Origin of the sequence: Caloramator australicus RC3 (genome assembly GCF_000297115.1) — a bacterium.
GTDB lineage: Bacteria > Bacillota > Clostridia > Clostridiales > Caloramatoraceae > Caloramator > Caloramator australicus.
Window position 1 is genome coordinate 1 of record NZ_CAKP01000001.1, and the last position, 82,758, is coordinate 82,758.

Annotated in this window: 92 protein-coding genes and 3 pseudogenes; 31 read left to right on the top strand and 64 right to left on the bottom strand. The window is 32.5% G+C overall.

The window, feature by feature from the left end; genetic code table 11:
- On the bottom strand, positions 1-399 hold a 399-nt coding region (locus tag CAAU_RS13750), incomplete at its 3' end, for a transposase (RefSeq protein WP_192811155.1).
- A 189-nt stretch (positions 400-588) separates the two neighbouring features.
- On the opposite strand from CAAU_RS13750, the gene CAAU_RS00010 reads away from it, so the two are divergent.
- The gene (locus CAAU_RS00010; RefSeq protein ID WP_008907375.1) at positions 589-1,053 is read left to right on the top strand and encodes a spore coat protein; all 465 of its coding nucleotides are present in this window, start codon (positions 589-591) and stop codon (positions 1,051-1,053) included.
- A 27-nt stretch (positions 1,054-1,080) separates the two neighbouring features.
- Here the strand turns inward: CAAU_RS00010 and larE are convergent, their stop codons facing one another.
- The 6 genes from larE to CAAU_RS15315 all read right to left on the bottom strand — a co-directional run bounded on the left by larE (position 1,081) and on the right by CAAU_RS15315 (position 3,640).
- On the bottom strand, positions 1,081-1,893 hold the full coding sequence (larE, locus tag CAAU_RS00015) for an ATP-dependent sacrificial sulfur transferase LarE (protein WP_008907376.1): 813 nt from the start codon (positions 1,891-1,893) through the stop codon (positions 1,081-1,083).
- A gap of 41 nt (positions 1,894-1,934) precedes the next feature.
- The gene (locus tag CAAU_RS00020) at positions 1,935-2,411 is read right to left on the bottom strand and encodes a DUF5680 domain-containing protein (RefSeq protein WP_008907377.1); all 477 of its coding nucleotides are present in this window, start codon (positions 2,409-2,411) and stop codon (positions 1,935-1,937) included.
- Between the two features lie 22 nt (positions 2,412-2,433).
- A complete protein-coding gene (locus CAAU_RS15300) occupies positions 2,434-2,775 on the bottom strand; it encodes an aminotransferase class III-fold pyridoxal phosphate-dependent enzyme (protein WP_040305534.1) in 342 nt (113 codons plus the stop codon).
- 8 nt (positions 2,776-2,783) lie between these two features.
- Positions 2,784-3,041, bottom strand: a complete 258-nt coding sequence (locus CAAU_RS15310) for an aminotransferase class III-fold pyridoxal phosphate-dependent enzyme (RefSeq protein WP_341350030.1) — start codon at positions 3,039-3,041, stop codon at positions 2,784-2,786.
- Complete coding sequence (locus tag CAAU_RS15100) at positions 3,041-3,391, bottom strand: hypothetical protein (RefSeq protein WP_040305536.1); 351 nt, start codon at positions 3,389-3,391, stop codon at positions 3,041-3,043. Before CAAU_RS15100 ends, CAAU_RS15310 begins: the two co-directional genes overlap by 1 nt.
- Before the next feature lie 114 nt (positions 3,392-3,505).
- Positions 3,506-3,640, bottom strand: a complete 135-nt coding sequence (locus CAAU_RS15315) for a hypothetical protein (protein ID WP_008907378.1) — start codon at positions 3,638-3,640, stop codon at positions 3,506-3,508.
- A 119-nt stretch (positions 3,641-3,759) separates the two neighbouring features.
- On the opposite strand from CAAU_RS15315, the gene CAAU_RS15105 reads away from it, so the two are divergent.
- The 3 genes from CAAU_RS15105 to CAAU_RS15115 all read left to right on the top strand — a co-directional run bounded on the left by CAAU_RS15105 (position 3,760) and on the right by CAAU_RS15115 (position 5,114).
- Entirely contained in the window at positions 3,760-3,924 is a 165-nt protein-coding gene (locus CAAU_RS15105; RefSeq protein WP_242822545.1) for a GntR family transcriptional regulator, read from the top strand.
- Between the two features lie 153 nt (positions 3,925-4,077).
- Positions 4,078-4,788, top strand: coding sequence for an aminotransferase class I/II-fold pyridoxal phosphate-dependent enzyme (locus CAAU_RS15110; protein WP_242822547.1), 711 nt, complete (start codon positions 4,078-4,080; stop codon positions 4,786-4,788).
- A gap of 137 nt (positions 4,789-4,925) precedes the next feature.
- Positions 4,926-5,114, top strand: coding sequence for a hypothetical protein (locus CAAU_RS15115; protein ID WP_008907380.1), 189 nt, complete (start codon positions 4,926-4,928; stop codon positions 5,112-5,114).
- 33 nt (positions 5,115-5,147) lie between these two features.
- On the opposite strand, the gene CAAU_RS00040 is transcribed toward CAAU_RS15115, so the two are convergent.
- The 18 genes and pseudogenes from CAAU_RS00040 to cdaA all read right to left on the bottom strand — a co-directional run bounded on the left by CAAU_RS00040 (position 5,148) and on the right by cdaA (position 23,697).
- Entirely contained in the window at positions 5,148-6,239 is a 1,092-nt protein-coding gene (locus CAAU_RS00040; RefSeq protein WP_008907381.1) for a DUF5700 domain-containing putative Zn-dependent protease, read from the bottom strand.
- Positions 6,240-6,351: 112 nt separating this feature from the next.
- Positions 6,352-8,181 (bottom strand): glutamine--fructose-6-phosphate transaminase (isomerizing), encoded by a 1,830-nt coding sequence (gene glmS / locus CAAU_RS00045; RefSeq protein ID WP_008907382.1) that lies wholly within the window; start codon positions 8,179-8,181, stop codon positions 6,352-6,354.
- Between the two features lie 339 nt (positions 8,182-8,520).
- Positions 8,521-9,867: a phosphoglucosamine mutase gene (glmM, locus tag CAAU_RS00050; protein WP_008907383.1), complete on the bottom strand. Its 1,347-nt coding sequence runs from the start codon at positions 9,865-9,867 to the stop codon at positions 8,521-8,523.
- A 73-nt stretch (positions 9,868-9,940) separates the two neighbouring features.
- The gene (locus CAAU_RS00055; protein ID WP_008907384.1) at positions 9,941-10,402 is read right to left on the bottom strand and encodes a DUF134 domain-containing protein; all 462 of its coding nucleotides are present in this window, start codon (positions 10,400-10,402) and stop codon (positions 9,941-9,943) included.
- Positions 10,403-10,491: 89 nt separating this feature from the next.
- Positions 10,492-11,310, bottom strand: a complete 819-nt coding sequence (locus CAAU_RS00060) for an ABC transporter permease (protein WP_008907385.1) — start codon at positions 11,308-11,310, stop codon at positions 10,492-10,494.
- 10 nt (positions 11,311-11,320) lie between these two features.
- Positions 11,321-12,145, bottom strand: coding sequence for an ABC transporter permease (locus CAAU_RS00065; RefSeq protein WP_008907386.1), 825 nt, complete (start codon positions 12,143-12,145; stop codon positions 11,321-11,323).
- A gap of 8 nt (positions 12,146-12,153) precedes the next feature.
- Positions 12,154-13,152, bottom strand: a complete 999-nt coding sequence (locus CAAU_RS00070) for an ABC transporter ATP-binding protein (protein ID WP_008907387.1) — start codon at positions 13,150-13,152, stop codon at positions 12,154-12,156.
- Between the two features lie 457 nt (positions 13,153-13,609).
- The gene (locus CAAU_RS00075; protein ID WP_008907388.1) at positions 13,610-14,140 is read right to left on the bottom strand and encodes a 2-oxoacid:acceptor oxidoreductase family protein; all 531 of its coding nucleotides are present in this window, start codon (positions 14,138-14,140) and stop codon (positions 13,610-13,612) included.
- Positions 14,140-14,892 carry a thiamine pyrophosphate-dependent enzyme gene (locus CAAU_RS00080; RefSeq protein WP_008907389.1) on the bottom strand — a complete coding sequence of 251 codons (753 nt, stop codon included), beginning with the start codon at positions 14,890-14,892 and terminating at the stop codon, positions 14,140-14,142. The genes CAAU_RS00075 and CAAU_RS00080 overlap by 1 nt, the downstream gene beginning before the upstream one ends.
- Positions 14,892-15,966, bottom strand: a pseudogene (locus tag CAAU_RS00085) (3-methyl-2-oxobutanoate dehydrogenase subunit VorB). Before CAAU_RS00085 ends, CAAU_RS00080 begins: the two are co-directional and overlap by 1 nt.
- An 18-nt stretch (positions 15,967-15,984) precedes the next feature.
- Positions 15,985-16,194 (bottom strand): 4Fe-4S binding protein, encoded by a 210-nt coding sequence (locus CAAU_RS00090; protein WP_008907392.1) that lies wholly within the window; start codon positions 16,192-16,194, stop codon positions 15,985-15,987.
- Positions 16,195-16,217: 23 nt separating this feature from the next.
- Positions 16,218-16,892 (bottom strand): nucleotide-binding protein, encoded by a 675-nt coding sequence (locus CAAU_RS00095; protein ID WP_008907393.1) that lies wholly within the window; start codon positions 16,890-16,892, stop codon positions 16,218-16,220.
- Between the two features lie 8 nt (positions 16,893-16,900).
- Entirely contained in the window at positions 16,901-17,968 is a 1,068-nt protein-coding gene (buk, locus tag CAAU_RS00100) for a butyrate kinase (RefSeq protein ID WP_008907394.1), read from the bottom strand.
- Between the two features lie 12 nt (positions 17,969-17,980).
- Positions 17,981-18,889, bottom strand: coding sequence for a phosphate butyryltransferase (ptb, locus tag CAAU_RS00105; RefSeq protein WP_008907395.1), 909 nt, complete (start codon positions 18,887-18,889; stop codon positions 17,981-17,983).
- Positions 18,886-19,968, bottom strand: coding sequence for a butyrate kinase (gene buk, locus CAAU_RS00110; RefSeq protein ID WP_008907396.1), 1,083 nt, complete (start codon positions 19,966-19,968; stop codon positions 18,886-18,888). Before buk (CAAU_RS00110) ends, ptb begins: the two co-directional genes overlap by 4 nt.
- A gap of 88 nt (positions 19,969-20,056) precedes the next feature.
- Positions 20,057-21,661, bottom strand: a complete 1,605-nt coding sequence (locus CAAU_RS00115) for an NAD(P)/FAD-dependent oxidoreductase (RefSeq protein WP_008907397.1) — start codon at positions 21,659-21,661, stop codon at positions 20,057-20,059.
- Positions 21,662-21,673: 12 nt separating this feature from the next.
- Positions 21,674-22,882 carry a CdaR family protein gene (locus CAAU_RS00120; protein ID WP_008907398.1) on the bottom strand — a complete coding sequence of 403 codons (1,209 nt, stop codon included), beginning with the start codon at positions 22,880-22,882 and terminating at the stop codon, positions 21,674-21,676.
- Complete coding sequence (cdaA, locus tag CAAU_RS00125) at positions 22,855-23,697, bottom strand: diadenylate cyclase CdaA (protein ID WP_008907399.1); 843 nt, start codon at positions 23,695-23,697, stop codon at positions 22,855-22,857. Before cdaA ends, CAAU_RS00120 begins: the two co-directional genes overlap by 28 nt.
- Before the next feature lie 133 nt (positions 23,698-23,830).
- Here cdaA and CAAU_RS00130 point away from each other — a divergent pair, with 133 nt between their 5' ends.
- The 5 genes from CAAU_RS00130 (at position 23,831) to CAAU_RS00150 (ending at position 27,653) form a co-directional block, all read left to right on the top strand.
- Entirely contained in the window at positions 23,831-24,190 is a 360-nt protein-coding gene (locus CAAU_RS00130; protein ID WP_008907400.1) for a BON domain-containing protein, read from the top strand.
- A gap of 2 nt (positions 24,191-24,192) precedes the next feature.
- Complete coding sequence (locus tag CAAU_RS00135; RefSeq protein ID WP_008907401.1) at positions 24,193-24,477, top strand: BON domain-containing protein; 285 nt, start codon at positions 24,193-24,195, stop codon at positions 24,475-24,477.
- Positions 24,478-24,525: 48 nt separating this feature from the next.
- Complete coding sequence (locus CAAU_RS00140; RefSeq protein WP_008907402.1) at positions 24,526-25,572, top strand: hypothetical protein; 1,047 nt, start codon at positions 24,526-24,528, stop codon at positions 25,570-25,572.
- Between the two features lie 120 nt (positions 25,573-25,692).
- Entirely contained in the window at positions 25,693-26,859 is a 1,167-nt protein-coding gene (locus CAAU_RS13755) for a peptidoglycan-binding protein (RefSeq protein WP_008907403.1), read from the top strand.
- A gap of 50 nt (positions 26,860-26,909) precedes the next feature.
- Entirely contained in the window at positions 26,910-27,653 is a 744-nt protein-coding gene (locus CAAU_RS00150; RefSeq protein ID WP_051004347.1) for a L,D-transpeptidase family protein, read from the top strand.
- Positions 27,654-27,686: 33 nt separating this feature from the next.
- Here the strand turns inward: CAAU_RS00150 and CAAU_RS00155 are convergent, their stop codons facing one another.
- Positions 27,687-28,715 (bottom strand): DUF5050 domain-containing protein, encoded by a 1,029-nt coding sequence (locus CAAU_RS00155; protein ID WP_008907405.1) that lies wholly within the window; start codon positions 28,713-28,715, stop codon positions 27,687-27,689.
- A gap of 258 nt (positions 28,716-28,973) precedes the next feature.
- Here CAAU_RS00155 and CAAU_RS14075 point away from each other — a divergent pair, with 258 nt between their 5' ends.
- Positions 28,974-29,129: a DUF1540 domain-containing protein gene (locus tag CAAU_RS14075; RefSeq protein ID WP_008907406.1), complete on the top strand. Its 156-nt coding sequence runs from the start codon at positions 28,974-28,976 to the stop codon at positions 29,127-29,129.
- A gap of 21 nt (positions 29,130-29,150) precedes the next feature.
- Here the strand turns inward: CAAU_RS14075 and CAAU_RS00160 are convergent, their stop codons facing one another.
- Genes CAAU_RS00160 through CAAU_RS00170 form a run of 4 tightly spaced genes read right to left on the bottom strand, consistent with a single transcriptional unit; the run spans position 29,151 to position 31,101 of the window.
- The gene (locus CAAU_RS00160; protein ID WP_008907407.1) at positions 29,151-29,744 is read right to left on the bottom strand and encodes a LysO family transporter; all 594 of its coding nucleotides are present in this window, start codon (positions 29,742-29,744) and stop codon (positions 29,151-29,153) included.
- Between the two features lie 2 nt (positions 29,745-29,746).
- A complete protein-coding gene (locus CAAU_RS00165; RefSeq protein WP_008907408.1) occupies positions 29,747-30,019 on the bottom strand; it encodes a LysO family transporter in 273 nt (90 codons plus the stop codon).
- Positions 30,020-30,046: 27 nt separating this feature from the next.
- Positions 30,047-30,598 carry a hypothetical protein gene (locus CAAU_RS13760; protein WP_008907409.1) on the bottom strand — a complete coding sequence of 184 codons (552 nt, stop codon included), beginning with the start codon at positions 30,596-30,598 and terminating at the stop codon, positions 30,047-30,049.
- On the bottom strand, positions 30,553-31,101 hold the full coding sequence (locus CAAU_RS00170) for a hypothetical protein (RefSeq protein ID WP_008907410.1): 549 nt from the start codon (positions 31,099-31,101) through the stop codon (positions 30,553-30,555). The genes CAAU_RS13760 and CAAU_RS00170 overlap by 46 nt, the downstream gene beginning before the upstream one ends.
- Positions 31,102-31,185: 84 nt before the next feature.
- Between CAAU_RS00170 and CAAU_RS00175 the strand changes: the two genes are divergently transcribed.
- On the top strand, positions 31,186-32,013 hold the full coding sequence (locus CAAU_RS00175) for a methyl-accepting chemotaxis protein (RefSeq protein WP_008907411.1): 828 nt from the start codon (positions 31,186-31,188) through the stop codon (positions 32,011-32,013).
- A 19-nt stretch (positions 32,014-32,032) separates the two neighbouring features.
- On the opposite strand, the gene CAAU_RS00180 is transcribed toward CAAU_RS00175, so the two are convergent.
- A complete protein-coding gene (locus CAAU_RS00180) occupies positions 32,033-36,118 on the bottom strand; it encodes a phosphodiester glycosidase family protein (protein WP_008907412.1) in 4,086 nt (1,361 codons plus the stop codon).
- A 189-nt stretch (positions 36,119-36,307) separates the two neighbouring features.
- Here CAAU_RS00180 and hydE point away from each other — a divergent pair, with 189 nt between their 5' ends.
- Positions 36,308-37,345, top strand: coding sequence for a [FeFe] hydrogenase H-cluster radical SAM maturase HydE (hydE, locus tag CAAU_RS00185; protein ID WP_008907413.1), 1,038 nt, complete (start codon positions 36,308-36,310; stop codon positions 37,343-37,345).
- 44 nt (positions 37,346-37,389) lie between these two features.
- The gene (locus tag CAAU_RS00190) at positions 37,390-38,685 is read left to right on the top strand and encodes a hemolysin family protein (RefSeq protein WP_008907414.1); all 1,296 of its coding nucleotides are present in this window, start codon (positions 37,390-37,392) and stop codon (positions 38,683-38,685) included.
- A gap of 20 nt (positions 38,686-38,705) precedes the next feature.
- On the opposite strand, the gene CAAU_RS00195 is transcribed toward CAAU_RS00190, so the two are convergent.
- The 4 genes and pseudogenes from CAAU_RS00195 to CAAU_RS00210 form a co-directional block, all read right to left on the bottom strand.
- Positions 38,706-39,656 (bottom strand): L-threonine 3-dehydrogenase, encoded by a 951-nt coding sequence (locus tag CAAU_RS00195; protein ID WP_008907415.1) that lies wholly within the window; start codon positions 39,654-39,656, stop codon positions 38,706-38,708.
- 174 nt (positions 39,657-39,830) lie between these two features.
- Positions 39,831-41,198: an alanine/glycine:cation symporter family protein gene (locus tag CAAU_RS00200; protein ID WP_008907416.1), complete on the bottom strand. Its 1,368-nt coding sequence runs from the start codon at positions 41,196-41,198 to the stop codon at positions 39,831-39,833.
- A gap of 166 nt (positions 41,199-41,364) precedes the next feature.
- Positions 41,365-42,435 (bottom strand): IS200/IS605 family element RNA-guided endonuclease TnpB, encoded by a 1,071-nt coding sequence (gene tnpB, locus CAAU_RS00205; RefSeq protein WP_008907417.1) that lies wholly within the window; start codon positions 42,433-42,435, stop codon positions 41,365-41,367.
- Positions 42,436-42,534: 99 nt separating this feature from the next.
- Positions 42,535-42,969 (bottom strand): annotated as a pseudogene (locus CAAU_RS00210) (thioredoxin domain-containing protein); the annotation flags it as partial.
- A 219-nt stretch (positions 42,970-43,188) separates the two neighbouring features.
- Here CAAU_RS00210 and CAAU_RS00215 point away from each other — a divergent pair.
- Positions 43,189-43,812 (top strand): cupin domain-containing protein, encoded by a 624-nt coding sequence (locus tag CAAU_RS00215; RefSeq protein ID WP_008907419.1) that lies wholly within the window; start codon positions 43,189-43,191, stop codon positions 43,810-43,812.
- A gap of 67 nt (positions 43,813-43,879) precedes the next feature.
- Here CAAU_RS00215 and CAAU_RS00220 read toward each other — a convergent pair whose 3' ends face one another.
- Genes CAAU_RS00220 through CAAU_RS00230 form a run of 3 tightly spaced genes read right to left on the bottom strand, consistent with a single transcriptional unit; the run spans position 43,880 to position 45,351 of the window.
- Positions 43,880-44,191, bottom strand: a complete 312-nt coding sequence (locus CAAU_RS00220; RefSeq protein ID WP_008907420.1) for a YbjQ family protein — start codon at positions 44,189-44,191, stop codon at positions 43,880-43,882.
- On the bottom strand, positions 44,172-44,402 hold the full coding sequence (locus CAAU_RS00225) for a hypothetical protein (protein ID WP_008907421.1): 231 nt from the start codon (positions 44,400-44,402) through the stop codon (positions 44,172-44,174). The genes CAAU_RS00220 and CAAU_RS00225 overlap by 20 nt, the downstream gene beginning before the upstream one ends.
- 10 nt (positions 44,403-44,412) lie before the next feature.
- Positions 44,413-45,351: a phosphotransferase family protein gene (locus CAAU_RS00230; protein WP_008907422.1), complete on the bottom strand. Its 939-nt coding sequence runs from the start codon at positions 45,349-45,351 to the stop codon at positions 44,413-44,415.
- A gap of 98 nt (positions 45,352-45,449) precedes the next feature.
- Between CAAU_RS00230 and CAAU_RS00235 the strand changes: the two genes are divergently transcribed.
- On the top strand, positions 45,450-46,565 hold the full coding sequence (locus CAAU_RS00235) for an NAD(P)/FAD-dependent oxidoreductase (protein WP_008907423.1): 1,116 nt from the start codon (positions 45,450-45,452) through the stop codon (positions 46,563-46,565).
- A 32-nt stretch (positions 46,566-46,597) separates the two neighbouring features.
- Here the strand turns inward: CAAU_RS00235 and CAAU_RS00240 are convergent, their stop codons facing one another.
- The 4 genes from CAAU_RS00240 to CAAU_RS00255 all read right to left on the bottom strand — a co-directional run bounded on the left by CAAU_RS00240 (position 46,598) and on the right by CAAU_RS00255 (position 49,453).
- A complete protein-coding gene (locus CAAU_RS00240; RefSeq protein ID WP_008907424.1) occupies positions 46,598-47,176 on the bottom strand; it encodes a 5' nucleotidase, NT5C type in 579 nt (192 codons plus the stop codon).
- A 129-nt stretch (positions 47,177-47,305) separates the two neighbouring features.
- Positions 47,306-47,851 (bottom strand): NADH peroxidase, encoded by a 546-nt coding sequence (locus tag CAAU_RS00245; RefSeq protein WP_008907425.1) that lies wholly within the window; start codon positions 47,849-47,851, stop codon positions 47,306-47,308.
- Positions 47,852-47,970: 119 nt separating this feature from the next.
- Entirely contained in the window at positions 47,971-48,543 is a 573-nt protein-coding gene (locus CAAU_RS00250; protein ID WP_008907426.1) for a sigma-70 family RNA polymerase sigma factor, read from the bottom strand.
- 160 nt (positions 48,544-48,703) lie between these two features.
- Positions 48,704-49,453, bottom strand: coding sequence for an alpha/beta hydrolase (locus CAAU_RS00255; protein ID WP_008907427.1), 750 nt, complete (start codon positions 49,451-49,453; stop codon positions 48,704-48,706).
- Between the two features lie 158 nt (positions 49,454-49,611).
- Between CAAU_RS00255 and CAAU_RS00260 the strand changes: the two genes are divergently transcribed.
- Entirely contained in the window at positions 49,612-50,982 is a 1,371-nt protein-coding gene (locus tag CAAU_RS00260) for an MFS transporter (RefSeq protein WP_008907428.1), read from the top strand.
- 49 nt (positions 50,983-51,031) lie between these two features.
- Here the strand turns inward: CAAU_RS00260 and hcp are convergent, their stop codons facing one another.
- Positions 51,032-52,672: a hydroxylamine reductase gene (hcp, locus tag CAAU_RS00265; RefSeq protein ID WP_008907429.1), complete on the bottom strand. Its 1,641-nt coding sequence runs from the start codon at positions 52,670-52,672 to the stop codon at positions 51,032-51,034.
- 150 nt (positions 52,673-52,822) lie between these two features.
- Here hcp and CAAU_RS00270 point away from each other — a divergent pair, with 150 nt between their 5' ends.
- From CAAU_RS00270 to CAAU_RS15320, 3 genes are read left to right on the top strand one after another with little or no spacing between them, the layout of a single operon-like run.
- Positions 52,823-53,665: a rhomboid family intramembrane serine protease gene (locus CAAU_RS00270; RefSeq protein ID WP_008907430.1), complete on the top strand. Its 843-nt coding sequence runs from the start codon at positions 52,823-52,825 to the stop codon at positions 53,663-53,665.
- A gap of 18 nt (positions 53,666-53,683) precedes the next feature.
- The gene (locus CAAU_RS00275; RefSeq protein ID WP_008907431.1) at positions 53,684-54,721 is read left to right on the top strand and encodes an L-cysteine desulfidase family protein; all 1,038 of its coding nucleotides are present in this window, start codon (positions 53,684-53,686) and stop codon (positions 54,719-54,721) included.
- Entirely contained in the window at positions 54,708-54,959 is a 252-nt protein-coding gene (locus CAAU_RS15320; protein WP_008907432.1) for an L-serine ammonia-lyase, iron-sulfur-dependent, subunit alpha, read from the top strand. Before CAAU_RS00275 ends, CAAU_RS15320 begins: the two co-directional genes overlap by 14 nt.
- 19 nt (positions 54,960-54,978) lie before the next feature.
- Here the strand turns inward: CAAU_RS15320 and CAAU_RS00280 are convergent, their stop codons facing one another.
- From CAAU_RS00280 to CAAU_RS00290, 3 genes are read right to left on the bottom strand one after another with little or no spacing between them, the layout of a single operon-like run.
- Positions 54,979-55,635, bottom strand: coding sequence for a cysteine hydrolase family protein (locus CAAU_RS00280; RefSeq protein WP_008907433.1), 657 nt, complete (start codon positions 55,633-55,635; stop codon positions 54,979-54,981).
- 14 nt (positions 55,636-55,649) lie between these two features.
- A complete protein-coding gene (locus CAAU_RS00285; RefSeq protein WP_008907434.1) occupies positions 55,650-56,483 on the bottom strand; it encodes a YjjW family glycine radical enzyme activase in 834 nt (277 codons plus the stop codon).
- Positions 56,480-57,970 (bottom strand): YjjI family glycine radical enzyme, encoded by a 1,491-nt coding sequence (locus CAAU_RS00290; protein WP_008907435.1) that lies wholly within the window; start codon positions 57,968-57,970, stop codon positions 56,480-56,482. Before CAAU_RS00290 ends, CAAU_RS00285 begins: the two co-directional genes overlap by 4 nt.
- Before the next feature lie 141 nt (positions 57,971-58,111).
- Between CAAU_RS00290 and CAAU_RS00295 the strand changes: the two genes are divergently transcribed.
- Complete coding sequence (locus tag CAAU_RS00295; protein ID WP_008907436.1) at positions 58,112-58,687, top strand: hypothetical protein; 576 nt, start codon at positions 58,112-58,114, stop codon at positions 58,685-58,687.
- A gap of 8 nt (positions 58,688-58,695) precedes the next feature.
- Here CAAU_RS00295 and CAAU_RS00300 read toward each other — a convergent pair whose 3' ends face one another.
- The 3 genes and pseudogenes from CAAU_RS00300 to CAAU_RS00310 form a co-directional block, all read right to left on the bottom strand.
- Entirely contained in the window at positions 58,696-59,520 is an 825-nt protein-coding gene (locus CAAU_RS00300; protein WP_008907437.1) for an Mrp/NBP35 family ATP-binding protein, read from the bottom strand.
- Positions 59,521-59,578: 58 nt separating this feature from the next.
- A pseudogene (locus CAAU_RS15650) lies at positions 59,579-60,013 on the bottom strand ((2Fe-2S)-binding protein); the annotation flags it as partial.
- Between the two features lie 35 nt (positions 60,014-60,048).
- Positions 60,049-60,552, bottom strand: coding sequence for a gamma carbonic anhydrase family protein (locus CAAU_RS00310; protein WP_008907439.1), 504 nt, complete (start codon positions 60,550-60,552; stop codon positions 60,049-60,051).
- A gap of 148 nt (positions 60,553-60,700) precedes the next feature.
- Here CAAU_RS00310 and CAAU_RS00315 point away from each other — a divergent pair, with 148 nt between their 5' ends.
- Positions 60,701-61,417 carry a GGDEF domain-containing protein gene (locus CAAU_RS00315; protein WP_008907440.1) on the top strand — a complete coding sequence of 239 codons (717 nt, stop codon included), beginning with the start codon at positions 60,701-60,703 and terminating at the stop codon, positions 61,415-61,417.
- Positions 61,418-61,800: 383 nt separating this feature from the next.
- Here the strand turns inward: CAAU_RS00315 and CAAU_RS00320 are convergent, their stop codons facing one another.
- Complete coding sequence (locus CAAU_RS00320; protein WP_008907441.1) at positions 61,801-62,157, bottom strand: YtxH domain-containing protein; 357 nt, start codon at positions 62,155-62,157, stop codon at positions 61,801-61,803.
- Positions 62,158-62,291: 134 nt separating this feature from the next.
- Positions 62,292-63,620, bottom strand: a complete 1,329-nt coding sequence (locus tag CAAU_RS00325) for an FAD-dependent oxidoreductase (RefSeq protein ID WP_008907442.1) — start codon at positions 63,618-63,620, stop codon at positions 62,292-62,294.
- Between the two features lie 201 nt (positions 63,621-63,821).
- Between CAAU_RS00325 and CAAU_RS00330 the strand changes: the two genes are divergently transcribed.
- The 7 genes from CAAU_RS00330 to CAAU_RS00350 all read left to right on the top strand — a co-directional run bounded on the left by CAAU_RS00330 (position 63,822) and on the right by CAAU_RS00350 (position 67,409).
- The gene (locus CAAU_RS00330; protein WP_008907443.1) at positions 63,822-64,694 is read left to right on the top strand and encodes a putative selenate ABC transporter substrate-binding protein; all 873 of its coding nucleotides are present in this window, start codon (positions 63,822-63,824) and stop codon (positions 64,692-64,694) included.
- Between the two features lie 9 nt (positions 64,695-64,703).
- Positions 64,704-64,904: an ATP-binding cassette domain-containing protein gene (locus tag CAAU_RS15335; RefSeq protein ID WP_008907444.1), complete on the top strand. Its 201-nt coding sequence runs from the start codon at positions 64,704-64,706 to the stop codon at positions 64,902-64,904.
- A 74-nt stretch (positions 64,905-64,978) separates the two neighbouring features.
- Positions 64,979-65,434, top strand: coding sequence for a phosphonate ABC transporter ATP-binding protein (locus CAAU_RS15340; protein WP_008907445.1), 456 nt, complete (start codon positions 64,979-64,981; stop codon positions 65,432-65,434).
- Positions 65,435-65,445: 11 nt separating this feature from the next.
- Positions 65,446-66,216: a PhnE/PtxC family ABC transporter permease gene (locus tag CAAU_RS14960; RefSeq protein ID WP_008907446.1), complete on the top strand. Its 771-nt coding sequence runs from the start codon at positions 65,446-65,448 to the stop codon at positions 66,214-66,216.
- The gene (locus tag CAAU_RS14965; RefSeq protein WP_008907447.1) at positions 66,213-66,587 is read left to right on the top strand and encodes a hypothetical protein; all 375 of its coding nucleotides are present in this window, start codon (positions 66,213-66,215) and stop codon (positions 66,585-66,587) included. The genes CAAU_RS14960 and CAAU_RS14965 overlap by 4 nt, the downstream gene beginning before the upstream one ends.
- 26 nt (positions 66,588-66,613) lie before the next feature.
- Positions 66,614-67,012, top strand: coding sequence for a PhnE/PtxC family ABC transporter permease (locus tag CAAU_RS14970; RefSeq protein WP_242822548.1), 399 nt, complete (start codon positions 66,614-66,616; stop codon positions 67,010-67,012).
- A 70-nt stretch (positions 67,013-67,082) separates the two neighbouring features.
- Complete coding sequence (locus CAAU_RS00350; protein ID WP_008907449.1) at positions 67,083-67,409, top strand: thioredoxin family protein; 327 nt, start codon at positions 67,083-67,085, stop codon at positions 67,407-67,409.
- Between the two features lie 8 nt (positions 67,410-67,417).
- Here CAAU_RS00350 and CAAU_RS00355 read toward each other — a convergent pair whose 3' ends face one another.
- Positions 67,418-68,653 (bottom strand): MFS transporter, encoded by a 1,236-nt coding sequence (locus tag CAAU_RS00355; RefSeq protein WP_008907450.1) that lies wholly within the window; start codon positions 68,651-68,653, stop codon positions 67,418-67,420.
- Positions 68,640-69,023, bottom strand: a complete 384-nt coding sequence (locus tag CAAU_RS00360) for a DUF2500 family protein (RefSeq protein ID WP_008907451.1) — start codon at positions 69,021-69,023, stop codon at positions 68,640-68,642. Before CAAU_RS00360 ends, CAAU_RS00355 begins: the two co-directional genes overlap by 14 nt.
- 126 nt (positions 69,024-69,149) lie before the next feature.
- On the opposite strand from CAAU_RS00360, the gene CAAU_RS00365 reads away from it, so the two are divergent.
- Together CAAU_RS00365 and CAAU_RS00370 are read left to right on the top strand one after the other, a co-directional pair.
- Positions 69,150-70,439 carry an aminotransferase class V-fold PLP-dependent enzyme gene (locus CAAU_RS00365; protein WP_008907452.1) on the top strand — a complete coding sequence of 430 codons (1,290 nt, stop codon included), beginning with the start codon at positions 69,150-69,152 and terminating at the stop codon, positions 70,437-70,439.
- Positions 70,440-70,449: 10 nt separating this feature from the next.
- Entirely contained in the window at positions 70,450-70,692 is a 243-nt protein-coding gene (locus CAAU_RS00370) for a hypothetical protein (RefSeq protein WP_040305538.1), read from the top strand.
- A 75-nt stretch (positions 70,693-70,767) separates the two neighbouring features.
- On the opposite strand, the gene CAAU_RS00375 is transcribed toward CAAU_RS00370, so the two are convergent.
- The 10 genes from CAAU_RS00375 to CAAU_RS00420 all read right to left on the bottom strand — a co-directional run bounded on the left by CAAU_RS00375 (position 70,768) and on the right by CAAU_RS00420 (position 80,987).
- A complete protein-coding gene (locus tag CAAU_RS00375) occupies positions 70,768-71,001 on the bottom strand; it encodes a putative Se/S carrier protein (RefSeq protein WP_008907454.1) in 234 nt (77 codons plus the stop codon).
- 4 nt (positions 71,002-71,005) lie between these two features.
- The gene (locus CAAU_RS00380) at positions 71,006-71,218 is read right to left on the bottom strand and encodes a sulfurtransferase TusA family protein (RefSeq protein ID WP_008907455.1); all 213 of its coding nucleotides are present in this window, start codon (positions 71,216-71,218) and stop codon (positions 71,006-71,008) included.
- Complete coding sequence (yedE, locus tag CAAU_RS00385) at positions 71,208-72,293, bottom strand: YedE family putative selenium transporter (protein WP_008907456.1); 1,086 nt, start codon at positions 72,291-72,293, stop codon at positions 71,208-71,210. The genes CAAU_RS00380 and yedE overlap by 11 nt, the downstream gene beginning before the upstream one ends.
- A 185-nt stretch (positions 72,294-72,478) precedes the next feature.
- Positions 72,479-74,200, bottom strand: coding sequence for a S8 family serine peptidase (locus tag CAAU_RS00390; RefSeq protein WP_008907457.1), 1,722 nt, complete (start codon positions 74,198-74,200; stop codon positions 72,479-72,481).
- Positions 74,201-74,312: 112 nt separating this feature from the next.
- The gene (gene pflA, locus CAAU_RS00395) at positions 74,313-75,062 is read right to left on the bottom strand and encodes a pyruvate formate-lyase-activating protein (protein WP_008907458.1); all 750 of its coding nucleotides are present in this window, start codon (positions 75,060-75,062) and stop codon (positions 74,313-74,315) included.
- Positions 75,063-75,065: 3 nt separating this feature from the next.
- A complete protein-coding gene (gene pflB, locus CAAU_RS00400; protein ID WP_008907459.1) occupies positions 75,066-77,291 on the bottom strand; it encodes a formate C-acetyltransferase in 2,226 nt (741 codons plus the stop codon).
- Positions 77,292-77,541: 250 nt separating this feature from the next.
- Positions 77,542-78,750: an ABC transporter permease gene (locus tag CAAU_RS00405; RefSeq protein ID WP_008907460.1), complete on the bottom strand. Its 1,209-nt coding sequence runs from the start codon at positions 78,748-78,750 to the stop codon at positions 77,542-77,544.
- An 11-nt stretch (positions 78,751-78,761) separates the two neighbouring features.
- On the bottom strand, positions 78,762-79,454 hold the full coding sequence (locus CAAU_RS00410) for an ABC transporter ATP-binding protein (protein WP_008907461.1): 693 nt from the start codon (positions 79,452-79,454) through the stop codon (positions 78,762-78,764).
- Positions 79,451-80,539, bottom strand: a complete 1,089-nt coding sequence (locus CAAU_RS00415) for an efflux RND transporter periplasmic adaptor subunit (protein WP_008907462.1) — start codon at positions 80,537-80,539, stop codon at positions 79,451-79,453. Before CAAU_RS00415 ends, CAAU_RS00410 begins: the two co-directional genes overlap by 4 nt.
- 10 nt (positions 80,540-80,549) lie before the next feature.
- A complete protein-coding gene (locus CAAU_RS00420) occupies positions 80,550-80,987 on the bottom strand; it encodes a MarR family winged helix-turn-helix transcriptional regulator (RefSeq protein WP_008907463.1) in 438 nt (145 codons plus the stop codon).
- Positions 80,988-81,234: 247 nt separating this feature from the next.
- Here CAAU_RS00420 and CAAU_RS00425 point away from each other — a divergent pair, with 247 nt between their 5' ends.
- Positions 81,235-82,296 carry a heterodisulfide reductase-related iron-sulfur binding cluster gene (locus CAAU_RS00425; protein ID WP_008907464.1) on the top strand — a complete coding sequence of 354 codons (1,062 nt, stop codon included), beginning with the start codon at positions 81,235-81,237 and terminating at the stop codon, positions 82,294-82,296.
- 145 nt (positions 82,297-82,441) lie between these two features.
- Here the strand turns inward: CAAU_RS00425 and CAAU_RS00430 are convergent.
- Positions 82,442-82,758 (bottom strand): RNA-guided endonuclease TnpB family protein (locus tag CAAU_RS00430; protein WP_242822546.1); only part of this gene is annotated, 317 nt, incomplete at its 5' end.

The following is an 82,758-nucleotide window of genomic DNA, read 5'->3' on the forward strand; positions in this document are numbered from 1 at the left end:
AATAAATTTGTTATCAATAAAACCTAACTCTTTAAGAATATTAACTTGATTTTTCATGATTTCTTTAAGATAAGAGTTAGACAAATTTTTAATGAATCTTTGAAAAACTGAGTAAGAAGGTAAAGGCTTAAGGATATCGAACCCACAAAGCTTAGCAATGATTAAATTATTTTCTAAGAAATCTTTAAGTTCAGTAACTTGAGCAAATTTTTCACATTTCATGACAATAAAGGCTCTGAAAAGAGCATGGCGAGAAAACCCAGTAGGGCCGTATTTAGAGGGGACCTTATCTGGTAATGGAGATAAATCAAGATTTTCAAAGAGGGTTGTATAAAAATTGATAAGTTTTTGAGAAGTAAAAAATTCAATAATGTTAAAAATTTCTTGACGTTGATACATAGAGATTTCCTCCTTTTTGTTGTTAAATTGAATGTTGTTATATTAATATAATTCGACAAAAAAGGAGGAAATCCTATGAAATATATTTGTGAGTGATAAAAAAATTTAGCCATAGCAGGCTAGTAATTTCAAGGCTTTAAAATTATGCTCAAGGCTATTAATACAAATATTATATTTGAGGTGATATATATGAATTTAACACAAAAGGAAAGAATGCTCCTTCAAGATCAAAAGGCACATGAAGAGTTATGCATAAAAAAATACACAACCTATGCTCAGCAGGCTAAGGATCCACAGCTTAAACAAATATTTATGAATCACGCTCAAATTGAGCAGCAGCATCTTAATACGATAAACCAAATATTAAACGGTCAGGTTCCTAATCTTAATCAGCAGCAAGGTCAAACTCCTCCTTCACCAAGCTTTACTCCTCCTGCGACACAGGCTGGAATTCCAAGCCAAAGCGAAGCTGATATGTGTAAAGACATTCTTGCAACCGAAAAGTATGTATCCGGAACTTATGACACGACTATATTTGAATTCAGAGACCACAACATAAGGCAGGTTCTTAATCATATTCAAAAGGAAGAGCAGGAACACGGAGAAGCCATCTTTAAATACATGGAAAGCAAAGGAATGTATCAGGTGCAGTAAAGCCGCTAAGTTTCCTTAGCGGCTTTTTTAAACTTTTTTTATTGTTTCATTCATACTTCCGGTTCTATATCCTAATAAATCCATTGTTACATATGTAAAACCTATTTCCTTTAACTTTTCTCCAATTAAATCTAATGTTTTTAAATTAAAAAACTTTTCCCTCTCCTCTTTAGCCACTTCTATTCTAGCAATATCACCATGGTGTCTTACCCTTACCTGTCTAAATCCTAAACTTAGAAGTAACTCCTCAGCCCTTTCTACCATTTTTAGTTTACCCTCTGTAATTTCATGTCCATATGGGAATCTAGATGAGAGACATGCAAAGGCTGGTTTATTCCAAGTAGGAAGATCATATTTTTTTGAAAGTTCCCTTATATCCTGCTTTGTTAGCTGAGCTTCCTTTAATGGACTTATCACTTTTAATTCCTTTGCAGCTATCATGCCAGGTCTATAATCTCCAAGGTCATCATAATTAGAACCATCAACTACATATTCGATTCCATTCTCATTTGCCACTTTGTAAATTTTTGTAAATAATTCTTTTTTGCAATAATAGCACCTGTCGATAGGATTTTTGGAAAAACCTTCAATTTCTAGTTCTTCTGAAACTATAATAATATGTTTAACTCCAAATTCATTTGCATATTTTTTTGCTTCATTTAACTCCCTTTCAGGATATGTCGATGAAGTTGCAGTTACAGCAATAACCTTATCTTTAAGAACATCACTTGCTACCTTTAATAGGAATGTGCTATCGACACCCCCTGAATAGGCAACCGCTACACTTCTCAAGTTCTTCAAAATGTTATGCAATTTTTCCAACTTTTGATCTAATATCATTTTATCTCCCCCTGTCTTTAAAATAGCATTTTTTTAAACTATCATAAAAATATAATATTATTTTTTATATATCCACCATGAAAGAATAGCCTATATATTTCTTTATTGTCAAGGTATATTATCTCAACTCCTTTAAACTCTGACAAGCCTCCCTTTACAGAACATTTGTAGGTAAATTCATCCTGCTGAAATAATTCAGGTCCCCTGAATGGATTTTCAATGGAAACTTCCTTTAATGCGCTTTTTAAAAATTTTATGAAGCCTGAGGGAATTTCGTCAATGAGCATCTTCCCATAGTAATTCATTCCCCAAATTGGCTTTTGTTTTTCATATACCACTTCTTCACCAATAAAATCTGAACTGCCAAGGTAAGAATCTATGTATAAAAAGTCCCCCTCTTTATAATGTAAATCTTTTGAATCGGGTCTTGATGGTGCTGACAAATTACCATCGCCGGCATATGTATTTATCTTTGCTTTTACAAGAAACTGTTTTAGAATTTCCTCATTTAATTTCATAATTTACCCCTCCAAATAGAATCTATTGCCTGATAAGAATATACTCAAGAGAATGACACAGGGCGTCTATTTCCTTAGTACTGATTATCAGCGGCGCATAAAAATGTAGAAGGTTAAAAATCTCAGAATACCCTATGAAGAAGCCCATCCTTAGAAGGCTTTTGAATATTTTTTTTGCTCTATAAGTTTTATCCAGTATCACAACATTCATCATGCCTCTTTCGCGAATCTCTTTTATTGCACCTGTTCTTTCTGATATGTGGGACAGTTTTCTTCGAAAGTATTCCCCCATTTCAGCTCCATGTTCAATGAGATTTTCTTCAACAATTACTTCAATTACCTTTCTTGCTATAATACAGCCCAAAGGGTCATCTATATGGGATTGTACATATCTAAAACCTGATCTTCTACAATATCAGCCAAACTTGATCTTACCAGCACGCCGCTGATAGGGTAGCCATTACCTAAACCCTTCCCCAAAGCAATAATATCAGGAGTATTTATTTCATAATCAAAAGCATTATAGTGCTGGAAGCCAAACCATTTACCTGTCCTTCCAAAGCCTGTTGTAACTTCATTTACAATGACTAAGCTTCCTGCATTTCTTATTTGTTCTACTAGATAAGATATTAACTTATTGGTTGGGAAAAGACAATACCCCCTGAATTTCCAGGTTCAAAAACAAAGGCTGATATTTGCGAAAAGTCTATATTCTTGAATTTACTGTAATCTTTGCATATTGAGTTCTTCACACAATTAAGACGCTTGTCTACATTCAGGTCCTCCCAATAGGCAGGATTTCTCGGTAACCTTAATTCTGATAATGCTCCAAGATATGAAATTGATAAAGATAGCTTCCTCTTCCTTCCCGATATCAGCTCGGATAGCAATACTGCCAGTGAAACCGCCTCACTTCCTGAAGATAAGAAAGTACCTTTATAATCTCCCTTAAGTTTTAAAGCCTCAACCAATTCTTTCACTAAAGCACCTGGATGTTCCGTATCAAAGAAATGGTGAGCATGAAATAAATCTTTCATATTTTCGCTTATAACATCTACTACTTCTTTGTTGCTGTGGCCAAGTACAGCAGCCCATCAGCCTGATTCAAAGTCAATTAACTCGCCATATTCCTTCGTGAAAATCCTTGTCCTTAATGCTTTAATGATCGTTAATGAAACATCAGGAACAGCAAACATTTTCATCCGCTTATTAATATATACTTGTTCCATATTTCTACCTCCAAAATATTGCTTTTTTACAATTTAAGTATATAACGTAAAATATAGTAGTTCAATTTTAAAAAATTAAATCTGTCCTACTACAAAATCTGGTTTTGGAGTTGATAATCATGAATAATAGTAAAATAGAACTGGTTAAGGAATTTATACTAAAAGAAGTTAAAGCCGGAAGAATTAAAAACGGTCAGCGTCTTCCAAGCTGTAGAAAAGTATCTTCACATCTATCCGTTAATAAGATAACTGTTAACAAAGCATACCGCGAGCTGGAGAAGTAACATAAAGTTTTTTGCATTCCCAGGGGAGGTTTTTGTCTTATAGACTCTGATAATAGTGTCAGAGTAGATCTGGAAAAAGTTGACTTTCAGGCAGTCAAACCAGATGAAAAGCTTATTCCATACAAAGAATTCAGCCATGCGATTAATAAGGCGATAGAAGAGTATAAAAACACTTTATTCGAATACGAGCCTACTGAAGGGTTAAAGTCTTTAAGAAATACATTGAAACTTTTATTTGAAGATGATGGCGTTTACACAACGGCAGACAGGATAGTTATCACTAACGGTGCTCAGCAGGCCATAAAACTAGTGCTTCAATATTTATTCAACAACAATAAAGGCAAATTACTCGTTGAAGTCTCCACTTATAAGCTTGTTCTTGATTTAGCAGATCATTTAGACATAGAGCTTGAGGGGATTGAACGCAGAATAGATGGTTTTGATTATAGCAAATTAGAACTTTTATTGAAATTAGGTGAAATTAGTGCTTTCTATATAATGCCGAGGCATCACAATCCAACGGGATATTGTCTTTCTGAAAAGGCTAAGCAAAAAGTTGCAGAGCTTTGCTGCAAATACAATGTGTTAATTATAGAAGATGATTATCTTGCTGATCTGGGCTCACGAAAAGGTGCCATGCCAATACATTATTATAATATGAGCAAAAATACCGTCTATATACGAAGCTTTTCAAAGTCCTTCATGCCTGGAGCAAGGATAGGCGCAGCTGTACTTCCAAAGTCAATAGTTGATGGAGTACTCAGTCTTAAGTATATCAGCGACTTAAATACATCGAAAATTTTACAGGCTGCACTGGACTCTTTTATTAAGTCTGGAACGTATGAAAAGCATATAAAAAATTAAGAAAAGTTTATGAAAAAAAGCTTTCAAATATTACGTAAATCTTTAAAGCATTAAACCCCAAAAATCTATGCTGGTTTGTCCCCGAACACGGCATATTCGTATGGCTTCAGCTTCCTGAGTATGTAAGGGCTGAAGATTTGGAAAGGAAGCTTGAAGAGTATGGAATTTTAATAAAATCAGCAAAAGAATTCTACCCGAAAAAATGGTTAGAAGAAAACAGCTTAAAAAATTTTAACTGTGTAAGGCTTTGTATTTCTGGTGTTCCTGAAGAACATATAAATGCAATTGGGAAGATAATATCAGTTGTTGAATCATATAAAATTTAGTAAATTTTATTATACCTTTTTTCAAAACGCATACTATTCTTCCAAAAGCCACGGTAGGATAGCTTCAAAATTCAATTTTATAACTTGCTTAGGAAAATTCTTTGGAACAAGGTCTAAATCATCAGTAAAGTAAAATTTAAAGGATAAATTTTCAATTAGTTCTATATCCAATATAAAAGAATTGTCTCCATCTAGCTCCGCTGCTTGCTGATATGTAGTAATAAACTTCACAGGATTCCCAACACATTGTATTAAAATTTCAGTTCCAAGTATCTGATTAATTTTATTTGCCATGTAGTAACCAATAGGATGAAATGCTGAGTTTGAAGATAAAAAATCTATTAATTCCTCATCTTTAGAATTATTCATTGATTTACTAAACATTAGATTGTTAAATTTTTTAAGATATTCATTTATATTATTAAGTATATACTCCATTTTCCCCTTTTCAGCATATCCATATTCTTCATATAAGTTTTTTGTAGCTTCAAAATTACACAAATCTGCAATACCTTCACTCTCTAACCAATATAAAGCCTGTGCAATATCACTATATTTTTCTTCTACAAGAAATTCAATAGCTACTTTACTTCTTAACATATGATGCAGTTCATGTGCAAGTATGCCATTTATATAATCCTTATTTGCATTACCTAATAAAAACAAATCAACAATCATATCATCATTTATTCCAAATGCATTAGGCATAAAAATAACCATATTAATTCTAATCTTATCTATTTCGATTTCTTTAGGAACGAATTGCTTAGCTATTTTTAAAAAATCCTTTGTATTTATTATATTTTTTAAATAATTATTTAGTTTCTCTATTTTATCTAAATTATCAAAAGCATATCTAATAGTTTTTGTAATATTTCTCATAAAAATATTGTCAACAATATTTTCGGAATTTTCTATTGTATTTTTAAATGTTTCTATCCATAGGTCTTTTTTGTATATCCCAATATTAGGTCCACCCAATTCAACCAATCGTTGATATGATGAGGTATTAAATAGTTTTTCTATTTTTTCTCTTAAATCTCCATCTCTAACACTAAATAAATTAATAAATTCAATTATTCCCGAATCATCAACAATTATTTCTGATTTTTGAGTATTATTCATATATATTTCCCCCCTCCCCATTTTATGTTATTATCTTTTTTTAATATTAATTATATCACAAAAAATGGCTCCAATAGGTTAAAATTCTATTGGAGCCATCCTTATCCATTAATTACTCAACTGTTACTGATTTTGCAAGGTTTCTTGGTTTGTCTACATCGCAGCCTCTTTCAACTGCTGTGTAGTAAGCAAGAAGTTGTAGCGGAATTACGCTTAAAACCGGTGCTAAGATTGATAAAGTCTTTGGAAGATATACAACTGCATCTGAAACCTTTGAAATATCGTCATTGCCTTCAAAGGCAAAGGATATTACATGGGCACCTCTTGCAACAACCTCCTTGATGTTGCTTAACATCTTTTCAAACAGTTCATCCTGTGTTGCAAGGGCAATTACAGGAACTCCCTTGTCTATTAAAGCTATTGGGCCGTGCTTTAGTTCTCCTGCTGCATAAGCCTCAGCATGGATATAGGAAATTTCCTTTATCTTTAATGCACCTTCTAGTGCAACGGCAAAGTCAAGGCCTCTTCCGATATAGAACATATCCTTATGAACATAGTGCATTGCTGCAAACTTTTGAATTGTTTCCTTTTGTTCTAAAAGATGTTCTGCCTTTTCTGGAAGCTTTAACATTTCATCCCTTATAAGTCTAAACTCTTCATCTGAAACATTGCCGTTAAGTCTTCCAAGATAAAGGGCTATTATATACATAGCAATAAGTTGTGTTACATAAGCCTTAGTTGATGCAACGGCAATTTCAGGACCTGCCCAAGTGTATAAAACATCCGTAGCTTCCCTTGCAACTGAACTTCCAACAACATTTGTTACAGCAATAACCCTTGCTCCATTTTCTTTACCAAGTCTTAAGGCAGCAAGAGTATCTGCAGTTTCTCCCGATTGGCTTATAACTATCATCAAAGTATTTTTGTTTATAAGAGGATTTCTATATCTAAATTCAGATGCCACATCAACCTCAACAGGAACTTTAGCAAGTCTTTCTATAACATATTTTCCAACCATCCCTGCATGATATGCAGTTCCACAGGCAACTATATATATTTTATTTATATTCTCAAGATCCCCTTTAGTTAGCTTAATATCATCAAGTTTTATTTCATCTACTCCCGGCATTAGCCTTGAAGTCATTGTATCCTTAATCGCCTTTGGCTGTTCATGAATTTCCTTAATCATAAAATGCTCATATCCGCCTTTTTCAGCAGATGCAGCATCCCATGTTACATGGAAAACTTCCTTATTAACCTTTAATCCTTCAATTGTATAAATTTCAACATTATCCTTTGTTAAAACAGCCATTTCCCTATTGTCAAGAAGATATACATCCCTTGTGTATGGTAAAACTGCTGGAATATCTGAAGCTATAAAGTTTTCACCATTGCCTTTCCCTACAATAAGTGGACTATCTTTTCTGACTGCTATAAGTTTATCTGGTTCTTTGCTGCAAACAATTCCAAGGGCATATGAGCCTTCAATTTTTGATACAGCCTGCATTGTTGCCTTTACAATATCCCCATCATAGAAATAATCTATAAGATGTGGAACTACTTCTGTATCTGTTTCAGTTTTAAATTCATAGCCTAATGAAATAAGCCATTCCTTAAGCTTTAAGTAGTTTTCTATTATACCGTTGTGAACAACGCTTATTGTAAAATCCTTGTTAGAATGAGGGTGGGAGTTAACATCTGAAGGTTCCCCATGGGTTGCCCATCTTGTGTGTCCAATTCCTAAAGAACCATCTATTGGATTAGATTTAAGTCTTTCTTCCAATGCAGAAAGTCTTCCTTTACATTTTTCTATCTCAATTTTTCCGTTATTTACAATAGCAACACCTGCTGAGTCATATCCTCTATATTCAAGCTTTGATAAACCTTCAATCAAAATTGGAACAGCCTTTTTAGGCCCTATATATCCAACTATTCCGCACATATATTTTCTCCTTTCATCTACTTTCTAGCTAGCATTTTTGACCCGCTCCACCTTTGTCCCGAAAATCGCTTTTCGGTTTTGTAGGGTAGCTAACGGTGGTCAGCCGCAGGGCATCCGCCGATTACTCGATAAACCCTGACCTCGTCAACTTATTGGCAACCCAATAAGTCCCGGCGCTTATAATTTTGCAACATCAAATCATCCTATTTTACTCTACTTATCCTCCTCCCTTCCTTTATAAATAAAGTCAAAACCGCCAAAGGGCAGTTTTGACTCTATTATATAATAATTATATGCAATTTTAAATATAATTGTTAAAAATTAATAAATTATTTAATTTTATCTGCATTTTTTCTCAATAAGTTCTGCAATTTTCCTTGCCATATTAGTAATCTTATCTAAATCTTCACCTTCTATCATAACTCTAACTAAAGGTTCTGTTCCTGACGGCCTTATGAGAACTCTTCCGCTTCCATTTAGTTCTGCTTCAACCTTTTCTATTTCTTTTACAATCTCCTCATTCTTTAAGTATGCATCCTTTTTGTCATTAGCAACCTTTGCATTTATTAAAACCTGAGGAAGCTCCTTCATTATTGAAGCAAGTTCAGACATCTTCTTTCCGCTCTTTTTTAGAACAGAAACAAGCTGAAGGGCAGTTAAAAGACCGTCACCGGTGGTATTATAATCAAGGAAAATAATATGCCCTGACTGTTCTCCTCCTATTTTATAGCCACCCTTTAACATTTCCTCTAAAACATATCTATCTCCAACCTTTGTTTTTACTGTGTTTATACCTTCCCTTTTGCAGGCTATGTCAAGTCCTAAATTGCTCATAACAGTAACAACAAGGGTATCTTTATCAAGTTTTCCCTTTTCCTTCATATCCTTTGCACATATTGTCATTATAAAATCTCCGTTGACGATGTTTCCATTTTCGTCTACAGCAAGGCATCTGTCGGCATCACCGTCAAAGGCAAGTCCAATATCGCATCCTTTTTCTTGTGTGAATTTTCTTAATTCCTCCATATGGGTTGATCCACAATTTTTGTTTATATTTTTTCCATTAGGATTATTGTGGATAACATAAACTTCTGCACCTAACTCTTTAAAAAGCCTTGGAGCTGCAAAATATGAAGCACCTTCAGCACAATCAAGGGCAATTTTTAACCCTTTAAAATCAACGTCTATAGTTGATTTTAAAAATTCAATATAATCTAAAATAGCATCCTCTTTAAATTCCCTAACTCCAAGATCTTCTCCAATTGGGGATGGCACCTCTGTAAGATTATTATTAATAACCTCCTCAATTCTATCTTCTACTTCATCTGGAAGCTTATACCCATCCTTATTAAAAAACTTTATCCCATTATATTCAACTGGGTTGTGGGAAGCTGATATCACAACGCCTGCATCAGCATTATATAATCTTGTAAGGTATGCTACTGCAGGAGTTGGAACAACTCCAACGCATATAGCATGGGCACCTACAGACATTATTCCAGCAACAAGCGCTGATTCAAGCATATCCCCTGAAATTCTTGTATCCTTTCCTACAATGATTGTAGGCTTGTGGGCACCTTCCGTTAAAACATAGGCACCTGCCCTTCCAAGCTTAAAGGCAAGCTCCGCTGTAAGCTCTCTATTAGCAATACCTCTAACTCCATCGGTTCCAAACATTCTTCCCATATCCTACTCTCCTTCTTGTAAACTTACATTTGATATATTAGCATATAAATACTTTCATATCAATAATTACTTTTTACAAGCATCTACCATGTTTTCTTCCACAACCCCTGCACTGTCCTTTCTCTTCATCTTTTATGCAGGAAAACTCCCTTGAACCACATCGCGGGCATCTTTCATTGGATATTAGATTGCCTGTTGCCGCCTTCCATACTTCTCCACATTTTTCACACTTTGCAGTGCATTCGTTTATTATATAGTTTCCACCTTCTATCCTTAAAATCCTTCCATTTACCAAACTATCTGCAACTTTTTTCTTGGCTTCTGTATAAATTCTTTGAAACGTTGACCTTGCTACCATCATCCTTTCTGCACATTCAACCTGATCTAACCCCTCAAGGTCCATAAGCCTTAAACTTTCAAGTTCCTCAAAGGATAAAATTATACAATCTTCATCAGGGGTGTCATTATCAAGGGGACCAAATAACTTTATATTAGGGACATAATATATTTTTCTTCTTTTTTTAGGCCTTGCCATTCCAATTCCTCCATAAATGTAATTTCCAATAATATTTTATCATTATTCCAGATTAATTCAACAAAAATAGTCCCCACTTTAAAGTGGGTTTAATGAGTCCCTAATATTCCAAGTTCTTTGCATTTCCTTTCTACCTTTGCAAAGGCATAACTTCCAACTAACCAAAAGATAAATATAGAAATAACAATTATTAGAAACTCTTTATACAGCGGCATTAAGGGAGTCTGACCTAATAATAATGCTCTAATACTGTCATTTACATAAGTCATTGGCAAAATCATCGATATAAATACAAATCCCCTTGGCATTACCTTTATAGGAAAGGCCATACCTGACAAGGCATTTAATGTAGAATTTGTAATATCAACTATAGGTCCCGCTTCCTTTGCAATTAAAACTAACGAAGCAACAAAAAGTCCAAGCCCAAACAAACCTATTATACCCGGCAAAAGAAAGGAAATAGCCTTTAATATATTTTTATTAACTGTAAATCCAAAGGCAAAGTGGCATACTATTCCTATTAAAATCACTTCAAAGGTGGTTGCTAAAAATTGAAATAGTGTCCTTCCTAAAAGTAGGGCGATTCTATTTGAAGGAGAGCTCCAATTTGATTCCAAAACTCCCTGTCTCATCTCATCCTTCAATGAAAATCCTACTGACCAAAATATCATGCTGACATATGCAGATACCATAAACCCAAGCACCATAAAACCTATATAATCTGAATTTCCAGTATATTTTTCAAAGCCTTCGATTCTTCCGTTAACGCTAAAGGCCTTACCCATGAAATAAAAGGGAGATAACCACATCAACGGCTCAAATAAAGTCATCAACACATTTACCGGATATCTAAAATATATCTTCATGCTAATTAAAAACCTTGCCTTAAGCACGTTTAAAAAACTCATCTTCCCACCCCTAAAATCTTTCTAAAGAACCAGATATTTTTACTCTTTTTTCTACTAATTTAAAAATCAACATTCCCAATGCTAAAAATATTATCCCTTCACCAGAACATAATATTAAATTATATGCCGTTTCCAATAAGGTTTTATCCATAATCAAAATGTCCCTTGCAGCTTGTATTCCAAAGGTAAAGGGTAAAAACTTCGCTAAAGCTTGCATCCAATTTGGCATTATATATATTGGATAAGTTATTCCACAAAGTATCATCATGACTCCCCTTGCAACATTTACAGCAGCATTAACTTCCTTTGCCCAAAGTATTAAACTTGCGAATATCATTCCAAGGCCATAAACTCCAGGAAAAAGTATAAGAAATACAACTATCCAATCTATTAAATTTCCAGTAAATTTAATTCCATAAATTAGCCTGTATTCTATGATTCCAATCACGCTAAACATAATGGATAGAACCATAGAAATTATGCCGGCACCAAGCAAAATTGAAAATTTGTTTACGGGACACAGCCAATTGGACTCTAAAGTTCCCCTTAATTGTTCCTCCCTTAAATATCCTCCATAATTCCACATAGTAATATTAACTGCCATCCAAACCATGGTGCCAATCACTATATAGCCCATTATATTTTCAGTTCCTGCAACCTTTTGAAACACAATAAGTCCTTTTTTATCAGGTCCAGCATATGCAAAGGAAGTTAAGATGTATAAAAGTGGAAAAATAAGAGGCCAAATAATAACTGAAATAAACCATGTAGGATATCTAAATAAAGTTGATAAATCCTTTTTAGCCACAGCAAGAATAACCCTTAGACTCTGCATTTTTTCACCTACTCCCTTAAACTCTTTCCTGTTAGATGGATAAACACATCCTCAAGGGACGGTTCTTCAACATTTATATTTAACACCTTTGCTTTTTTCTTTAAAACATAATCTAAAATCTCATGAATGACGCTTTCTCCATCATAATGATGGATTGTAACCTCAAAGGTTCTATTTTGTTGATTATAGTGGCTTAATACATTTTGAACCTTTTCTAAATTTTTCAAACCCTCAATAATCTCATAAGACGCCCCCATAAGTTCTAATTTCATAGTTTTCACTTCATTTATACTTTTTTTAAGATTATCTGGCTTGTCGAGGGCGATTATTTTTCCTGAATCTATAATAGCCACCCTATCGCTTAAAAAATCCGCCTCCTCCATATAATGGGTAGTCAATAGTATCGTCTTGCCTTCCCTTTTGAATTCAAGAATTATCTCCCTTAAATTTATAGCCGACTGGGGGTCTAATCCTAAGGTAGGTTCATCTAATAATAATATTGGTGCATTAGGCATTAAGGCTTTACCAAGGGCTACTTTTTGTTTCATTCCAGTGGAAAATTTTTCAACTATTTGATCTGCCTTTTCGCTAATTCCTAGCCTTTCTAAAATCATTTCTGCCCTTTCCTTTGCTTCTTTTCTTTTAAGTCCATAAAGGGCACCAAAATACTCGAGGTTTTCCCTTGCTGTCAATTTCCAATAAATACTTCTATCCCCAGCTAAAACTGTTCCAATATTTCTTTGGGCTTTTATAGTTTCCTTTACAACATCTATTCCTAAAACTAATATAGTTCCTTCAGTTGGGAGTAAAAGCCCTGTTATCATTTTTATTAAAGTTGTCTTTCCTGCACCATTAGGTCCTAAAAGGCCAAATATTTCTCCTTTATAAATATCAAAACTAACACCATCGACTGCTTTGAATTCTTTTACTTCTGATTTTTTAAATAGCGCTCTTTTCTTTGAATAAAAATATTTTTTTACATCTCTAACCTCTATTGCCTTCTCCACCCCTACAACACCCTTTCCAAAAATTTCTTATAAGTTTATTTTAACATAAAACTTAATTTTTTCAATATTTATTTTAATATTTTTAATATTGTTCTTAATTTTATTTTTATTTGTGATTTATATTTTTTATTTTTATAATATTATAATTAATTTTATAACTTCAAAACCAATCAATCGGCTATTCGATAAATTAAGAATGATAAAATTGAAAAAATATAGAAAATTATTAGCAGATTGTAGACAAACCCTCTTTGGTGTTCAGACTTTGCAAGAGCCCTGGAAGGATTAGAAAAGGCATCTCTCATGAGCTTTAGCAATTAGAATTGCTTAGCGAAATGAGCGAATGCCAGGGAAATCCTTCACAGGGCTTATAAAAAAACAACTTTTTCAACAGTCTGATTATTAGATAATTCTAAAATATGCTATATAAAAAATAAAAGAGAGGCTAAGCCTCTCTTTATTTTGCAAACTCTGCTCCTCTTTCAAGGGCCTTTTTATTTAATTCGTAGAACTGCTCTTTTCCATGCTCCTTCAATGCCTTAAGAAGTGACTCCATTGAAACTATCTTAGTCTTTTCAACAAGAGCTCCTAAAAGAACCATGTTGGCAATCTTCTTTGATCCAACCTCTTCTGCAATCCTTTGTGCAGGTATTTTAATAACCTCTATGTCCGTTCTTTCTGGCTCTCTATTTACAAGATCGCTATCCATTATTAAAAGTCCACCTTTTACAACATATCTTTCAAACTTATCAAGGGATGGTCTATTCATTACTACAACAGCTGTTGCATCCGTTACAAGCGGAGCACCGATTGGTTCATCGCTTACTATAACTGAACAATTTGAAGTTCCTCCACGCATTTCTGGTCCATAGCTTGGGAACCATGAAACATTTAAGTTTTCTTCAAGACCTGCATGGGCTAAAAATTTTCCCATTGAAAGAATTCCTTGACCGCCAAATCCTGCAAATATTATCTCCTGATGTGGCATTATTTCACCTCCCCAGCTGTTATATCCTTCTTAACTCCAAGAGGATAGTATGGTATCATGTTATCCCTTAACCATTTAATTGCTTCGTTTGGTGATAATCCCCAGTTTGTTGGGCAGATTGAAAGAACTTCTACCATTGTAAAACCTTTACCCTGCATTTGTAATTCAAAGGCTTTCTTTATAGCCTTCTTAGCCTTTATTATATTTGGAACGCTATCAACTGAAACTCTTTCAACATAAACTGCACCATCAAGAGTTGCAATCATTTCTGAAACCCTTATTGGATGCCCTGCAGTATTTACATCCCTACCATAGGGTGATGTTTCTGTAACCTGACCTGGAAGCGTAGTAGGTGCCATTTGTCCCCCAGTCATACCATAGATAGCATTGTTTACGAATATAGTAGTTATCTTTTCTCCTCTTGCTGCAGCATGAACTATTTCAGCTGTTCCTATAGCTGCAAGGTCACCATCTCCCTGATAAGTAAATACTATACTATCTGGCACTGCCCTTTTAATACCTGTAGCAACCGCTGGTGCTCTACCATGGGCAGCTTCATACATATCGCATGTAAAATAATCATAAGCAAGAACTGAACATCCAACAGGTGCAACACCTATTGTTTTATCTAAGATTCCAAGCTCATCTATAACTTCTGCCACAAGTCTGTGGATAACTCCATGGGTACAACCAGGGCAGTAATGGGTTGGCACGTCTAAAAGTGCCTTTGGTCTTTCAAATACTATAGCCATTACTTAGCACCTCCTACGATTTCCTTAATTTTATTTGCAATTTCAGCTGGGGTTGGAACCATTCCACCGCTTCTTCCATAGAAGAATACAGGCTTTCTTCCGTTAACTGAAAGTTTTACATCTTCCACCATTTGACCTTCGCTCATTTCAATTGATATAAATCCAGCTTTAACCTTGTCCATAACTTCATCAAATGCCTTCTTTGGATATGGCCAAAGGGTTATCGGTCTTATTAGCCCAACCTTTATTCCTTCCTTTTCAAGCATCTTAATTGCATTTTTACATATTCTTGATAATGTTCCATAGGATACTATTGCTAAATCAACTTCTCCATCAAAATTGTAAAGTTCATATTTAACTTCATTCTTTTCTATTTCAGCATATTTTGCTTGTAATTTTCTGTTGTGTGCTTCTAACTCCTCTGGCTTTAAGAAAAGTGAATTTATAACATTATGATTTTTGTCTTCCTCTTAAGCCATTTGCAGCCCAAGTTTTTTCTGGAAGATTTCTTGTAGTTTGTCTTTCTTTAAATTCAACAGGTTCCATCATCTGCCCAAGCATTCCATCTCCCATAACCATAACAGGGTTTCTATACTGATCTGCAACATCGAAGGCTTCTTGAACAAGGTCAACAAGCTCTTGAACTGATGATGGTGCATAAACTACCATTCTATAGTCTCCGTGTCCGCCACCCTTTGTTGCTTGGAAATAGTCGGACTGTGCAGGCTGAATTCCACCAAGACCTGGGCCTCCTCTAACGATGTTTATGATTACACATGGAAGTTCAGCACCAGCTATATATGAAATACCCTCTGATTTTAAGCTAATTCCTGGACTTGAGGATGATGTCATCACTCTAACACCAGCGCCTGCTGCACCATAAACCATGTTTATAGCAGCAACTTCGCTTTCCGCCTGTAAAAATACTCTTCCAACCTGTGGCATTCTCCTTGACATATAGGCTGCAACTTCAGTTTGTGGTGTTATAGGATAACCGAAAAAGCATTGGCAGCCTGCATGGATAGCAGCTTCACCTATGGCTTCGTTACCCTTCATTAATACCTTTTTAGCCATCTTATTTACCTCCCTAAATTATTTTTCAACAGTTATAACAACATCTGGACAAATTCTTGCACATGAAGCACAAGCAATGCATTTTACCATCTTCTCTTCTGTCACTGTCGCTGGGTGATATCCTTTGATATTCAATTTTTCTGAAAAGGAGATGATTTTCACAGGACATACTTCGATACACAAGCCACATCCCTTGCACCTATCTTCTCTAAATGTTACCTTACCCATACATAGGCCTCCTTTTAAATTAATTACTCTAAGTCACGCCTCCAAGGAGGAAGCATAAATATTTTTATTGGGAAAATATTTCCCCCAATTTCTTCTTTAACTTGTGAAACCAAATCTTCCCTTACTGCCGTAAAGGCAATAGGAATATTAATTTTTTCTGAAACTTCCTTGACAATCTCAAATCCTTCTTTAATCATATCTACTGTTGTTTCATATGAAAGATTAGTATTATTAATAAGATATTTTACCTTTAGCCTCGATGCCCTTTGGATTTCATCTATATACTGAATTATGCTATCTACATCATTGGTTAAAGGCCTTATTGTATTAATAACAAAATACATATCATAGTCTTCTTCTCTAAAGTATTTATTGTATTGTCCTAAAGCAACAGCTCCCTGATCATCGCCACCAACATCTAAAACAACTTCATATGTTTTATCATTAAACACAGTTAAAGTATTTAAAGGCACTGTCCCAAGCTCTGCATTTGAAAACTCCTTTGGTGTAGCGATAACCTTTATACCCTTTTCTTCTAAATAATCTGTTTGATCTCTTGTGCAAAAATATGGATTTACTATATCAAGATCGGCAATCGCAACCTTTTTACCCTCTTCATTAAGTTTTAGAGCATAATTTATAGCTATTTCAGTTTTACCACTTCCAAAGTGACCTGTAAAAACTCTAATTCTTGACATTAAATCACCTACTTATATTCTTTAGCAATCTCTTCTCCCCTTAAAACTCTAAGTCCACCTTCTGCAAGGGCAAGCATCTCATCCTCACCCGGATAAACTACAACAGGTGCAATAAAGCTTATTCTTTCCTTGATCCATTCTACAAATGTCTTACCATATGCAAGACCGCCTGTTAGAATGATAGCATCTACTTCTCCCTTTAAAACAGTTGCACACATTCCTATTTCCTTCGCAACCTGGTATGCCATTGCCTTATAAACAAGTTCTGCTTCTTTATTTCCTTCATTCATCATCTTTTCAACGTCTCTTGCATCGTTTGTTCCAAAATAAGCCATAAGACCGCCTTTTCCTGTTATTTTTTTCTTTATTTCATCTAAAGTATATTTACCAGAGAAACAAAGTTTTACAAGATCTCCAACAGGTAGGCTTCCTGTTCTTTCTGGTGAAAATGGCCCTTCTCCATCTAAGGCGTTATTTACATCTACGACTCTTCCTTTTCTATGCGCTCCAACAGAAATTCCTCCACCTAGATGAGCCACTATTAAATTTAGCTCTTCATATTTTTTCCCATGTTCCTTTGCATATCTTTTTGCAACTGCCTTTTGATTTAAAGCATGGAATATGCTTTTTCTTTGTATTTCAGGCATACCTGATATTCTTGCAATTTCATCCATTTCATCTACTACAACTGGGTCAACGATAAATGCAGGAATGTTAACTGACTTTGCTATTTCATAGGCTATTACTCCACCTAAGTTAGATGCGTGTTGCCCTTGAACGCCAATCTTTAGATCTTCTATCATTTTTTCATTAACGTTATATGTTCCACCTTCGATTGGTTTTAAAAGTCCACCTCTACCAACTACAGCATTTAATGATTCGATTGGAACATTCTTTTCCTTTAAAGCACTTAGTATAACATTTTTTCTAAACTCGTATTGTTCAAATATAGTATTGTATGGTGCAAGCTCCTCTGATGAGTGTCTTAAAGTTTCAACGAATACGGGGTTTAAGTCATCAAAAACTGCTATTTTAGTTGAAGTTGAACCAGGATTAATAACAAGCATTCTAAACATAGAAATTCCTCCTTATTTTGTAACTTCAGCCACTAAACTAGCAAGGGCAATTGAATACAACTTGCTTTCGTTGCTATCAGCTCTCGAAGTTAATATTACTGGAGCAGCTGCTCCTGAAAGAATTCCTCCATTCTTTGCGTTAGATGTATATGTAAGAGTTTTATACATTGCATTTCCTGTTTCAATATTTGGAACTAAAATTATATCCGCATGGCCTGCAACAGGGCTCTTTATTCCCTTATGCTTAGCTGCTTCTTCTGAAAGGGCATTGTCTATTGCTAATGGTCCATCGATTATGCATCCCTTTATCTGTCCTCTATCGTTCATCTTTGATAAAACTGCTGCATCGATTGTTGGTTGCATATCAGGATTTACAACTTCAACTGCTGCAACAACTGCAACTTTTGGCATTTCCATTCCTATAGACTTCGCAACTACCACTGCATTTTCAATAATTTCCTTTTTAGTTTTCAAATCCGGTGCTATATTCATAGCAGCATCAGTTAAAAGAAGCATTCTATTTAATGCTGGAACTTCAAACACAGCAACATGGGATAAAACTTTACCAGTTCTAAGTCCCCTTTCCTTGTCTAAAACAGCTCTTAAGAATGTAGCTGTATCAACAAGTCCCTTCATTAGCATATGCGCTTTCTTGCTTGAAACAAGTTCAACAGCTAATAGGGAAGCTTTTGCATTGTCCTTTTCATCGATTATCTCAAACATATCCTCAGGAATTCCAAGGATTTTTTCACATTCTAAAATCTTTTCCCTATCTCCAACTAATATAGCATCTGCAATTCCCATTTTCTTAGCTTCAAATACAGCCTCTAATACAGGCTCATCCTGTGCAACAGCAACAGCGATTTTTTTAGTTGGATAGCTTTTAACTTTTTCTAAAATTTGATCAAATGTTTTAATCATATTACCACCTCTTTTTCATATATTTTTGCTTCTTCTTCACCTTTAACTACTCTAAAGGCACCCTCTGCAAGGGCAAGCATTTCATCTTCCCCTGAAACTACTTCTACATCTGCAATGAATTTTACTCTATCTATAATTAATTCATTTAATAAATTAGAATGAGCAAGGCCTCCTGTTAAAATTATCCTGTCAACTTTTCCACATAAAACCGCTGCACAAGCTCCTATTTCCTTTGCGATTTGATAAGCCATAGCTTCAAATATAAGCTTTGCATATTCGTCGCCTTCATTTATCCTCTTTACAACTTCCCTTGCATCGTTTGTTCCTAAATATCCAACAAGGCCACCTTGACCAACCATTTTTTTCTTAAGTTCCTTATATGTATATTTGCCTGAAAATGCTATTTTTACAAGATCACCAACTGGCACCCCTCCACATCTTTCAGGCGAGAAGGGTCCACCCTCATTAGCATTATTAACGTCTACTATTTTCCCATTCTTAAGAGGGGCAACAGAAATTCCTCCGCCTAGATGGGCAACAATAAAATTAACTTCATCTAACTTTTTGTTTAGCTTTTTAGCTACCCTTCTTGATACTGCCTTAATATTTAAAGCATGGACTAACGACCTTCTTGGAATCTCTGGAAGACCTGAGATCCTTGCAATATCTTCAAACTCATCTACGGCAACCGGATCTACTATATATGCATTTATCCCCTGTGAATCGGCTATAGATTTGGCTATTATCCCCCCAAGATTTGACGCATGTTCACCCTGATAACCTATCTTTAAATCCTCAATCATCTTATCAGTCACTAAATATGTCCCGCTTGGCATTGGTCTTAAAAGACCTCCACGTCCTACAATTGCAATAAATTGTGAAAGTTCAAATCCTTCTTCTTTGATCCATTCTAAAATAGCATTCTTTCTAAATTCATACTGATCAGCAATTTTTTCAAATTTTGCAAGTTCTTCTGCTGAGTGAGAAATATTTTGCTGCCTTAAATTTTCAGTTCCCTTAAAAATAGCTACCTTTGTTGAAGTTGAACCTGGATTAATTGCTAGTATCAGTTCCCTCATGATACCCCCACCTTTTAAAAAAGTATCCACTTATATTTTAATTTATTACACTTTAACTTTGCAACTATAATTTAAATTTAATTAAAACTTATCCTTCATAAGGTTTAAACTTTTGCATGATTTTTTCCGCAACCTTCATTCCATCAACAGCAGCTGAAATAATACCTCCAGCATATCCCGCTCCTTCACCTGCCGGATAAAGCCCTGATATATTGGCACTTTCTAAATTTTCATTTCTTTCCATTCTAATAGGAGATGACGTTCTTGTTTCAACCCCCGTCATAATTGCATCATATCTTGCAAAACCTCTTATTTTTTTGTCAAAATCCTTCAATCCTTCTTTTATGGAATTTATTACATAATTAGGTAGACATTCACTTAAATTAGCAAAATTATATCCCCTTGTATAACTTGGTTTAACCTTGCCCAATTTTGTGGAAATTTTATCCTTTAAAAAGTCTCCAACCAGCTGAACAGGAGCTAAATAATTTCCACCACCTTTTTTAAAGGCAAGGCCTTCATAATGTCTTTGAAATTCTACACCTGCAAGGGGGTGATCCGAACCAAAATCAGAAGGGTTAACTCCAACCACAATTGCACTATTTGCATTTTCTTTATCCCTAGCAAACTCACTCATTCCGTTAGTTACAACCATATTTTCCTCAGATGAAGCTGCAACTACAGTCCCCCCTGGACACATGCAAAAGGAATAAACAGGCCTTCCTGACCTTGTTGTATAGGTTAATCTGTAGTCAGCTGCCTTAAGCCTTGGATGTCCTGCAAATTTCCCATATTGATTTTCATCTATCATTTTTTGAAGATGTTCAATTCTTAATCCTATTGCAAAGGGCTTTGGTGATATTAAAAGTCCCTTATTGAATAAAACTTCATAAGTATCCCTTGCACTATGCCCTATTGCTAGTATAACTACATCACTGGGAATTTCAATGTTATCATTTACAATTATGGATACCAGTTTGCCATCCTTTATATTAAATCCAGTAACCTTAGAATTAAAGTAAATTTCACCTCCTAAAGATATAATCTTTTTTCTAATATTCTTCACAACCGTCTTTAATATATCCGTTCCAATATGTGGTTTTGCAACATACTTAATCTCCTTTGGTGCACCAGCCTTTACAAATTCATCTAAAACAAAATCACATCTTTTATCCTTTATTCTCGTTGTAAGTTTACCGTCTGAATATGTTCCTGCTCCGCCTTCCCCAAACTGAACATTGGATTCTTTATTTAGCTTACCTTCCCTCCAAAATATTTCAACATCTTTGTCCCTTTCATCGACTTCCTTTCCTCTTTCAAATATTATCGGCCTATAGCCATGCATAGAAAGTAAAAGTCCAGCAAATAATCCTGCTGGCCCTAACCCGATAATTATTGGTCTATAATTTAACTTTTCATTACCATATTCAATTTTCAATTCTTCTTCCTTTGGTTCAATCGTTATATCTTTATTCGATGCCCTTTCTACTATCTTTATTTCATCCCTACACTCAAACATAACTTGATAAACAAAATCAATTTTTCCCTTTCTTCTTGCATCTACCGATTCCTTTAAAATCCTGAAATTTTGCATATCGTCAACTGAAATATTCGCAAGCTTTGCTGCTTTAGGTTTTAATAGGCTGATGTCCTCATCAATAGATAGTCTTATGTTGTTTATTTTAATTGGCATATGCAACCTCCATCATTTTTTATTTATATTTACTGTAGCTTCATTTATATGCTTTCTTTTTAGAGCCACATTGTTAGGCAAATCAAGTTTTATTGGAATTTGATATTCGCCCTCCTGCTTATCTGATACATCTACATAAGCAATAATAGAATCTGAACTAAGAGAATTAATTATGCTTTCTGATCCCATAACTGTAACGTTAATCTTTGTTGGATAAACTAAATAATCATAATCGTTGTTAACATTATGAATTTGTAAATCTACCGATAATGTCTTTTCTATTTTATTTTCTACCTTTATGTCAACGGTTATACTTTTTATATTATTTGCTAGTGAAATGCCTTCTGGGATTATCAAATTAATATCTTTATAGGTTGATAAATTAATCTTTGACAAATCCATCGGTTCTGTCTCAATATAATCAACAGCATTAATTATGTCTTTTTCACCAATTATTTTAACAGATGCAGGCATTGGGCTTATTGAATGTAATATTTTATTGTCCGGAACTTCGCCCTTTGTTTTTACTATAACAGGAACTTCTTTAGACGGCTTAATCGGAAAGTAAACATCAATATATTTAGGCTCAATATTAAGGTATTGGACAGAATCTCCATAACTGTCTATAACCTTTATTGGTAAAGAGGCTGAAAAATCAGTATCCCGCTTAGATAAATCGACATTTATAACAGCACCTATAGCTTTAGCTACATATGTTTCTGGTCCTCTTATTAAAATCTCTGAGGGCTTTATATTTGGATTAACATATCCAAAGCCTTCCTTAGGCTGGCCAGTTATATTTAAGCTTACGGGAACAGTCTTTTCAAGTAAGCTATCGATCTTTACCTTGACATAGGGAATTCCCCTTTCATAAAGAACAGAAACCCCTTTAGGTGCCGATTTAACCTCAACCGGAACATTGTTAATTCCCTTTTTAATATATCCTCCTAAATCCGCCTCTAATCTAAAGTCTTCAGGTTTTGCCTTAAAAACATCCATTGCTCTTCCTGTAATTGTTAAATTTACCGCAAAGGTTTGGTTAGGAACTATCGTCAAATTGTTTTGTTCTAAATTATCAAGATTAGTAAAATAAACTGGAATATCTTCTATAACCCTAGTTTGTGTTGGATTTTGTTCCCCCATAACATAAATCCATAAAACAAAAGCAATAAATACACAAAAAATCATAGTTATTATTTCTTGTTTGTTTTTCCAAGCCATATTTTCACCTTCTTAAACATTGTTGAATCAGTAAACATATTATGGATAAGAAGCTTTGTTAGGACATTTTTTAGCCTTTCTATGTTGTATCCCCTTGTAAGTCTTCCATTTATCGCCAAAGAAATAGTGCCGGTTTCTTCAGAAACAACAATGGAAATGGCATCTGACGATTCTGTTACACCTATTGCTGCCCGATGTCTTGTTCCAAGATCCTTATTGACATTTTGCTCTGTTAACGGCAGAACACATCCTGCAGCAACAATCCTATCTCTTCTTATTATTACCGCCCCATCATGAAGTGGAGAGTTTTCAAAGAAAATATTTTCCAAAAGCTCGGATGAAACAATACCATCGATTTTTGTTCCGCTTGCCACGAAATCATTAAGTCCAGTCTCCTGTTCAATAACGATTAGAGCACCTGTTTTAGTCTTTGCCATATTATTGACAGCCACAGCTATTTCATCTACAACCTTTTGAATTTCTTCATCCGATTCAAAAAACTTTTTAGTTAAGAATCTACTTCTTCCTAAATGTTCCAGAGCCTTTCTCAATTCTGGTTGAAAAATAATAAGTAACGCAATAACTCCAACTGTTAATGTATTTTTAATTAGCCAATATAAAGTTACAAGTCCAAACCAATCGCTAAGTTTCATAACAACAGCGATAAAAACAAGTCCCTTTAAAAGCTGTTCAGCCCTTGTCTGTTTTATAAAAATATAAAATTCATAAAAAATGTAAGCTACTATTAAAATATCAATAACATTTCTTATACTCATATTTTTAATAAGATCCATAATTCCAGTAAAGCCATTCATATAACTTTCACTCCCACAATAAATCTCAACTATAATTATATATCAAAAAATTTTTTATTAGTATAATTTAATGAATTAAATTTTTAGATTATGGAAAAATTATTTAAGGAATATAATGTAAAGGAGTGATCCTATGTTAGAAAATGAAAGAATAGAAAATGAAATTAGAGATCTACTAGAAAGAGAACTTAAAGAACTTTCTATGGATATAAACGTAAAATGTGTAAATGGTCATGTAACTTTATATGGAATAGTTGACACACTATCTGAGAAATTAGCTGTAGAAGAATTAGCATCAAGAATTGATGGGGTAGATTCTATTGAAAATTCAATAACCGTCTCAACTGATGGAACAATAGAAGACAAAGAAATTGAAGAAAACGTAATGAATAAATTTAAAGGACATCCTGAACTTACCTCAGTTGGTGTTCAGGTTCAAAGAGGAACAGCAATTTTGAAAGGCAGGGTAAAAACATTAAAGGAAAAAAATTAGCCATGAAATTAGCATCAGAAGCCCTTGGGATTAAAGACGTTGTATCCCATGTTGAAATTGATTCTTTATATAAAATTGACGATGTTACAATCAACAACAGAATACAAACTGAACTTGTAAACAATAATCTGGACAGAAATGATATAAGGGTTTTCGTTGACAATGGAAGTGTAAGATTAACCGGTTATGTGGATAGTCTTCATGATATGGAAACAGCTGAGGAAATTGCAGAAGGCATCGAGGGAGTAAGAAATGTAAAAAACTTTTTGAAAATTAGAAGGAAATAATTGGATTTAGTAGAATTTTATTAGTAAATATTTATTGGAGGGGGTTCAATGAGAAATAAAATCCAAGGAGAAATAAAAATAAATAAAATTAAAATACTAATAGTTTTATTAACCTTAACCCTTACTTCTTCAATCATCTATTTTTCTTTTTATTACTTATATAACTCTATAAACCAATCCTATTTAAAGCAAGTTAAAAAGATATTAAACAATGCAGAACAATTAAATAAGGACATTTCAAAAAAATTAGCTCTTTTACAGTCGATTTCTATTGATGATAATACATCCATTAAAAATTTAATATCTGAAATTGAAAACAAAGAAGTTAGAATGGGTGACTTAATTATTGAACTACAAAATATTACTCCGCCGGAAAAATACACATATGAGCATAAAAAAGTTATTGAATGTATTAATACAAACAAAAAACTCCTTACGCAACTTAGGCTTATTATGAATAACCTAAAATCCAACAAAATATTTAATGCTATAGATAATTTCAACAAATACATGCTTGAAACTCAGGAAAAATATAACAATTTAAAAATAGCTAAAATCAAATTACCTTCTGAATTTGCTATTTTGCCAAACAATTTACATACATTTGCATATAAATACTATTCAACCTACGAACAAAAAAATAGATTATTTGAACAATATCAAAATTATTTTATCGAAATGGATAAATTGATTAATGAATTTATTTATATAAAAACAGATTTAAATACTTATTTAGATAATATAATGAATAGTCAAGATTCTATCTACTCAACAAACATAGCGATAGAAAAAAAATTAATTAAACTTGAGGCATTACAAGCGGCATTTTCAAATTTATCAATTCCTGAAAAATTAGTTAACATCCATTCCAAAATTGACGATATTATAAACTCTTATGTAGACTACTGCAAAAACTTCAAAGAAACCATAAGTCTTCTTTCTCAAACGGGTTCTGACCAGGAAACACTTACAAAAATCAATCAAAAATTCGAAGAAGCTCAAAAATCGTATATCCAAATAACCAACCTATGGATAGAAACCTTAGAAGAATACAACAATCAAAAACAAGCCTTTTCCGATTTAAACAATCTCTAGGGGGAGCCTTTATGGGCTCCCTTAAATCATGATCATATTGCCACCCCTGCCATAATTTGTTCATTAAAATTTAAATAAAATTTTGATATAATTTAAAAAAAGATTTAAGGGGTGGTTAGCATGGTAAAGAGAATAGCATCACTATTAATAGCCTTCCTACTTATAATCCCTTCAGTAGTCAACGCTGCTATAACCCTCCCGTTATATTATGGTAATAGGGGTGAACAGGTTGCAGAACTTCAAACTAACCTTAAAACATTAGGCTACTACACATCAAACATCGATGGAATATATGGCTATACCACATACTTAGCGGTTCAGAAGTTTCAAGCCGATAACTCACTAAATCCAACTGGGACTTTAGACCTTGTTACTCTTAACCAACTTAACAAAGCATTAGCTAATGAACCGAAAATATTATCCTTTGGAATGAGGCATGAAAGTGTTTCCGAACTTCAAACTTATCTTTACGCGTTAGGATATCTTTCAGTTCAACCAACAGGATACTTCGGTAGCCTTACACAAAGTGCAGTTATGAATTTTCAAAGGGATTATGGTCTTAATGTAACAGGAAGGGCTGATAAAACTTTATTTAACAAGCTTTTTGAGGTTATCGATAATAAATACAGATCATATACTGATTATCAAATTTATTATGTGCAAAAAGGGGACACGCTCTGGAGTATATCACAAAAGTTTGGAGTAACGGTAAATGATATTTGTAGTGCAAATAATATAACTACTTCAACAGTTTTATCCATTGGACAAGCTATGAGAATTCCCAAAATTGTAGTTCCTGTAAAGCCATATTATCCAAAATATGGCGAGTATCTTGATTGGTTTACGCAAGCTCAATATATATTCCCAGTAGGTGCTGAAGCCACTGTTATAGATTACTTTACAGGAAAAAGCTTTAGAATAAAAAGAACTATAGGATCTGGTCATGCCGATGTTGAAACGTTAACGGCACAGGATACAGCAATAATGAAGGAAATATTCGGTGGAAATTGGACATGGGATGTTAGACCTATTATTTTAGTTGTAAACGGAAGAAGAATTGCAGCTTCAATGGCGGGTATGCCACATGCTGGTCTTGATGCATATCCTTCAGGGGTAAATGTATATAATAGATCCGGTAATTATGGTTATGGTCCAAATTATGATTATATAAAGGGTAATAATATGGACGGACATTTTGATATCCACTTTGTTAATTCATTAAGACATAAGGATTGGCAGGTAGATGAAAGGCATCAAGCTATGATAAAAATTTCTGCAAATAGATAAGTATTAAACCAGGCTTTTGGCCTGGTTTTTTTGTAATATTTCCCTTCAATATGAAATATTATTTTATAGAAACTTATTTTAAAGGTGGTCATGTGAAAAAAGCTGTTCTAATCATATTCATTATATTTATATCACTAATTGTCATAATAAGCGGTAAAATTACTTTTATTGATGGAAATAGCGTTTTTAAAGAAACATTTTTAAATAAAAAATTTACTAATCTGTATATCTTCGTCGATATAACTGAAAATAAAATGTATCTTATATCAGAGGGAAAGGTTGTAAAAACTTATCCTGTTTCCTCAGGAAAGTATAAAACTCCATCCCCTATCGGAACCTGGACAATAACAAGTAAGGCAAGATGGGGCGAAGGATTTGGAGGTTATTGGATGGGTTTCAATGTCCCTTGGGGTATGTATGGAATCCATGGAACTGATGAACCTTGGTCCATAGGTCGTCCCCTCTCCCATGGATGCATACGTATGTTTAATAGGGATGTCGCAGAACTTTATAGAATTACTCCAATTGGAACAAAAGTTACAATTTACGGCGGCCCCTTTGGCCCCTTTGGAAGCGGATTTAGGGTTTTAAAACCAGGTGATAGAGGTTCCGATGTTTATGTAATCCAAAAAAAATTAAAGGAATTAGGGTTTTACAATGGCTATGTAAATGGTATTTATAATGAAAGCACAAAACATGCCATTCATAGTTTTCAACGAAAACATGGGCTTTCTGTTTCAGATTATATCGGCATATCCTTTTATAGCAAGCTTGGAATTTATCTGTTTGATTAGTCCCCAATTGACTTAATCCTTCAATTGGGGAACTTATTTTATATCTATAAATTTTAATTCACCTAAAAAATTTTCATGATTTTTAGATTTTACTAACACACATAAAATATTGTTATTATATGAAAGTAAAGATATGTAATTTTCTTTAGGTAGTAAGGTAATTTTTTTATTTTTTAAATCAATAAGTTTTATATTATCTCCATCCGCTTTTGATAATACAAATAACATATTGTCTTTAACATAAAAATCAATTACATTTTCAAGCAAAACCTCTTCTTTATAGTTTTTTAATTCTATTCTTATTAATTTGTTCCCTTTTAAGTGATAATTTATATAATATAAAAATCCATTATCTAATATTAACTTCCCTAAATTAAAGTCAGCTCCAAAGTCAACTGCATTTGTTTTTATTTTTTTTGCGACTTTGCCATAAAAATTCATAACTACCAAATTCAAATTGCTATCAATAAAATAAATATTTTCATCATTGGCCTGAAGGGCATAAACTTCTTCATCATATAATCTAGATATTGAATAGTTTTCTAAATCAATTTTATATATCCCCTTCTGCCCCCAAGTCAAAATCATGTTGTTTATAATAATTCTATTTTCAAATAATGCATTAGCGATATTAGCTTCAAAGGGAAGAGCTATCAAATCCCTTCCATTCCATATTTTCCTTAATTCATTTTTATAGTCATAATAAAATATTTTGTCATTTAAGATGAAAAAATTTAGATATTTTTTAAATACCTTGTTTTGACTTACCTTGTCTACTCTTTTATTTTGAAGGTCAAACCTATATAAATAATTATCTTTGCTATTTATAAAGAAAATGCTGTCACCATATTTAATAAATCCCATTTCATTTGAATCTTTAATTAATAAAGATTTATCTTTATAAATATTAAAATCATTTGTATCTATAAAATACTCTCCACCATCAAGATAATAAAATTCTGGATATAATAAATTAAAACTTTTCTTTGCATTAAGGTCATTTGTTTTATAAATAAAGAACATAAAAAAAGCAAGAATAAAAATTAATATCTTTTTAATCACTATCATCCCCTCTTCCATAATTTACTATTTAAAATACTTCTTTTTTAAATAAATAAATCCTTCAAAAATTAGTGTATATTCGTCCTTCAAATTCATGTATATTACAACACTAATCCATTTTATTCTTAATTTTTTGCCTTTAATATAAGTTTTATTCCTATTTTTTCCTATATTTCGCAAAATTATTTAACAAATCATAGCATAATATTTTACTTATTGCACACAATAATTTTGTAAAAATTTAATGGAGGTGTTAATATGGTAAATAGAAGCATTGCTTGTAATGTTCGTGACTGCAAATATCATGCACAAAACGAAAATTATTGCACCCTTAATGCAATCCAAGTTGTAAACCATACTACTCCTGCAACTACAAAGGAAAGCACAGACTGTGGCAGCTTTGAGAAAAAATAAAGGATCTGGCTTAGCCAGATCCTAAATATTATAAAAAAATGGGACAAGGAAAGGAACTAAAAAGGTTAGAATTGTGCCGGTCAAAAAAGCAATGACGACGGTCTCTTCATCTGTAAATTTTGAAATAACAGGCAAAGTTGTATCCATTGCTGTTGCCCCTGATGGTGCTATTGCAGTTATGTAGTTTATTTTGCTTGCTATAAAGCCTATGGATAAAACGGCTAAAAGTTCTCTAAAAACGTTACTTAAAAATGCAACTGTTCCAGCTTCTGCACCTGCTAAATTTGTCAAAATTACTGCTGATAGGCTATACCACCCAAAGCCTGCCGAAATAGCCAAAGCTAAATTTGTCTGTAATTTAAAAATTAATCCTACGATCAAACCTCCAAACAAGCTACCAATAACTACAGCAAGAGGAACTAATAGTATTTTAACCCCCTTTTTCTTTATCTTTGTAAGGACCTCTTTATTCAATCCAATATCTACCCCTACCGAAAAAATCAAAAGATTAAGTGCTATAGTTGATATTTTATCAATATCTTTGAACATTTCCGGCGAAATGAAATTTCCAAAGGCTATTCCTAATGTTAAAGAAATTAAAATAATATAGACCATCTTTATTCCTCCCTTAAAAATTTTATATAAATAATATATACAGCAATCGCACTAAACAAAGCTGTAAAAAGGGCAAAGGAAAAAGATTTAATTCCAATAAGTTTAATATTTTTAACAATATTTTCATCGTTTCCGATCTTAATTCCCATAGTGAAAATAAGCAAAAATAATCCAGCTAATTGAAATTTTGAATTAAATTTAACTATTGTATCAGGCAGTTTTAAAAATGCACCTACCATAATTCCTAAAAATAAACTTAAAAAAATTAAATACACACCCATCTCCCCTTTATTATTTAAAATTTAACTTATTTCAAATATATAATTTTCTTCCAAAGTTTTCAAGCTATTATTCTTAAATTGTAAATAATAAGTTCCCTTATCAAGTTCTAATAAATAAAAGCCCTGTCTTTCAATAACTTTTAATTCCCTTTCATCAGCATTTTTAATTGTCAATTTTATATCCTTTGGAAGTTGAAAAACCTTAAGCATTATTTTTTGTTTATATTCTACATCTATTTTAAATATATCAATATCCTCAATATAATCAATGCTTCCTGAAAAAAGCATATTCTTTTTTATTTTATAAGCCTTATCAAGAGTGTTATTGTATTCATACGAATCCATGTTTACTTTAATATCATCTTCCACTATTCCTTTATATCTCATAGGATAAAATTTTTTACCGTTTTGCCCCTTTTTGATTTCTTCATATGTTCTATAACTTACTACAGTTTTATCCTTACTTTTTAAACTATTACTATGCCTTGCCTCAAGAGTTATAATTCCCTCTTTATCATAACTTTCTTTTAAATAAATAAACGTGTGCTCACCTTCAGCATTAAAAATATCCATAGGTTTAATTTTTTTATGCTTATATATTTAAAATATCTTTTTAAAGTCTTTGTAGAAACCTTTTCAGGTAAATTATACACAGCTCCTACAAATCCTGAACAGTCAAGTCCGGCAGTTTTTGCCTTATAGCCTCCTTCTGTTAAAACATTGCCTGGGACATAATCCTTTTCTATAGCATCTTTAAAATTTTTAACATCAATCCTATCGCTAATATCAACTGAAATATATCCTCCCCAACAGTAGGGAATGCCAACAACAATTTTCCTCTCATTCCCTAAAAAATTAGGCAATTTGATATCATCACGATTAAACACTTTAGGTTGATATTCCCAAACAAAATTAATTATCTCCATCGCCCTTTTATACGCCTCTTGCCTTGTGACTTTTTTTACCTGAATCTTTTCCTTTTCAATTTTTAATAAAAAAAATATAAAAATTAATAAAAGTATTGCGATAACTAATCTAACAAACAATTTTCTATAAATCATCCTTTTTTTCCTCATATCTTCACCTAACAAAATTACTAATTTAAAAATATTACTTTAAACTATATTTTATGATAAAATCATAAAGAGAGGGGGAATTTTATGAATAATCTTGAAAATTTCATCCAATCCTTTGAAAATGTTTTGCCTTACCTAATTAAGTTCTTTGATGAAAAGGTTGCCTTTAATATCTCTGACAGAGAAAAATATCTTAAAGTTTATTATCTTGATAAACTAAACATATATGTTAAAGAAGGAGACCTTATATCAAAGGATGGTGCAGATTATGAAGCCATAAAAACAGGTAATGTAATAACTAAAGAAATTCCTAAAGAAATATTCGGCGAGCCAATTAAATGCATATCTGTCCCTATTAAAAACGATAGCAAAAATGTAATTGGTGTTTTGTCTATAATTAAAAGCACGAAAAAGCATGTTGAAATCCAGGAACTATCTAATAATTTAAATGATGCTTTGTCTCAAATTACTGAAGCGATAAGCAATATAGCCGTTGGAGTCCAAAACGTTTCTGAAGCCAATAGAAAAATTCAGCATACTATTCAAGAGGCCAATGAACAGGTAAAAAATACCGATGAAATTTTAAAATTTGTAAAAAACATTGCAGATCAAACAAATCTTTTGGGATTAAATGCTGCTATTGAAGCTGCAAGAGCTGGAGAGAGTGGAAAAGGATTTGGAGTAGTAGCTCAAGAGATAAGAAAACTTTCTACCTCCAGCAATGAATCAATTAAAAAAATAAATGAAATCCTTAAAAATATACAAAAATATGTTAACGATATAAGTTCCGATATAAACAAAACTAATATAGTTTTCCAAGATCAAGCAACTGCTCTTGAAGAAATTTTAGCAACTGTAGAGGAAATCTCTGCAACTGCTCAAGTTCTGTTTGAAATGACCAGCAAAAGATAAATGAGGCTGCAAAGCAGCCTCATTTAATTTGAACCTTCATAACCGCTTTCTTGTCTTTATAAACAGCTACGACTTCTCCTTTAATGCCCCTTTTCCCCTTAACTGTCAATACTCCGTTTTTTATTATTCCTATTTTACCATTAATCAAATATTTTATTTTATTGTTGTCAATTATATGGCTATTACCATATATATCATATCCAACGATGTTTAATCTATAACTTTTTCCATTAGATATAGTTAAATTGTCTTTGTCAAATTTAATTTTTGTTAAAGGAACTTCTTTATCTACAACCTCAACCGGAATATTTAAAACAGTTGAACCTACTTTTATGGTTAATGTCGTTAACCCAACGTTTCTTGCTTCAAAGCTCCAGTTTTTAAAGGATACGACATTAGGATCTTGGTTAGCAATTGAAATTTCTACATCTTTTAAGTTCGTTAAATTAAATATATTATTATAGCTTCCAAACGTAATATAACCCAAAATTTCTATATTTTGTTTGTTTCCCTTAGGTAAAACTATTTTATTTATCGGCTGGCCCTTCTTATCTTTTATTCCGAGATATTCAATTACTGGAACGCTTTTTATAGTTATACTATCGTTTATATATAACCTTGCAAAGCCTAAATATCCGCCATCTTCTAACTTAGCATATCTTTTACCCGATCCGTTTCCAGCTATTAAAAAGTCTACCCCATTTTCATTCCATTTTTTGAATATATGTTGATGACCGAAAATTACAAGAATATTTTTATCCTTATTTTTACTTTTATAATCAAAGATTATATCCTTTAAAAGTTTGTTATCCCTTTCAGGCATATTATAACCTTTGTTAATAAAATCCCTAGTCGGAACATGAGTAAGAATTATTATATTTTTTTTATTTGATATACTTAAGGCTCTCTTTAAAAATTCATATTGGGTTGGATCAGTGTTATATATTGAAGACATCTTTGAAGAATTTAATGTAATTATATTGGTATTCCCGTAGGAATAAAACTGAGTAGAGTCTCCAAAATTTATTAAAAGCTCGTTAGAGTTATTTAACGAATCGTGGTTCCCGGCTGTTATTATAAATGGCTTTGTTACCTTAGATAAAACTTCCTTTATTCCATCCCATTCTTCCTTTGTATCACCATCGACAATATCTCCTGCATGTAAAATAAGGTCCGGATTATCCTTACTTGAAGTTTCTATAAGCTCGTCTAAATAATACTTAGTATGTGTGTCAGCAAAGACATCAATAACTATATCCTTTTTGCTAATAACATTCATATCTTCAACCCAAAACTTTGAAACTACAACATCCGAAACATTGCCCTTTTGATCCCTTGCATAGATTGTAAGGGTATGTTCTCCATTTGACAATGGATTTTTAGGTAAGGCGAATCCATAGCCTGAAGTCTTATCGTAAAATACATTTTGCTGGATTGAATCAATAAAAAGGAATATATCATTTTGATTTACTCCCGTTTTATCGTCTAAAATATTAAATCCTATCCTCGGCATGTTAGTTCTAACCTTTGAAGAATTTAAAGGATATAAATTTGTAATTTTAGGGCCTTCTTTATCTTCTTCTAAAACAATATTAAAATTTCCTTCAAAACTAGTCTCGTTTCCCGCCTTATCTTTTAACTGAACATTTAAAATATGATTACCTTCAGCTAGCCCAATAAAATCAACATATATTTCCTTATGAATTTCATCATAAACTCCTTTATAGGCTTTTCCATCTATTTTAATATTTATTGAATTAGGATCAATTCCTGAAATATCATCGTTAACCCTTAATGTTAGTCTTCCATTAGTTGTATACATAGTTTTGGGCTTAAACTCTAGAACCTTTGGTGGAGTATAATCATTACCTTCATTATAAATAAACTTTAAATCATCTAAATAAATTGTAGATAATCCTTTCAATGATTTATCATCTTCTACAAATGATAAATTCATAAAGGTTAATGGAATAGATACATCTGGAATATCAGCTGTTAAAAATGTCCATTTTCCATTTTGAAGCTTTGTATTAAATGGAATTTTATAAACATTATCATTATTATCAACTAAATTTACATAAACTTTTGCATTTGTTCCCTCGCTATATGCCCAAACTGATATTTTTTTAGGTTTTACATGGGAAACATAAAGGTTAATTAAATCATTATTTTTTTCATCGTAAAATGTAGGATAAAGGTTGCTTGTTAAACTCTCCCTTCTATCCCATTCATTTAAGTCATAAGAAATCTTAAGGGCATACCTTCCATTTTTAACTTTTTGATCTGTAGTTTCTGCCTTTGAACTTAAAAGACCTTCAACAAAATATCTTGAACTTTCATTATGTTCAAAATCATCTATTATCATTTCATCAACGTCCACATATATGAGTGCCTTTGAAGCTTTATCCCCTATTTTTGCCACAACTTCTCCCTTCCCTTTTTGAAGGGCAGTAAAATTCCCTAACTTATCGATTTTACCTATGTTATTATTCACACTCCAGGATATTAATGATTCTGAAACAATAACATTTTTGCCATTTAATTTAGCTTCTACGCCAAATTTATTTTTTTGATTTATACTCATCCATAGATTGTTTTGAGATATTTTTAGTTCACTTATCTTATCAACCACATTAATATTTAAAATTGCCCTTTTCCCTTGGTATTCAGCAATTATTTTCCCTGTAATTGCTTTATTCCCTGCAATAAATATTCCATTAACTATTTTCCCTAAATCCTTATCAATTGTCCATTTTATATCAGCTTCCTTTAAATCAACCCTGTTATAATTAGTATCATATCCTAAAAGCTTTAAGGGATATTGAGAATTTTTATAAATATAAACATCATTTTCAGGGAAATATATATTATTTAACACATAACTCGGCCCAGAATTATCAACAAATAAAATTCCATTTGTTATGTTTCTTTCTCTACCATCCGATAACCTACTAACTACCTTTGAACTATCCTCCCATGGAAATTTAATGTTCATTTGTGTAGAGCCACCGCCATCTAAAACAACAGCATTTACAGCGCCTAAGTTTTTCATATATACTCCAAGTTCCTGATAAGTAGCTCCATCGCTTATATACCCATCTTTATTACCATAATCAACAATTACTGCAATTATCTTATTGTCATTAGTAATTCCTATAGCTGTTCTTGCTCTTTTTGAATTAACATGGGTAGGATTTGCTCCATTGTTTATTATCTCTTGAGAAGTTAATGCCTTACCATCCTTTACTATAAAAGCATACGTTCCTATCACATCTTTAATTGGTTTATCAAATTCCACTTTTATTTTAACTTTATCCCCAACCTTTAAATTATCCTTAACCCAATTAAACTTTTTGCCGTTGCTTGCAAGGACTATGCTGTCCTTTGGAATAATAATATCCTTCTTATTTACTCCTAAGTCTACTACAACTCCTTCATATTCTTTTCCAAGCTCAATTTGTGAAATCCCCTTTATAACAGTTAAAGCTCCGTTTTTATAGTAATCCTTAAAATCTACTTTTCTTTCATCGTTTAAAAGATTGTTTAATAAAATAATGGACTCTTTAAACTTTTCCCTATTAACGTTATCTATACTAATGCTTGCATTTGATTCTAATATTGTTAAGCTTGCCTGCATGTGAATATAATCTATAAATGGTATTCCTTCTTTTGTTAGCCCAAATACAGGATAGATGTTTTCTTCGCTTCTTGAAGAAAATCCAGTTAAAATGAATCCATCCCTTACCTGAGGGCCAGTGCTAAACCCCGAGGTCATCTCGAACATATCGGCATTAATACCTGCAACTACTTTTTTCCCCTTTATCTGCTCTCTTTCTATTTGATTAGTTAATGTGTCTGATTTTTTTACTTTATCTTCAGCTTTTGAAAAAACAAGTTCTATATTTTTATTGTTTAAGTCAGCATTTAAAATATATAAATTTTTTCTATCAGAATTTTGGATATATTTTCTTGTATATGTTATTCCCTTTGCTATCTCTGTTTTGTAAATTTCTGTTTCTGAATTTTTTGTTTTCGAGTAGGCAACATTAGATAAAAGAATTAATGTTGACAAAGCAATGCTTAAAATCCTTGAAGCCTTCTTCATATAATCACCCCAACACCTTTTAAAAATTAGACGCAATTATTAGTTTATTGTTCATTTTTCTATATTATACCACTAAATTTTTAAATCGTTAAATTTTTGATAATTTTCGACATAAATAGCTAATTAATATTTATTATTAATGAAAAATATATTATAATTTTTATATATAAACACTAAGAGGTGATCGCTTTGTTAGATGTAATTAAAAAAGCAGAAGAAACCCATAGTTTAAATAAAGATGAATTAGTTTTACTTTTAAAAGAGGATAAATTCGATAAAGAAATTTTTGAGGCTGCAGACAGAGTAAGAAAAAAATATGTTGGAGATGAAGTCCATTTAAGAGGTCTTATAGAATTTTCCAATATTTGTAAACAAAATTGTCTATACTGTGGATTAAGGAGAGATAATAAAAACGTAGAAAGATATAGGCTATCGGAAGAACAAATCATAAATTTTGCTAAAAATGCAAGAAATTTAGGATATAGGACAGTAGTTTTGCAATCCGGTGAAGATGATTATTTCAACGTCGATAGAATGACAAGAATATTAAGGGCAATAAAAGAACTTGATCTTGCAATTACCCTAAGTATAGGCGAAAAAAGTTATGAAGAATATAAGGCATATAAAGAAGCAGGGGCAAATAGGTATCTTCTTAGAATTGAAACTACTGATAAGGGACTTTACGAAAAGCTTGACCCTAATATGAGCCATGAAAATAGAAAAAGATGCCTTATGGATTTAAAAAAATTAGGCTATGAAGTTGGAACAGGATGCCTTGTGGGACTTCCTGGGCAAACATTAGAATCCCTTGCTGATGATATTTTGTTTTTTAAAGAAATAGATGCAGATATGATAGGTGTAGGGCCATTTATTCCAAACCCCGATACACCCCTTAAGGATGAAAAAGGGGGAACCTTTGAATTAAGCTTAAAGGTTATGGCTTTAACTAGGCTACTTTTACCCGATATAAATATTCCTGCAACTACAGCCATGGAAACTTTAAATAAAAACGGAAGATTAATAGCTCTTCAAAGCGGTGCTAATGTTGTAATGCCAAACGTTACGGAAGGAGAATATAGAAAACTTTATGCCCTTTACCCCGGTAAAATCTGTGTTAACGATACACCAGCCCACTGCTTTGGATGTATCTCAGGAAAAATCAATAGCATTGGAAGGCCGATATCCAAAGATTATGGATATAGAAAAAAGATTTTTGAAAAGGCTTAAAATTTCATATAATAAATATAAAGTAATTTTGAGGGGGCCTTTATATGACCCGGGCATATCAGGTTTTTATAGATTTTTTATTGATATTTGTTTTAATTTTAATTAACGGTTTTTTTGCTGCTTCTGAAATAGCAATTATTTCAGTTAATAGAAATAAGATTTCCATGCAGGCACAAGAAGGGGATAAAAAAGCCCTATTGATACAAAGACTTTTTAAAGAACCAAGTAAATTCCTTGCAACAATTCAGGTTGGTATAACATTAACAGGATTTCTCGCCAGTGCATCAGCAGCAGTCAGTATATCAACCTACTTTTCTCAATACTTAAAAAGATTAAATATCCCCTTTAGCGACCAAATTTCGCTATTACTTGTTACACTATTTATTTCATATATAACCCTTGTTTTAGGAGAACTTTTGCCAAAAAGACTTGCTCTTCAAAATCCTGAAAGAATTGCCTTTAGCATAATAGGAACAATAGTATTTATATCGAAGATAACAGCTCCATTTGTAAAGATATTAACATTATCAACAAACTTTTTTGCAAAGCTTTTTGGTGTTGGTGCAACCTATGAAGAGGAAAAGGTTACAGAGGATGAAATTAGAATGATGATTGACGTTGGAGAGGAAAATGGAGTTTTAAACGAGACTGAAAAAGAAATGATAGACGGTATATTTGAATTTGATGATACCTTAGCAAAGGAAGTTATGACTCCAAGAACAGCAGTTTTTGCAATAGATATTAACTCCCCATTGGAAGAAATAATCCATCAAATTATTGAAGAGCAGTATTCAAGAATTCCTGTTTATGATGGTGATATAGATAACATAGTCGGAATTCTTTATATGAAGGATTTATTTGTTGAAATGGCCTCAAAAAAATTAGATGAAATTTCAATTAAAGATCTTCTCCGCCCTGCATATTTTGTTCCAGACACTAAAAAGATAGATAGGCTCTTTAGAGAGCTTCAAGCCAGCAAAAACCATATGGCAATACTTATAGATGAATATGGAGGAGTTTCAGGTATAATTACTATTGAAGATTTGATTGAAGAAATTGTGGGAAATATTGCAGATGAATACGATGAAGATGTTAAGGATTTTCAAAAACTTGACAGCAATGTTTATATAGTCGATGGACTCGTTAGCATAGATGAAGTAAATGAAAAATTAAATCTTAAACTGCCAACTGAACATCACGATACAATTGGCGGTTTTGTTCTTAACCTTATTGGGAATATCCCTGAAACTGGTGAGAGCGTCCAATTTGAAAACATAACCTTCACTGTTGAAAAGATTGATGAAAAAAGAATTGAACAAATAAAAATTCACATAAATTAAGGTGCCGAATGGCACCTTAATTATTTCAACTTTTCTCTAAGTTTTTCGAGCATATCAACTGTCATTGAAGCAAGGTCATATTTGGGATTCCATCCCCATTCTTCCCTTGCAGCACTATCATCTAATGAGTCTGGCCATGATTCTGCAATTGATTGTCTAACTGGATCCACATTGTAATCCATTTCAAATTCAGGAATATGCTTTTTAATTTCAGCTGCAATATGTTCCGGAGCAAAGCTCATTGCTGTTATGTTGAAGGCATTTCTGTGCTTTAGTTTTGATGGGTCAGCTTCCATAAGCTGAACTATAGCCTCAAGGGCATCTGGCATATACATCATGTCCATATATGTTCCTTCTTTTATGTAGCATGTATATTTCTTATTCTTAATCGCTTCATAATATATATGAACTGCGTAATCTGTAGTTCCTCCACCTGGTAGGGTTTCGTAGGATATAAGTCCTGGATATCTTACCCCTCTTGTATCAACGCCATATTTTAAGAAATAATAGTCACAAAGGAGCTCTCCAGCAACCTTAGTTACACCATACATAGTAGTTGGTCTTTGAATTGTATCCTGTGGTGTTTTTTCCTTAGGAGTGTTTGGACCAAAGGCTGCAATTGAGCTTGGAGTAAATACTGCAAGCTTCATTTCCCTTGCGATTTCAAGAACATTATATAATCCGTTCATATTTACATTCCAAGCAAGGTCTGGCTTTGCTTCTCCTACTGCTGAAAGAATAGCTGCAAGATGGATTATAGTGTCAGGAGAGTATTTTTTAACTACTTCTGCAAGTTTTGTTGCATCAGTAACATCTACTACTTCAAATGGACCTGATTGTAATACTTTTTCTGGACCATTTGGATTCTTATCTGTCGCAATAACGTTACTATCCCCGTATAGTTTTCTAAGATACATAGTAAGTTCTGAACCAATCTGGCCTAAAGCTCCTGTTACAAGTATTTTCTTCATAAAAAATACCTCCAATAGTAATTTATTTTACACTTAAAATTATAGCATTATTATATTATTATTGCCATAATAATTTTTAATAAATTGCAACTTTTTATTCATTTTGATAAAAAAAACAAAAATTAATATCAAAATAGGGTTTGAGAATTTTTCTCAAACCCTTTAAGTTTAAATTTACTTTTCTATTTTTATTGCTTCCTCTTCACATACTTCATCTAACTTATCATCCCATAGATATTTCTTAGTTTCACTTACAATTACTCCACTCAGTGCAAGAAGTGCAATAAGGTTTGGAACTGCCATAAGTCCATTCATAAGATCAGCTAAATCCCATACAAAAGATAATGACCACACCGATCCAATATATACAAATATTACCCAAAGTATTCTATATGGCAATATTGCCTTTTTGCCAAATAAATATTCAATAGCCTTTTCACCATAATATGACCATCCAAGAATAGTTGAAAATACAAAGGTTAGCAAACCTACAGTTAATACAATTGGACCTATAGTTGGAATCTGTGAGAAGGCAGCCTTTGTAAGTGCAGCACCCTTTAAGCCCTGCTGCCACAATCCTGAGTTAACAAGAACAAGTCCCGTCATAGCACATACAACTACTGTATCCCAGAAGGTCCCTGTTGCTGAAACAAGAGCTTGTCTTACAGGGTTTCTTGTTTGTGCTGCAGCTGCTACAATAGGTGCACTACCAAGACCTGATTCATTTGAGAAAAGTCCCCTTGCAACTCCATATCTCATGGCAAGCATTATAGTTGAACCTGCAAAACCTCCAACTGCCGCCTGACCTGTAAAGGCAGTTTTGAAGATAAGTTCTATTGTATGTGGAACAGTTTTGTAATTCATTATTAAAATAATGAGGCACCCTAATACATAGAAAAATGCCATAAATGGAACTAATATATCACATACCTTTGCAATGCTCTTTATGCCACCTAATATAACTATAGCTGTTAATATTGCCATTATTATACCTGTTATCCAAACTGGGACCTTAAAAGTTTCATAAACCATGCTTGCAATCGAATTTGCTTGAACAGTATTACCAATACCAAAGGCAGCTATACTTGTAAATATTGCAAACAAAAGACCTAACCATCTTTGTTTCATTCCATATTCAAGAACATACATAGGCCCACCTGCCATAGTTCCGTCCTTTGTTTTTACCCTATATTTTACTGATAATAAAGCCTCAGCATATTTTGTCGCTATACCAAATACATCCGTAAGCCATGTCCATAAAACGGCTCCTGGTCCTCCTAATGCAACAGCAGTTGCAACACCAACTATATTACCCGTTCCAATTGTAGCTGCAAGGGTTGTTGTTAAAGCACTAAACTGACTTACGTCCCCTTCAGCAAATTGGTCTTTAGTTACAGATAATTTTATTGCTTTTCCAATATACTTTTGTATAAAGCGCAACCTAATGGTTAAGAAGATATGTGTTCCAAGCAACAGAATAAGTAGCGGCCATCCCCAGATAAAACTATCAATTTTTGCAACAAGATTAGCAAAAGCTTGCATAAAATCCCCCCACTCTTTTAAATATTTCTATTAAAATATATGTTTTATAATTGAATCTTATTGGTGAACTACCCCCACTTATAGAAGTGGTGGCTTCGTGGTCAAGGTAACTTCTGTTACCAGATTACCCACGCTCAAAGGGCTGTTCCTTCCCCATATATACCAATCACATGGCTAATTTTAGCAAATTCTTGCTTGCATTTATATCTCTATCATGAACTGCACCACACTTTGGACATTTCCATTCTCTCAATGCTAAATTCTTTACATCAGGATTTTTATATCCACATTCACTGCATGTTTGACTTGATGCATAATTTGGTGGTGCTATTATTATTTCTCTGCCATACCATCTTGCTTTATATTCTAACATCCTTCTAAATTCTGCCCATGATACTTCTGTTATTGCTTTGGCTAATTTATGATTTTGTTGCATATTTTTTACCTGTAAATCTTCTAAAACTATCACTTGGTTTTCGTGTATAATTTTAGAAGATAATTTGTGAAGAAAATCTTTTCTTTGATTTGATATCTTTTCGTGTAGTTTTGCAAGTTTTTGTCTTGTCCTTTCATAGTTTTTACTTTGCTTTTGCTTTCTTGATAATGATTTTTGTATAATTTTAATTCTTTTTTCTGTTTTTCTTAACCATTTTGGATTTTCTACCTTTGTTCCATCAGATAAAATAGCAAATTCTTTAATTCCTAAATCTATACCTACTTTTTTATCTATTTTAGGTAATTCTTTAATTTCTTCTTCTACAAGTATAGAAGCATAATATTTGCCTGTTGGCGTTTTTGATATAGTTACGGATTTAATTTTTCCTTCAAATTGTCTGTGTTGTTTTATTTTTATTTTTGTCTTTAACTTTGGAACTTTTAGATAACTACCTTCAAGTGTTACTGTTCCATTTTGATTATTTGTAGTATAAGACTGGTAACCTTTCTTTTTCTTGAACTTTGGAAAACCTATTTTCTTATCTCTAAAAAAGTTTTTATATGCCTTCTCTAAATTAAGCTGTGCATTAGCAAGGGCAAGGCTATCTACTTCCTTTAGAAACGGATATTCTTTTTTATATTGTGCAGGTGTATTGTTTAGCATTTCTCCTGTTTTTTTATAGTATTCTATTTTGTCATGTAGCATTTTGTTGTATATAAATCTTACACAACCAAATACTTTAGCAAAATATTCTTCTTGTTCTTTTGTTGGATATATCCTGTATTTATAAGCCTTTAGCAAAATTACACCTCCTTCCTGTAATACTGATTATATCATAAAAAAGAATTTATCAATCAACATTCATCACCCACTTATAGAAGTGGGCGACTTCTGTTACTCTTTAGTTAAATCAAGCATTCCAATTCTACCAAACTTGCTTTCCTTTGGAATATATGTCGCAGCGTAAAATGGTTTTTTATCCGGTGTCATTATTATAGTTAGAGGCCAACCTCCTCCTCCCGTCATCATTTGGCATACCGTCATATAAATTGCATCAATATCAGGCCTTTCTTCCCTATCAACTTTTATACTGACAAATGTTTCATTCATAAGTTTTGCCACTTCTTGGTCTTCAAAACTTTCATGGGCCATAACATGGCACCAATGGCAGGTTGCATATCCAATACTCAAAAATATAGGTTTATCTTCAGATTTAGCCTTTTTAAATGCCTCCTCTCCCCAAGGATACCAATCAACAGGATTGTAGGCATGTTGCAAGAGATAAGGAGATTTTTCTTTTATTAACCTGTTATGAACACCAATTTTACCCTTCATTTTTTCACCCTCTTGAAATTTTTATATTATTAAGCTTATCAATTTTAGTTTGTCAAGACAAAAGTTTTTAATTCTGTTGCACAATAATTTTTTATCCAATAAGAGCTGAACATACAAAATATCTCATAAAGAATCTGTTAGGATTTTTGTCGACTAATTTAACATTTTAATCCTACCATTCATATAATATTATTGTGAGTATGTTGAAAGGAAAAGAATATGTATTATCCTTATTTTTGCCCTTACTTAATGAATCAAACAAGAAACACTAAGGAAACTATGTTTACCCCCTTCATTTCTTATCCATGCCCTTACTTTGTTAATATGCCTTTTTATAGCGATGATTTTACCTATGATGATTCATACTATATGCGCTCTAAGTTAAGACCAGATTATTCAGGGCAATATCAAAATGAAGGTTTAATTAAACTTAAGGATTATGGCTCAAAACCATTTGTAGTTGACATTGAAAAGGCTACAAAGCAAAATAATAATTTCCGTTTAGCTCTATGGACAGGAAATCATCTTCAGCTTACTTTGATGAGTATTAATCCTGGTGAGGAAATAGGATTGGAAATTCATCCAGATATTGATCAGTTCTTAAGAATTGAAGAAGGTCAAGGAGTTGTCATGATGGGGGATAGAAAAGACAGGTTAGATTTTAAAGCAAATATTTACGATAACTATGCAATCTTGATACCCGCAGGCAAGTGGCATAATTTAATAAACACAGGTAATAAACCGCTTAAACTTTATTCTATTTATGCTCCACCTGAGCATCCAAAGGGCACAATTCATAAAACAAAAGAAGATGCAGAAGCTGCTGAAAAGGAATACAAGTAAGATTACAAATATTATTAAAATTAAACCTCTCACTTGCAAGTTGTTTGCCAGTGAGAGGTTAGCATTTTTACTTAAACTTTACAGCAGTCCCATAAACGATAACTTCTGCAGCCCCTTGCATTATATTACTGGTGGCATATCTAACATTAATTATAGCATCTGCTCCTAACTTTTCAGCTTCCTCCACCATTCTTTTGGTCGCGATAGCCCTTGCTTCGTTCATCATCTCAGTATAGGATACTATCTCACCGCCAACCAAAGTTTTAAGTGCGCTTAAAATATCCTTCCCTATATGCTTAGAATGGACAACTGAGCCCTTAACAATAGACAAAGTCTCAAGCTCTTTACCCGTAATAAAATCAGTATTTACTAATATCATCTTCCTTCCCCTCCTTTATTTCCTTAATTCTTTCAAAGGCAACATAGACAAATGAGCCTATAATAAATAAAGCTATAAAAACGATTAAATAGGCAAAAAATCTTGGGACCGAAGTTGAAAATATAGCTGAAATAATCCCTATAAAATACGAGCCCATTATTATAGTTCCAATAAATGCAATTAATAAAACAGTTAAAATACCTTTTTTCATAGTTCACCACCTAAAATTTATTAATATATTTTTTTACTAATTCTAACCCTTGTTTATAATATTCCGGTGCCTTAAAATACGTCCAGCAGCAAATTCCAAAGCCTAATCTCAAAAGATAATAATCAAGCCTTTCAAAAAAACCATCATCAATACTAATATATTTTTTATACCCCTCAAAAAATGATTTTTCGATATCTTTATTCTCCAAAAAATACCTAAAATACAACCTGGCAATATCCATTTCTATATTTCCCGGGAAACTTTGTTCAAAATCGACAATTCCATTTACTTTGTATTCACCATTTTGACAGATAATTAATATATTTCGCCCATCAAAGTCATTGTGACAAAGCCTTGATTCTTTAATATTCTCTATTAAATTAAAATTCCTTTTTATTTTCTCTGCAGCTTCAATTAAAATTACCTTATCATCTATATTTTGTTGCATCAATTCACATAATTGAAATTCGAAACTTTTCACAAAATATGTATAATAATCCTTTATATTGTGGACACTTTCTCCCTTATCATCCCAGTCACCAAAAAAATTAAAGGTTTTAATAGAATGAATTTTGCCTAATTCCTGACCTATTTCCAAAAATATCTTTTTTAATTGTTCCAAAGTCAAAGTATTAAGTAAATTATCTAATGCTTCCCCTTCAATATATTCATATATCATCCATTCATTACCATCATCTAAGACCCCATGCTTAAAATATTTAGGGCATTTTAAAGTAGAATTTTTTAATAGACTAAGGGAGGCTATCTCTCTTGGCATTCTATTTTTTATACCAAATATCTTAAAAACAATCTTTTGACCGTTATTGAGTCTAATGTAAAAAACATAATGCCTATTTAATTCATAATGTCCTATTGATCTTATCTCTTTAACATCCATTGAAAATAATTTTTTAATTATACCTCTTATATAGTTCTCATCGTAGGTCATAGTGATTCCCCCAAAAAGGACTTTTAAATATTTTAACACAAAAATAATTGGTATAAACAGCTTTATTTTTCACAATATAAAGTTAAGGAGGTGGAAAAATGAAGGTAGCTATTATGGGGGCTGGTATCTCTGGACTATCTTGTGCAATTACACTTGAAAGATATGGGATAATGCCAACAATTTTCGAAAAAAGAAATAGAGTAGGGGATAGATTTATTAATGCAGAAGCTATGTTTGAAATATTAAATAGGCCCATAAAGGATTGCATTCCCTATATAAAAGAAAAATTCAGTATAGATTTACAACCTATAAAAGAAGTAAATAAATTAACTATCCATTCGAAAAATGAAAAAAGCAATATAATTGGTAAGATAGGCTATACCAATATAAGGGGTAGGCATGAAAACTCCTTTGAAAATCAGCTTAAAAAACAAGTTAAAAGTAATATTATTTTTAACTCTAAATATGAATATGAAGAACTTTGTAAGGAATTTGATTATATAGTAATAGCGACAGGTGGAGGAGAATATGCTACACATTTAGGTAATTACAGATGTGACCTTACATGCACTATAAGGGGAGCTACGGTTGTTGGAAATTTTATTACTGACAACCCTCATGTATGGTTTAATTATAATATAATCCCTAAAGGATATGCATGGCTAATACCTTTTTCTGATAAAGAAGCAAACTTAGTTATAGCTTATCCTGATTACCCTAACAATATTAAATTAGATATAAACGATATGTGGGAAGCCTTCTATAACTTGGCATGCAGCGAATTAAAACAAAGCTTAAAAATAACCGATAGGTTTGAAATAGCACGATACATGATGGGGATATGCATAAGGCCTAAAATAGATAATACTTACTTTATAGGAAATTGTTTTGGAACAATAAGCCCCGGTCTTGGTTTTGGGCAGTTTGCATCGGTTTTAACCGGCGTGTATTGTGCCTACGATATCTTAGGAAGGGCAAAATATGAAATTCTAACAAAGCCTTTATTTAAAAACTATTACAATTCCCTAATTCTTAGAAGGTTCTTAGAAGGTTTAGATGATTATGAAATTGATAAGTTAGTAAGGAATCTAAATAATAAGTTAATTAATAAATTCGTTAGTAAAATATGCGGTAATAACATGAGGATAGATATACTAAAATTGTCGACCCCCTACATGAAGCTGATAAACCGTATCAAAGAATCTAAAAAGTGATAAAACAAATTTAAAACCACCCAATGGTGATTTTATGCAATCTCCTTTTCTTTTTCTATTAGTTCAATTATCTCATGGATTTGTTCCCAGTTAAACACTCTATAAATACCTTCTTTTAATGGTTTTCTATTATAGGGACAATCGATAAGTAAAACCTTAAAGCCTTCCTTTGCAAGTTGGACTGCATTCTCATACCTGTCTTCAATGAAAATGTCACATCTTAACTCTTTTGCTTTCTGAATTTTGTTATGGGTTCCTAGTAAATAAACTTCGCCCTTTGGGAAATTATACCTTTTAAGCCACTTTTCAGTTATATTCATTAATTTGGGTTCCCTGGCAGAAACATAATAAATATTATGCTTTTGGGAGATGTCCTTTAAAACCTTAGAAGCAAATTCTCTTGGCTTTGCTCTAAAATGTATTAGCTCTGAATACATGTCATAAAATTTATTATATTCTTCCTCAGAAACCCCTAATACTTTATAAATTTCATATTCTTTAACATCGTCTTCTTTTAGATTCTTATTAAAATAATAATTTGCTAAGTCTAACCAATAGAAAGGATCTGTTATTGTTCCATCGATATCTATACATATATTTAATCTTACCATCCTCTCACCTCCTGATTTTATTTTAAAATCTTTTAATAAACAAAGGATTATAAATTTGTTAAAAAATTGTTAAATTATAAAGGCCGCATAATGCGGCCTGAGGGGATGCCCCTTTATTAAGAGGGGAGATTATTCAAAATATCTTTTTAAAAGACCTCTAAATGCTGCACCGTGTCTTGCTTCGTCCTTGCACATTTCATGAACAGTATCATGGATAGCATCAAGGCCAAGTTCCTTTGCCCTCTTTGCAAGTTTTAGCTTGCCTTCACATGCTCCGTATTCAGCTTCAACCCTCATTTGAAGGTTCTTCTTTGTGCTATCTGTTACAACTTCCCCTAAAAGCTCAGCAAACTTTGCAGCATGTTCTGCTTCTTCAAATGCAATTCTTTTATATGCTTCTGCAACTTCAGGATATCCTTCTCTATCTGCCTGACGGCTCATTGCAAGATACATACCAACTTCTGTGCATTCTCCCATAAAGTTTGCCTTTAAACCTTCGATTATTTCTGGATCAACTCCCTTTGCAACTCCAATTCTATGTTCATCAGCCCAAACGAGCTCTCCGTTTTCCTTTGTTATGAATTTTTCCTTTGGCGCACCACATTGTGGACATTTTTCTGGTGCTTCACTTCCTTCATGAACATAACCACAAATTGTGCAAACAAACTTTTTCATCTTCCCATCCTCCCCATAAGAAAATATTTTAAATTTATTATTTACATTTTATATATTATCATAATTTTTTATTTCTGACAATAGTTTTTTGTAGAAAATTATTTTCCTTTAGGAAATTATTACAAGTCTAAATTATCCTTTATCTTTTTAACAGAGTTTTTTATAACCTTTCCTATATAACTTACATGAAAACCTAAATCATCTGCTATCTCTTGCATTGTTTTACCTTCTAAAAAATACTTTTTTATTATCTCCTCCTGCCTTGATGTAAGGTGCCTAAATGCTTCATATATTCTTCGTATATCCTGTTCTTTAGTTATTTCCTCTAAAATCTTATGTTCAAACTCTTCATCCTTTATTATATCCTCTATTTTTCTATTGGAATCATAATAAAGTTCTTGATTTAATGAAATGTATCCAAATTTTTTCTGGGCTTGTCTATAAAAACTTCTTATTTCATTTTTTATGTAGGTATAGGCTAAAGTAGAAAACTCTATATCTTTTGAAATATCGTAATCTAAAAAAGCCTTATAAAGTCCTATGCTTGCAACCTGAAAAAGATCAGCATACTCTAACTTACTTTGCCACTTTTTACACAAATTATGTATCAAGTTTTTGTATCTTGAGAAAATTTCATCAAAGGTTACAACTATGTATTCCTCGTTTATTTTAACAAGCTTTTCCTTAACCATCCTTCACCTCGTATGTTCTATAGTTCTTTATAAATAATTTTATCATCTAATTATCATAAGTAAACTTGTAAATTTGCAAAAAGTAAAAAATCCGGATTAGGTTTTTATCCGGATTTTAGGTTGTAGACAAACTTCCTTTAGTGTTTAGATGATGAAGTTTTTATGAATTTAAAAATTTATATACTGCATTAAAAACATCATGCTTTTCACATTCAATTGTTATGTTATGCCCGCACTTTTTTAAGATACACTTTTGTTTCACAGAAGATGTAGCTGCGTTATAAAGATAATCAACGCTTGCAATATCCACAGTGCTATCCTTTTCGGACTGAACAATAAATAAAGGTGATTTTACTTTTTTTAAGTTCTTTTTTACCAAGCGATTTAATTTATTAAATTCATGAATTGACTTTACTGGAATTTTATCATACCCTAGAAGGTATTTCTTTTCTTCTTCTGGTCTTTCCTCTGGTGGCCATTTTGCATATCTCATAAAATACTTTATTAAAAAGGCAAAGTTCCCTGTTTTGTTTTTTAAGATTAACGGAGGTGATAGAGCTACTACCTTATCTATATCATAATTTTCAGCAATATATAACGCTAATAGTGAACCCATAGAATGGCCTATAACATAAATCTTAGAACAGCTTTCCTTTAAAAAATTTAGTCCCCCTTCAACAGATTTTATCCAATCCTTAAATGTAGATCTTTCCATTTCATCAATTGAAGTCCCATGCCCATGCAATCTAACACCATAAACAGTATATCCCTTTTCATTTAAAAAGTGTCCTAATTCCCTAAGTTCAGCAGGCGTTGAAGTAAATCCATGAATTAAAAGGCACCCTTCTTCTCTGCCCTTTAAAAAATATTCTCTTTTCAGATCTTCTTGATTTAACTGTAAATCTTTCATTCAATCCCCCCTCAGCCTATCTTAATTACAATTATAGAGCAATTTTCTGAAAATTTCCAATTCACTTATTTACTATTTAAACAAAATATCTTAAAATATAATAGAAAGCCTTTTCTATTTTCTTTTTTCTTAAAAATTTTCAAATGTGGGGGGATAACATGAAGGAAAAACTACCTTTTTCGAAACTCGTGGAATATTCATTAGGGCAATTGGGCTGGTCAATTTTATCAGGAATAATAGGAACATACCTTATCTTCTACTATATTCCTACTGAAAAGTCAGGAATTTCTACTTTGATTCCTCAGGTTACTTTTTTTGGTTTTTTAACTATCATTGGTTTAATTACGATGCTTGGAAGATTTTTTGATGCAATAACCGATCCATGGATTGCAACCTTAAGTGACAGATGTAAATCTAAAGATGGTAGGAGAATCCCTTTTATGAAGTATTCTGCTATTCCCTTTACGCTCACAACAGTTCTTGTATTTTGGGCTCCTTTAAATAGTGAAAGTTATTATAACGCCTTATATTTAACAATACTACTTCTTCTATTCTATCTTTTTATGACGATGTATGTAACACCTTATTTTGCGCTGCTTTCAGAACTTGGACATACACCTGAAGAAAGACTTAATCTTTCTACAGCGATTTCCATTACATGGTTTTTAGGCTTTGCCGTTGCCTCTCAGGCCCCTGTTATATGGAATATATTTTTAAATATGGGCTATAGCAAAAGAAGTGCTATATTAATCACTTTTTCAATACTTTCATTAATTGCTTTAATATTTTTGCTTATCCCCGTATTTACAATAGATGAAAAAAAATATTGTGAAGCAACTCCTTCAGAAATTAAAATGGTAGAATCCATAAAAGCCACTTTTAAAAACAAGGATTTTAAAGTATTTGTTTTTTCCGACTTAGTTTACTGGATAGCAATTACCACATTTCAAAATGCTCTCCTATACTATATAACTATTTTGTTGGACCTTCCTGAAGCTATGTTAGGCATTCTATTGATTTTACTCGGGGTAGGATCCTTTATATTCTATGTTCCGGTTAATTTACTTGCAAAAAAATATGGGAAGAAAAAACTTCTTATCTTTGCCTTTGTTCTTTTTATAGTTACCTACTCATTGGGTTTCTTTTTAGGAAAGCTTCCGATATCCAATACTATTCAAGCATATCTTTTAGTTATTTTTGCCTCAATTCCTATGGCAGTTTTTGGAATATTGCCTAACGCAGTTATTGCAGATATAGCAGAGTTTGATGCTATTCATACAGGTTCTAAAAGAGAGGCAATATTCTTTGGCACTAGGACATTTATGTCAAAGGTTGGTCAGATGCTTTCTATGCTGGTTTTAAGTTCACTTTTACTATACAAAAGAAACGGAAGCAACGAAATCGGTATAAGGTTAACTGCCTTATCAGCCGCACTGTTCTGTTTTTTAGGGCTTATATTGTTTTTAAAATACAATGAACAATATATCCTAATAGGTATTTCAAAGAAGGATAAAAATATAGGTATATAAATAAAAACTTAAACTTAAGTGCCAGGCACTTAAGTTTAAGTTTTTTATATTAGCCTAAAAACATTTTTAAATCATCTTCAACATTTGTTATTCCACCTATTCCAAACTTTTCAACTAAAACTTTAGCAACATTTGGTGAAAGGAAGGCTGGTAGTGTTGGTCCAAGGTGGATATTTTTAACTCCAAGGTAAAGCAATGCAAGAAGAACAGTTACAGCCTTTTGTTCATACCAAGCAATATTGTATGAGATTGGAAGCTCATTAACGTCATTAAGACCAAATACTTCCTTAAGTTTTAGTGCAATAACTGCAAGAGAGTATGAATCGTTGCATTGTCCTGCATCAAGAACTCTTGGGATTCCTCCAATATCTCCAAGATCCAATTTGTTATATCTATACTTTGCACATCCTGCTGTTAATATAACTGTATCCTTTGGAAGGGCCTTTGCAAATTCTGTGTAGTATTCCCTTGACTTCATTCTACCATCACAGCCTGCCATTACAAAGAATCTCTTTATTGCACCGCTTTTTACAGCTTCAACAACTTTATCTGCAAGGGCAAGAACCTGATTATGGGCAAATCCACCAACTATTTCGCCCTTTTCAATCTCAACAGGCGGCTTGCATCTCTTTGCATGTTCTATAATTTCACTAAAGTCCTTTCTTCCATCTGCACCTTCACTTATATGTTTAACTCCTGGGAAGCCTACAACCCCTGTTGTATATACCCTATCCTTATATGAATCCTTTGGTGGGACTAAGCAGTTAGTTGTCATAAGGATTGGTCCATTAAAGCTTTCAAATTCTTTATCCTGTTGCCACCATGCATTTCCATAGTTTCCTACAAAATGAGGATACTTCTTGAATGCTGGATAGTAATGGGCTGGAAGCATTTCACCGTGAGTATAAACATCAACTCCTGTCCCATCTGTTTGCTTTAAAAGCTCTTCAAGATCCTTAAGATCATGGCCACTTATCAAGATAGCTGGATTATTTCTAACTCCAATATTAACCTTTGTTATTTCAGGATTTCCATATGTTGAAGTATTAGCCTTATCTAAAAGGGCCATTGTGTCTACTGCATATTTCCCAGTTTCCATTGCAAGAGCAACAAGCTCATCCGCAGTTAAACTATAATTTAAAGTTGCTGCAAGTGCCCTTTGCATAAATTTGAAAATTTCATTATCCTTAAAGCCTAATTGATATGCGTGATAAGCATAGGCAGCCATTCCCTTAACACCGTAAGTTATAAGCTCTCTTAATGATCTTATATCTTCATTTTCTGTAGAAAGAATTCCTATTTCTAATGCCTTTAAATCAAAGTTATCTTCACTTCCAGTCCAAATAGCTGCATCATGATTAATATCGCTAATATTTATTCCTTTAATTGAAAGAGCATGTTTAATATTATCTCTTACCATAAGTGCGTCCTTAATCTTTTTTACAAAGTAAACTTTATCAAAATTAACATTTGTGATTGTAGCAAACAAACCCTCCATCACAAATTTATCAACATCATCAAATTGAATGCCGTTTTCCTTTGCAACAATGTTAAATAACGAAATGCCCTTTAAAGTATACATAAAAAGATCCTGCATTCTTGCAACATCATCAGTTTTTCCACAGACACCCCTTAAAGAGCAACCTACACCCTTTGCAGCCTCTTGGCATTGAAAACAAAACATACTCATGTTTATTCCTCCTTTTGATTAATTTTACAATTTAAATATACTACTTTATCCCATCCCAATCAGTGATTTTTATCACATAGTTAAATTTAATGAAAAAAATTTTGTTTTAGGTTATAATATAATTAAAATACAATTGAAGGGATGATTGACATGAAGTGGTTATATAAGCTGGAAAATAAATATCATAAATATTCAATAAAAAATTTAATGTTGTATATCGTAACTTTAACCTTCGCAACCTATTTAGTATCTACCTTTAATCCATCTATAATCGATAATTTTATGCTCATTCCAAGTCTTGTTTTAAAAGGACAAGTTTGGCGCCTTATAACCTTCCTCTTTATTCCACCAACCTTTAGCCCCCTTTGGCTTATAATAACCCTCTATTTTTATTACATGATAGGCACTTCCCTCGAAAATTATTGGGGTTCCTTTAAGTTTAACCTTTATTACCTTATCGGAACTTTAGCAACAATAGCAGCCATGTTTATAACCGGAGGATATGGAACATCCTTTTATCTTAATCTATCGTTATTTTTAGCCTTTGCTTATCTTTTCCCTAATATGGAAATACTTTTATTTTTCATCCTTCCAATAAAGGTAAAATATATCGGATATGTTTATTGGATATCCCTCGCATACGCTGTTTTATTTAGTCCTTTCCCTTCAAAAATTACAGCTCTTTTCTCCGTCCTTAACTTTTTAATATTCTTTGGAGATGAAATATTTACAAGGACAAAAGCAAGAAGATACTCATACTTAAGAAGAAAAGAATTTAAAAGCAAACTTCCAAAGTCAAAAAATTATCATCACAAATGCACCGTCTGCGGTATAACCGATGCAGATGAGCCTACTATGGAATTTAGATATTGTTCAAAATGTGCTGGAAAACATGCATATTGCTCAGAGCACCTTTATAATCACGAACACATTACAGAAGAAGAGGAATTAAAATCAAAAATTATAGAATTTAAACCAAAGAAGAAAGAATAAGTAGAGGAGGAAATATTAATGGATACTCACTGTTTAACAATACTAAAAAGTGAAGTTAAACCTGCCCTTGGCTGCACTGAGCCCGTAGCTGTAGCCCTATGTTGTGGGAGGGCAAAGGATGAACTTAATGATATCCCTGATAAAGTTGAAGTTTTTGTCAGTAAAAATGTTTTAAAAAACGGAATGGGGGTTTATGTTCCAAACACTGATATGGTAGGTCTTGATATTGCAGCTGCTGTAGGAAGTTTAATAGGAAACTCCCACAAAGGGCTTAATATACTTGAAGATGTAGATGATAAATTGCTTTTAGAGGCAAAAAATTTTTTAAAAAATGATAAGATTAAAATCTTTCTCAAGGAAACTAAGGACAAGCTATATATTGAATCTATTCTGTATAAAGGGGATTCCTATGTTAAAGTTATCATCAAGGATAAGCATGATAGGATAATATATGTTGAAAGAAATGGAAATGTGATTGTAAAGGATGAAATAGAAGAAATCGCCGTATCCTCTAAAAGCCACAGGCTATCAATAAAAGAAATATATGAATTTGCCACATCAGTAAATTTTGAAGAAATAGCATTCTTACTAGAAGGCGTTGAAATGAATAAAAAAATTGCACAGGAAGGTTTAGACAAAAATTATGGCCTTAATGTCGGTAAAAACATTATTCAAAATATCAAAAAAGGAATTTTGTCCGATGACATTCACAATTTTGCTATGGCCCTAACAGCAGCCGGAGCAGACGCCAGGATGTCCGGAGCAACCTTGCCTGTTATGAGCAGTGCAGGAAGTGGTAATCAGGGGTTAACTGCAATATTGCCGGTGGTTGCAGTTTCTGAAAAATTAAACTGTAGCAAAGAAAAGCTTGCTAGAGCTATTGCAATAAGGCATTTAATAACCTACCATATAAAAACCCATTTAGGAAGACTTTCACCTGTTTGTGGATGCGGTGTCGCTGCAGGTATTGGTGCAAGCTGTGCAATTACTTATCTCTTAGGTGGAGCATATGATAATATAACTAAAGCAATAAAGAATATGGTTGCTGGTTGCTAACCTTACTGGAATTGTATGCGATGGCGCTAAACCAAGCTGTGCCCTAAAACTTGCAACATCAGCATCTGCTGCAGTTCAGTCAGCACTTCTTGCTGTTTCAGGAATTGAGGTATCAAAACATGACGGAATAATTGAAGATGATGTTGAAAAAACGATAATTAACCTTGCCAAGGTTGGAACATTAGGAATGTCTGTAACAGATGATGTAATACTAAACATAATGATAAATAAATGTTAAGAGGATGCAAAGCATCCTCTTATTTTACGGTCTTTACTATTTCGACTCCATTTCCTGCCATTATCATTAATGCAGCTATATTTAAAAGTTCTGCATAGTGATATCCTAAATCATAAGTTTCTACTGCACTTATTGGCACTATAACCCTTGCTTTTATATTTTTCATGTTAAAATATGCCTTTAAGGTATTGGCAAATTGTTCAACACATATATCTGTGCAGTCACCTACGATTATAAAATTTTTAATCTGAGGATTATTCTTTAGCCAATCTTGAAACTCATCCTCTAAAAAACCATTAGTAGAATTTTTGTTAATTATTTTTAGTTCTGCTACCTCTTTTAATTCATCCACAACCTCGCTTTCCCATGTTCCTCTTACACAATGACTTGGATATGAACTAAACTCAGGGGAATCCTCACTATGGCTGTCAGCAAAAGCAATGGCTTTTATTTCATTTTCTTTGCAAAGCCTTAGTATTCTTTCTGTTTCTGGGATCAAAGCCTTTATTCTTGGACTTGAGAGGTTTCCCTCCTTGCAAAATCCGTTTATCATATCAACTATAACTAAAACTGTTTCTTTTGAATTTAATTCCTTAATATCTAAGTCAGGTCTTTCCTCTAAAAATTTTTTCATTTCCTCTAAAGCATCTAAAGCTTTCTTTTCATCAAGCCCCATACTATTCCTCCTTATCACGTTATTATAACATTTTTACAACCATTATTTACGGCTATTTCTTTTAACTTTGTCATAAAATCATCCGTTGGACTTTTTATTCTTGAAAATTCCTTCCTTACGCCTAAAGGTCTAAACTTTATAAGCTTGTATCTTATTTTGTCATCAATATTTGCTATCATCTTGCTTATACTATAAATATTGTTAACATTATCTAAAACATCTGGAACTACAACTGTTCTCACTTCATATAGTTTTCCTATGCTTCCAAGATAGATTAAATTCCTCAAAACATTTTTATTGCTTTTTCCTGTAAGCATGATATGTTCCTTTTCATCATAGGATTTTACATCAAGCATAACTGCATCAGTTAAATTCAATAAATCATTAAATTCTTCAAACAAAATATATCCGTTAGAATCAATAAAGCAAGTTAGGTTTAAATTCTTTATTTCTTTAAATAATTCCTTCAAAAATTCAGCATAAAGCATACATTCCCCACCGGATACAGTTACCCCTGATAAAAAAAGTTTATATTTATAAACCTCATTTAAAATTTCTTTAACCGACATATATTTAACTTTAGGCGAGCTTAGATTGGGGCATTCTTTTATACACAAATCACACTTTACACAAAGAGCTTCCTTCCATAAAACCTTCCCATCAATAATATTTAAAGCACCCTTTGGACAAACTTCCAGGCAAATTCCACAGTTATTACATAAGTTTATCGTTTCTGGGTTGTGGCAATAAAGACAGTTAAAATTACATCCTTGAAAAAATAAAGAAAATCGGTTCCCAGGTCCATCAACACTACTAAAGGGAATTATTTTATTAACAGGTGCCTTCATATTTTCCTTACCTTTCTTTCAAGAATCCTTTGATTTTTAACTGAACCAAGTCCTAATACAACAGCATCGTTATAAACTTGTTCACCCTTTTCTAGCTTTTCTATGTCTGATTTTTTCACAAGATAACCTGTAATCCTTATAACATCGCTGTCGTTCCCATAAAAGGATATATACCTTAAACCGCTTGCAAAGGAACCCTTTATAATATCTAAGATAAACTCCGGGTTGTTTTTTGCTGTAACATCAAAGCTAAAGACATCCCCTATTCCAGAAGGGAAATATTTATGAAAAGGTGCAGACTGTAAAAGATGCTGTGGAAGCTCTGGCTCCTCACCAATTGGAATTCTGCATCCTGGACTTATTCCTTTATCTGTATCAATGCCAACTTGAGCATGAAGAAGGAAATTTCCGTTAGAAAACTTGCAGAAATTATTTTTATGTTTTTTTACTTCTTCGTCTAACTTTTCTATTATTTTTATACCAAGTTCATTAGCATATTTTCCATGACCAAACCTTTCAAAAGCATTGTTTGAATTTATAAAATAATTAACACACTCTGCAAGACCAAAAATTCCGAACATAGCTGTAAACCTATCCTTGTCTATAAGCCCCTCCTTAACGAGGAAGCTGCTTTGGAAAAAGTTTGACTCTTCAACTAAGAATCTTATTCTTTCATCCATGTAGTTTGCCATCACATCAACTGCATAGGGTAAGATATTATCTAAAAAATCAAATTCATCCTTTGCCTTTTTAGCAAGATAGGCAAGATTAAGTCTAACAAGAGTATAGCTTCCTCCTCCTACTGGCAGCCCATTATAACAGCTGGCTATAGCATAGTTTTCACCCAGATCCTTTATAAACATATCATGATTTGCAAAACTTGGTTTTGCTGTATCTAAGGATGTTAAAACTGCTTCAATTGCAAAATCATCATCGGTTTCATCACTATACTTTAAAGTTATATTGGGAACTGAATTTTGAAGTTCCCTCGTTATTTTTAAAATTATTTCTCCTGCCTTTGTTCTTTTAGGACCTATATTAGCATGACAAAATGAATCAGTAATGGTTCTATCAATATGCTCTAAAAATAGTTTTATAGCTTTATATGCCTCCTTCTCATCTTCAATAAAGGGTTCAAGCAAATAATCTATGTTGCCTATATAAACTGGGAAGCTTGTTATTGAGGGAATATGCTTATATAATATTAAAAGATTATTAGTAGCCTCCCATATATCATTTGGAGGATTAAGTCTTAAAAAATCGCTTCCATTTTTAAAAAATTTTTCAAAGTCAACAACTATATATCTTGGCCTATATGGAGCATTTCCTTCATTAAGATCGCAAATTATTCCTTCTTCCTTTAAATTCTTTACTTCATCGCTTATATTAAGAACATTTAATGAATTTTCTGCAGCCCTTGCAAGAGATATAAGCTTTTGATGATAGGTTTGAGTAAAATCTTTGATTATATTTAAAACATTATCCATAACATCACCCCTGACCTGTTCTTAATTTTATTATAACAAACTATTTTATGCTTTGCAGTAATTTATTGACTTGGAAAAATTTATCTGAGATAATTTTAGTAGAAGGTCTGTCAAATAATTAACCTGAATTGAGGTGGGATTATGCAGCTAAAATTGGCTAAAATAATAAGTATCATTACTACTGTTCCGAGTTTTGCTTTATTTGTAATTTTGTTCATCCATAAAAATACAACAATTTTTAACGATATAAAATGGCTATACTTTTGTATTTTATTTTTGACTTTAATTCCTATATCTTCATACTTTGTTCAAAACTTCATTCCATCCATTAAAGCACAAGGGCGAAGTGGTGAAAGAAAATTAGCTTTTATTTTTGCATTACTCTCTTACATATTAGGAACAATATTAGTTTTTTATTTTAATGCCCCTTATAAAATAAAAATAATCTTCTTATCCTATCTTTTATCAAGCATTATTTTGACATTTATAAATAAAGTAATAAAAATAAAGGCCAGTGGCCACGCCTGCGGAATTGCTGGCCCCTTAACCTTTACCTTTAGCTTTATTGGATATAAAACTATAATATTATCTATTGCCTTACCCTTAACATGGTGGGCAAGGCTAAAGATGAACCGTCATACTTCTAAAGAATTATCCCTTGGAACTTTAGTTGGCATTTTATCAACATTGGCAATCCTAATAATATTAAATGGATAGGTCCCCACCTATCCATTTACTTTTTCTAATATTTTATTTATTATTGGTTCAAATATTTTGGAGATATTATCTTTATTTTCGTAATATAATTCTAAATTATTCATATCTTCATTCATCGGAATTTCTCCAAGAAGTTCAACACCCAAATCCTTTATAAACTTTTCAGTATCTCCTTTAAATAGTTTAATCTTCTTTCCACAATCTGGGCAAACAATATAGCTCATATTTTCAATTACACCTAAAACATTTATATTCATCTTTCTTGCCATGTTTATCGCCTTTGCAACAATCATTGAAACCAAATCCTGCGGAACTGAAACCATTATAAGTCCGGTAATTGGAATAGATTGCATTATCGTTAGGGCAACATCCCCTGTTCCAGGTGGCATATCGATTATAAGATAATCTAAATCACCCCATAGAACCTCATTCCAAAACTGCTGAACTACGCCTGTTATTATGGGCCCCCTCCAAATTACAGGCTGATTTTCATCCTCCATTAAAAAGTTTAGAGACATTGCCTTTATTCCATCATCAGTTTCAACAGGAAAAATAAATTCTTCGTTACCTGTTGCCCTTTTATCTTTAATGCCTAAAAGTCTTGGAATGCTTGGGCCTGTTATATCTGCATCTAAAATGCCAACCTTGTAACCTTTTTCTCTTAACTTTTTTGCAATAAGAACTGAAACAGTAGATTTTCCAACTCCACCTTTACCGCTCATTACAGCAATAACCTTTTTAATGTTGTTGTTTGGGTTAAGCTCAATTGTGCATGTTCCAGCATCTTTACTGCTGCAGGTTGCAGCTGAAGGACATGTATTGCAATTTGACATAATATCACCTCATTTTTAGCATTTGACATTTATATATTAACTCTTTATATTGTTTTTGTCAAATGCCCATATACTTTTCCATTACTTTTTTTATATCATTGCTGCAGCATTTTCCCCTTGGATTGTTTATTTCACAATTACAATTTTTCATTGCACCGGTTTTTATTATCACATCCTTCAAAGTATTGGCACCATCTTCTATAGCCCTTTTTATATCTTCTTCTGTTACCCTGCTGCAATAGCAGATATATTTGGGATTAGCATCCCTTTTAAACCACACTGGGACCTTTACATCTTCCTTTTTATATATTACATCATCTGAATAATACACAACATCACAATCCTCATTAAGGCAAATTGAATAGTTCAAATCCTTAACCAATTTATCTTCCTTCACAAGGTGTTTTACGGTTTTTAAACTTACCCCTTCCCCCTTCATATTGCATTTCGGACATTTTTTTACTAATGCTTCAACTGAAGCCCCCTTAGGACTTCAGCAGGATCTTGAATTGTTAATCATAATATCACCTACCTATAATTTTTAGATAGTTCTATGTAGTGTATTGCAGAATTTTTAAGATATTCTATTTCTTCTTCAGTCAATTCCCTAATAACCTTTGCAGGCGAACCCATGCATAAAACCCTTGGAGGTATTTTTTTGTTTTGGGTTACCAAAGAACCTGCACCTATAATAGTATATTCTCCAATTTCTGCATTGTCTAAAATAATTGAACCCATACCTATAAGTGAATAATCCCCTATTTTGCAACTATGAATAACACAGTTATGTCCTACTGTTACATAGTCACCTATTATGGTTGGACTTTGTCCGGTTGAGGCATGAACAGTAGTATTATCCTGAATATTGGTTCCTTTCCCGATTTTTATGCTATTTACATCTCCCCTTAATACAGCATTAAACCATACATTAGAATCCTCACCAATTTCAACATCTCCAATGATATGAACACCCTCTGCAACAAAAGCAGTTTCATGGATTTTAGGCAAATGATTTTTATATTTATGCTCCATAAATAATCCTCCATATATCAAGTATTCTCTAATTTCTACGATAAAATAATTGTAATAAAAAATCAATATGAATATTTATTTTGTTGAAAACTGTCGAATTAATATGTATAATATAAACATGAAATTCCTTTTGAAAGGAAGATAAAGATTGAAAAAAATAAATTTAGGTGCACTTAAAATAGTATTAGTTTATGTTATATTAAGCATCGCTTGGATTTTTTATTCGGATATTTTTATAGTTAAATACGCAAATCAAAGGGCATTTTACGTTAAAATTTCTATTTTCAAGGGTTTCTTCTTCATATTTATAACAGCTGTTCTCCTTTATGTATTAATAAAAAAAGAAACCGAAAGAAGAATAAAAATATGGAAGTATTTTGCAACATACGATATTATGACGGGAGCCTATAATCGCAATGCCGGCCTTGAGATTCTAGAAAAAATATTTGAAAAACATAAGAAGGAAAATAAAGATCTTTCTATCATCTATGCTGATATCAATAACCTTAAACAAGTAAACGATACATTGGGGCATCATGAGGGTGATAGATTAATTATTAATGTCGTAGATGTTTTAAAAAAGAATATAAGAAATTCAGATTATGTAGTAAGAATAGGTGGAGATGAATTTTTAATAATTCTACCTAATTGCAACAGTCTAAAGGCAGAAAATATAATAATCAGGATAAAGGAAGCATTAAAGGAGCTCAATTTAAAAAATCAAAAAGTTGAGCATAGCGTAAGCTTTGGTGTTGCATCCCTTGAGGATTTTTATAAAACAACCGATGAAATGATCGCCTTTGCAGATATGATGATGTATAAGGATAAAAAAAACTATAAAGAAATCAATCTTCAACCAGCATAAAAAATAGCCGCTTTTGCGGCTATTTTTTAAACCTTTTTTCTTTGGCCAAATTTCTTTTATTTCGTTTATTAAAGCTAAAACTGCCTCTATTGTTGTAACTAAGTCAATTCCTTCCTTTGAAGCAGTAGCTTCTCCATTTGGATTAAATAGTTTATCTACATAGTCTATCTTTTGTTTTGCTGAAGTTGTTATTTGACTAACATTTTGCAGTGATTCATCTATATTCTTTTTATTGTCTTTTAATATGGAATTTGCACTATCAAGTAACTCGTTTAATTTTTTCAAAGTTTTAACAAGATAAAATGTTATAAATATGAGCAAAACAGCAATTAAAGTTAAAAGTAACCCCTGAGGCGTTATCGTTAGTGTCATAAGTTCACCTCTTATTCATTTGGATTTTCTTCCGTAAAGCCTTCCATATTTTCCTGTGAATATGGCGTTTCCTCTATATTAGCTTCTACGTTTACAGGTTCTTCCTTTTTGGTAAACTTTTCTTCAACCTTTTCCTTAACTAGTTTAGTTGTTTCCTTTATCTTCAAAGCAGCCTTCTTTGATGCTTCCTTTACTTCTTCTTTAATTTCTTCCCTTGTTTCCTTTCCTGATTTAGGTGCTGTTAAAATTCCTGAAACTAATCCTACGACGCTTCCTATAGCTGCACCTATAGCTAACCCCTTCTTAAGATTTTCCTTTGCCTTTTTCTTGCCTTTAAAATCAAAGTCGATTATAACCTTTTTGGACATACCCATCCCTCCTTGTTTAGTTAATTATAGCACTTTATGTAGATATTAGCAATAATTCAACAATTAATTTATTGATACAATTATAATATTCATCATAATAAAAAGTGTTACAAAAAAGGCAAGCTATCGCTTGCCTATATTGCATTTAGCGCTGCTATATTTAATAGGTTCCACGGCTTGTTAAAATGAGGTTGGAAGAAAAAGTCTACAAATGCAAGTTCATCAATCGTCATATCATTTTGAATACATACCGATGCTGTATTCATCATTTGAGTTAAATCAACCTTTGATAGTATTTGGCTGCCAAGAATTCTTTTACTTGTTTTTTCATAAACAACCTTTAAAATTGCCTTTTCATGGGTTGGCATAAATTCTGGCCTATAGCTATCCTCAATTAAAACACTTTCTGTTTCAAGTCCATAGTATTTTGCCATGTTTTCTGTAAGTCCTGTTGCAGCTATATTTAAATCATAAATTTTGATTCCTGATGTTCCTTGTGTTCCTAAATATCTTGTTGTTGGCTTAATCAAATTTCTTGCCACAAGAGTTCCCATTCTAACAGCATTGGTTGCAAGAGGAATATATTCATGCTTTTTGATCGGATTGTAAAATACAGCACAGCTATCCCCTGCCGCAAATACATCCTCTTTGCTTGTTCTCATATATTCATCTACTATAATAGCACCATTAGGAAGCATGTTTAATTTTCCTTTAAACAAATCTGTGTTTGGCCTAAACCCAATACATAGGATAACAAGATCAGCATCATACGTTCCCTTATCTGTAACAACCCTTTCTACTCTTCCATTTTCTCCTTCAAATCTAATCACACTTTGAGATAATGCAAGCCTTACTCCATGCTTTTTTAATTCCTCTTCTGCTAAGTCCGTAAATTCTTTGTCTAGATATTTGCTAAGTATTCTGTCTTGGCTGTCAATTAGTGTGACATTTTTTCCATTTGTTTCGAAGGCTTCTGCAAGTTCTACCCCAATATATCCTGCACCAACTACAACTATGTTTTTTGCATCCCTTGATTTTTCTATTATTGTATTTGAGTGATAAAAGTTTTTTGACAGAAGTATATTTTCAAGCTCAATACCCTCTATCTTAGGAACAATAGGCCATGAGCCAGTTGTTATTATTAATTTATCATAGTTATCTTCAAAAGTTTCTCCTGTTTCTAAATTCTTTACTTTCAATGTTTTTTTATCCAAATCCACATCTAAAACTTCATGTTTAATCTTGGTTTCTGCACCAAGCTCCTTTAGTTTTTCCGGCGAACTATAAAAAAGTCCTAATGGGTCTTTAACCACTCCTCCAACATATAAAGCTATGCCGCAGGATAAAAATGATATGTTGTCGTTTCTTTCATAAACAGTAATTTTAGCATCTTTGTATAGTTTTGCAGTATTTACTATTGCAGCTGTTCCTGCATGAGTACATCCTATAACAACTACCTTCATAAAAACTCTCCTTTCTATTCTTTATAATAATATTATATGTTTATAAATAATTATTTTCAATTAATATTTATTTTTTTTATTCAATAATTTTTATCTATTATACTTTAAGCAATAATTATTATTATCTATTTTTTTTAATAAATAATCCATATATAATTTACTTAGAATAATAATTGTTATCATTTACATAGGAGGGAGACTATGAAAAAAATTTTATCTGTTTTACTGTCATTATTTTTTATTTTTTCCTTTACATCTTGTTCTAATAATTCTAATTTAAACAAACCAACGTTTAAAATCGGAGCATTGCCTGATCAAAACGCATCTGAATTAACTAGTGCGATGACAAAAATGGCAGAATATCTAAGTAATAAAACAGGGCTTAAAGTGGAATACGTTCAATCTGTTGACTATGCTGCTTTAGTTACTGCCTTTGAAAGGGGTGAAATACATCTTGCATGGTTTGGAGGGCTAACTGGCGTTCAAGCAAGAAATAAAGTCCCAACAGCTGAAGCAATTGCACAAAGGCCAAGGGATGCTGAGTTTCATTCTGTTTTTATTGTGCAAAAAAATTTACCTGTTAATTCTATAAAGGATTTAAAAGGTTTAACCTTTACATTTGGTAGTGAAAGTTCTACTTCAGGACATTTAATGCCTAGATATTATCTTTTGGAAAATGGAATCTACCCCGAAAAAGATTTTAATGGTAAGCCAAATTATTCAGGTTCCCATGATAAAACATATAAATTAGTAGAATCTGGTGCCTTCCAAGCAGGTGTCCTTAATGAAGCTGTTTGGCAAAAAGCAGTTAAAGATGGAAAAGTAGATTTAAGTAAAGTTAGAGCATTTTACACCACACCAGCATATTTTGATTACAACTGGACAATAAATGGTAATGTTGATGAAATCTTCGGCAATGGAACTAAAGATAAGGTTAAAAATGCTATATTATCAATGGGTGAATCAGAAAAGGAAATCCTTGACTTCTTCCAAACCGATAAATTTATTGAAACAAAAAATGATAACTATAATGCAATTGAGTCTGTTGCGAAGCAACTTGGAATAATAAAATAAGGTGATAGTATGAATGTGATTGAAATTAAAAATTTAACAAAAAAATATAAAGAAATGGAGGTTTTATCTTCCATTTCTTTTAATATTCAAAGCGGTGAGTTAGTAGCAATTTTAGGACCATCAGGCGTTGGCAAAACAACTCTTTTTAATATTATTGCTAAAGTTGTTTCTTTTGATTCCGGTGAAATTATAATTGATAAAAAAATTTAAATGATTATTTTTCCAATAAAGAACTTGCTAAAAAAATTGGTATAATAAGACAACATTTTGACTTAATCGATGAATTGCCTGTTATTCATAATGTTCTTTCTGGTAAACTTCATGAATGGGGACTATTTAAGTCATTATTTAGTCTTATTTTCCCTCAGGAAAAGAATTTAGCATATGATGCCCTAAAACGAGTTGGATTAGAGGATAAAGCATTCGAAAAAACTCGAAATCTTTCAGGCGGCGAAAAGCAAAGAGTTGCTATAGCAAGGGTCTTAGTTCAAAAGCCTAAAATAATCTTAGCTGATGAACCAGTTTCTTCACTTGACCCTGTAAGGGCAGAAGACATACTTCAAATGCTAACTAGTATCGTTAAAGAGGATAACATGACACTGTTGTGTTGCCTTCATTCAATAGAATTTGCAAAGAAATACTTTAATAGAATTATTGGCTTAAAGGAAGGTAAAATATGTTTTGACGTAGCCACTGAAAACTTAACTGAAAATTTATTAAAAAATCTTTATTCCTACTAGGAGTTGGAATTATGCAAATTAATAATAAAAAAAGATTATTGCTTATAGTAATAGTCATAACTTTTCTTTTATCACCCTTTTTAATAAATAATAATGATGGATTAATCCATTCTAACGGTTATATATTAATTTATCATATTTTAATTTCTTTATTGCATCTAGATTTATCTTTTAAAACAATATCACTCGCTGTGATTTCAACCATAAGAACTTTATCTTATGCAATTGCTGGATCGATATTAGCTATTATTATAGGTTTTATACTTGGAGTTTTAAGTTCTAATGTGTTAATAACAAATAGATTAATAAGTAATTTATTCAAAAATATACTTGAAGTAATGCGCACAATACATGAACTTGTTTGGGCATGGCTTTTAGTTTCTGCCTTTGGCCTTTCTCCATTTTCAGGTATTTTTGCAATTGCAATTCCCTATGGAGGAATTCTTGGCAGAATATATTGTAATTATTTTAATAGTGTTCCCAAAGAACCCATATTCTCTCTAAAAAATTCTGGCGCCTCAAAACTTCAATGTTTATTTTACGGTTATATACCTATAATAAAAGCCGACATTCTTAGCTATACTCTATATAGATTTGAATGTGCAGTAAGATCATCAACTGTTATGAGCTTTGTAGGGCTTGGGGGGTTAGGTTATCAAATTCAATTATCTCTTGATGATTTAAATTTTAACAAAGCTTGGACTTATATATTATTTCTTGTTATATTAGTATATCTAATTGATTTATGGAGTAGTGCTATCCGAAAGAGGTTGGTAAAATGAAGCAAAAAGATATGTTTGTTTCTCTTTCAACGTATCTAGTTACAATTCTTATTATTTTCGCTTGGCTATTTATCTTCATTATTGATAAAGCTAGTTTAAAAGAATTATTTAATAAAAATAATTTTGAGCATAGTAAAAAATTCTTATTAGGTCTATTAGGATTTTTGGAAGAAAAACCTGCCTTCCTTGATATTAACTCCTGGAAAAACGCGTTGATATTAACCTTTGAAACCTTTGTTATGAGCGTCATTGCAATTTCATTAGCAACTCTTTCAGCTTTTTTTACTGTAATTTTTGCAGCATTTAACTTTACGAATGATATTGTAACAAAAAAAATAATTATTTTGATAAATTTTTATATTACTTTATAAGATTAATATATATCTTCTCAAGAGCCATTCCTGAACTTCTTTGGGCTTTAATTATAGTATTCGTTTTAAAACCTGGACTTTTAGCAGGTGCTATAGCTTTGGCAATACACAACTTTGGCATATTAGGTAAACTTTGCTCAGAAGTTATTGAAAATTTAGATAGCAAGCCACTATTAAATTTAGCTTCTTGTGGTGCTACAAAAACTCAAATTTTCTTTTATGGAATATTACCATCGGTTTATGACAAATTCATTGAATATATACTATATAGATTTGAAATTATAACAAGAACTACAATAGTTGTAGGTTTTATAGGTGCAGGAGGTTTAGGTCAACAATTTAAATTAAGCATGAGCTATTTCAATTATTCTGAGATTACATTGCTTTTGTTGTGCTATTTTATTTTAGTTAAATTAACGGAATAGTTAATTATTGAAATATACCCCCTCTTAGTATATAATTTTGGGTGTAAAATAATTATGGAAGGGGATTTATATGTTGATATTAAACTCTAACAATGAGATAAAAGATTTCATATCATCCAATCAAATGGCAATATTATATTTTACAGTGGAAGGATGCAATGTTTGTAAAGTTTTACTACCTAAAATAGAAGAAATGCTTCAAAAATATCCAAACGTAAAACTTGCAAAAATAGATGTGTCAAAAACCCTTGAAGCCGCTGGTGCTTATTCTGTATTTGCTTATCCAACTATACTTTTATATATAGAAGGCAAAGAATACGCAAGGGAATCAAGATATGTTAGCGTAGAAGGTTTTGAGGAAACTATAAAAAAATACTATAATCTGCTTTTTAGTTAAAAAGGCTGCTAAATTGCAGCCCCTTCTTTTTTACCTAGATTTTCTTTTTTATCGTATTTACTTAAAAGATACATAAAAATGCTCGCAGCAGAGCTTAAAATAAATATAAGTGGCCAAACATTTCTTACTCCATATTTTTGTATGAATCTTCCCATTATCAATGGGCTAATCCCATGTCCTAAACCTTGAACTATAGACATAAGTGAATTAAACCTTCCTCTGTGGGAGGCTGGAGTATGATCTGCAATATAAACTCCCGAATTTGTGGCATGCAGTATTTCCCCAAGCGTCCAAATAAATGTCGACAAAATATAAGGATAGAAACTTACAAAAAAATATTGTATGCCAAAGCCGATTGCAAAAAATATTCCTGCAATCGTTATATTTAATATAGCTTTATTTTTTCTTGTTATGTGAATGATTATCGTTGTAAACGTTATTACAACAGTTGCATTTATTGAATTTATTATGCTCATAAACCTTGCAGCATTTTCGCCGTAAACGTCCTTTAATTGTATCGTCGTTGAAAAGTTAACCTGGGCATAAGAAAAGGCAAAAATTGAAGAAATAAGAGCAAAATATAATAATTCTTTTCTTTCAAATAATACTTTAAAGGTATTGCCTTCCTTTGGTCTTTCCATCTCGTCAAGTTCGTCATGTTTAATTTCAGGTTCCCTTACAAAATACCATATAAAGAACACTGATAAAAATATAGCTACTGCGTTCCCTATAAAAATTAGATTAAAGTAATTTATATATAAAAATCCTGCTATCAACGGACCAACTGCAAATCCAACGTTTATTCCAAGATAAATTAACGAAAATGTTTGTTTTCTGTTTTCTTTGTTTGTAAGGTCCGTTACCATAGCGCTGTTTATAGGCTGTGCAGCACCATTCAAAACTCCAAATAAAATAACAAACCATGGAATCATGGTTTTATCAATAAAGGCACAGGCTAGGATAAAAAGCCCTGCAATAGTCTGGCAAAAAACGAAAATGCTTTTTCTTCCATATTTATCAGCAAGTTTTCCTCCCAAGATTGAACCTGGAATATATGATGCCGCTGCAAGGCTTATAAATTCCCCCGCAGCCTTCGGCGACATTTTAAGCTTATCGGTTAAGAGCATAGTCATTAATGGGAAGACAAAGTTTCCCATGCTGTTTATAACCCTTGCCAAAAATAAAAAATATATATCCCTCGGAAGTCCTATATATGGTGAAAAAAATTTTTTAAATAAATTCATTTTCAGCCCACCCTTCAAAGCTCTCATTTTTTCTAAAATCCTTTAACCATTCCCCTTGGTATGTAAGATATCCTTCTTCTCCTTTAAAAATCCCATCGTAAAGAATATTATTGCATAAAAGTTCTATTGTTTTTCCACCTTCAGTTTCAAAGGTTATAGAAAATTTTGTTCTATTTAGGTTACGACTCACATGATAAGGAATATTTACCGTTCTTATCATAAACGCCTTTTTGTCTATAACTTTTGCTCGTATCGTCTTAACTGGTGACAATAAATTTTTTAAATATCTTATTAATATTAAAAAAATAATAATTGCCATCAATATAGTTATTATATATTGAATTACTATTGTAAAAAAATATATTGCCATATAAATCACCTGCTAATTTTTTCATAATATTACTATTCTATATAAATCTATAAATTCCTTTAAATCGATGTCAAAAAATTTTTACCTTAATATACTAATATAAGAAAGCCTTTGGGGTTGATTAATATGTATTTTAGAAATTTAGTAGTAGGAGTTAATACATTAGTCCCTCTTAAAAATGGGAAATTAACAAGATACATTAATTTTGATAACGCTGCAACCACACCTCCATTTATAAACGTCATGAATGCAATAAATAGTTTTGCCCCATGGTATTCATCTATCCACAGGGGAACAGGGTATAAATCTGTATTTTCAACAGAAATCTATGAATCATCAAGAGAAAAGGTATTAAACTTTGTAGGTGCTGATTCAAAACTTGATACCGTAATTTATGTTAGAAATACAACTGAGGCGATAAATAAGTTATCAAACAGATTATGTAAAGATGATAAATGCGTAGTGCTTTCTACATTTATGGAACACCATTCAAATGACCTTCCTTGGAGGGGGAAGTTTAAAGTTGATTATATTGAAACCGATGATTGTGGAAGGCTTTTGCTGGATGATTTAGAAGGTAAACTTAAAAAATACGATGGAAAAGTTAAACTTGTAGCTGTAACTGGAGCTTCAAATGTAACAGGTTATATTAATCCTTATTATGAAATTGCAAAATTAGCACATAAATATGGGGCATTTATTTTAGTGGACGGTGCTCAGCTTATTCCCCACAGAAAATTTGATATGAAATCCCATTCAGATGATGAACATATAGACTTTATAGCCTTTTCTGGGCATAAAATGTATGCTCCCTTTGGTGTCGGTGCCCTAATCGGTCCTAAAAGGATTTTTGAAAAGGGGGAACCTGATTTAAAGGGGGGTGGAACCGTTAAGGTTGTCTCCCATGATTTTGTAATATGGGAGGATCCACCTTCTAAAGAAGAGGCAGGAACGCCAAATCTTATGGGAGTTGTGGCACTCATTGCTGCAATTGAAACCCTTCAAAATATAGGAATGGATAAAATAGATGAATATGAAAGAATCCTTTTAAAATATGCAAATCATATTTTATCCCAATTTAATGATGTAGAACTTTACTGTCCAAATATTAGTAATAAAGTAGCTATTATTCCCTTTAATATCAAGGGTATATATCATGGCAAAGTTGCAGAAATACTTTCTGACTATTTTGCAATTGCTGTAAGAAGCGGATGCTTTTGTGCTCAGCCATATATTCAAAGGCTTTTAAGGATAGATAAAGAAAAAATACTAAAAATAGCAAAAAATCCAGACTCTAAAAGACCAGGAATGGTAAGATTAAGCTTTGGACTTTACAACACCTGCGATGAGATTGATATCCTTGCAAGGGCTATAAGATTTATTATAGCTAATAAATCCTATTTCCTGTCGAATTGAGGGTGATAATATGAAAAACACATGGGTTAGCACAAAAAAGATAATCGCCATAATGCTCACTGGCGTATTTTGCTTTCTTAGTATAAAGGGTGTTATCAGCTCCACAGAATTTCTAACAGTTTTTACTATGATAATTTCCTTTTATTTTGGTCAATCGACTGCAAGGGATACTTTAAAGGATACTAATTTTTTCAAAACTATTGAAAATCATGTAAATGATGAGAATGAGATAGAAAACAATAATCATAATTAAACAGTAAAAATCGCCTCCGAAAAACAATTATGGAGGCGATTTTTATGTCCTTTAAATGTAAATTATGGTAAATGTCTAATCCCTGTAAACAAGATTATATTGATTATTATTCCTCTTATAAATTGCATCCACTTCTTCTATTATAAAACCTGTTATATCTTCTTCATATTCAAAGGCTGCTGAGATGCCACAACTTGAACTTAAAACCCTTGGAGTTGGCATAAGCTTTACATCTATGCCTTTGTCCCTTAGAAACCTTTGAAACTTAAATGCTCCGTTTTGTGTGTAGAAAGTTACTATATATTGCATCTTGTCACCTACTTAAAGTTAAAAGTATTCCCTCATCATTTTCTACAACTTCAACATTATATCCGCTATTTTTAGCAAATCTTTTTATGTTTTCCCTTGCTGTTGCATTGTCAACCAAAACCTTAACTCCATCAGGCGAAGCTTCAATGGCCTTCTTTGTCAAAAGAACAGGCTCTGGGCAGGATCTTCCCCTTGCATCAACTAAATTACCCTTCAACTTTAACTCCCCCTTTAACTTTAACATTAACTTCCCTTTCTATGTTAAAGTATCCTATAAGTGCAACTATTATAAACCCTATAATAACCGCAATTTTCCCGTTTGGAGTAGGTCCATCTGGAGTTGAAGCAAGCTTAAAGTTATGGGCAAAGGCTGCTCCAACAAGCATTCCAAGAACTGTAATAGCAGAATCTATATTGCCTTCTCCTGCTAATATAAGTTGTCTTAATGGGCATCCACCAAGTAAAACTGATCCAAAACCTGCAAGTCCCATTCCAAGGAAGTTCCATAAAGCATCATTATGGGCAACAGGCTGCTTTACAAAACCTAATGTAAACTTTCCAATAGCAATATTGCCCAATAGTGCAGCAACAAAGATTGCAATAAATCCTGAAATTAAATACCAGTCTTTAAATAATATAAGGTCCCTTATTCCTCCAACCATACACATTCTTGTTCTTTGGGCAAACCCTCCAACTATAAGTCCAGCAACCAAAGCTAAAAATATTGGTGCATGCATAGAGCCTGGTCCCTTTTGACTAAAGAATATAAAGGTTGGCGCTGCTAAAAGCAATACTAATAAACCTATGTTAATTGCTGGTAATAAAAATCCTTCTGCTTTGTTTAAAGTATATGTTCTTTTTAATGTAAATCCTTTGTTTAAGAATATTATTCCAATATATATGCCTGCTGCAAAGCCTATAAGACCAACAACTGCATTTAAGTCTCCCCCTGCGATTCTTAAAACCATCCTTAATGGGCAACCTAAAAACATTAACGCACCTATCATAACTATAAAACCAAGAACAAATCTTACAAGTGGTGACGAGCCTCCCCTTGCATTAAATTCCTTTTTCCCATAGGACATCAAGAAGGCTCCTAAAACAATCCCTATAATTTCTGGTCTTATATACTGAACAAGTTCTGCCCTATGAAGTCCAAGCCCTCCCGCGATATCCCTTATAAAGCAGGCAATACAGATACCCATATTTACTGGATTGCCAAACTTTACAAGTAATACTGCTAAAAGTCCCACAATAAGACCATTGATAATGATTAACCTTTTATCCTGCATAACCATCCCCCTTTTTTATATTTTCAATTTAATTATATGGTAATAGATAAAACATTAAAAATCGTTAATTTTTATGAATATTAAGATAATTATTTATTTTATTGATAAAGTCTCAAATTGTTTGTAAAAATAAAATTTGTCCCCTTAGAGTTTTGTGCCTCTAAGGGGACAATAATTTTTACGTTTTATTTCCAACTTAAATTAAACCAATAATTACCTGAACCTTTATATGAGTATACTTTTATCTTGTAGGTTCCCGTTTTAGTGGGTAAATATCTAATTTGTTCTTGTCTTGCTGTTCCTTCTGATTTTGCTACAAGAGTTCCATTTGGATCATATAGATAAATATCAAAATCTATGCTTGTGGTATAATTTGAAATGATAAATGTTATTCCAACAGGCTTAGTTGTATCAGTTACATTAAATTGCCACCAATCAGTATTACCAGTTCCTGTTAAGCTGTCCTGAACAAATGTAAATCCAATGTTATCTGAGAAACTTCCACTAAAGCCTCCCGCCTGCTTTATACAATTATAAGGCAGTGCAATACCGTAGCCAAAATCTATATCTTTCCCAGATGGTCCAAAATCCTTTAAGTTTGAACTGGAATAAAGAATATTCTTAACTTGCGAATCTGTGAGTGAATAATTAGCATCTAGCATTAATGCTATAACCCCAGATATAAATGGCGTTGCCATCGATGTTCCACTATAGGTTACATAACTACTTGTTGTTCCTGCCTTTGCAGCCGTTATATTGCTTCCCGGTGCAGTTATATCAGGCTTTATTCGTCCATCTGCTGTCGGTCCTCTATTTGAAAATTCGGATAATACCCATCCCTTTTCTCCTGGATCATATACTGAACCTACAGTAATAGCATTTGCTGCAGCTGCAGGGGAACCTATAGTATAAGTTCCAGGCCCTTCATTACCAGCTGCAACAACCATTATGATTCCATTATTGACTGCATTATTTACTGCAACAGAAAGGCTATCCGTTCCATCAGAAGAGCCTGCTGCACCAAGGCTCATGTTCCCAATTCTTATATTATAGGTGTTTTTATTTTGTATCATCCAATTTATTCCTGATATAATACCACTTGTTGTTCCTGAACCAGAGGAATTTAAAACTTTAATACCTACCAGTGCTGCACCTGGTGCAACTCCCTTATAATTTGCATTACCCTCTCCTGTTCCCGCTGCAATACTTGCAACATGTGTTCCATGTCCATTATCATCATAAGGAGTAGTTCTCCCATTTATTACATCATACCAACCTATAACCTTTCCTCCATCTAAATCGACATGATTTGCATAAATGCCAGAGTCTATAATTGCTATAACTACATCGTTTTTAGAATAAGATGTTTTATTCCCATCTCTATCTCCATCAACTCCAAAATCAACTCGTGCATTATTAACTCCAGTCCATTGGGAAGAAGTATCAAGATATGCTTTTACTTCTCTATCTAGTTCTATCCTCTCAACAAATGGTATTTTTGAAAGCGCTTTAACTTGTGCCTTTGTCATTACAGCAGAAAATCCATTTAGAGCATGCTGCCATCTATCCTTCTCTTTAAACTTACCTACTTTATTCGCAATTTCATTTAGAACTTTATCTGAAGGATGCTCCTTTAATCTAACAATTACTGAAACTTCATCTGTTTCATTTAATTTAACCAAATCATCAAGGTCATCAGATATTTTGTTTCCATCCTTGTCTCCAAAAAATGGAGTTTTTTCGTTTAAATTAGTATTATCAATTTGTTTATCTACAATTTCTCCTGATTGTAACTCAACGGGTGTGCTTTGAATTACTTCACCTTCAGTTGCCTTTACAAAACTAGGTAAAAATAACATAAGCAAAAAAATTACCGTCAATAATGCTGATATCCTTCTTTTTTTCATCCAAACACTCCTTTATTAAAATTTATTCCAATTTACAATATATGTAAGTCAAAATGCATTTAGACCAACTTTCTTTTAAACAAAAAAAAGCTATGGCAAAGGCCATAGCAAATCACATAGCAATCTTATCAACAATTGCATGCTGTGTGGTCAAGTTTTGATTTAGAATCTCATATAATCTTTCCAATCTATCTTTATCAAGGGGAGGAACATTTTCTAATCTATATTTAATATTCATTTCCTTATACTTGTTAACACCGTGAACATGATAAGGCAAAAGCTCAATCTTTTCTACATTAGGGATTGTATTTATGAATTTTGCAAGTTTTTTGATGTGCTCCTCGCCATCCGTTATTCCTGGAACTACTACATGTCTTATCCAAAGCTTTGTTCCATCTCTTTTGACAGCATTTAAAAATTCAAAAAATCCGTGCCTATCTGCTCCTGTAAGCTTTTTGTGTTCTATATCGTCTATGTGCTTAACATCAAGGAGCACAAGGTCTGTCCATTTTAATATTTCATCATATTTTCCTATTCCATAACCTGATGTATCAAGGGCAGTATGAATTCCCTCCTGTTTACATCTTTTAAAAAAATCTATTACAAATTCCGGCTGCAGGAGGGGATCTCCTCCAGAGAGGGTAACCCCTCCCTTTGACCTTTGAAAATATATTTTATACCTTTTTACTTTATTTATAAGCTCATCAACGGTCATTTCTTGTCCGCCCTTTATATCCCATGTATCTGGGTTATGGCAGTAGGCACATCTTAATTTACACCCTTGCATAAACACTACAACCCTAATACCAGGTCCATCGACTAATCCCATTGTCTCTATAGAATGAACTCTTGCCTTTATCATAAGTTACACCCTTTCATGAAAGGTTCTCTTAATTACTTCAAGCTGCTGCTCCCTTGTTAATCTTGCAAAGTTTACAGCATATCCCGAAACTCTAATTGTAAGAGATGGATATTTTTCAGGATGTTCCATAGCATCCTCAAGCATTTCTCTATTTAACACATTAACATTTAAGTGGTGGGCACCTTGTCCAAAGTATCCATCCATTATAGCAACAAGATTGCTAATTCTATCCTCCATATTCTTTCCAAGGGCATCTGGAAGGATTGAGAAGGTATTTGAAACTCCATCCATGCATGATGAATATGGTATCTTTGCGACTGAGTTTAGTGAAGCCAAAGCACCGTTTATATCCCTTCCATGCATTGGGTTTGCCCCTGGTGCAAATGGTTCGCCCTGCTTTCTTCCATCAGGAGTTGAACCAGTTTTTTTACCATAAACTACATTTGAAGTTATAGTTAATACAGATAAAGTATGGATTGCATCCCTATATGTCTTGTGCTTTCTTAATTCATTTATAAACTTTTCAACAATTTCAACTGCAATTTTATCAACTCTGTCATCGTCATTGCCGAATTTTGGATAGTCACCTTCTATTTCAAAATCGACAGCAACTCCATCTTCCCTTATTGGTTTTACCCTTGCATATTTTATTGCACTTAATGAATCAACTGCAACTGAAAGCCCTGCAATTCCAAAGGCCATAAGCCTTTCAACATTTGTATCATGTAGTGCAAGCTGCAAAGATTCATAGGCATATTTATCGTGCATGTAGTGAATTACATTCATTGTATTTACATAAAGTTCTGCAAGCCAAGCCATCATTTTTTCAAATTTTTGCATTACATCATCATAATTTAAATATTCACCCTCAGGAAGTTCTACCTTGGGTCCAACTTGTTCTTTTAAGACTTCATCCTTTCCACCATTTATTGCATATAAAAGTGCCTTTGCAAGATTTGCTCTTGCTCCAAAGAACTGCATTTGCTTTCCTACCTTCATTGCAGACACGCAGCAAGCTATAGCGTAATCATCGCCAAATATAGGTCTCATTACATCATCATTTTCATACTGAACAGAATCCGTCTTTATTGAAATCTCAGCACAGAACTTTTTAAAGTTTTCAGGAAGATCAACTGACCATAAAACAGTCATATTTGGTTCTGGTGCAGGTCCTAAATTTATCAATGTATTGAGGAATCTAAAGCTCGTCTTTGTAACTAAAGTTCTTCCATCAAGGCCCATCCCTCCGATTGCTTCTGTAACCCAAGTAGGATCCCCTGCAAATAGTTCGTTGTATTCAGGTGTTCTTAAGTGCCTTGCAAGTCTTAGCTTAATAACAAATTGGTCAATTAGCTCCTGAGCTTCTTCTTCTGTTATTGCCCCGTTTCTTAAATCTCTTTCAATATATATATCAAGGAATGTCGAAACTCTTCCTAAGGACATTGCAGCTCCGTTTTGCTGCTTTATTGCTGCAAGATATGCAAAATATAGCCATTGAACAGCCTCTTTAGCATCCTTTGCAGGTCTTGATATATCATATCCGTAGGATTGAGCCATTTCTTTTAATTCTTCCAATGCCTTAATTTGTTCCGTTAATTCTTCTCTAAGTCTTATAACATCATCCGTCATTGCACCATTTAAATTTCTTTTATCTTCCTTTTTCTTTTCAATTAAAAAGTCCGCACCATATAAGGGTAGTCTTCTGTAATCCCCTATAATTCTTCCTCTACCATAGGCATCTGGAAGCCCTGTTATTACTCCTGTTTTTCTAGCAAGCTTCATCTCATCTGTATAAGCATCAAAAACACCTTGATTGTGGGTTTTTCTATATTTGGTAAATATTTCAACCATATTTGGATTAACTTCATAACCATAGGCCCTTGCAGCATTAACTGCCATTCTAATTCCACCCCATGGATTTACAATTCTCTTAAGGGGTGCATCAGTTTGAAAGCCTACTATAACTTCATTTTCCTTATCTAAGTAGCCAGGTTTATATGCATTTATTCCTGAAACTGTATCAGTATCTAAATCGATTATCCCCTTTTTGATCTCTTCTAAAAGAAGCTGCTTTGCCTTGTCCCAAACTTTGTTAGTTCTTTCCGTCGGTCCTACAAGGAAGGATGAATCTCCCTCGTAAGGGGTGTAGTTCTTTTGAATAAAATCCCTAACATCTATATCTTCAGTCCATTTGCCTGCAACAAATCCATTCCATTCTGCAAACCTCATAATAAAACCTCCTATTAAATAATAATTCTTATCCGCATTCTTATTATATTATATTTTTTATTCTGTTGCAATACTTTTTTCTTTGATTTTCAACATTTTGTATTGCTGTTATATTATTTTAATTCATCTGTTATACTATTAACAAGTTAAAATATTCTAAATAATCTGATTATACTCAATAATAAAAAACACCTTAAATGTTAGAATTTAATTCTAACATTTAAGGTGAATGTCTTCTTATATGAAAATTTTATTCATACCTTAACGCCTCAATTGGATCAAGCTTTGATGCTTTATTTGCTGGATATATTCCAAAAAATATTCCAACGGCGCTTGAGAAGGAAAATGCAATAAGAACTGTTGTAATACTAACCTTTGGTGCAATGTTTAAAAAGCTTCCAATAGCAAAGGCTGCAAGTATTCCAAGCATCATACCGATTATTCCCCCTATTAGGGATATTATGAGGGACTCTATTAAAAACTGAATAAGTATATCCCTTCTTCTTGCACCTATTGCCTTTCTTATTCCTATCTCCCTCGTCCTTTCTGTTACTGATACCAGCATTATGTTCATAACTCCTATTCCACCCACTAATAAAGAAATCCCTGCAATTGCTCCAATTACTGCAGTAAATATTCCAAGTATCCTGTTAACCTGGTCAAGCTGTTTAACTAAATTTTCTGCTTTATATTTGTCCTTATTATGGTGAACCGATTCTAAAAGCCTTATAATATTTTTAGCAACTAAATCGCTATCCTTTGTGTTTTCAAGCAGAACCTCTATTTGATTTATGTTAAAAGTCTTTTCAAATATAGATTCTGAAACAGTTATGGGAATGTAGCAAAATATAGGCATATTTTCTGCAAAGCTTGCGGCAAGTGCTCCGTTTTCGTTTTTGTAAACTCCCACTATAAGTGCCCTTATTAGCTTTTCGTTGTTACCAATTTTAATCGTCTTACCAACGCAATCCTCGTAACCGAACAATTTCTTTGCACTTATGTTGTCGATAACCACAACAGCTTTTTTGGCTAAAACATCCTTTTCCGAAAGGAATCTTCCATAAAGTATATCAAGCTTATATATCTTATTAAAATCACTATTGGTTCCCATAAACACTGCCCTTTTTTGGCTTTTTTCCGTTTTTATAAGCCCAATCTGCTGAAAAAATGGAGCAGCATTTTTAACTTCCTTAATTCTTGTCTTAACAAGCTCAACATCTTTTGTGGTAAAATAATCTTTTTTAGTAAGGGACTTATTATTATCTACCTTTATTTCAACTATATTTACACCAATCTTTTCAAACTCACCAGTTATTGCACTTTGTCCACCTTGACCGATTGATACGATTGTAATAACGCTGGAAATGCCAATTATTATCCCAAGCATTGTAAGAAAAGATCTTAATTTATTGGCAAAAATTGACCCTATTGCAACCTTAAAGCTCTCATATATGTTCATAATACCACCACCTAATAGACAACCCTATTTTGAACTAATTTATCCTCAACTATCCTTCCATCCCTTATTCTAACTTCCCTCTTAGTATGCTGTGCAATATCCCTTTCGTGGGTAACCATTATAATAGTCGCCCCTTCATCATTTAAACTTTGAAATATCTTCATAACTTCAATACTGGATTGAGTGTCAAGATTCCCTGTAGGCTCATCCGCCATTATTATAGAAGGATTTAGGACAATTGCCCTTGCTATCGCAACCCTTTGCTTTTGTCCTCCTGAAAGTTCATTCGGTTTATGATGCAGTCTATCGGAAAGTCCTACCTTATCAAGAGCCTCCTTTGCCATCTTTATCCTTTTGGAATAGGAAATTCCTGCATATATCAAAGGAAGCTCAACGTTTTCTAAAGCAGATAATCTAGGCAAAAGGTTAAAGGCTTGAAAAACAAAACCTATTTCCCTATTTCTTATCCTCGCAAGCTCATCATCGCTTAAAGAGGATACATCAACATCCTTTAAAAAATACTTTCCCTTTGTTGGTCTATCTAAGCATCCTAAAATATTCATAAGGGTGGATTTACCGGAACCTGATGGTCCAACTATTGATATATATTCTCCCTTTTTCACCTCAAGGTTTACTTCCCTTAAGGCCTCAAACTCAATTTTGCCAGTTGAATATACTTTAACTAAATTTTCAAGCCTTATCATTCTTTCACTTCCTTTTCAAAAACCTTTGCACCATTTGTAAGGGTTGAAGGTGGATTTAAGATAACTTTATTCCCTTCTTTAAGTCCCTCTACAACTTCAACTTCAACATCTGATGTAAATCCAGTTTTTATCTTTACTTTATTTGCTATTCCGTTTTCCACAACATATACATATTCATTCCCATATTTATCTGTAATTACAGCTTCAGCAGGAACCTTTAATGCATTATCCTTTCTTCCAAGAATTATATCAACATCAACATCAAATCCTGACTTTAAGTTTTCATCCTGGTTTAATATCTTTACATAAGCTTTAATTACTGTATCTACTCCCTGCATTGATTGGACCTTTGTTGCAACAGGACTTATATAATCTAATGTCCCCTTATATGATTTATCATAAAATTTTACAATCACCTGTTGACCCTTTTTAAGATTTACAATATCATATTGATTTACATTTAAAGCAACATTTAAACTGCTTACATCTTCAACAGTTACAATAAGGCCTTGAGCCATCGCACCTTCCTTTGCATTTAAAAATGTTACAACTCCGTCTATATCACTTACTATAAATTTTTGCTGTTTCTTTATATTTTCTTTTATACTTAAAACATTTAATCTTGCTATTTCAACCTGTTTTTCTTGAATTTTAATTTGGTTGTCTAAATTTTGCCCTTGCTGAGTTTGTATATTCTGCCCTTGCATAGATGTATTTAACTTTTCTTTTTGTTCCTTTAAACTTTCAAGTTGAAGTTTTGCTATTTCATACTGATTTTCTGCAATTTTTAATTGATTTGTAAGGTCTTGAACTTCAAAATCAACAAGTTTTTGTCCCTTTTTAACCTTTTCCCCTTCTTTAACGTAAACTTTAACTACTTTATTGCCAAAGCCATAGTATTCCTTTTTATTTTTCGATTCGACTATTCCATTAGTAGAATAAAGTGAAATTAGTTCTCCCCTTTTTACAGTATCCATTGTAACCTCTGTCCCTTTTTTGATTCTTCTACTTAAACCAAGTAATATTAATGAAAAAGCTGCCACTATAATTAGCAAAATAGATATTACTTTAACCGACTTTTTCATCTTATCACCCCTAATCATTTTTAATTATTTCATCAAGTTTTTTAAGCCCCTTTATTATTATTTCAAAATCTTCAGCCGAAATATCCTTTAGGACATACTCTAAAAATTCCTTAAATTTATTTTCAATATTTCTTTTTTCCAATTCAGCCTTTTCCGTTGGAATTATTATTACCCGTCTTCTATCATCTTTATCTTGAATTCTTTTAACATAGCCTTCCATCTCAAGCTCATCAATAATTCCACAAACTGTGCTGTTTGCAAGGCCAACTAATGAGCTTAATTCCTTTAAAGTCATTGGAGGGCTATTCATTATATGAAACATTACCTTCATAGCCGACTGACTTTTATTTTTGCATTTAAATGGAGGGCTAAATTTAGAAGCCCTCTTTACCTTCTTATTTATTGATGTTAAAACTTCAAGAATTTCTAATGCCTTACTGCTATTCATAACAACACCTTCGCCTTCGAATAATTCGATTACGAATTAATTTTACAACTTTTTCAAGTTCTATTCAACAAGATACTATTCGGGTTTTCGAATTATTAATCATCCAATCCACATTTTTTACTTTTAAAACTTATATAAAATCTTTTTCATCTATTGTTAAGTAGAATAGTATTTGTTTTTTCTATAACATATAAATTTTATTTCAGTTTATAATTATCATGTAAAATAAATGAAAAGGATTGATTTTATGAAAACTAATATTTCTACTAAGATTATTCAAATAGCTGAAAAATACCATGAGATATGTAAAGGATGTAATATATGCACAAAGGGCTGCATATTACTAAAGGACTATGTAAAACATCCTAAAGAATTTTTAAAAAGTTTATACGAAGAAAAAAACATAGATAATAAACTTCCCTATTATTGTTTCTCCTGTAATGTTTGTAAAAATTTATGCCCAAGTGAAGTTGATTTTAATAAGCTTTTTATGGAGGCTAAAAAAGAAATATCAAGAGGTAAAAAAAGCCCCCACAAAAAACATTTTATAATTCGCAATCATCAAAGGTTATCTAGTTCTAAAATTTTCTCTACAGTAAAAGGAAAATCGGCAGTTGGATTTATGCCTGGATGTAGCCTTTCTTCCTTTGATCCAGAGCTTGTTACTAAAATACATGAGTTATTAAAAAACAAATACCAAAATTTATCATTAATATTAAAATGCTGTGGAAATCCTTCCTATTCAATTGGTGAAATGGAAAGATTTAATAGAATGTATAGCTCATTAAAATTTTCATTAGAAAAAAACGGTATTGAGCACGTTATAACAGCCTGTCAATCCTGTTATAAAACCATAAAAGAAAACTCACCAAACTTAAAGGTTACTTCCCTTTGGGAAGAACTAAAAAGCTTTAATCTTCCAAAGCTTAACACAAAGGATGAATTTTTTATATTCGACTCATGTTCTGCTGATGAAAATGCAAAAAAAAGTATAAGGGAGATTGCTAAAAAGCTAAATATCAAAATTGAAAACAATGAAGTAGTGAGAAATTCAAAATGCTGTGGGCTTGGTGGATGCGTTCATGCTATAAACAGCGACATTTTTAAATCTAATCTAAAGAAACATGAAGAAAATATTAAATCCGAAAAAGTTCTTACCTATTGTGCTGGATGCAGGGATGCACTATCAAATGTAAAGGATGCATTTCATATCTTAGAACTTATTTTTAATAGCGATAATCTAAAGCCTAAGGCACCGACTAAAACCTCAAAGGCCTGGTTAAATAGATTAAAATTAAAAGCCCGTTAAGGGCTTTTTAAATTTCACTTTATTCCTTTACGCTTCCTATTGGTGAACTACCCCCACTTATAGAAGTGGTGGCTTCGTGGTCAAGGTAACTTCTGTTACCAGATTACCCACGCTCAAAGGGCTGTTCCTTCCCCATATATACCAATCACATGGCTAATTTTAGCAAATTCTTGCTTGCATTTATATCTCTATCATGAACTGCACCACACTTTAGACATTTCCATTCTCTCAATGCTAAATTCTTTACATCAGGATTTTTATATCCACATTCACTACATGTTTGACTTGATGCATAATTTTGTGGTGCTATTATTATTTCTCTGCCATACCATCTTGCTTTATATTCTAACATCCTTCTAAATTCTGCCCATGATACTTCTGTTATTGCTTTGGCTAATTTATGATTTTGTTGCATATTTTTTACCTGTAAATCTTCTAAAACTATCACTTGGTTTTCGTGTA

What these genes read in the sequence shown, in the direction of transcription:
- larE (WP_008907376.1), bottom strand. Translation starts at nt 1,893, where the DNA reads ATGATATTAGATCAAAAGTTGGAAAAATTGCATAACATTTTGAAGAAC.
- CAAU_RS15105 (WP_242822545.1), top strand. Translation starts at nt 3,760, where the DNA reads ATGAATAATAGTAAAATAGAACTGGTTAAGGAATTTATACTAAAAGAA.
- CAAU_RS00170 (WP_008907410.1), bottom strand. Translation starts at nt 31,101, where the DNA reads ATGAGGAAAAAAAGGATGATTTATAGAAAATTGTTTGTTAGATTAGTT.
- CAAU_RS00120 (WP_008907398.1), bottom strand. Translation starts at nt 22,882, where the DNA reads ATGGCTTGGAAAAACAAACAAGAAATAATAACTATGATTTTTTGTGTA.
- CAAU_RS00150 (WP_051004347.1), top strand. Translation starts at nt 26,910, where the DNA reads ATGAAATATTATTTTATAGAAACTTATTTTAAAGGTGGTCATGTGAAA.
- CAAU_RS00390 (WP_008907457.1), bottom strand. Translation starts at nt 74,200, where the DNA reads ATGAAAAAAAGAAGGATATCAGCATTATTGACGGTAATTTTTTTGCTT.
- CAAU_RS00295 (WP_008907436.1), top strand. Translation starts at nt 58,112, where the DNA reads ATGCAGCTAAAATTGGCTAAAATAATAAGTATCATTACTACTGTTCCG.
- CAAU_RS15335 (WP_008907444.1), top strand. Translation starts at nt 64,704, where the DNA reads ATGAATGTGATTGAAATTAAAAATTTAACAAAAAAATATAAAGAAATG.
- CAAU_RS00420 (WP_008907463.1), bottom strand. Translation starts at nt 80,987, where the DNA reads ATGAATAGCAGTAAGGCATTAGAAATTCTTGAAGTTTTAACATCAATA.
- CAAU_RS00360 (WP_008907451.1), bottom strand. Translation starts at nt 69,023, where the DNA reads ATGGCAATATATTTTTTTACAATAGTAATTCAATATATAATAACTATA.
- CAAU_RS00140 (WP_008907402.1), top strand. Translation starts at nt 24,526, where the DNA reads ATGAGAAATAAAATCCAAGGAGAAATAAAAATAAATAAAATTAAAATA.
- CAAU_RS00080 (WP_008907389.1), bottom strand. Translation starts at nt 14,892, where the DNA reads ATGGCTATAGTATTTGAAAGACCAAAGGCACTTTTAGACGTGCCAACC.
- pflB (WP_008907459.1), bottom strand. Translation starts at nt 77,291, where the DNA reads ATGAGGTTTGCAGAATGGAATGGATTTGTTGCAGGCAAATGGACTGAA.
- CAAU_RS00235 (WP_008907423.1), top strand. Translation starts at nt 45,450, where the DNA reads ATGAAGGTAGCTATTATGGGGGCTGGTATCTCTGGACTATCTTGTGCA.
- CAAU_RS00215 (WP_008907419.1), top strand. Translation starts at nt 43,189, where the DNA reads ATGTATTATCCTTATTTTTGCCCTTACTTAATGAATCAAACAAGAAAC.
- CAAU_RS00415 (WP_008907462.1), bottom strand. Translation starts at nt 80,539, where the DNA reads ATGAAAAAGTCGGTTAAAGTAATATCTATTTTGCTAATTATAGTGGCA.
- CAAU_RS00310 (WP_008907439.1), bottom strand. Translation starts at nt 60,552, where the DNA reads ATGGAGCATAAATATAAAAATCATTTGCCTAAAATCCATGAAACTGCT.
- buk (WP_008907394.1), bottom strand. Translation starts at nt 17,968, where the DNA reads ATGTTTAGAATGCTTGTTATTAATCCTGGTTCAACTTCAACTAAAATA.
- CAAU_RS00320 (WP_008907441.1), bottom strand. Translation starts at nt 62,157, where the DNA reads ATGTCCAAAAAGGTTATAATCGACTTTGATTTTAAAGGCAAGAAAAAG.
- CAAU_RS00325 (WP_008907442.1), bottom strand. Translation starts at nt 63,620, where the DNA reads ATGAAGGTAGTTGTTATAGGATGTACTCATGCAGGAACAGCTGCAATA.
- CAAU_RS00055 (WP_008907384.1), bottom strand. Translation starts at nt 10,402, where the DNA reads ATGGCAAGGCCTAAAAAAAGAAGAAAAATATATTATGTCCCTAATATA.
- CAAU_RS00375 (WP_008907454.1), bottom strand. Translation starts at nt 71,001, where the DNA reads ATGCAATATATAGTAACTTTCTACACACAAAACGGAGCATTTAAGTTT.
- CAAU_RS00010 (WP_008907375.1), top strand. Translation starts at nt 589, where the DNA reads ATGAATTTAACACAAAAGGAAAGAATGCTCCTTCAAGATCAAAAGGCA.
- CAAU_RS00230 (WP_008907422.1), bottom strand. Translation starts at nt 45,351, where the DNA reads ATGACCTACGATGAGAACTATATAAGAGGTATAATTAAAAAATTATTT.
- CAAU_RS00065 (WP_008907386.1), bottom strand. Translation starts at nt 12,145, where the DNA reads ATGCAGAGTCTAAGGGTTATTCTTGCTGTGGCTAAAAAGGATTTATCA.
- CAAU_RS14965 (WP_008907447.1), top strand. Translation starts at nt 66,213, where the DNA reads ATGAAGCAAAAAGATATGTTTGTTTCTCTTTCAACGTATCTAGTTACA.
- CAAU_RS00180 (WP_008907412.1), bottom strand. Translation starts at nt 36,118, where the DNA reads ATGAAGAAGGCTTCAAGGATTTTAAGCATTGCTTTGTCAACATTAATT.
- CAAU_RS00405 (WP_008907460.1), bottom strand. Translation starts at nt 78,750, where the DNA reads ATGAACATATATGAGAGCTTTAAGGTTGCAATAGGGTCAATTTTTGCC.
- glmS (WP_008907382.1), bottom strand. Translation starts at nt 8,181, where the DNA reads ATGTGCGGAATAGTTGGATATATAGGGCCTAAAAAGGCTGTTCCAATT.
- CAAU_RS00290 (WP_008907435.1), bottom strand. Translation starts at nt 57,970, where the DNA reads ATGGATAATGTTTTAAATATAATCAAAGATTTTACTCAAACCTATCAT.
- CAAU_RS00095 (WP_008907393.1), bottom strand. Translation starts at nt 16,892, where the DNA reads ATGTCAAGAATTAGAGTTTTTACAGGTCACTTTGGAAGTGGTAAAACT.
- CAAU_RS00160 (WP_008907407.1), bottom strand. Translation starts at nt 29,744, where the DNA reads ATGGTCTATATTATTTTAATTTCTTTAACATTAGGAATAGCCTTTGGA.
- CAAU_RS00240 (WP_008907424.1), bottom strand. Translation starts at nt 47,176, where the DNA reads ATGGTAAGATTAAATATATGTATAGATATCGATGGAACAATAACAGAT.
- CAAU_RS00370 (WP_040305538.1), top strand. Translation starts at nt 70,450, where the DNA reads ATGAAAAACACATGGGTTAGCACAAAAAAGATAATCGCCATAATGCTC.
- CAAU_RS00285 (WP_008907434.1), bottom strand. Translation starts at nt 56,483, where the DNA reads ATGAAGGCACCTGTTAATAAAATAATTCCCTTTAGTAGTGTTGATGGA.
- CAAU_RS00255 (WP_008907427.1), bottom strand. Translation starts at nt 49,453, where the DNA reads ATGAAAGATTTACAGTTAAATCAAGAAGATCTGAAAAGAGAATATTTT.
- CAAU_RS00260 (WP_008907428.1), top strand. Translation starts at nt 49,612, where the DNA reads ATGAAGGAAAAACTACCTTTTTCGAAACTCGTGGAATATTCATTAGGG.
- CAAU_RS00040 (WP_008907381.1), bottom strand. Translation starts at nt 6,239, where the DNA reads ATGAATAATACTCAAAAATCAGAAATAATTGTTGATGATTCGGGAATA.
- pflA (WP_008907458.1), bottom strand. Translation starts at nt 75,062, where the DNA reads ATGATAAAGGCAAGAGTTCATTCTATAGAGACAATGGGATTAGTCGAT.
- CAAU_RS00275 (WP_008907431.1), top strand. Translation starts at nt 53,684, where the DNA reads ATGGATACTCACTGTTTAACAATACTAAAAAGTGAAGTTAAACCTGCC.
- cdaA (WP_008907399.1), bottom strand. Translation starts at nt 23,697, where the DNA reads ATGAATGGCTTTACTGGAATTATGGATCTTATTAAAAATATGAGTATA.
- CAAU_RS00300 (WP_008907437.1), bottom strand. Translation starts at nt 59,520, where the DNA reads ATGTCAAATTGCAATACATGTCCTTCAGCTGCAACCTGCAGCAGTAAA.
- CAAU_RS00250 (WP_008907426.1), bottom strand. Translation starts at nt 48,543, where the DNA reads ATGGTTAAGGAAAAGCTTGTTAAAATAAACGAGGAATACATAGTTGTA.
- CAAU_RS13755 (WP_008907403.1), top strand. Translation starts at nt 25,693, where the DNA reads ATGGTAAAGAGAATAGCATCACTATTAATAGCCTTCCTACTTATAATC.
- CAAU_RS00225 (WP_008907421.1), bottom strand. Translation starts at nt 44,402, where the DNA reads ATGAAAAAAGGTATTTTAACTGTTTTATTAATTGCATTTATTGGAACT.
- buk (WP_008907396.1), bottom strand. Translation starts at nt 19,968, where the DNA reads ATGAGGGAACTGATACTAGCAATTAATCCAGGTTCAACTTCAACAAAG.
- yedE (WP_008907456.1), bottom strand. Translation starts at nt 72,293, where the DNA reads ATGCAGGATAAAAGGTTAATCATTATCAATGGTCTTATTGTGGGACTT.
- ptb (WP_008907395.1), bottom strand. Translation starts at nt 18,889, where the DNA reads ATGATTAAAACATTTGATCAAATTTTAGAAAAAGTTAAAAGCTATCCA.
- CAAU_RS00350 (WP_008907449.1), top strand. Translation starts at nt 67,083, where the DNA reads ATGTTGATATTAAACTCTAACAATGAGATAAAAGATTTCATATCATCC.
- glmM (WP_008907383.1), bottom strand. Translation starts at nt 9,867, where the DNA reads ATGGGAAGAATGTTTGGAACCGATGGAGTTAGAGGTATTGCTAATAGA.
- CAAU_RS00220 (WP_008907420.1), bottom strand. Translation starts at nt 44,191, where the DNA reads ATGATATTAGTAAATACTGATTTTATTACGGGTAAAGAGCTTGAGACT.
- CAAU_RS00075 (WP_008907388.1), bottom strand. Translation starts at nt 14,140, where the DNA reads ATGCCACATCAGGAGATAATATTTGCAGGATTTGGCGGTCAAGGAATT.
- CAAU_RS00090 (WP_008907392.1), bottom strand. Translation starts at nt 16,194, where the DNA reads ATGGGTAAGGTAACATTTAGAGAAGATAGGTGCAAGGGATGTGGCTTG.
- CAAU_RS00355 (WP_008907450.1), bottom strand. Translation starts at nt 68,653, where the DNA reads ATGAATTTATTTAAAAAATTTTTTTCACCATATATAGGACTTCCGAGG.
- CAAU_RS14075 (WP_008907406.1), top strand. Translation starts at nt 28,974, where the DNA reads ATGGTAAATAGAAGCATTGCTTGTAATGTTCGTGACTGCAAATATCAT.
- CAAU_RS13760 (WP_008907409.1), bottom strand. Translation starts at nt 30,598, where the DNA reads ATGGATATTTTTAATGCTGAAGGTGAGCACACGTTTATTTATTTAAAA.
- CAAU_RS00190 (WP_008907414.1), top strand. Translation starts at nt 37,390, where the DNA reads ATGACCCGGGCATATCAGGTTTTTATAGATTTTTTATTGATATTTGTT.
- CAAU_RS00195 (WP_008907415.1), bottom strand. Translation starts at nt 39,656, where the DNA reads ATGAAGAAAATACTTGTAACAGGAGCTTTAGGCCAGATTGGTTCAGAA.
- CAAU_RS00135 (WP_008907401.1), top strand. Translation starts at nt 24,193, where the DNA reads ATGAAATTAGCATCAGAAGCCCTTGGGATTAAAGACGTTGTATCCCAT.
- CAAU_RS00020 (WP_008907377.1), bottom strand. Translation starts at nt 2,411, where the DNA reads ATGAAATTAAATGAGGAAATTCTAAAACAGTTTCTTGTAAAAGCAAAG.
- CAAU_RS00365 (WP_008907452.1), top strand. Translation starts at nt 69,150, where the DNA reads ATGTATTTTAGAAATTTAGTAGTAGGAGTTAATACATTAGTCCCTCTT.
- CAAU_RS00115 (WP_008907397.1), bottom strand. Translation starts at nt 21,661, where the DNA reads ATGCCAATTAAAATAAACAACATAAGACTATCTATTGATGAGGACATC.
- hcp (WP_008907429.1), bottom strand. Translation starts at nt 52,672, where the DNA reads ATGAGTATGTTTTGTTTTCAATGCCAAGAGGCTGCAAAGGGTGTAGGT.
- CAAU_RS00280 (WP_008907433.1), bottom strand. Translation starts at nt 55,635, where the DNA reads ATGGGGCTTGATGAAAAGAAAGCTTTAGATGCTTTAGAGGAAATGAAA.
- CAAU_RS00175 (WP_008907411.1), top strand. Translation starts at nt 31,186, where the DNA reads ATGAATAATCTTGAAAATTTCATCCAATCCTTTGAAAATGTTTTGCCT.
- CAAU_RS00245 (WP_008907425.1), bottom strand. Translation starts at nt 47,851, where the DNA reads ATGAAAAAGTTTGTTTGCACAATTTGTGGTTATGTTCATGAAGGAAGT.
- CAAU_RS15315 (WP_008907378.1), bottom strand. Translation starts at nt 3,640, where the DNA reads ATGGAACAAGTATATATTAATAAGCGGATGAAAATGTTTGCTGTTCCT.
- CAAU_RS14960 (WP_008907446.1), top strand. Translation starts at nt 65,446, where the DNA reads ATGCAAATTAATAATAAAAAAAGATTATTGCTTATAGTAATAGTCATA.
- CAAU_RS00200 (WP_008907416.1), bottom strand. Translation starts at nt 41,198, where the DNA reads ATGCAAGCTTTTGCTAATCTTGTTGCAAAAATTGATAGTTTTATCTGG.
- CAAU_RS00060 (WP_008907385.1), bottom strand. Translation starts at nt 11,310, where the DNA reads ATGAGTTTTTTAAACGTGCTTAAGGCAAGGTTTTTAATTAGCATGAAG.
- CAAU_RS00410 (WP_008907461.1), bottom strand. Translation starts at nt 79,454, where the DNA reads ATGATAAGGCTTGAAAATTTAGTTAAAGTATATTCAACTGGCAAAATT.
- CAAU_RS00270 (WP_008907430.1), top strand. Translation starts at nt 52,823, where the DNA reads ATGAAGTGGTTATATAAGCTGGAAAATAAATATCATAAATATTCAATA.
- CAAU_RS00425 (WP_008907464.1), top strand. Translation starts at nt 81,235, where the DNA reads ATGAAAACTAATATTTCTACTAAGATTATTCAAATAGCTGAAAAATAC.
- CAAU_RS00330 (WP_008907443.1), top strand. Translation starts at nt 63,822, where the DNA reads ATGAAAAAAATTTTATCTGTTTTACTGTCATTATTTTTTATTTTTTCC.
- CAAU_RS00130 (WP_008907400.1), top strand. Translation starts at nt 23,831, where the DNA reads ATGTTAGAAAATGAAAGAATAGAAAATGAAATTAGAGATCTACTAGAA.